Annotated in this window: 117 protein-coding genes, 1 pseudogene and 1 riboswitch (2 of these 119 only partly in view); of the genes and pseudogenes, 48 read left to right on the forward strand and 70 right to left on the reverse strand. The window is 42.0% G+C overall.

Translation table 11 applies throughout. The annotated features are described in order from the left end of the window. Nucleotides 1-160, forward strand: partial view of a beta-aspartyl-peptidase gene (iadA, locus tag N8M93_RS04125; protein ID WP_261129887.1) — the end only. 1,019 nt of this gene lie to the left of the window's left edge; 160 of the gene's 1,179 nt are visible here — the last part of the coding sequence; its start codon lies beyond the left edge, outside the window; it ends in the stop codon at nt 158-160. A 53-nt stretch (nt 161-213) separates the two neighbouring features. Here iadA and N8M93_RS04130 read toward each other — a convergent pair whose 3' ends face one another. The 5 genes from N8M93_RS04130 to N8M93_RS04150 all read right to left on the reverse strand — a co-directional run bounded on the left by N8M93_RS04130 (nt 214) and on the right by N8M93_RS04150 (nt 5,829). Continuing rightward, the gene (locus N8M93_RS04130) at nt 214-1,563 is read right to left on the reverse strand and encodes a glucoamylase family protein (protein WP_261129888.1); all 1,350 of its coding nucleotides are present in this window, start codon (nt 1,561-1,563) and stop codon (nt 214-216) included. A gap of 553 nt (nt 1,564-2,116) precedes the next feature. Beyond that, on the reverse strand, nt 2,117-3,100 hold the full coding sequence (locus N8M93_RS04135) for a Gfo/Idh/MocA family protein (protein WP_261129889.1): 984 nt from the start codon (nt 3,098-3,100) through the stop codon (nt 2,117-2,119). Nucleotides 3,101-3,151: 51 nt separating this feature from the next. Next, nucleotides 3,152-3,514: an MmcQ/YjbR family DNA-binding protein gene (locus N8M93_RS04140; protein WP_261129890.1), complete on the reverse strand. Its 363-nt coding sequence runs from the start codon at nt 3,512-3,514 to the stop codon at nt 3,152-3,154. A 1-nt stretch (nt 3,515) separates the two neighbouring features. Next, the gene (locus N8M93_RS04145) at nt 3,516-4,232 is read right to left on the reverse strand and encodes a response regulator (RefSeq protein ID WP_261129891.1); all 717 of its coding nucleotides are present in this window, start codon (nt 4,230-4,232) and stop codon (nt 3,516-3,518) included. Further along, complete coding sequence (locus tag N8M93_RS04150; protein WP_261129892.1) at nt 4,210-5,829, reverse strand: sensor histidine kinase; 1,620 nt, start codon at nt 5,827-5,829, stop codon at nt 4,210-4,212. The genes N8M93_RS04145 and N8M93_RS04150 overlap by 23 nt, the downstream gene beginning before the upstream one ends. 94 nt (nt 5,830-5,923) lie before the next feature. Between N8M93_RS04150 and N8M93_RS04155 the strand changes: the two genes are divergently transcribed. The 4 genes from N8M93_RS04155 to lhgO all read left to right on the forward strand — a co-directional run bounded on the left by N8M93_RS04155 (nt 5,924) and on the right by lhgO (nt 9,740). After that, nucleotides 5,924-6,973: a DctP family TRAP transporter solute-binding subunit gene (locus N8M93_RS04155; RefSeq protein WP_261129893.1), complete on the forward strand. Its 1,050-nt coding sequence runs from the start codon at nt 5,924-5,926 to the stop codon at nt 6,971-6,973. 12 nt (nt 6,974-6,985) lie between these two features. Next, on the forward strand, nt 6,986-7,303 hold the full coding sequence (locus N8M93_RS04160) for a DUF3870 domain-containing protein (RefSeq protein WP_261129894.1): 318 nt from the start codon (nt 6,986-6,988) through the stop codon (nt 7,301-7,303). Between the two features lie 277 nt (nt 7,304-7,580). Beyond that, nucleotides 7,581-8,507, forward strand: a complete 927-nt coding sequence (gene glaH / locus N8M93_RS04165) for a glutarate dioxygenase GlaH (protein WP_261129895.1) — start codon at nt 7,581-7,583, stop codon at nt 8,505-8,507. A gap of 18 nt (nt 8,508-8,525) precedes the next feature. After that, nucleotides 8,526-9,740 (forward strand): L-2-hydroxyglutarate oxidase, encoded by a 1,215-nt coding sequence (lhgO, locus tag N8M93_RS04170; protein ID WP_261129896.1) that lies wholly within the window; start codon nt 8,526-8,528, stop codon nt 9,738-9,740. 70 nt (nt 9,741-9,810) lie between these two features. Here the strand turns inward: lhgO and N8M93_RS04175 are convergent, their stop codons facing one another. Next, on the reverse strand, nt 9,811-10,281 hold the full coding sequence (locus N8M93_RS04175) for a DinB family protein (protein ID WP_261129898.1): 471 nt from the start codon (nt 10,279-10,281) through the stop codon (nt 9,811-9,813). A gap of 131 nt (nt 10,282-10,412) precedes the next feature. Here N8M93_RS04175 and N8M93_RS04180 point away from each other — a divergent pair, with 131 nt between their 5' ends. Continuing rightward, complete coding sequence (locus tag N8M93_RS04180; RefSeq protein ID WP_261129899.1) at nt 10,413-11,234, forward strand: YihY/virulence factor BrkB family protein; 822 nt, start codon at nt 10,413-10,415, stop codon at nt 11,232-11,234. A gap of 57 nt (nt 11,235-11,291) precedes the next feature. Further along, nucleotides 11,292-11,621, forward strand: coding sequence for a hypothetical protein (locus N8M93_RS04185; protein WP_261129900.1), 330 nt, complete (start codon nt 11,292-11,294; stop codon nt 11,619-11,621). A gap of 167 nt (nt 11,622-11,788) precedes the next feature. On the opposite strand, the gene N8M93_RS04190 is transcribed toward N8M93_RS04185, so the two are convergent. Continuing rightward, nucleotides 11,789-12,214, reverse strand: a complete 426-nt coding sequence (locus tag N8M93_RS04190) for a hypothetical protein (protein ID WP_261129901.1) — start codon at nt 12,212-12,214, stop codon at nt 11,789-11,791. 24 nt (nt 12,215-12,238) lie between these two features. Then, complete coding sequence (locus N8M93_RS04195) at nt 12,239-14,212, reverse strand: polymorphic toxin type 30 domain-containing protein (RefSeq protein ID WP_314728261.1); 1,974 nt, start codon at nt 14,210-14,212, stop codon at nt 12,239-12,241. 662 nt (nt 14,213-14,874) lie between these two features. Between N8M93_RS04195 and N8M93_RS04200 the strand changes: the two genes are divergently transcribed. After that, the gene (locus tag N8M93_RS04200; RefSeq protein ID WP_261129902.1) at nt 14,875-16,149 is read left to right on the forward strand and encodes an MFS transporter; all 1,275 of its coding nucleotides are present in this window, start codon (nt 14,875-14,877) and stop codon (nt 16,147-16,149) included. A gap of 56 nt (nt 16,150-16,205) precedes the next feature. On the opposite strand, the gene N8M93_RS04205 is transcribed toward N8M93_RS04200, so the two are convergent. Beyond that, nucleotides 16,206-16,457 carry a hypothetical protein gene (locus N8M93_RS04205; protein ID WP_261129903.1) on the reverse strand — a complete coding sequence of 84 codons (252 nt, stop codon included), beginning with the start codon at nt 16,455-16,457 and terminating at the stop codon, nt 16,206-16,208. A 151-nt stretch (nt 16,458-16,608) separates the two neighbouring features. Here N8M93_RS04205 and N8M93_RS04210 point away from each other — a divergent pair, with 151 nt between their 5' ends. After that, on the forward strand, nt 16,609-17,940 hold the full coding sequence (locus N8M93_RS04210) for a helix-turn-helix transcriptional regulator (protein ID WP_261129904.1): 1,332 nt from the start codon (nt 16,609-16,611) through the stop codon (nt 17,938-17,940). 379 nt (nt 17,941-18,319) lie between these two features. Here the strand turns inward: N8M93_RS04210 and N8M93_RS04215 are convergent, their stop codons facing one another. Beyond that, nucleotides 18,320-18,907, reverse strand: coding sequence for a hypothetical protein (locus N8M93_RS04215; protein ID WP_261129905.1), 588 nt, complete (start codon nt 18,905-18,907; stop codon nt 18,320-18,322). Then, the gene (locus N8M93_RS04220; RefSeq protein ID WP_261129906.1) at nt 18,904-19,824 is read right to left on the reverse strand and encodes a hypothetical protein; all 921 of its coding nucleotides are present in this window, start codon (nt 19,822-19,824) and stop codon (nt 18,904-18,906) included. The genes N8M93_RS04215 and N8M93_RS04220 overlap by 4 nt, the downstream gene beginning before the upstream one ends. 254 nt (nt 19,825-20,078) lie before the next feature. On the opposite strand from N8M93_RS04220, the gene N8M93_RS04225 reads away from it, so the two are divergent. Then, nucleotides 20,079-21,089 carry a S8 family peptidase gene (locus N8M93_RS04225; protein ID WP_261129907.1) on the forward strand — a complete coding sequence of 337 codons (1,011 nt, stop codon included), beginning with the start codon at nt 20,079-20,081 and terminating at the stop codon, nt 21,087-21,089. A gap of 256 nt (nt 21,090-21,345) precedes the next feature. Here N8M93_RS04225 and N8M93_RS04230 read toward each other — a convergent pair whose 3' ends face one another. Further along, nucleotides 21,346-21,873, reverse strand: a complete 528-nt coding sequence (locus N8M93_RS04230; protein WP_261129909.1) for a CBO0543 family protein — start codon at nt 21,871-21,873, stop codon at nt 21,346-21,348. Between the two features lie 175 nt (nt 21,874-22,048). Here N8M93_RS04230 and N8M93_RS04235 point away from each other — a divergent pair, with 175 nt between their 5' ends. Then, on the forward strand, nt 22,049-22,930 hold the full coding sequence (locus N8M93_RS04235) for a CBO0543 family protein (RefSeq protein ID WP_261129910.1): 882 nt from the start codon (nt 22,049-22,051) through the stop codon (nt 22,928-22,930). 53 nt (nt 22,931-22,983) lie between these two features. Here N8M93_RS04235 and N8M93_RS04240 read toward each other — a convergent pair whose 3' ends face one another. The 3 genes from N8M93_RS04240 to N8M93_RS04250 form a co-directional block, all read right to left on the reverse strand. Beyond that, nucleotides 22,984-24,021: an NAD-dependent epimerase/dehydratase family protein gene (locus tag N8M93_RS04240; protein ID WP_261129912.1), complete on the reverse strand. Its 1,038-nt coding sequence runs from the start codon at nt 24,019-24,021 to the stop codon at nt 22,984-22,986. 93 nt (nt 24,022-24,114) lie between these two features. Further along, nucleotides 24,115-25,050 (reverse strand): hypothetical protein, encoded by a 936-nt coding sequence (locus N8M93_RS04245; protein ID WP_261129913.1) that lies wholly within the window; start codon nt 25,048-25,050, stop codon nt 24,115-24,117. A gap of 754 nt (nt 25,051-25,804) precedes the next feature. Continuing rightward, complete coding sequence (locus N8M93_RS04250) at nt 25,805-26,440, reverse strand: YitT family protein (RefSeq protein WP_261129915.1); 636 nt, start codon at nt 26,438-26,440, stop codon at nt 25,805-25,807. A gap of 159 nt (nt 26,441-26,599) precedes the next feature. On the opposite strand from N8M93_RS04250, the gene N8M93_RS04255 reads away from it, so the two are divergent. Continuing rightward, a complete protein-coding gene (locus N8M93_RS04255) occupies nt 26,600-27,061 on the forward strand; it encodes a PaaI family thioesterase (RefSeq protein ID WP_261129917.1) in 462 nt (153 codons plus the stop codon). Between the two features lie 238 nt (nt 27,062-27,299). Here the strand turns inward: N8M93_RS04255 and nadA are convergent, their stop codons facing one another. From nadA to nadB, 3 genes are read right to left on the reverse strand one after another with little or no spacing between them, the layout of a single operon-like run. After that, nucleotides 27,300-28,409: a quinolinate synthase NadA gene (gene nadA, locus N8M93_RS04260; RefSeq protein WP_261129919.1), complete on the reverse strand. Its 1,110-nt coding sequence runs from the start codon at nt 28,407-28,409 to the stop codon at nt 27,300-27,302. A gap of 3 nt (nt 28,410-28,412) precedes the next feature. Next, the gene (gene nadC / locus N8M93_RS04265; RefSeq protein WP_261129923.1) at nt 28,413-29,249 is read right to left on the reverse strand and encodes a carboxylating nicotinate-nucleotide diphosphorylase; all 837 of its coding nucleotides are present in this window, start codon (nt 29,247-29,249) and stop codon (nt 28,413-28,415) included. Then, the gene (gene nadB, locus N8M93_RS04270) at nt 29,218-30,768 is read right to left on the reverse strand and encodes an L-aspartate oxidase (protein ID WP_261129924.1); all 1,551 of its coding nucleotides are present in this window, start codon (nt 30,766-30,768) and stop codon (nt 29,218-29,220) included. Before nadB ends, nadC begins: the two co-directional genes overlap by 32 nt. A gap of 106 nt (nt 30,769-30,874) precedes the next feature. Here nadB and N8M93_RS04275 point away from each other — a divergent pair, with 106 nt between their 5' ends. Next, the gene (locus N8M93_RS04275) at nt 30,875-32,008 is read left to right on the forward strand and encodes an IscS subfamily cysteine desulfurase (protein ID WP_261129925.1); all 1,134 of its coding nucleotides are present in this window, start codon (nt 30,875-30,877) and stop codon (nt 32,006-32,008) included. Nucleotides 32,009-32,240: 232 nt separating this feature from the next. Here the strand turns inward: N8M93_RS04275 and N8M93_RS04280 are convergent, their stop codons facing one another. Beyond that, nucleotides 32,241-34,202 carry a phospholipase D-like domain-containing protein gene (locus N8M93_RS04280; RefSeq protein WP_261129926.1) on the reverse strand — a complete coding sequence of 654 codons (1,962 nt, stop codon included), beginning with the start codon at nt 34,200-34,202 and terminating at the stop codon, nt 32,241-32,243. A 196-nt stretch (nt 34,203-34,398) separates the two neighbouring features. On the opposite strand from N8M93_RS04280, the gene N8M93_RS04285 reads away from it, so the two are divergent. Continuing rightward, nucleotides 34,399-35,160, forward strand: coding sequence for a sulfotransferase domain-containing protein (locus N8M93_RS04285; protein ID WP_261129928.1), 762 nt, complete (start codon nt 34,399-34,401; stop codon nt 35,158-35,160). A gap of 571 nt (nt 35,161-35,731) precedes the next feature. On the opposite strand, the gene N8M93_RS04290 is transcribed toward N8M93_RS04285, so the two are convergent. Beyond that, nucleotides 35,732-36,037 (reverse strand): hypothetical protein, encoded by a 306-nt coding sequence (locus N8M93_RS04290; protein WP_261129930.1) that lies wholly within the window; start codon nt 36,035-36,037, stop codon nt 35,732-35,734. Between the two features lie 308 nt (nt 36,038-36,345). On the opposite strand from N8M93_RS04290, the gene ytvI reads away from it, so the two are divergent. Together ytvI and N8M93_RS04300 are read left to right on the forward strand one after the other, a co-directional pair. Continuing rightward, a complete protein-coding gene (gene ytvI / locus N8M93_RS04295) occupies nt 36,346-37,377 on the forward strand; it encodes a sporulation integral membrane protein YtvI (protein ID WP_261129932.1) in 1,032 nt (343 codons plus the stop codon). A gap of 587 nt (nt 37,378-37,964) precedes the next feature. Then, nucleotides 37,965-40,151 (forward strand): PAS domain-containing sensor histidine kinase, encoded by a 2,187-nt coding sequence (locus N8M93_RS04300; protein WP_261129933.1) that lies wholly within the window; start codon nt 37,965-37,967, stop codon nt 40,149-40,151. Between the two features lie 124 nt (nt 40,152-40,275). On the opposite strand, the gene N8M93_RS04305 is transcribed toward N8M93_RS04300, so the two are convergent. Further along, nucleotides 40,276-41,199, reverse strand: a complete 924-nt coding sequence (locus tag N8M93_RS04305; RefSeq protein ID WP_261129934.1) for a DUF6454 family protein — start codon at nt 41,197-41,199, stop codon at nt 40,276-40,278. A 228-nt stretch (nt 41,200-41,427) separates the two neighbouring features. Here N8M93_RS04305 and N8M93_RS04310 point away from each other — a divergent pair, with 228 nt between their 5' ends. Both N8M93_RS04310 and N8M93_RS04315 read left to right on the forward strand, forming a co-directional pair. Then, nucleotides 41,428-41,844 (forward strand): MarR family winged helix-turn-helix transcriptional regulator, encoded by a 417-nt coding sequence (locus N8M93_RS04310; protein WP_261129935.1) that lies wholly within the window; start codon nt 41,428-41,430, stop codon nt 41,842-41,844. A 67-nt stretch (nt 41,845-41,911) separates the two neighbouring features. Beyond that, nucleotides 41,912-43,531, forward strand: coding sequence for an MDR family MFS transporter (locus N8M93_RS04315; protein ID WP_261129936.1), 1,620 nt, complete (start codon nt 41,912-41,914; stop codon nt 43,529-43,531). Nucleotides 43,532-44,241: 710 nt separating this feature from the next. Here the strand turns inward: N8M93_RS04315 and N8M93_RS04320 are convergent. After that, a complete protein-coding gene (locus N8M93_RS04320) occupies nt 44,242-44,493 on the reverse strand; it encodes a hypothetical protein (protein ID WP_261129937.1) in 252 nt (83 codons plus the stop codon). A 344-nt stretch (nt 44,494-44,837) separates the two neighbouring features. Between N8M93_RS04320 and N8M93_RS04325 the strand changes: the two genes are divergently transcribed. The 4 genes from N8M93_RS04325 (at nt 44,838) to N8M93_RS04340 (ending at nt 49,993) form a co-directional block, all read left to right on the forward strand. Next, nucleotides 44,838-46,355 carry a BCCT family transporter gene (locus N8M93_RS04325; RefSeq protein ID WP_261130280.1) on the forward strand — a complete coding sequence of 506 codons (1,518 nt, stop codon included), beginning with the start codon at nt 44,838-44,840 and terminating at the stop codon, nt 46,353-46,355. Nucleotides 46,356-46,434: 79 nt separating this feature from the next. Next, nucleotides 46,435-47,307 (forward strand): phosphotransferase family protein, encoded by an 873-nt coding sequence (locus N8M93_RS04330; protein WP_261129938.1) that lies wholly within the window; start codon nt 46,435-46,437, stop codon nt 47,305-47,307. A 274-nt stretch (nt 47,308-47,581) separates the two neighbouring features. Continuing rightward, the gene (locus N8M93_RS04335) at nt 47,582-47,848 is read left to right on the forward strand and encodes an alpha/beta-type small acid-soluble spore protein (protein ID WP_261129939.1); all 267 of its coding nucleotides are present in this window, start codon (nt 47,582-47,584) and stop codon (nt 47,846-47,848) included. A gap of 612 nt (nt 47,849-48,460) precedes the next feature. Next, a complete protein-coding gene (locus N8M93_RS04340; protein WP_261129940.1) occupies nt 48,461-49,993 on the forward strand; it encodes a carboxypeptidase M32 in 1,533 nt (510 codons plus the stop codon). Between the two features lie 44 nt (nt 49,994-50,037). Here the strand turns inward: N8M93_RS04340 and N8M93_RS04345 are convergent, their stop codons facing one another. Continuing rightward, nucleotides 50,038-50,304: a hypothetical protein gene (locus tag N8M93_RS04345; protein ID WP_261129941.1), complete on the reverse strand. Its 267-nt coding sequence runs from the start codon at nt 50,302-50,304 to the stop codon at nt 50,038-50,040. Between the two features lie 110 nt (nt 50,305-50,414). On the opposite strand from N8M93_RS04345, the gene modA reads away from it, so the two are divergent. Both modA and modB read left to right on the forward strand, forming a co-directional pair. Continuing rightward, complete coding sequence (gene modA, locus N8M93_RS04350) at nt 50,415-51,191, forward strand: molybdate ABC transporter substrate-binding protein (protein ID WP_261129943.1); 777 nt, start codon at nt 50,415-50,417, stop codon at nt 51,189-51,191. Nucleotides 51,192-51,201: 10 nt separating this feature from the next. Continuing rightward, nucleotides 51,202-51,870: a molybdate ABC transporter permease subunit gene (gene modB, locus N8M93_RS04355; protein WP_261129945.1), complete on the forward strand. Its 669-nt coding sequence runs from the start codon at nt 51,202-51,204 to the stop codon at nt 51,868-51,870. Between the two features lie 110 nt (nt 51,871-51,980). On the opposite strand, the gene N8M93_RS04360 is transcribed toward modB, so the two are convergent. The 9 genes from N8M93_RS04360 to N8M93_RS04400 all read right to left on the reverse strand — a co-directional run bounded on the left by N8M93_RS04360 (nt 51,981) and on the right by N8M93_RS04400 (nt 60,684). After that, nucleotides 51,981-53,282, reverse strand: a complete 1,302-nt coding sequence (locus N8M93_RS04360) for a purine/pyrimidine permease (RefSeq protein WP_261129947.1) — start codon at nt 53,280-53,282, stop codon at nt 51,981-51,983. Further along, a complete protein-coding gene (locus N8M93_RS04365) occupies nt 53,283-54,074 on the reverse strand; it encodes a putative hydro-lyase (protein ID WP_261129949.1) in 792 nt (263 codons plus the stop codon). A gap of 21 nt (nt 54,075-54,095) precedes the next feature. Beyond that, on the reverse strand, nt 54,096-55,283 hold the full coding sequence (locus tag N8M93_RS04370) for an NRAMP family divalent metal transporter (RefSeq protein WP_261129951.1): 1,188 nt from the start codon (nt 55,281-55,283) through the stop codon (nt 54,096-54,098). A 10-nt stretch (nt 55,284-55,293) separates the two neighbouring features. After that, the gene (locus N8M93_RS04375; protein ID WP_261129952.1) at nt 55,294-56,064 is read right to left on the reverse strand and encodes a LamB/YcsF family protein; all 771 of its coding nucleotides are present in this window, start codon (nt 56,062-56,064) and stop codon (nt 55,294-55,296) included. Next, nucleotides 56,064-57,071, reverse strand: coding sequence for a biotin-dependent carboxyltransferase family protein (locus tag N8M93_RS04380; protein ID WP_261129953.1), 1,008 nt, complete (start codon nt 57,069-57,071; stop codon nt 56,064-56,066). The genes N8M93_RS04375 and N8M93_RS04380 overlap by 1 nt, the downstream gene beginning before the upstream one ends. Continuing rightward, nucleotides 57,068-57,787, reverse strand: coding sequence for a 5-oxoprolinase subunit PxpB (gene pxpB / locus N8M93_RS04385; RefSeq protein WP_261129954.1), 720 nt, complete (start codon nt 57,785-57,787; stop codon nt 57,068-57,070). Before pxpB ends, N8M93_RS04380 begins: the two co-directional genes overlap by 4 nt. 18 nt (nt 57,788-57,805) lie before the next feature. Next, on the reverse strand, nt 57,806-58,564 hold the full coding sequence (locus N8M93_RS04390; protein WP_261129955.1) for an IclR family transcriptional regulator: 759 nt from the start codon (nt 58,562-58,564) through the stop codon (nt 57,806-57,808). A 261-nt stretch (nt 58,565-58,825) separates the two neighbouring features. Next, entirely contained in the window at nt 58,826-59,143 is a 318-nt protein-coding gene (gene sugE, locus N8M93_RS04395; RefSeq protein WP_261129956.1) for a quaternary ammonium compound efflux SMR transporter SugE, read from the reverse strand. 132 nt (nt 59,144-59,275) lie between these two features. Next, nucleotides 59,276-59,370, reverse strand: a riboswitch (guanidine-I (ykkC/yxkD leader). Nucleotides 59,371-60,198: 828 nt separating this feature from the next. Next, entirely contained in the window at nt 60,199-60,684 is a 486-nt protein-coding gene (locus tag N8M93_RS04400) for a DinB family protein (RefSeq protein ID WP_261129957.1), read from the reverse strand. A 304-nt stretch (nt 60,685-60,988) separates the two neighbouring features. Between N8M93_RS04400 and N8M93_RS04405 the strand changes: the two genes are divergently transcribed. From N8M93_RS04405 to N8M93_RS04415, 3 genes are read left to right on the forward strand one after another with little or no spacing between them, the layout of a single operon-like run. Next, nucleotides 60,989-62,044: a metal ABC transporter solute-binding protein, Zn/Mn family gene (locus tag N8M93_RS04405; protein WP_261129958.1), complete on the forward strand. Its 1,056-nt coding sequence runs from the start codon at nt 60,989-60,991 to the stop codon at nt 62,042-62,044. A gap of 27 nt (nt 62,045-62,071) precedes the next feature. Further along, a complete protein-coding gene (locus N8M93_RS04410; protein WP_261129959.1) occupies nt 62,072-63,073 on the forward strand; it encodes a permease in 1,002 nt (333 codons plus the stop codon). Between the two features lie 12 nt (nt 63,074-63,085). Continuing rightward, the gene (locus N8M93_RS04415) at nt 63,086-64,021 is read left to right on the forward strand and encodes a TIGR03943 family putative permease subunit (RefSeq protein ID WP_261129960.1); all 936 of its coding nucleotides are present in this window, start codon (nt 63,086-63,088) and stop codon (nt 64,019-64,021) included. An 89-nt stretch (nt 64,022-64,110) separates the two neighbouring features. Here the strand turns inward: N8M93_RS04415 and N8M93_RS04420 are convergent, their stop codons facing one another. From N8M93_RS04420 to N8M93_RS04450, 7 genes are all read right to left on the reverse strand, one after another. Next, entirely contained in the window at nt 64,111-64,650 is a 540-nt protein-coding gene (locus tag N8M93_RS04420; protein WP_261129961.1) for a GNAT family N-acetyltransferase, read from the reverse strand. 18 nt (nt 64,651-64,668) lie between these two features. Beyond that, nucleotides 64,669-65,115: a hypothetical protein gene (locus tag N8M93_RS04425; protein ID WP_261129962.1), complete on the reverse strand. Its 447-nt coding sequence runs from the start codon at nt 65,113-65,115 to the stop codon at nt 64,669-64,671. A gap of 56 nt (nt 65,116-65,171) precedes the next feature. Next, nucleotides 65,172-65,585: a VOC family protein gene (locus N8M93_RS04430; RefSeq protein WP_261129963.1), complete on the reverse strand. Its 414-nt coding sequence runs from the start codon at nt 65,583-65,585 to the stop codon at nt 65,172-65,174. Further along, nucleotides 65,582-65,965, reverse strand: a complete 384-nt coding sequence (locus N8M93_RS04435; RefSeq protein WP_261129965.1) for a VOC family protein — start codon at nt 65,963-65,965, stop codon at nt 65,582-65,584. Before N8M93_RS04435 ends, N8M93_RS04430 begins: the two co-directional genes overlap by 4 nt. Nucleotides 65,966-65,982: 17 nt before the next feature. Further along, nucleotides 65,983-66,918, reverse strand: a complete 936-nt coding sequence (locus N8M93_RS04440; RefSeq protein WP_261129966.1) for an RNA polymerase sigma factor — start codon at nt 66,916-66,918, stop codon at nt 65,983-65,985. A gap of 79 nt (nt 66,919-66,997) precedes the next feature. Beyond that, on the reverse strand, nt 66,998-67,543 hold the full coding sequence (locus N8M93_RS04445; RefSeq protein WP_261129967.1) for a cysteine hydrolase family protein: 546 nt from the start codon (nt 67,541-67,543) through the stop codon (nt 66,998-67,000). 307 nt (nt 67,544-67,850) lie between these two features. Continuing rightward, a complete protein-coding gene (locus N8M93_RS04450; protein WP_261129968.1) occupies nt 67,851-68,105 on the reverse strand; it encodes a hypothetical protein in 255 nt (84 codons plus the stop codon). 151 nt (nt 68,106-68,256) lie between these two features. On the opposite strand from N8M93_RS04450, the gene N8M93_RS04455 reads away from it, so the two are divergent. Together N8M93_RS04455 and N8M93_RS04460 are read left to right on the forward strand one after the other, a co-directional pair. Next, complete coding sequence (locus N8M93_RS04455; RefSeq protein ID WP_261129969.1) at nt 68,257-68,682, forward strand: ferritin-like domain-containing protein; 426 nt, start codon at nt 68,257-68,259, stop codon at nt 68,680-68,682. A gap of 193 nt (nt 68,683-68,875) precedes the next feature. Then, nucleotides 68,876-69,379 carry a GNAT family N-acetyltransferase gene (locus tag N8M93_RS04460; protein ID WP_261129970.1) on the forward strand — a complete coding sequence of 168 codons (504 nt, stop codon included), beginning with the start codon at nt 68,876-68,878 and terminating at the stop codon, nt 69,377-69,379. Between the two features lie 126 nt (nt 69,380-69,505). Here N8M93_RS04460 and N8M93_RS04465 read toward each other — a convergent pair whose 3' ends face one another. Beyond that, nucleotides 69,506-69,895 carry a gamma-glutamylcyclotransferase gene (locus N8M93_RS04465; protein WP_261129971.1) on the reverse strand — a complete coding sequence of 130 codons (390 nt, stop codon included), beginning with the start codon at nt 69,893-69,895 and terminating at the stop codon, nt 69,506-69,508. Between the two features lie 10 nt (nt 69,896-69,905). Beyond that, nucleotides 69,906-70,058 (reverse strand): hypothetical protein, encoded by a 153-nt coding sequence (locus N8M93_RS04470; protein WP_261129972.1) that lies wholly within the window; start codon nt 70,056-70,058, stop codon nt 69,906-69,908. 270 nt (nt 70,059-70,328) lie between these two features. Here N8M93_RS04470 and N8M93_RS04475 point away from each other — a divergent pair, with 270 nt between their 5' ends. Continuing rightward, entirely contained in the window at nt 70,329-71,129 is an 801-nt protein-coding gene (locus tag N8M93_RS04475; protein WP_261129973.1) for a metal-dependent hydrolase, read from the forward strand. 91 nt (nt 71,130-71,220) lie between these two features. After that, on the forward strand, nt 71,221-71,589 hold the full coding sequence (locus N8M93_RS04480; protein WP_261129974.1) for a hypothetical protein: 369 nt from the start codon (nt 71,221-71,223) through the stop codon (nt 71,587-71,589). Here the strand turns inward: N8M93_RS04480 and N8M93_RS04485 are convergent. The 3 genes and pseudogenes from N8M93_RS04485 to N8M93_RS22845 all read right to left on the reverse strand — a co-directional run. Then, on the reverse strand, nt 71,586-71,846 hold the full coding sequence (locus N8M93_RS04485) for a DUF2164 domain-containing protein (protein ID WP_261129975.1): 261 nt from the start codon (nt 71,844-71,846) through the stop codon (nt 71,586-71,588). The two genes, N8M93_RS04480 and N8M93_RS04485, sit on opposite strands and share 4 nt — an antisense overlap. After that, nucleotides 71,843-72,577: an NAD-dependent deacylase gene (locus tag N8M93_RS04490; RefSeq protein ID WP_261129976.1), complete on the reverse strand. Its 735-nt coding sequence runs from the start codon at nt 72,575-72,577 to the stop codon at nt 71,843-71,845. The genes N8M93_RS04485 and N8M93_RS04490 overlap by 4 nt, the downstream gene beginning before the upstream one ends. Nucleotides 72,578-72,833: 256 nt before the next feature. Then, a pseudogene (locus N8M93_RS22845) lies at nt 72,834-72,929 on the reverse strand (YjcZ family sporulation protein); the annotation flags it as partial. A 172-nt stretch (nt 72,930-73,101) separates the two neighbouring features. Here N8M93_RS22845 and N8M93_RS04500 point away from each other — a divergent pair. Then, a complete protein-coding gene (locus N8M93_RS04500; RefSeq protein ID WP_261129979.1) occupies nt 73,102-73,365 on the forward strand; it encodes a YtzC family protein in 264 nt (87 codons plus the stop codon). A 441-nt stretch (nt 73,366-73,806) separates the two neighbouring features. Here N8M93_RS04500 and N8M93_RS04505 read toward each other — a convergent pair whose 3' ends face one another. The 3 genes from N8M93_RS04505 to N8M93_RS04515 all read right to left on the reverse strand — a co-directional run bounded on the left by N8M93_RS04505 (nt 73,807) and on the right by N8M93_RS04515 (nt 77,555). Next, on the reverse strand, nt 73,807-74,583 hold the full coding sequence (locus N8M93_RS04505; RefSeq protein WP_261129980.1) for a 3-hydroxybutyrate dehydrogenase: 777 nt from the start codon (nt 74,581-74,583) through the stop codon (nt 73,807-73,809). A 21-nt stretch (nt 74,584-74,604) separates the two neighbouring features. After that, nucleotides 74,605-75,924 carry a GntP family permease gene (locus tag N8M93_RS04510; protein ID WP_261129981.1) on the reverse strand — a complete coding sequence of 440 codons (1,320 nt, stop codon included), beginning with the start codon at nt 75,922-75,924 and terminating at the stop codon, nt 74,605-74,607. A gap of 260 nt (nt 75,925-76,184) precedes the next feature. Next, nucleotides 76,185-77,555 carry a sigma-54-dependent Fis family transcriptional regulator gene (locus tag N8M93_RS04515; protein WP_261129982.1) on the reverse strand — a complete coding sequence of 457 codons (1,371 nt, stop codon included), beginning with the start codon at nt 77,553-77,555 and terminating at the stop codon, nt 76,185-76,187. A gap of 178 nt (nt 77,556-77,733) precedes the next feature. Between N8M93_RS04515 and N8M93_RS04520 the strand changes: the two genes are divergently transcribed. From N8M93_RS04520 to N8M93_RS04530, 3 genes are all read left to right on the forward strand, one after another. Next, nucleotides 77,734-77,937 (forward strand): hypothetical protein, encoded by a 204-nt coding sequence (locus tag N8M93_RS04520; protein WP_261129983.1) that lies wholly within the window; start codon nt 77,734-77,736, stop codon nt 77,935-77,937. Nucleotides 77,938-78,451: 514 nt separating this feature from the next. Next, entirely contained in the window at nt 78,452-79,141 is a 690-nt protein-coding gene (locus tag N8M93_RS04525) for a hypothetical protein (protein WP_261129984.1), read from the forward strand. 447 nt (nt 79,142-79,588) lie between these two features. Next, nucleotides 79,589-80,170, forward strand: a complete 582-nt coding sequence (locus tag N8M93_RS04530) for a GNAT family N-acetyltransferase (protein ID WP_261129985.1) — start codon at nt 79,589-79,591, stop codon at nt 80,168-80,170. Between the two features lie 7 nt (nt 80,171-80,177). Here N8M93_RS04530 and N8M93_RS04535 read toward each other — a convergent pair whose 3' ends face one another. Beyond that, nucleotides 80,178-80,564 carry a hypothetical protein gene (locus tag N8M93_RS04535; protein WP_261129986.1) on the reverse strand — a complete coding sequence of 129 codons (387 nt, stop codon included), beginning with the start codon at nt 80,562-80,564 and terminating at the stop codon, nt 80,178-80,180. 16 nt (nt 80,565-80,580) lie between these two features. After that, a complete protein-coding gene (locus N8M93_RS04540; protein WP_261129987.1) occupies nt 80,581-80,706 on the reverse strand; it encodes a hypothetical protein in 126 nt (41 codons plus the stop codon). Nucleotides 80,707-80,790: 84 nt separating this feature from the next. Between N8M93_RS04540 and hpaB the strand changes: the two genes are divergently transcribed. Together hpaB and N8M93_RS04550 are read left to right on the forward strand one after the other, a co-directional pair. Continuing rightward, nucleotides 80,791-82,245, forward strand: a complete 1,455-nt coding sequence (gene hpaB / locus N8M93_RS04545) for a 4-hydroxyphenylacetate 3-monooxygenase, oxygenase component (RefSeq protein WP_261129988.1) — start codon at nt 80,791-80,793, stop codon at nt 82,243-82,245. A gap of 73 nt (nt 82,246-82,318) precedes the next feature. Next, complete coding sequence (locus N8M93_RS04550; RefSeq protein ID WP_261129990.1) at nt 82,319-82,492, forward strand: hypothetical protein; 174 nt, start codon at nt 82,319-82,321, stop codon at nt 82,490-82,492. A gap of 446 nt (nt 82,493-82,938) precedes the next feature. On the opposite strand, the gene N8M93_RS04555 is transcribed toward N8M93_RS04550, so the two are convergent. Both N8M93_RS04555 and N8M93_RS04560 read right to left on the reverse strand, forming a co-directional pair. Next, nucleotides 82,939-83,706: an SDR family oxidoreductase gene (locus tag N8M93_RS04555; RefSeq protein WP_261129992.1), complete on the reverse strand. Its 768-nt coding sequence runs from the start codon at nt 83,704-83,706 to the stop codon at nt 82,939-82,941. A gap of 11 nt (nt 83,707-83,717) precedes the next feature. Further along, nucleotides 83,718-84,617 carry a DMT family transporter gene (locus N8M93_RS04560; protein ID WP_261129993.1) on the reverse strand — a complete coding sequence of 300 codons (900 nt, stop codon included), beginning with the start codon at nt 84,615-84,617 and terminating at the stop codon, nt 83,718-83,720. Nucleotides 84,618-84,835: 218 nt separating this feature from the next. Between N8M93_RS04560 and N8M93_RS04565 the strand changes: the two genes are divergently transcribed. From N8M93_RS04565 to N8M93_RS04575, 3 genes are all read left to right on the forward strand, one after another. After that, nucleotides 84,836-86,467, forward strand: a complete 1,632-nt coding sequence (locus N8M93_RS04565) for a sodium:solute symporter family protein (protein ID WP_261129994.1) — start codon at nt 84,836-84,838, stop codon at nt 86,465-86,467. A gap of 231 nt (nt 86,468-86,698) precedes the next feature. Further along, nucleotides 86,699-87,613 carry an ABC transporter ATP-binding protein gene (locus N8M93_RS04570; protein WP_261129995.1) on the forward strand — a complete coding sequence of 305 codons (915 nt, stop codon included), beginning with the start codon at nt 86,699-86,701 and terminating at the stop codon, nt 87,611-87,613. Further along, on the forward strand, nt 87,610-88,350 hold the full coding sequence (locus N8M93_RS04575) for an ABC transporter permease (RefSeq protein ID WP_261129996.1): 741 nt from the start codon (nt 87,610-87,612) through the stop codon (nt 88,348-88,350). Before N8M93_RS04570 ends, N8M93_RS04575 begins: the two co-directional genes overlap by 4 nt. Before the next feature lie 158 nt (nt 88,351-88,508). On the opposite strand, the gene N8M93_RS04580 is transcribed toward N8M93_RS04575, so the two are convergent. Continuing rightward, nucleotides 88,509-90,629, reverse strand: a complete 2,121-nt coding sequence (locus tag N8M93_RS04580; protein ID WP_261129997.1) for an ATP-dependent Clp protease ATP-binding subunit — start codon at nt 90,627-90,629, stop codon at nt 88,509-88,511. Between the two features lie 322 nt (nt 90,630-90,951). Between N8M93_RS04580 and N8M93_RS04585 the strand changes: the two genes are divergently transcribed. Continuing rightward, the gene (locus N8M93_RS04585; protein WP_261129998.1) at nt 90,952-91,491 is read left to right on the forward strand and encodes a flavodoxin family protein; all 540 of its coding nucleotides are present in this window, start codon (nt 90,952-90,954) and stop codon (nt 91,489-91,491) included. 189 nt (nt 91,492-91,680) lie between these two features. Here the strand turns inward: N8M93_RS04585 and N8M93_RS04590 are convergent, their stop codons facing one another. From N8M93_RS04590 to N8M93_RS04620, 7 genes are all read right to left on the reverse strand, one after another. Beyond that, nucleotides 91,681-91,836, reverse strand: coding sequence for a hypothetical protein (locus tag N8M93_RS04590; protein ID WP_261129999.1), 156 nt, complete (start codon nt 91,834-91,836; stop codon nt 91,681-91,683). A 69-nt stretch (nt 91,837-91,905) separates the two neighbouring features. Further along, complete coding sequence (gene nfsA, locus N8M93_RS04595; protein WP_261130000.1) at nt 91,906-92,664, reverse strand: oxygen-insensitive NADPH nitroreductase; 759 nt, start codon at nt 92,662-92,664, stop codon at nt 91,906-91,908. 229 nt (nt 92,665-92,893) lie between these two features. Continuing rightward, nucleotides 92,894-93,298: a disulfide oxidoreductase gene (locus N8M93_RS04600; protein ID WP_261130002.1), complete on the reverse strand. Its 405-nt coding sequence runs from the start codon at nt 93,296-93,298 to the stop codon at nt 92,894-92,896. Further along, a complete protein-coding gene (locus N8M93_RS04605) occupies nt 93,291-94,001 on the reverse strand; it encodes a DsbA family protein (RefSeq protein ID WP_261130003.1) in 711 nt (236 codons plus the stop codon). The genes N8M93_RS04600 and N8M93_RS04605 overlap by 8 nt, the downstream gene beginning before the upstream one ends. A gap of 193 nt (nt 94,002-94,194) precedes the next feature. Continuing rightward, nucleotides 94,195-95,139 (reverse strand): STAS domain-containing protein, encoded by a 945-nt coding sequence (locus N8M93_RS04610; RefSeq protein ID WP_261130005.1) that lies wholly within the window; start codon nt 95,137-95,139, stop codon nt 94,195-94,197. 75 nt (nt 95,140-95,214) lie between these two features. After that, complete coding sequence (locus tag N8M93_RS04615; protein WP_261130007.1) at nt 95,215-96,105, reverse strand: patatin family protein; 891 nt, start codon at nt 96,103-96,105, stop codon at nt 95,215-95,217. A 185-nt stretch (nt 96,106-96,290) separates the two neighbouring features. Continuing rightward, nucleotides 96,291-96,482, reverse strand: a complete 192-nt coding sequence (locus N8M93_RS04620; RefSeq protein WP_261130008.1) for a hypothetical protein — start codon at nt 96,480-96,482, stop codon at nt 96,291-96,293. 141 nt (nt 96,483-96,623) lie between these two features. Between N8M93_RS04620 and N8M93_RS04625 the strand changes: the two genes are divergently transcribed. Both N8M93_RS04625 and N8M93_RS04630 read left to right on the forward strand, forming a co-directional pair. Continuing rightward, on the forward strand, nt 96,624-96,920 hold the full coding sequence (locus N8M93_RS04625; protein ID WP_261130009.1) for a DUF3784 domain-containing protein: 297 nt from the start codon (nt 96,624-96,626) through the stop codon (nt 96,918-96,920). 94 nt (nt 96,921-97,014) lie between these two features. Beyond that, nucleotides 97,015-97,191: a DUF4083 family protein gene (locus tag N8M93_RS04630; protein ID WP_261130010.1), complete on the forward strand. Its 177-nt coding sequence runs from the start codon at nt 97,015-97,017 to the stop codon at nt 97,189-97,191. Nucleotides 97,192-97,750: 559 nt separating this feature from the next. Here N8M93_RS04630 and N8M93_RS04635 read toward each other — a convergent pair. Beyond that, on the reverse strand, nt 97,751-98,740 hold the full coding sequence (locus tag N8M93_RS04635; RefSeq protein WP_261130011.1) for a zinc-binding dehydrogenase: 990 nt from the start codon (nt 98,738-98,740) through the stop codon (nt 97,751-97,753). Between the two features lie 124 nt (nt 98,741-98,864). Between N8M93_RS04635 and N8M93_RS04640 the strand changes: the two genes are divergently transcribed. Then, nucleotides 98,865-99,329 carry an N-acetyltransferase gene (locus tag N8M93_RS04640; protein ID WP_261130012.1) on the forward strand — a complete coding sequence of 155 codons (465 nt, stop codon included), beginning with the start codon at nt 98,865-98,867 and terminating at the stop codon, nt 99,327-99,329. Nucleotides 99,330-99,397: 68 nt separating this feature from the next. Then, the gene (yfkAB, locus tag N8M93_RS04645; RefSeq protein WP_261130013.1) at nt 99,398-100,516 is read left to right on the forward strand and encodes a radical SAM/CxCxxxxC motif protein YfkAB; all 1,119 of its coding nucleotides are present in this window, start codon (nt 99,398-99,400) and stop codon (nt 100,514-100,516) included. 367 nt (nt 100,517-100,883) lie between these two features. Here yfkAB and N8M93_RS04650 read toward each other — a convergent pair whose 3' ends face one another. The 4 genes from N8M93_RS04650 to N8M93_RS04665 form a co-directional block, all read right to left on the reverse strand. Beyond that, the gene (locus N8M93_RS04650) at nt 100,884-101,318 is read right to left on the reverse strand and encodes a GNAT family N-acetyltransferase (protein WP_261130014.1); all 435 of its coding nucleotides are present in this window, start codon (nt 101,316-101,318) and stop codon (nt 100,884-100,886) included. A gap of 3 nt (nt 101,319-101,321) precedes the next feature. Beyond that, nucleotides 101,322-102,299, reverse strand: coding sequence for a S66 peptidase family protein (locus N8M93_RS04655; protein ID WP_261130281.1), 978 nt, complete (start codon nt 102,297-102,299; stop codon nt 101,322-101,324). 222 nt (nt 102,300-102,521) lie between these two features. Further along, the gene (locus N8M93_RS04660) at nt 102,522-104,930 is read right to left on the reverse strand and encodes an immune inhibitor A (RefSeq protein WP_261130015.1); all 2,409 of its coding nucleotides are present in this window, start codon (nt 104,928-104,930) and stop codon (nt 102,522-102,524) included. A 352-nt stretch (nt 104,931-105,282) separates the two neighbouring features. Continuing rightward, the gene (locus N8M93_RS04665; protein ID WP_261130016.1) at nt 105,283-105,927 is read right to left on the reverse strand and encodes a toast rack family protein; all 645 of its coding nucleotides are present in this window, start codon (nt 105,925-105,927) and stop codon (nt 105,283-105,285) included. Nucleotides 105,928-106,090: 163 nt separating this feature from the next. Here N8M93_RS04665 and rnz point away from each other — a divergent pair, with 163 nt between their 5' ends. Beyond that, the gene (gene rnz, locus N8M93_RS04670; RefSeq protein ID WP_261130017.1) at nt 106,091-107,023 is read left to right on the forward strand and encodes a ribonuclease Z; all 933 of its coding nucleotides are present in this window, start codon (nt 106,091-106,093) and stop codon (nt 107,021-107,023) included. 96 nt (nt 107,024-107,119) lie between these two features. Here the strand turns inward: rnz and N8M93_RS04675 are convergent, their stop codons facing one another. The 5 genes from N8M93_RS04675 to N8M93_RS04695 form a co-directional block, all read right to left on the reverse strand. Next, a complete protein-coding gene (locus N8M93_RS04675) occupies nt 107,120-108,667 on the reverse strand; it encodes an ABC-F family ATP-binding cassette domain-containing protein (RefSeq protein WP_261130018.1) in 1,548 nt (515 codons plus the stop codon). 512 nt (nt 108,668-109,179) lie between these two features. Next, nucleotides 109,180-109,527: a cyclic-phosphate processing receiver domain-containing protein gene (locus N8M93_RS04680; protein ID WP_261130020.1), complete on the reverse strand. Its 348-nt coding sequence runs from the start codon at nt 109,525-109,527 to the stop codon at nt 109,180-109,182. A gap of 73 nt (nt 109,528-109,600) precedes the next feature. Beyond that, on the reverse strand, nt 109,601-110,110 hold the full coding sequence (locus N8M93_RS04685) for a GDYXXLXY domain-containing protein (protein ID WP_261130022.1): 510 nt from the start codon (nt 110,108-110,110) through the stop codon (nt 109,601-109,603). Beyond that, entirely contained in the window at nt 110,107-111,321 is a 1,215-nt protein-coding gene (locus tag N8M93_RS04690) for a DUF2157 domain-containing protein (RefSeq protein ID WP_261130023.1), read from the reverse strand. The genes N8M93_RS04685 and N8M93_RS04690 overlap by 4 nt, the downstream gene beginning before the upstream one ends. A 312-nt stretch (nt 111,322-111,633) precedes the next feature. Beyond that, entirely contained in the window at nt 111,634-112,380 is a 747-nt protein-coding gene (locus tag N8M93_RS04695; protein ID WP_261130024.1) for a DUF1836 domain-containing protein, read from the reverse strand. A 178-nt stretch (nt 112,381-112,558) separates the two neighbouring features. Between N8M93_RS04695 and htpX the strand changes: the two genes are divergently transcribed. Both htpX and N8M93_RS04705 read left to right on the forward strand, forming a co-directional pair. Next, nucleotides 112,559-113,440 (forward strand): protease HtpX, encoded by an 882-nt coding sequence (htpX, locus tag N8M93_RS04700; RefSeq protein WP_261130025.1) that lies wholly within the window; start codon nt 112,559-112,561, stop codon nt 113,438-113,440. Between the two features lie 215 nt (nt 113,441-113,655). Further along, a complete protein-coding gene (locus tag N8M93_RS04705; protein WP_261130026.1) occupies nt 113,656-114,132 on the forward strand; it encodes a BsuPI-related putative proteinase inhibitor in 477 nt (158 codons plus the stop codon). 434 nt (nt 114,133-114,566) lie between these two features. Here the strand turns inward: N8M93_RS04705 and N8M93_RS04710 are convergent, their stop codons facing one another. Next, nucleotides 114,567-115,343, reverse strand: the 3' portion of a protein-coding gene (locus tag N8M93_RS04710) for an MFS transporter (RefSeq protein WP_261130027.1). 408 nt of this gene lie beyond the right edge of the window; 777 of the gene's 1,185 nt are visible here — the last part of the coding sequence; its start codon lies off the right edge, out of view; its stop codon occupies nt 114,567-114,569.

Consider the following 115,343-nt stretch of genomic DNA (forward strand, 5'->3'; position numbering starts at 1 on the left):
CCGCATCCTTAAATTGCATCGTAAAGGAAGAATCGAACCTGGATTTGATGCTGACCTTGTCCTTTTGGATAAAGAAACTCTTGATATCGAAACTGTCTTTGCGAAAGGGAAATTGATGGTGGAGGACCAGAAAGCGATCGTCAAAGGAACTTTCGAATAATAAAGAGGAAGGGGCTGACCTTAAATGTGTCAGCCCCAATTTTATTACGTGGTTTACTTGATTGAAAACTCTTCCTTGATCAACAATTCTTCTGGTTTCTTGCCGATTTCATCACTGTGGAAATAGTCCCGCACTACACCATCCTTCAGGAAGTTGGCGATCGACACCATGATCATTCCCTGGTCAAGTGCTAGGTACGCTTGAGTAACTTCCCCTGTTTCAGCGTTGACGGAATCAAGGAATCCATATTTACTGTACGCATCCATATCCTTCAGTTTATGGATGTTTTTCATCGCTTCATCTGTCGCATATTCCAATCCTAAGAAGGTGGCATGCGGAGTGACGACATGGTCCTTTTCATAGCCCATTACGCCCAAAGGTGTTGCCGCAAATTCTGAGTAACCATCTGGTGTAGCTGCTGGGGACATCCCCCAAACGTCATAGCCTTGTTCTTTTGCGTATTCGATTTGGAGCTCAACGTGGCGCTTGTTGTTCAAACCGAGTGCATTTTTACCGAGCTCTTTTTCTTTTAAAACGAGTGACGGCATCAAGCCTTCAAACATACTTCCTCCCCAGCTCGGAACGTATTTTTCACCATTATACGTGTAGTGCCCTTCAAATACTTCAACCCCGTCATAGGTTTCTGTATGTCCCTCTGGCGTTTGGGATTGCCAGTCGTATTCTGCTGGCGGTGTCCGTTCCATCTTCCACCAGTGTGTTTTCGGTGCGTCGCCTTTACCAATGGCAACATAGCTTGCAACCCGCGGTTCGGTATAGAATGTGCCATAATGATGAGCAGTCATTTCACCTTTCGCTACGTCATATCCGCCCCACATCTGCCCGACTTCAGGATCGTATAATTGCGTGTAGTCCATTTCTTCTACTAGTTTGCTAGTCTGATCATTTAGTTCTGGGTAGGCTTGTCCGACCGCGACTAATCCTGCCGAAAGCCAGCCATTATCCACTGTCGAGATGAATTGTCCCCAATCCTTCATCAGCGATCCATCTTCAGTGAAATACCAGTTATAATAAAGGCCGTTCCATTTTTCGAGCGTCTTCAATGTTTGAAGTGATTTTTCGATTTTCGCAACTGCTTCTTCTTCAGAAATGATTCCAAGTTCATCTGCTGCGATCGTACTCATATAATACATCCCGATGTTTGTTGGTGAAGTGTACTCCTTCGTATCAACTTCTCCCTCAACGCGAACAGCGTCAAAAGGTAATCCTGTGGATTTGTCTGTGAAGTCTTCGAAATAACGATAAGTCTGTTTGGCAATTGCATTCAGTTCTTGATCACGTGCAACTTCGGTACCTTCTGGAGATGCTTCCGTCTGTGAACCCCATGGAATGCACAAACTTGTTAATAACACGGTTGTTACGATGACTGACAATAGTTTCTTCATACGCACTCTCCTTTTAAAATAAGTTCTTGAATTTGAATGTCATCTTGGTGAAACGTTTCGATAAAAATTATACATTCATTGTATGTAAGCGTAAACATTACTTTTGTAGCAATTTTTCGAAAATAAAGATAATACTGATATACCAATAATGAATGTAGATTACTTTTTTGTTGGATAAAAACTGATCAGTTGAAACGTTTCATTTACATGCTTTGAGGACTCTGTTCGATGATACAAGAAAATCACAAAAGAACCCTGAAACAAATCCAATATATGAACTTTAAAGATGCTAAGGAAAAACAATATAAGTACTTTTCAAAAAGGGGACAATCCGAAAAAAAGAATATTACAATGAAGTGGTTGGGACAAATAAACTTTGTTCAATAGAAAACCCGGACAATTTGTCCGGGTTTCCTTTAGTGGCAATATGAAGGTTCCGCTTCGTCTTTCATATTATCCATTATCTCTAAAACTCAGGACCTAATCGCTACAACTTTGAAATTATATCTACAACTCCGGAAGCTGAGGATAAAAATATGCTTCATAGAATTGATCATTTTTCCGTTCCGAACACGATGTTATTCTGTTTTCTTGCGCTTTCCGTAATCCTCAACACTCCTCGGCTTAGATCCATCAGTTGCCGATATTCTTCTTTATCATTCGATTCAATGATTCTTGTGAATTCCACTATTTCATAGATCATGTCATTATCATGAAGGGATTCCCCTAGTCTTTCGCTTTCCTTTGTCTTCCGATCAACCAACGAAATCTTGTTGACTGGAGCTACATGATCAAGGACGAGCGATACATCTTCCCCATGTATTTCCGATGAAATGAACGAATGTGAAATTTTTGAACACAGGATTGTACATACGAATCCATCATAATCCATGACCAGTGTGCCGCTCCCATCAACTCCGCTTTCCAACATGACCGAATGATAAGAAACGTCTTCAGGTTCACCGAATAGATAGACTGCTAGACTGATCGGATATACACCAAGATCCACTAGAGTACCACCAGAAAATTCAGGTGAAAAGATATTGGGACTTTCCCCTTTTAAAAACAGATCATAGCGTGAAGAGTATTGAAGATAATGGAACATTGCACTACGGAGAGTTCCAGCCTTCTCTACCTGCTGTTTAAGGATTTTCGCGTTCGGTGAGTGAATGTTCCTCATTGCCTCGAACAAGAACACACCTTTTTCTTCCGCAATCTGATAGGCATCTTTTAATTCAGAGGTATTAGAGAAAATCGGCTTTTCACAAATAACATGCTTTTTGTGCTTCAAAAAGAGCTTGGCATGTTCATAATGATGGGAGTTTGGAGATGCAATATAGATCGCTTCGATATCTTCATTGGCTGCCATCTCCTCGAGGTCATCATAAGCATATGGAGCATGATAGGTATCAGCCATTTTCTTAGCATTTTCATGTGATCGTGAATACACGGCATTCAACGTCATTTTCCCGCTTTTTTCAGCCGCTTCAATGAACGATTCTGTAATCCAGCTCGTCCCTACTGTTCCGAATTTCATAAATATCCACCGCCTCATTTACTTTCACACTATGATACTAGAAAGACCTACTCATTTTCGATTGATTTGCACTTGTTCATGTAACTTTTTCGGAGCTGTTCGATAATAAGCTTCAAGGATATAGTCAGCTACTTCATCCCAATCCAGTTCCTCGAGGGGGAAGGTCGTCCATCCATGTTGCCCGATATATGCTGATTTACGGTATCCGGGCTGTTGGATCAGCAATTCCTGTGTCGACTTCAAGGTTTTGATTGAAAGGGAAGGATGCTCTTTATCTTCTCCTAAGATGACGAAAGGTTTGTCCTTTACTCTGAAAGATGTGTGGCCGAATCCATCCACATGCTCTTCCACTTGCGGAAAACGAGTGGAAATCGCTTTGATTGTTTCATATAGTTCATTGTACGTAACCCCCATGTCAATACCTCACTTTTTCCACTAGCTTGTAGCGGTTGATCGGGCGTCCGACCCCGCCGTACTGGACATCAAGTTCGACTTTCCCCGTTTTGCCCAGGTAATCCAAATATCGCCGGGCTGTGACTCTTGCAATCCCTACTCCATCTGCTGTTTCTTCTGCCGAGAGAGAGGTTTCTTGCTTATTTAAATACTGCAAAATTTGCTTCAATGTCTGGTGATTGAGTCCTTTCGGCAGCTCTTCATCTGATTTCACATCTGGAATGGGAAGATCATCTGTAATCTGGATCAACCGGTCAAGATCCTCCTGGACAATCTCTCCAGCTTCAGATAATTCACTGTGCATCAAGTGGTATTTTTCGAGTGCCTTCTTGATACGCTCGAATTTGAAGGGCTTGATGATATAGTCGATGGCTCCATTCAGCAACATCGTCCGAATCGTATCCTTGTCATTGGCAGCCGTTATGACAAGGACATCGATGTTCATCTGTTGGGCACGAAGCTCTTTCATCAAATCAAGACCATCTTTTTCCGGCATGAAAATATCGAGGACAATCAAATTGGGCTGTAATGATTTTGCGAGTTCCAACCCATCTTTTCCATTACCAGAAGTCGCGATCACCTTGAACCCATGGACGCGTTCAATGAATTGCTTGTTAACCTCTTGGACCATAGGATCATCTTCAATCAACAAAACATTAATGTCCGGATACTTGTTCATGTGCAATTCCTCCTGGTTTCATCGGAAATATCAGTTCAATACTTGTTCCTTCTCCATGGATACTTTTCACCCGGGCAGAACCTTCACCCTTCTCAATCACATTTTTGACAAGGTAAAGGCCAATTCCTGATCCCTTGTTTCCTTTGGTCGTATACCCTTTCGTAAACATGCTCGCCTGGGCCTCGTCCGTCATTCCTTTCCCGTTGTCCTCCACTGACAAATACAATTGATCCTCGGTTTGTGAAAGATGGACTTCAACTAGTTTCGTATCCCGTTCAAACCCAGTGAACGCGTCAAAGGCATTTTCGATCAGATTTCCCAAAACCAATACGAAATCGTGCCTGTCTAAAAGTCCAGGAAATGATTTCAAGCGGCTTTCCGGAGAGATCGTCAACTCAATATCGAGCTCTTTGGCCCTGCTTATTTTACTCAGCAAGAGACCCGCGATACTTTCATCCTTTACCTGCTTCGATAAAAATCTTGTAAGTGTTTGCTGCTTTTCTTGATTTTCAAACAAGAATTCGAGAGCTTTATCCTTTTCGTTCAACTGGATGAGCCCAGCAATGGTGTGAAGCCGGTTCATATGCTCGTGGTTCTGCACACGGAGAGCATCGACAAATGCCTTGACCCCTGTGAGCTCTTCCGCCATTGAGGTCACTTCGGTCCGATCCTGGAACACTTCTACCGCTCCGACAATTTCACCATCAACCAGGATCGGTACACGACTGCTCATGATAATTTTTTCATTTAGCCTGATCTCTTCTCTATATATACTCTTTCCATTTGACAACACCTCGTTCAGCTTGGATTCTGGAATGATTTCATCGATGTGGACACCAGCTACCTCTTCTTCCAGGTTAAGGATCTTTTTCGCTTTATCGTTGAAAACCGTGATGCCTCCGTCTCTATCAATGGCTATGATCCCTTCGTTCATCGCCTGCAACGTTGCTGTCCGTTCTTTTAATAGTCTCACAATCTCGTAAGGTTCGAGTTGGAAGGTCTCCTGTTTCAAATGTCTTGCTAACAGCCATGAACCGATGATACCGAACAATAAGGTCAATACAGCAATGAGGGCCATCTGATGTTTCAACTCGCCAAGGACTTCCCACAAAGTCGGCTGAATGATACCGACGACTACAGTTCCGATCTGTTCTTTCTGTTCATTCATGATTGGTACGAATGCCCTTACAGCCGTACCGAGTTCCCCTTCGGCTTTGGATGTATAGCTATGTTCTGCGAATGCAGGTCCTTCATCCTTTCCAGAAGACACGGTGCCGATCATGTCTTCGTTCGGATGTGAATAACGGATCCGGTTCATATCAAGGACGACGATATAGTCAGCATTATTGATCGTGCGGATCCGCTCGACAATCGGGTTGATCTCGACCCATCCTCTCGACTCGGTCACACCAGATTGCACTTCAGGCAAATTTGCTACCGTCCTTGCAGTCAATAGAGAGCGATGACTAAGATCCCGTTCTTTCATTTCATAGATGTTACCAGTCAAAATGATTCCGCCGATAAGCAGGGAAAATAAGACGATGCCGAATGATAGAATTGTAATCTTCCAACGGATTGGTAAACGTTGTAATGACATCAGCCCTCATCCTCCCTTGTAAATTATCAATATTGTACCATGAGAAAGCGATTATGATACACTATTGTAAAGGATTGCCCGGAGGTGAAGCTTGATGAAGACCGTTATTTGGGTTGCTTTGTTGATCACAGTCGGAATAGTGACAGCCGTCTTCGTCGGCTTCGATTTTTCCACGTCTGCGGGTACAAATGAATTTGACGATGAACAGAGCGGTTTGAAAGATCAAATCACAATCAAGTTCAGCCATATCTATTCGGAAAACTCCCCACAAGGACAGGCTGCAAGATATTTTGCCAAACGTCTCGAAGAAAGGACCGATCATCAAGTCGAAGTAGAACTCTATCCGAACGCTGTCCTTTACAATGAGGAAGAGCAATTACGTGCATTACAGGAAGGGAATGTGCAGATGATTGCGCCCTCCATCTCAGAGCTCGCCGAAGAATACCCGAGGTTCCAAATACTCGACCTGCCATTTGTTTTTACGACTCATGATCTTGTAAAAGAAGCATATGAGGGAAAGATCGGTTCCCGTCTCTTAAAGGATATTGAGGATGAGCATACGAAAGGGCTGGATTTCTGGTTCGGGGGCTATAAACAGGTGACGTCTGATAAGAAATTCGTCAAACATCCATCCGATTTTAAAAGGATGCATTTCGGGATCATGGATAGTCCGCTCATCAAAGGACAATTCAACTTATTAGGCGCTAGTACAAGCGTTGTGAACTTTAACAGGATTTACCGGGATCTGGAAGTGAATTTTATAGAAGGACAAGAAAACACGGTGTCTAATATATACACGAGAAAGCTTTACCAAGTACAAGACTACCTCACTGTAAGCAACCACGCGATCATGAGCAATATCATCCTGATCAATAAGGATCTTTTGGATGAATTACCTCCTGAGATCCAAGAAAAAATGAAGGAAACGATGAGTGAGACGACTGCTTGGATCAGCCGCCACGCCATTGAAATCAATGACAGACAGATTCGTCAGCTTAAGCGTGATGAATCGATTCATATACATCTGTTGACGAAAGATGAACGCAGAGCCTGGATGGAAACGCTCGATCCCATCTATTCCAACCTAGAACCGATACTTGGGAAAGAGTTGGTCGATGAAATCGATCGAATACGGAATCAATAGGAGGAGAAGAAGATGCCGAATACGAAGATGCTCGCAGGACATGCCCGCTTGCCAAATGGAATGGCGGTCAGTGATTTGCACGAAACTTTGACGGTTACGATTGAGGTCGATCATACGTATGGTGTGATTGTTTGGGCGGATTGTACGCTAGCCACCGATCATGCACAGTCCTACCTCGGTAATTTGTTGAAAGGTTTCAGCTTACGTGATGGACTTCAACTGATTGAAAAAGAGATCGAAAACCACTATTACGGAAAAGCGAAACCAGCGCTATTGGCTGCAGTACGTGATGCCTACAAGCAGTATCAGACACCACATGTCGTAAAATAGTCTCATAATTTAAATAAATCAAATAATTTGTTGACATTATTCTGTTATGGTTGTAAGATATTGAATAAATCACCTGGAGAAAGGCGTCCCCTTTCCCGTTCGACATTACTGACAAATACACATGAATACGACACTGTAAAATCTATTGGACTTCTCTTCCGGAAGCCATACGTAGATAAAGCCAGTGATATCTTCCTCTTGGAGATATTGCTGGCTTTTTTAATGCTAAGGCCCCAACCACGGCGTTTTCCGCCGCAAAATTGAAGGAGGAATTACAATGAACATGGTTAACACCGAATTAGTGAAGTCTTATGAGAATTTCAGCGTAGTGCAACACCCGCAGTCTAAGCGTCTCTATCACATCGAATTGAAGGACGAAGCTGTCACAGCCTTTTTGGAAAAACATCGCAATACGATTTCCCAGCAATTAGAGTATATCCCGTACATGCGCTATGTGATCGCAAATGATTTGAAACAGGTTCTCGGAGAGGACTTTTCAAAGGTAATCAATAAGGTACTTCATGACCGTGAGTTCGGCGGATTCACCCTTGGAATCGGAAAGCTTTCCTCCTCGGATGAAGATTATGTAAAATTCTCGACAGCAATCACCCATTTGATCGGTGGTGTTAATTTCGATGCGATGTCCGGAAAGTATTACGCTCGGTTCACCGTTAAAGACACTGATAACAGTGACTCTTACCTACGCCAGGCTTATCGGCTGTTCACTCTCCATACCGATGGAACATTCGTTAACGAACCATGCGACTGGCTATTGATGATGAAGTTTGCAGAAGAAAATGCCACCGGCGGTGAATCACGTCTCTTGCATTTGGATGACTGGGATGAACTTGATTATTACGCTAATCATCCAATCGCATCAACAAAGATTCCATACAAATCTCCTGCAAGTAAAAATGTCAGTCAAACAGAGTACAATGATACCTTTTTCGAACATAACGGCAAGCCGTGCATCCAGTTCATCGATCAGTTTGCCTACCCTGATACAATAGAGCAAGCGGAGTATTTGAAATCGATGTCTGAATCAATGGAAAACAGTACAGCAGTCGTAGAGCTGAATCTCCCTGTAGGCGATCTCGTCGTTTTGAACAACACATTCTGGCTCCATGGTAGAGCAGCTTTCGAAAAGCACCCAGCCTTGCATCGTGAGCTATTACGTCAACGGGGGTATTTTAAAAAAGTTTAAGGAAACGGAGGATCGATTATGTATGATGTCATGATCATCGGCGGTGGAATCGTCGGACTTTCTACTGCCTATGCCCTGACCGAACAGAATCCGACATTGAGAATTGCTGTGCTTGAAAAAGAGGACAGCTGGGCAAAACATCAGACCGGGCATAACAGTGGCGTCATCCACTCCGGCATCTATTATAAACCAGGCAGTCTGAAAGCACGCTTTGCAAAAGAAGGCGGGCGTAAACTCGCAGCATTCTGTGATGAGTATGGGATTTCCTATGAACAGTGCGGAAAAGTGATTGTGGCCACTGATGAAAACGAATTGACTGCCATGCACAATCTATACGAACGAGGGTTGCAAAACGGTTTGGACCTCCGGCTTTTGGATCAAGTAGAACTGAAAGAGGAAGAACCATTTGTGAACGGGATCAAAGCGATCAAAGTACCTCAAGCTGGCATCATCGATTATGTTGGCATATGTGCAGCAATCGTGACGGTTTTGGAAAATCGGGGAGTAGATCTATTCTTAGGAACGGAAGCGAAGGATATAAAGGAAGAGGCAAACAATGTTACGGTTGAAACTGCTTCCAGCACTTACAGGACGAAACACCTGGTTAACTGCTGCGGTCTCCAGAGTGACAGAGTAGCCAAACGCAGCGGCCAGAACCCAGATTTGAAGATTGTTCCATTCCGTGGTGAGTATTTTGAACTGAAGCATGAAAAGGAATATCTTGTTCGAAATTTGATCTATCCCGTCCCGAACCCTGACTTCCCTTTCCTCGGTGTTCATTTCACAAGGATGATCGGAGGCGGTGTTGAAGCTGGACCGAATGCAGTACTTGGTTTCAAACGGGAAGGTTACAGGAAACGGGATATCTCATTGAAGGATTTGTCCGAGACATTGATGTATCCTGGGTTCTGGAAACTTGCCTCGAGTTATTGGAAGGAAGGCCTCGAGGAGATGGTCCGCTCCTTTAACAAAGGAGCATTCGTACGCAGTTTACAACGGTTGGTACCGTCGATCGAGGCGGATGACCTGAAGCCTGCCCCTGCTGGAATCCGTGCCCAGGCTTTGAAGTCGGATGGATCTCTTGTGGACGATTTCTTTCTTGTTCATAGTAAACGAAGCACACACGTGTGCAATGCTCCGTCCCCTGCGGCTACAGCGTGTTTTCCAATTGGAGAACACATCGCAACAGCGCTTGATATCGAACGAACAGTTACAATTTCTAGCTCATCTTAAAGTGAACAGATCATAAATACCCTTGTATAAAATCAATCAGGGCTGTCCATTTCGGACAGCCCTTTCCTCTTTACTTCACTAGTTGGTGTTTTGCCGCCCGTTTGATGATGTTGATCGTCGACATATGCAGTGCTTCGTGATTCATATGGAAAAGAAACATTTCTCCTAATGTCTTCATATGAAAGAACTCACCCTTTAGCGGCTGATCCAGTTTACCTCTGCAAACCTCAATCATTTTATCAGGCTGCTCTTTTAATTGTTGTAGCAACTCCTCATAAGATGGCGGTTGTTCATTCCAATCAGCTGGACTGCTTTCACGTGGGAACATCACATGGTACTGTTGCGGCAGCATTCTTTCTATATCAAGTGTTTGAGAGACTGTGTGGTCCCATCCTGCCAATATGTGCCCTATATTCCAGCGGATATTGTTTCGGTGATGTTCAGGGATAAGATCAATAATTTCTTCTGTCAATCCCTCCACTGAACCAACTGTCCAACTCCTCCACATTCTGAATTGCTCGAAAATCTGATCTTCGTTCATATTCATCCTCCCATTATCCAATTGATCCTATAACTCTATACTTAGATGTCCAATGCCTAAATCCTCTTTCATCGAATGAAATTCAGCAGGTTGGTTATACCAATTGTAGTGATGAAAATGAGGGATCTTCGATGAAAACAATGAAATGGCTTTTGAAATCACTATACATAGAATTTTTAGATCGGAAAATGTACGACCTTGCAGCTCAAATGTCGTATTATTTTTTATTGTCCCTCTTTCCATTTCTCATTGTCGTCATCACTTTAGTCGGACATCTGCCGCTCGATACTGGTTCCGTATTGGATATTGTTGAGCCCTATGCCCCTGAGAAGACGATTCATTTTCTAAGGCATACACTGGAAGGGATTTTCGCCAATCAGGAACAGAACTTACTTACAATCGGATTCCTCTCGTCCATCTGGTTGTCATCCATTGCAATCCAATCATTTTCACGGATTTTGAACGAAAGTTATCCACAAAGGACCAAACGCTCTTTCTTTATACAATTAGTGGAAGGACTATTGCTGACGATCGCTTTTATCAGTGTTGTCGTCATATCTGTCCTTGTTCCTGTAGCTGAGCGCCTAGTCCTCAGTTATATTGATGAAGACGCATGGTTGTTTTCTTTCATCATCACTTTTTGGAATCCATTGAAGTGGATTGTCGGGAGTTTTGTTTTATTCGGTTTCTTTTATGTCCTATATCACTTTGTTCCAAAAGCCAGACTGAAGTTCATTGAAGTATTACCTGGAGCCATTTTCGCAACAATCATCTGGCAGCTAATTTCGTTAGGCTTTTCGGTTTATGTCCGATACAGTCAATATTCAATCATTTACGGCAATGTCAAAACCATCATCATCCTCATGATTTGGCTATATTTGACCGCCCTGACCTTGATCATAGGTGGAACCATCAACGCCCTCCTGTTCAAAAGAAAGTACAAATTCGATTGAAAAAATTTGTTGAATTTCGTATGGTAAAAATATGGTAATTAAACGAGGGGGGATTTGGTGATTCGAAAAATCACTTTTTTGATTGCTTTTGTGTTCTGTCTTTTCGGTATTTTATACTATGTGGACGAAATCTTTCTGGCATCTGATACAGTAATCCCAGAAAGGATTACGTTTCATCACGATACATATGTAAGTAAAGACTTTTTCATACAAACGGAAGCTTTACGTCCTAAGCCTGAATTCCTGCCTACTGGATTTATAGTGGAAGGCGAAGAATATGGGAGTTTGGATGGCGGGCGCGTTTACCAGAATCCAAAGACAGATGAAATATTCATAGAACATGAAGAATCTGAACCACCACGGTACATACTCTATGAGAAGAAGTAAAGACTGCCGTCGAGGGCAGTCTTTTTCCTGTTTTTGTAGTTAATTTTGCATTTTTGTAGTTATTTTTTCATTTTTTGAGTTAATTTCATATTTTTGTAGAAAATATCGTATTTTTGTCGTTCCTGCCCACCTTTTTGTAGAAAACAGCAGTTGATGGTAAAAGTCATTCAACTTCTGTTCTGTTGCATCTCCTTCAGTGCAAGATATGCCTCGCCTTTTACAGCTCCATTTTCATGTTCTGTGTACGTTTTGATTGTCGGCAGATATTTCTGATCATGCGTCAAACCTAATATATTGATTGCTGTGATCAAACAGGGTAAAGATAATTGAGATAGATGCCGTTCTAGAGAATCCCAATTTATGTCTTCCGTATTTTGATAGGTTACCGCATTTGCCAAAGCATCGAACATTTCTTCTTTGACCTCAAGGTTTTGCTCTTCAAGGGCATAGTTCAATAAAACCTCGATCAGTTCTTCGAAGTTTTCTATGTTTTTATTATATGACTCGAAAACATCAGACAGATGGGAGACAGTTTCAATCTTTTCTTGTTCGTCTTTTCCTTTTAAAATCTGTTCAATTTCTCTTACATCCATTGTGAACATCCTTTACAATTTTTTTCAGTCTTTGAATGGAATATGCGAATCATTGGCAATACTTTCGCTATAATGTGGACTTTTGGGATTAAAGACATTCTTTTTATGAAAATTACCATGCGAATCCATCGTCCATTTACCTGATGGTGTCTTCACTTCTACCCGATAGATCCAGCCATTTGCAGCATTTGATCCCTCTGGTGCTGACGGATCCGGTCCATGCGCTCTGGTATTCCACACATTCCCGCTCTGATCGGTCCAACGATACTTCTCTCCTTCGGCTGCACCGCCTGGGATCTCTTTCCAGGGAAGCTGTTCGGCATCTTCAGGTATTCTTGCCCGGAAGTCTTCTATATTTTTAACGTTGGTAAAGTCACCTACTTTAGGATTAGGAGCTACCGTCTTGTCTGGAGGATCAGGATCATTCCCTTTTTTGCCAATAAGATCATCCCAATATTTTTTCAACTTTGAAGCAATGGGATCGCCGAATTTTTTCAATGCATTTGCAAAAGGAATTCTGCTTAATATGGCAGAAACCCCAACCGCCAATGCAGTTTCAGGTGTAAGCAATTTCTTCGGGTTCCGGATGATATCCGCTATACCCTGGCCGCCTGCAGCGACACCAATCCCTGTCGTAACCGCACCAATTGATGCCCAAAAACCTAATAGCGGGAAGGTCAAAGCGAATGCTCCACCTATGATGATCGCTTTCTCCAGGCCTGATAAACGATCCCACCAATTTTGTAGCTGATCGAACAGACAAGCGATACAGCCTTGGGGTGTATGGTGAGAATCAATCCATTCCTTTAAAAATAGTGCTGCAAAAAGTGCCAGTGCAATCACAGCCAAAGCCTTATAATATTGCTGGATGTTCTTTTGTATTCGAGGTACCAGACTTTCTGCTTCAGAATTTCCATGCAGTAATGTAAAGCCGAGTTCTCTACGCTCTCGATAAAACATCAGAAAATAACCAAATCGTTTACGATCCGTTGTTATAGATATCACCAGGTTCCACATTTCAGAAAAGGGATTGATGACATGTTCTCCATTCAACAAGAGCAGTTTCCCACCGACTCGATTCAAAGACTTATAATCTAAAAAGATTGAGATCGCAAGCATGATCAAGAACAGTGGTTTTGCAGCATATCCGCTACCTAATAAATCATGGATTGCAGTAATCCAGCCAGGAGCGCTATAGAACGAATTCCAGATTGCATGATCAAAGATTGCCCAAGCCAAAAGGAATGACGGGAATATATATGTAAATTGCTTGAATCGCTCCCTATATCTGATCGCTAATCCGATTCCAAGTGCAACCATTGCAGTCAGCAAGGAATGTCCGGCAGTCATTTTGTCAGGAAGGAACCCCTCCTCAAAATATCCGGGAAATAGGGTGAAAAACTCCCAATGAAGGACTTTTCCTTGTAACAAGGTCACTCCATAATGGTCACCGGTAACAAATCTGCGAAATGTTTCCTCTAAAAATTGAAAACCTGCACCTGTCGCAGCTCCAATAAGGGCAAAATCACTTAAACTTAATGATGTCGCGCGTCGAGAGAAATAGAGATAAGCTCCAAGCGGAATGAGCTTTACGATTTCTTCTACAATAGGAGTCAAGATCGCCATACTCCAGACATCCGCTTCTCTACCGCCGAACAACGTGGTAAAGGAACTGACGATGATTGTATTGATAGGCGTCATCAACCATGCTCCCGCTAAAAAGAAATACGTGTACTTTTTCCATGTAAGAGTTTTACTTCTGCATAATAACCAAAATTGCAATATCACATAAAAGGACCAAAGAAACTGCACGAACATCCTACGAGAGTCTTCCAGAAATATCAAGCTTAAGATGAAGGCGCACAATGAAAGCCAAGCAAAAATGGCATAGACTCTTAGAACACCAGGATGTTTCTTAATGAAGTCCTGCAATGATTGATGAATGGTTTCCAGTTTGCTTCTAATCTTAATTCTAATACTTACAACATGACTTTCCATATGGTTCAACTCCGATGTCACATTTTTTCATTAGGCTGCCATCTAGCTGTTTCAAGAGTGTTCGCCCATCTAAATTGGTATAAGGTAGTTGTGATGGATAAATGTGACAATCATCTCAGGTCATCCTTTGAAATTCATCCGATAAATGCGACTAATACATCATGATTCACACACTTTCAAAACAGAAATTTTCCACAAAGTTTATAAGGCTGTTTTCGCAAACGTAGTTGCTCTTGCACTTTACTTTCTTCAGTATAAGGGCAACTGGTGCTCGACCTACAAAAGGCTTGGTCTCGCCAAGTTTTCTTTAAAAGTCGTTGATTTCCACTCGAGGATGCTCGCTTTCCGCGGGGTGTGCGGTGTGCCCACTCGTCGCCTTGCGACATTGAATGGTCTCACCTGTCTACTCTCCAATCAACTTGCACAAGGTGAGTTTTTTAAAACGACCCAAAAGCAACAATCTTTTTGAAAAGAGCCTTTACTAAACAAAAAATGAAGTTGACCCTTTCATTAGTTTCGAGTCAACTCCACCTTTATCCTTTTCTTTTTATTCCAATCAAACTCCGCCTTCAGACTGAGTAAAGTTCATTCTGACGCTCGTTAAGCATCCTCTCCCTTTTCATTATGATTAAAACAGATTAGGTGACGGGAGGATTTTTCCAATGGAACAGACGAAACCATTATCCCTTTTTAAAAATAAAACGTATGTCAAATTGTTTCTTGCTTCATCCATATCAATCTACGGTGACTGGTTCGATATCCTTGCCATTTCAGTCCTGGTGGCCTATGGATGGAATACGGACCCTGTATTGATCGGGCTTATTCCAGTTTGTTTCGCGTTACCGGGGATCCTTTTCGGATCATTCGCCGGAGTTCTCGCCGACCGCTATAGGAAAGTCAACTTGATGATGGCTTCTGATTTCATCAGTGCGATTTTGACTGGACTTCTCGTTTTAGCCAATCACATCTATTGGATTCTTCCTCTCTTGTTTTTACGTTCTACTATGGGTCTGATCAGTGCACCTGCAGCACAGTCCTTGACCCGACATATCGTTCAGGAAGATCAACTATTGAAGGCAACCTCCTACAACCAGATCGTCAACAATTCTGGAAAAATCGTCGGCCCGTTATTAGGGGCTGTTATTCTCGCCTTGATATCTCCGAAAATTTGTATCTTGATCAATGCATTCAGCAGCATCATATCTGGCCTCATCCTCCTGACCATTCGTAATATCAAAGAAAATGACGCGACCGCTGAAAATGAAAGCGAAGCAAAGCCTAGTTTCAAGGAATCCTGGAAAGAAGGATGGACTTTCGTATTGAAGCAACGGGTGATTTTCAATTCCATCCTCTTCTCCCTGATCGGTATGATGGGGATCCAGCTTGTCGACTTTCAGTTTCCAGTCCTTCTTCGTTCCGTCAATATGGAAGATCCAGTTGTATTCGGTATGCTGATGAGTATGACCGGAATAGGTTCGATCCTTACAATCACCTGGATGAACCGTTTCAAAAAAATCAAGTATGGTTGGGCGATCGGCGGTGGGATGAGCTTGATCGGTTTCGGATTTGCGGGTGTTGGTTTCATTGCAGAAGGCATGTCATTATTCATTCCCGCCCTTTTCGGACTGCTTGTCGGTTTAGGAAATGGTATATGGATGGTTGCCTTCAACTTTGCTTTACAAAAAGAATCTCCTAAAGAAATGATCGGGAGGGTCTTCGGGATTACGAACTCCCTGTTCAGTGCGGTTGTGATCATCGCGCCGATTACTGGTGGTATTCTCGTTCAAACGCTTGGCCCCTCGGCTGTCATACAAGCAATTGGATTTGCCGTCGGTGGCATCGGAATTATCGGGGGGATCCTTGGCAAATGGCTATGGAAACAAGAATCCAACTCAACAGCGATTCTTGAACCCGTTTCTAAAGAATCAAGTGTTTAAAAACGTTTCAAGGCTGAAGCAAAGTACATCCTTAAAAGGGGTGTTTTTTGTGGTCTTTAAAGAGGCATTTCGGGGGAATCAGGCCAAACAGGATCTGCATCTACAAGTACTGGACTGTCAGGCCATATCGGATCATCACCTTCGGGACCAGGTCCATCTGGCCATACCGGATCGGACTCAGCTATTGACGGATTCTCTACATTACCTTTTTCGCCATCGTCATAAGCTTGTCCTCCAACTACTAGAACACATAGTGCAAATACTCCTGTACTTGCTAAACAGATTACATTTTGAAACCATTTTGTCATAAAGCACCTCCAAAAATTGAATATTTTTACATTTTTATCTTAAATTTAACATTTTAGATTGTCAATGATTTTTTGAATAATATATTTAATTATTTAAAAATTCTTTCAATAAATTTACATTGTGGTAAAATGATAGTGGGAGGCGATATATTTGGAAAGTAGTGTAGGACTAAGGATTAAAAGGTTAAGAAAAGATTTGGGACTTACCCAGGGAGATTTAGCTGGGGATCAATTGAGCCGCGCCATGTTAAGCCTCATTGAACGAGATCTGACCACCCCCTCCCTCCGGACGATTGAATATTTATCCCACAAACTAGGTGTTTCCGTTGGTGATTTACTAGGGGAAATCAAAGACACATCCATTACTTCAGCCACCTCAGAAGATATCAAAAAATCACTCAATATCTGTACAACCCTTTTTAAAGTCGAAAAATTCAAGGAAGCGGAAAATCGACTGAAAGAACTGATCAAAATTGAACACGTTTCCTTCCCGGAAAAATGGCTGGCACACAAACTGCTCGGTCAAATATATGAGAAGCTGGATGAAGATGAAAAAGCTCTGGTTCATTTCACTGAGTCCCTTTACTATCTATCTTCTACAGATTCAAATGAAATTGTAGAAGTCTATTATTATAAGACTCTATCGAACCGGAAGCTTGGACATTATAAAGATGGGATTGCAGCTGCACTCAATGCTGCTGTACTCATCGAATCCTATCACACCAAAGTAGACAACCTTCTTCAAATCAAACTTCTCTATAATCTCGCACTCTGCTATTGCCGTGTCGAAGAGTTCCAAAAAGGACTTGATGTCATCAATCGCGCAATCGGGATCATGGAAGCAAACGAAGTTACATATTCAAACGGCCATTTCTATATGCTGAAAGGTCTCGCAGAATTGTATATGAACAAATTCGCTGAAGGAATCGTATCGACAAGAGGAGCGATCGAATACCTTGATGTCAAAACCCATCCAGAAAGGTATTTAGGCTCCAAAATCAATCTAGGGATCATTTTAAGGAAACACAACGACATACAAGACTCATTAAAAGAACTGCATGAGTGTTTGAATGAAGCATTGAAAGCAGACATACCATATATCACCGTCAATAATTATTACGAGCTTGCCCTATCGTATCTGCATATCGAGGATATCAAGCAAGCCGAGTATTATGCAAAATGCGGATTGGCATTAGTCGAACCGAGGTCCCATTTACATGGCCAATGCCACTACGTCCTTGCCAAAGTACTGATGAAACGTGGAGACTATAAACAAGCATTGAATGAAATCAAAAAATCAGAGTCAATTTTCCAATTACAGAAGAATGAATCTTGGTCTGCACTTGTGTTATCGGAAAAAGCCATTTGTTATGAACGTCTGAATGATCATAATAACGCATTCCAATCTTTACTGCTCGCAAACCAAATGATGTTGAAAAAAGATATGAGGCTCATAAGCACGGAAATTCCCGTAATGAGTTGATTCGTTCACTTTGAAGGAGGAATCAACCTGTGGACAGAGGTAATAAAGTAGTTTATCGGGGCAAGACGTATTTAGTGATATGGAGATATGATTCGGGTTACCTTGAAATAAAGGGAGACTTCAGAACATACCTTGTTCACGAAAAAGACGTAAAGTATGTGAAGTAGACAAATAGTGATGAAGTGAGAAAAGTGCCCCCATTTAAGGATCGGCACTTTTTTAGCTTATAAGTATAAAAATTCTAAAGGCAGTTTTTATATAGATTAAATGACTCAGTAAGTATTTATTGCTGATTTCTTCGAATTTACTCATCTGCACAGGATCTCAACACAAAAATGAAATCATTTCATTTAAATCTTCCTAATGCTGACTTGGAAGTTCAAGTCTGTAAATCGATTTGTTGTCCCTCCAGACGTTCAGGCTCTATGTTACGGAATTTGTGAAGTAAGACCAGAAAAACGATTTCCATTATCAAACTGACCACGATCAGAAGAATGCCCATCCCTGTTCCGATATCCCTGCCTGAATTCATAAGGAAAGGCTCTATACCTGTCACGATCAATATAGCAATGATATAGATTTTGAAAGTCATCTCTGTCCTCTTAAGAATTGCCTCATCACCATAGTGTCGCGCTAGATGGATCATGACCTTGAAAACATAGAAGACAAGGATTAATTTCCCTATTCCAAGTGCACTCATGTAGATCGGCCACCCGTAATTGACAGTCAATCCGGTGATTTCGTTATTCGTCTGTTGGATGAAAACGGTTGGCAGCGAAAAAGCGCACATTACCGTTGCAAAAAGTCGTGATTCGTTCTTTATCTTATACGCCGACCCTATCTTCTCGAGTCCCAGGTAAATGAGAAAGTACCCTAATGGGTCTGGAAGAATGTCGAAAGCTACGATATGTATCTCAATGAATACAAGTAGAAAACCCCAAAACAGTTTTGTAAATGCCTCCCTCAACGGGTACCCCCTCCTTCCTGTCTGCTAATGATATCATTTATGTCGTACTGATCGAGATTAGGCTCATCCTGTATTTGAATCGGAATTTCAAATGTTTTTCCACCTGAAGACTTTCCTTTAAGCCAGATATTGAACCTTAAAAACATGGTATTCCTTTCATCTACCATCGTATGAATGCTGATCCAGTCACCACTCTTTAATTCTAGCGGAAGTTCAAGCTCCTGTAGTGTTGTACCAGGTACCTTATCCCAGCTTACATTTATGGTATCCGAGATTTCTTGTTCCTCTTTTTCAGGCAGTTTTACTTTCGAATCTTGAATCTTCACTTCTACCACTCCTGGAAATCGATCAAGCAGAGGAACTTTGATTTCCTCGATGAGCAGTGTTTCTTCCGCTGACATATTATACTGGGAACGGTGGTAGCTGCTGCTTCCGCTCATCTGAAATTTGAATGGTGATTCTTGTTGCCCATCTCCACGGAAATTTACATAACCGATCTCTACTGGATGATTGAAAGCACCACCGTTGTTAAAGGATGGAATGAATTCAGTGAAAATCCACTCATCTTCGCTGCGCTTCTTCACCGGAATCTGTTCCTCCGGGAAATCCACCTTAAATGATTTTAAATGTTGATGTATGTATTCTTCTTTAAACTGTGGACCTTCTGAATAGAACATGAATCCATCTTGTGTTGTATAAAGGTGGATTCCATTGATACTGATGCTATTCACCGTACCATGGTCACTCTTATTCGTAAGATAATAGAATTCCAAAGGCATTCTATCTTCCAACCAAACTTCATAATAATGTTTTAGAAAAATAGGTTCATCCAGTTGCTTTGATAGCAGATATGTATAATTACCTGTCCAGAGAATGACTACAAGCATGATTGCAATCCAGAAGTGACTTTCCCTCATATTGATACCCCCCTAAAAGACCAAACATCTACACATTTTACCATATTTGTATGATTGATAGATTATTCATAGCAATGAAACTATTTGAATTTGACTTAGACATCGGATTTGCTTGTATTTTGTAGTTCGGCAACTATTTTTTACAGATAATCAGGTATTTCACACTATTGAATTTTATAAGGTTTTCCTTTATATTTTGATTATTCAGAATACTATTCCCGCGTTCGATGATTATTTAAAAAGGAGGATGAAAAATGACTGATGTCCGATTGATTCCTTATCAAGTAGAAGAAATCATCGAAGATTTGACGAATGTTCCTCAAGGTGTAGAAATGATTGAAGCACCAGAATTATGGGAGAGGGCTGATAAAGGGAAAGGGAATGTCGTCGCGATTATTGATACAGGTTGTCAGACCAACCATCCTGACTTGGAAGGACGGGTGATTGACGGGCGTAACTTCACGACTGATTACAATAGTGATCCAGACAATTACCTAGACAACAATGGACACGGCACTCATGTTGCCGGCACCATTGCTGCTATCGGGAAAGATAATAGTATCGCAGGTGTCGCTCCTGAATGCAGCCTGCTCATATTAAAAGTGTTGACGAAACAAGGCAGCGGCAGAATGGAGTGGATTGTGGATGCCATCCGTTACGCAACTGATTGGACAGGACCGGATGGGGAAAAAGTGAAAGCCATCTCCATGTCACTTGGCGGTCCACAAGGTACAGATGAATTACACCAGTCAATCAAAGATGCTGTCGACAACCAGATATGCGTCGTTTGCGCTGCTGGTAATGAAGGCGACAACCAGGAGGATACTGACGAATATTCTTATCCGGGTGCTTATAATGAAGTCATTCAGGTAGGAGCGGTAGATTTCCAACGTAATCTTGCACGATTTACGAACACGAATGATGAAATTGACCTGGTCGCTCCAGGCATCAATATTTTATCGACTTTTCCAGATAATCGATATGCGAGGTTATCAGGAACATCGATGTCCACACCGCATGTCTCTGGGGCGTTAGCCTTATTGAGCAATCTGACAACGAAAGAATTCGGTCGTGAGTTGACTGAACCTGAGCTGTACGCACAGCTTGTGAAACGGACAACCCCACTTGATTATTCAAAAAAAGCTGTCGGAAATGGCTTACTGACACTCGGTCTCGTCGATAAACTTGAAAACCTGTTCAGCCCATACACAAAGATGTGGGAGCAAGAGAATAAAAGCATATTGATGGCAGAAAGACGATCCTGATACACAAAACTCAGGCTGAACCTTAGCTGCACTTATATTGAAGAAAGTGTTTTATACTTTCTTTAAATGCAAAAAGGGGATGACTTCTATATGGAGCATCCTCTTTTTACATGTATTTAAACATAAAGGAAAATCGTGATTGTATGTAATTAAAGACATTGTTCATAGCTTTCACCTCGAAGTCTGGTACTGAACATTTCTACCAAAATCAAGGTGGAAATCCCAAGAAAATACTTAGAGGACTTTACTTCCATTCTCATTTCAATATGTCCGTCGGTACCTCGTGAAGATTCCATAGAATAATGATGAACAGAATTGATATTCCCCATGCAGTAAGAGGTCTCCTATGATGAATGTAGAGGATGATGAACATGATGAAGTTGAAGAGGATCGACCATCCATAATGCCAGCTATTATGAAACGAAATTCCATCTACCCATAAAGTGATCATTTCATTGATGCAATAAATCATTACCCACAACAATATGTTGAGAAATTTATAAATTTTCTTTTCAGGGAAATTCCCCAGATAAATCAAGATCGTTGCTGGATATTTAATTGCCATAACGAATAAAGAGATGTGGGTGTGTGTAAAATTCATCCCGTTTTCCATATGGAATGATTCATATTCCCACATTGAATAGTCATGGAATAGAAACTGATACAACAAATCGCCAACAATAAAGAAAAGTATAGTGGGATAATAGACTCTCCAATTCTTCCAATCCCCCCATTTCCATGCCGCAACGATATAGATGATAAAATACATTATAAATATCAGCATATACAACACTCTTTTCCTAACAAACATTACCATTTATTAACATATTTCAATATAATATACACAAATTCAAATTCACCTTATTAAATAGGGGCTTGATTACTATTTCAATTTTATTGTTAATTCTTTGATTCTTTTGGATAATACTAATGGTAAAATCCTTTAAATTGGAGTCATTATGATCTTATTACTTTTGACATTTTTGATTTTTACTGCAGCAGCATTCCTGATCCCGAAGAAGATGTTGAGTATTGAAATGTATGTAGGATCCTGGTTCGCTCTATATTTTGCTTTATTGGCAGATTCTGTACTTGGTGGCAGATATGAATTATATGCCTATTTCAAGCCAGGGGTCCATTACATCGATTTTCTCGTTGCTTTCGTTACCTATCCAGCGATCTATATTATATTTCTTAATCTTTTTCCATTTAAAAAACCACTTTCAAAAAAAGTGATTTACATAGTCGGCTGGTCAATTTTTGCAATCGCTTATGAATGGTTTGCATCATACCATAGCCAGATGTTCAATTATACCGGCTGGGAAACGATTTATTCCGTTCCAATATACCCTATCCTATACGGTATACTACTTATGAATTTCTTTTTTATTAGACATTTTATTGAAAGTCCAGTAATGGTCCTTAACAGTCGTATGTTAAAAATAGACGTATATGGAACTGTGTTTTTCACGTTATATTGGTCACTTGTCATAGATGCGATTTTAAAAGGGAAATATAAATTTTACCATTACATCAAACCAGAGGTGCACTGGTCTGATTTTCTTATCCGGATCAGCTTTTATCCAATTTCAGCTCTGCTTTTCCTCGCGTTCTTCCCAATGGATAAAAAACTTTGGATGCAAATAGGATACCTGTTTTGTTGGTCACTTTTGATCGTTTTTTGCGAATGGATCGCTTTGCAGATTGGTCTTGTCCATCATGATAACTGGGGCTTGCACCTTTCTTATATAAAATACTTTATATTCTATCTGATCATCCTTATGAATTATTTCTTGATGGAGAAATTGAATAGGAAATCAAAAAGGACAACTTATGCTTAAGTTGTCCTCTTTCTTTTTACGAATATTAAGAAAGCCTTATATGAATACCATTCTTACACGCTTGCAGCTTGCATCCATTTTTTTAAGATCGTCTTTTCTTTCGAATCAGCGAGACATGCATCTGAAAGTGTTCTGTTTTCTTTCATGTACCAATCGTGTGTGTCCTTGATCGTTTGCTCAAATGGTCTGAAGGTCAATCCCTCTTTTATCGCTTTAAAATTGTTGAGTCCGATATCCCCATTTGGAGCTGGAAGGTCTTCGGATATCGGATATGTTTCAGGAATCCATAAAGGCAGTTCCACCCATGGAGCTACATTACAGCGTTTCAAAAAGGATTCAGATACCCATGTGATGTCTGCTTTATTATTGAACAGGATTTTGCCTTTTTCAAGAAAGGTTTCCATCATCAATTTCACTTCCGGTCCGACGGCGTTATAAGTTCCGACGATCTGCTGTTCAACCATGTGGATCGTCCATTCCGCAAGATCCCGGACATCAATGAATTGAATCTTCCTGTCAGGTCGCCCAGGTGCGAGAATTTCACGATTTTCGGCCAATCTTTTCGCCCAGTAAGTGAAACGGTCAGTAGGATCATACGGACCTACGATCAGTCCTGGCCGTATGACGAGACCGCGCCTTTCCATTTCTTCATGAACGACCTGTTCACAGTGGTACTTCAAGGGGCCATATTTTTCACTGGTTACCTCATCCGTCTCGCTGATGGTTTTTACTTTCTCGGATGATAATGTCAAAACCGCTCCTTCTTCGTCAACATGATCTTCATTAATGAAATTCTTATAGACGGAAGCGGTCGAGATGAATGTATAGATTTCCGTATTATCTACAACTGTTTGTACCGATTTACGTACTGTTTCTGGATGATAGCCGCAAGTATCGATGAGTGCATCCCATTTCCTGCCACTGATCAAGTGACTATCATTCAATCTGTCCCCCTGGATCCATTCAAGCTCAGGAAAAACCTCCCGATTCGTACCCCGATTGAAAAGTGTTACATTGTGGCCCTTATTCATGGCTGCTTCAACGATATGTCTTCCAACAAACTTCGTCCCGCCAATCACCAAGATATTCATTCCTTACACCTCCATTTGATTTTTTAAAATCTAAGGTGTATATAAAATACATATGTATAAGATGGTCCGATGTTTTGGACCATCTGGAAAACGTCATGATTGGACTGCTTGTTTTTCAACCCGACCGTAGTTTCTTAGGAGTTTTAAATTCTGATAGGTCAGGATGCCTTTCCATTCATCCTTTGCTTTTGGCCAATCCTGTTCGTACTGTCCCCATTCCCAATTCGGATGCCATGAACCGTCAGATTGTTGTTGCTCGATGATGTAGTCAAGATTATCCTCGACCTCTTCCTTCATATCCATATAAAAAGGTGCATCTGGGCTTACGGCTAACTGGACCGGCTGCATTCCGTAATTCGACCACTGTTCACGTCTCAGATCGACTAATTCAGGAATATGTTCTCTAACTTTTTCAACGATCCTTTCTCGGTCGGATGTACTTAATTCCTCAGCAAATCTTAGGTAACAAAAGGTTTCGTGCATACTTCCAAGTGTATCGAGCTCCATAAAATATGTGATGGAGCGTGATTTTAGATTTTCACGTACTTCTTCCGGTGAGCATTCCTTATAGCGTAAAAAATAGCCAGCAAGCTCTGCATTCGGATTTCCCCATGCCTCTTCCACCATCACTCGCTCATTTTCATGGTCATAATGCCACCACGGTGCGTGAGGCACATCATTGACTTCAGGAGGGACAGCATGCCATCGACCTGTATTATGATCATAATTCTCCACCAGATAATTCATTGCGTCCCGAACTAAAGCATGGTCTGCTGGTACCTCCAGCTCTTTGAAAATTTGAAATGCAATTGATGTAGACATCGGTGATGACTTATCCAATTGGAAGTCTGGCTCCAATCGCCTTCCAAATCCGCCGTCCATATTTTGATAGTTTTTTAACGCCCGCAATACATCGCCTTCCGAACCATCCTCGAAGTGATATCGGAACAGAGCTTTTTCGAGTTCCCTGCCGTTATTCAATAGAAATTCTTTTGCACGGTTAAACGCTTGTTCATCTAAACGTTTCATCGAATCCTCCTCCAAACGAAAATATGTTCTGTGTTAAGGTTTCGTTATGAATGAAAGTTCTCCTTCTTTCAATTAGCCGGATTCATCTATCGCTAAACAAAACAGAGTGGTAAAAATATGGCCGTTCAGAACTCTTAAGGAGAAGTATGAAATGATGTTTGAAATAGAAAGATTGAGGAGCGCTATCATTTTTCTTAGATTTTGTGTATTACTTTGCTCTTGCACAATTGCAAGCTCAAACTCGAATAATACGAGTTATGTACCGGATGACAGTTCAGATGATAGCGCACTATGGGAAATTAAAATGGAGTTGGAGGAATTGAACAGGAATATTAATATATTAACCAACAAATCAGGTGGGAGTTCTGAATAATGGTAATGGATTACATATATGAAAGGGACTGAAATTGTTTAATGGGTTCCGTTCTGAGGTTCAAAATTGGAATTCGCAGTTTAAATCGTAAGGCGAATCACATAATTTTCACAGACAGTTTCATAAAGGAAGAAATGAAAAAGAGCGAACAATGACTCATTCATAAAATGTAACGGACACAGGAGAGCTTATTTGCTCCTAGATCATCAAAAACAATCTACTTTTTAACGAATAGCGTCTCTGATGTCCTTTAGCATTCTGAAATTAGCGTTTTCGTCATAGATAACGGCTCTCCTGTCCGTTAATACCAAAAATCCCCAGCTGCAACCCTTGCTCCAAAACAATCAACATTAATTCATATCTATATTTTCCCAGCTTCCTTTACGTCAATCGTGACTTATACAGCCGACAGTCGATTTTCCTTTTTAGAGAGTCTATATGTTTATGGAAAAAGCCGATGACTGGTCCTACACATAATACGACGATCAACGTCCCTATCCCTACCGGCCCGCCTGCGATCAAGGCAAGCATCAGTATGAATATACCGGCAATCGTTTTGGCGACAGAAAGCCTGAAACCGAAACGCTTGTGAAGGGCAATCATCGTTCCATCAACGGGAATAAGTGCCAGTTTCGAATGCAGATAGATCGAAATTCCTAATCCAAGCAGCAAGAGACCTGAACCAAGAACGATAGCTTTTAGCATAAATCCGCCTGGCTCCCAAACACTCCAAAGGGTAAATAGCCAAAAATCGATGAAGATTCCTGTTATCATGGCTGTGACAATCGCAAAGTAAGATGGTTTTGTTTTTTGGATCATAGCATTGAGGAATACGAGGATGATTCCTCCGATAACTTCCCAGCTTCCAACCGTCAAACCGAAATGATGAGTCAATCCTACGTTCAATGCATCTAATGGAGAAGCTCCCAATCCCGAAACGATGGTTGCACTGATCCCAAGTGTCATGATGAAAAGACCGATGATAAAAAAGCTTATGTTCTCAAGGGTTTCTTTCACAGATCTCCCCTCCTTTTCCATGATGTCCTATTTTTATATTTTACTAGAGGAAAATGAATACAGACAAGCTTTGTGATTGGTTTTCCAAGCTATTATTCTTTTCAATACACTCTTTCTTTCTATATGATTAGTAATAACAAATATAAAAGGGGGCTGTATATGAAAAAGCATATCGATGATCGTGAGGTACATAAGCAGTTTTACAACGAAATTTTCGAAACGATGAAAGCAGAACCTTACGCCAGATTCCTCGGCATTCAACTTGTGGAGCTTGGGGAAGGTACGGCAACAGCTGAGGTCGACGTAAAGGAGCATATGTTGAATACCCACAATACAGTTCATGGCGCGATCACATTCGCACTTGCCGACTATGTATTCGCTGCGGCATGCAATTCATATGGGAAAACATCTGTTGGACTGTCGACGACCGTCAATTTCATGGCTGCTGGTCAACCGGGCTCTAAACTAAGAGCAACAGCAACGGAGGAAAAACGGAACCACCGCACGTCCTGGTACAACATCCGGGTAGAAAGTGATGGGGAATTGATCGCGACAATGGAAGCACTGGCCTATCGTAAAAACCACTATTTTGTGCCGATTGAGGAAATGGATGGGGAGTAAAAATAGAAATCACCTAATTAATTTGAGTTTGCATCGATATATTTTGGATTTGCACCGATAAAAATCAAGTTTGCTCCGTTAAAGTCTGTATTTGCATTGATATAACCTGATATAAAATGAAAAAAGCTGATCCGAAATGCTGCCGGGTCACACAACATGAGTATAAACTGAATGATTAATGAGCTTATGTTGTAGTGGCCACGTAACAGCATTTCATAAAAGGATCAGCCTTATTACATTATATGGATCTTTCCAGCATTCGTTCGAGGGCAATTTTGGCAAATTTCGCCGTTTCGTTGTCAACGCTGATTTGATTGATCACTTCTCCATCCGCAATTGATTCCAATGCCCATAATAAATGTGGGAGATCGATCCGGTTCATCGTCAGACATGGGCACATATTCGGATTCAGCGACACGATGTTTTTATCCGGATATGTCTGGATCAAACGGTTGACGAGGTTCATTTCGGTGCCGATTGCCCAAGATGAACCAGGTGGCGCATTTTCGATCGTATCGATGATTTTCTTCGTAGAGCCGTTGATATCCGACGCTTGCACGACATCAAAAGTACATTCCGGATGAACGAGCACTGTGACCCCTGGCATTTCCTCACGTACTTGTCGGATATTTTCCATTGTGAATTTTTCATGGACGGAGCAATGTCCCTTCCAGAGAATGACACGAACGTCCTTGTCCGCCCCTTCGTGTTCCAGAACATTCGAAATCGGGTCCCAGACTGCCATCTGATCAAGAGGAACACCCAGATCATATGCGGTATTCCGTCCAAGATGCTGGTCCGGTAAAAACAGGATGCGTTCCTTTTGGGTCAACGCCCATTCGACCATCGCTTTTGCATTGGAAGACGTCACAGTTGCACCGCTATTTTTCCCTACAAAGCTTTTGATGCTTGCGGTTGAATTGACATAAGTGAGCGGGATGATCGTGTCCCCGAACGTGTCCTGAAGCATTTCCCATGCCTTTTCAGTCTGGTGGATGTCCGCCATGTCTGCCATGGAACAGCCGGCTCTCATGTCTGGAAGCACTACTATCTGTTCGTCACTCGATAAAATATCTGCTGTTTCAGCCATGAAATGGACGCCGCAAAAGACGATGTATTTCGCCTGTTCATTTTCAGCTGAAAGTTGCGCAAGCTTCAAAGAATCACCCGTATCATCCGCAAACTGGATCACTTCATCCTTTTGATAATGATGCCCTGGAAGGTACAATCGCCCTCCCATTTGCCGCTTGATAGCCTCAATCCGCGATTCCATTTCTGACTCGTTCATTTGCTGATAACGTTCTGGTAATCCAGTTGTCTTCGTCTTCAAAATATCCAATACGCCCATCTTTTAATCGACCTCCAATTCGAGACTGATGTCCAAGCCTTTTGCCGAATGCGTCAACGCCCCTAATGAAATGAACTGAACTCCGCAATCTTTATAATCCGCTAATGTATCAAGAGTAATACCACCTGATGCTTCCGTTAAGATATGATCCGGAACAAGCTCCACCATTTCTTTGACCTCAGCTGGTGAGCGGTTATCGAACATGATGATGTCCGCTTTCGCTTCCACAGCAGCCTTCACTTGTTCAGCAGATTCCGTTTCGATTTCGATTTTTGTCATCGGACCCAGCGCCTGTCGAACATGCTGTACGGCATTCTGTATACTGCCGAACATGGCAATATGGTTATCTTTGATCATGACACCGCCATCAAGGGTCATCCTGTGATTCACTCCGCCACCGCATCGTACGGCATACTTTTCAAACATCCGTAAACCTGGTGTGGTCTTACGGGTATCACAAATTTTGATCTCCGACCCCTTTACGCGTTCGGTTGCGTGATGAGCCATTGTCGCGATTCCCGACATGCGCTGAATCAAATTAAGAATGACACGTTCCCCTTCTAAAATTGAAACAACAGGACCGTCCAAAGTGGCGATCGTTTCCCCTTTTACCAATGCCGCACCATCACGCGCATGAAATTCTACCTTTATTTCTTCAGAGATCATATTGAAGCCTTCACGGATGATCTGCTCCCCTGCGAAAATACCATCTTCTTTCATCAATAACCGCCCTGTACCCATTTGATCAGGTTTGAACAAGAGCTGGCTTGTAAGATCGTCTGTAGCAATATCTTCAATGAAAAACCGTTCAAGTTCCTGCCGTAGTTTCAACCGGTTCATAACATTCCTTCCTCCTCTTCACTCTGCGTTGCTTCCATTTTTCATGCTGATCAGGATAATCAGTCCGATAATGGCCCCCGCGGCTTTCTGTCCGTTGTAAGGCTGATTCCGCCACTAACTGCCCGACTAGTACTTGATTATATTTCTGAATTTCTTCTAAACTTGGAAACTCGCAAATTCGTGTGGTTCCTAGATATCGTTTAAAATGTTGGATCGCTGTCTTCAATCCATCTTCATTCCGTTCAATGCTGATATACTTGTTCATTATTTCACGTATATGTTCATACGATGTTGCGTCAGTTAATACCTCTACCCCTTGCCATTTGACTCTTCCATTTGAAGGAGACGATCGTTCGGAACGAATCGTATCGGCCAACCTGTTTGCGAATACGACCCCTTCGAGCAGCGAATTGCTCGCAAGACGATTTGCCCCATGCACCCCTGTGTTCGCTACCTCACCGACTGCAAATAGACCATCAACTGAGGTACGTCCAGATGTATCTGTTTCGACACCGCCCATTGTGAAATGAGCACCAGGTGCGACCGGGATCAAGCCTTCTCCGATTGAATACCCATTTTTCCTACATAATCCGGTGACTGTCGGGAACTTTTTCTGAAAATTTGTGATGCCTCGGATATCAAGAAAAGTCTTCTTTCCATTCCTTTGTGCCCGAAATAAGACTCGGGAGACGACATCACGTGGTGCTAAATCTTTTGAAGGATGCTCGTTTTCCATCAACCTGTTTCCTTTCTCATCCACTAAAAAACCTCCTGCACCGCGGACAGCTTCTGTTACAAGTCCAACACTCTTTCCTTCATTCACCAACAATGTCGGATGGAACTGGATGAATTCCAAATCAGACAATTCCGCACCAGCATCATAAGCGAGCGCAATACCATCTCCAGTTATCGTCGAAGCATTCGAATTAACAGGATACAGTCCAGATAAGCCCCCTGTGGCGAGAATGACAGCATTGGCATAAGTGGCTGCGATTTCACCATTCACATCCATGCTCCATACTCCACAACACCTGTTGTTTTCCACGATCAATCTAATAGCCGTTTCCCCTTCGACTACGAGATTCTTTTCTATGATTCTCTTTTTCACCGTGTCGATGAGATGACGACCTGTTGCATCACCGCCAATATGAAGAATTCGAGCACAATTGTGTGCACCTTCTTTTCCAAATTCATATGTCCCATCTGATTTCCGATCGAATTCGACACCCAGTTCCACCAGTTTTCGGATCATTTCAGGGCCTTCAGTAACAAGGTGTTTCGTCGCAATCATCTTGTTATGGAAGCACCCCGCCTGCAAGGTATCAAGAAAATGATCATACCAATCATCCTTCTCTTGTACGGCAGCGGCTATCCCGCCCTGTGCTAAATAAGAATTGCTATCTTCTAATCTATCCTTTGTGAAAACTATCACATTCTTGTGTAAAGAAAGGAGCTCTGCAATCATTAATCCAGAGAGTCCGCTTCCGATGATAAGGACATCCGTCTGACGCATTTTCATAAAAGGACCTCCTGATTTTGGACATCGTAAAAGTTTACATGTGTCTTGACACCTATATTTACATAAAATTAAACTTATAGCAAGAGGTTTTCTTAGGAGGGTGATTATGATTTATATGGACCATGCCGCAACGACACCTATGTCTGAAGCAGCATTACGTGTTTATTGTGACGTTTCAACACGATTTTACGGAAATTCATCGAGCTTGCATGACGTAGGTAGTGATGCTCAATTTCTGTTAGAGGAATGCCGTAATCAACTTGCAAACTACTTCAACGGAAGTCCAGAAGGGATTTATTTTACAAGTGGCGGATCCGAAAGCAATCACCTTGCGATCGTTTCCATGGCGAGAGCGAATGCCACAAAAGGGAACCATCTGATTACGACTGAAACGGAACATGCCTCAGTCGCTAATACCTTTGCACTTCTAGAGAACGAGGGGTTCCGGATAACGAAAATACCTGTCGATCCTACTGGACTTGTCGATGTTGCTGAAATTCGCGAAGCATTGACGGAAAATACAATCCTGGCGAGCATAGGTCACGCAAACAGTGAAATCGGAACAATCCAACCGCTGAAGGAAATCGGGCAACTTTTAAAATCGAACGGGGTCTTGTTTCATAGTGATTGTGTACAAACCTTCGGAAAAGTTCCGTTTGATATAAAAACAATTGGATTGGACAGCTTGTCTGTATCCAGTCATAAAGTGTACGGTCCAAAAGGAGTCGGTGCATGTTATATTGCTCCTGGAGTATTATGGCGGCCCTCCATTCCAGGCTCTACGCATGAAAAAGGGTTCCGTGCTGGAACAGTGAATGTTCCTGGGAATGCTGCGTTCGTTGCCGCCCTTGAAGAAATAATATCGGAAATGTCTGGATATGAAGGACACTACCGTATGTTACGGGAAAAATTCGTGGACTTCGCAAAATCTGATGATCGGATCACGATTGAGGGCCATCCAAATACGCATCTTCCTTCAATCATCGGCTTTCGGATAAAAGGAATTGAAGGACAATATCTCATGCTTGAACTTAACCGGAAGGGATTTGCCGTCTCGACGGGTTCAGCATGTTCTGTCGGGAAACAATCACCTTCGAAAACGATGCTTGCTATAGGGCGGAATCCAGATGAGGCACGTGAACTCGTGCGGGTATCGTTTGGAAAAGAGACAACGGAACAAGATGTGGAAGCATTGGTTGCTGCGCTTGAAGGGATTGTTACGAGCATGAAAACGGTCTGAGACTCTCTAAATCTAATTCCAGCAATTTTAGAGGACACGAGAGACCTTATTCGCCCCAATTCCCTTATTTTTTGAAAATTAGAGGACACCAGGAACCTTATTTACTAAAAACCTGGGGAAAATGGCTGCTTTTACCCAAATAGCGGAACAGGTGTCCTCTAATTTTTTTAAGGTATATTAGAAATGAAAGGTTTTCCAGAAAATGTACTATCCTCCGAATACAACTTTATTTTCATTGTAACGGAATTGTTCCGCCAGCTTGTGAATAGCGTGCGTAGAATTCTTGCAGGAACTGATTCGCAATCAAGGCATCATGTATGATAAGCATATTTTCGTCATTGATGTCATTGCCGTTCGTGCTCCAGTTTGTCGAACCCACAACGACAGTCGGATCACTTGAAGAATTTGCATCGATCAACATCGTTTTACTATGAAGCTTGCGGGTTTCAGCGTCTACATAGACCGGAGCTGGATTCGCCCACCGGATATTCGGATTGTTCTCACTTGTTTGCGAAGCTGTCCGTCCGGTCATCTCAACGCTTGCAGACCACCACTGGTTCCAGAAGCTGCTGTCAAAGACACCTTTGACAGCAAAGCCTGTCAAAGTTCCGTCAAGATCGTTGTAAGAACCTTCCCACTTGTACTTCAGTTCATCGACCAACGTTTGGTCCGACCAGGCGAAAATCGTGAAATATGCACTGTCATCCGCTTCATTTTTCACAATATCACTCATATTGCCGATCGCATCATCTCCTGAAGAAAAATAAACTTCCACCGTTTTTCCGCCTATCGTGACTGCATGTGGTGTATTATCCGTTTTACGAGGACCAAGATTAGATTCTTGAGGAGAAGGGATCATTGTTGTACTTCCCCACATCTCATTGAATTCAATTTCATAGATAGAAGCCAATTCCGGTGAATGGGTTTCGACGACATGTTGCTGATTTCCGTCAAGAACATCGTTAGCCATGTTTTCTTCAGAACCATAAAGCCCAGTCACGGTAAAGTTCCAACTGCCTGTGAAAACCCAACTGTCATCGATGACCGCGAATTTATTATGCATTTGATTTCCAGGAGAATAGTATGTTCCGTCTGTCTTCTGTTCAGCATCGACAAATAAATGGCCAGATGTTTCAGTTGATCCTACTGTCGTCGTGACAAAAGGATAATCTTCTGGTGAGGCAGGTAATCCGTACTCACTTCGCCTCGCTTGATCCTCAACGGCAAACATAGGCGAGTCTGCGAAAATCGTGATATCATCCGCCGTACCTATTTGCATATCATTACCGCGAGCCATTTTTTCCAAGTAAAGACGCATTGTTTCAAAGCGTTCAGCATAATGCGGATCTGTTGCATCCTTCGCGTCTGCCACGACCCGTACATCAACTCCTTCAGCTGCCTTGTTGGTCAGAGCGTCCACTACATTCGGTAGATTGATTTCATATGTAGCAAAGTCAATACTGGTTGTAGCCTGGTTTATCCGGTTGATCAACCGGTCCTCCAGATTTACGTTATAATTAGCTTCATTTCCTGAGCTTGCATACCCTGATAACGCGCACTTGTTGAAATAAACATTGATCGAGCCAATTGTTTCCGAAACATTATTCAGTTGCTCGGTGGTCGAGTCACAAGTCGAAGAGCCATTTTCAACTCCAGAAGCTGGTGTGCCATATCCTCCACTGTATGTAGAAGTTGCAGTAGTCCAGTTGGAAGCTGTTGTCCCGCTTACGGATTCGTCAACCCGTTCCATCGTCGCTTTCGTATCATTATTCCCTGCATACCAATCATCTACAGAATCTACTGATGTGCCGGTATCATCCTTTAAAGACAGTATCTCATTGCTGTTGCCGAGGGCACCACTGTAAATCAAGTCCGCTTCAACATCTGAGACAGTACTGTCATCTGTCCTTTCCAAGAGATAGTACCCATTCGCAGGAATCGTGCCGGATAAAGAAATGGAAGGCGTACCGTCAGCAGCATCAAGCGTCCATCCTTCCAGTGAGATAGCATTCGTAGTAGGGTTGTACAGTTCAATCCACTCATCATTGTAACTTCCCGTTGTCCCCATCCAGGCGATTTCACTGATCACGACATCACCTGCAGATGCAGCCGATGCTTTTTGCCCTTCCGAAATCGGATTCAGGAAACTAGCCGTAAGCGCTGTCATTAAAACTAGTTGTAGCCATCTTTTCATCGCTCGTTGCCCCATTTCAATAATTTTTGTATTAAAAGATTACGATTCTATTAAATACAAAAACAATAAAGGGTACAACCGGATTCCATGAAGTTTTTGTAAAGTTAGGCCTTATCTCATAGATGGTTGTCCAAACCGTTCACAAACTACTACATAAGATATATATGATAATTCTTCGGAAGAAGGGAATGATGAAATGACCCACCAACCTGATTCTCCAATCCAACCTTTCTTTGCGAATTCCATCGCAAAAAGTGGCACACATTTATTAAGACCATTATTAGAAGGTATCCCATCCATAAAGCATCAGGCTTTCATTTATCCTGGTCTCATACAACAACTTGACGAGCACAGGAATATCCTATCTTCAATGCCTGCCAATCATTTTGCGAATGGCCACCTCCATTACTCTCCTCAATATGCCCAAATGTTCAAACAGCTGGATATGAAACAGATTTTCTTATACCGTGACCCAAGAGACATCGTGGTTTCCTATGCTTATTTTTTCATGAAATTCAGTGGGCATCCGTACGAGCGGTTTTTCAGAGAGAATAAGATGAGTGTCAGGAGTAGATGTCTGTTACTGATCAATGGATTCAACAACTCTTATGCACATCGGTCGAACATCAAGCAGTTCTATGAGCGGTTTCTGGGCTGGATGTCTGAGGAAAATATCCATCTCGTCTCTTATGAAAGTCTTGTCCATTCAGCAGAATCCCAACGAAATGAACTGAAAAAAGTGCTTCGATTCTTGGATATTGAAAAAAGACCGATGAAACTCGATGAAATTGCAAGAAAGATGCAAGCGAATGTCGATCCAGCAAAATCACCTACTTTCCGAAAAGGACAAGCAGGGAATTGGCAGCAAGTGTTTGATGAGGAAATGAAAGCACAATTCAAAGCAGTAGCAGGCGATCTGCTGATTCGATTAGGCTATGAAAAGAATTATGATTGGTAGGTGTTTGATGGACGTTTGATGGTTGTTTGATGGTCGTCGAAGAAGCAAGCATAAGTAAAGCTTCTAAGAATTTTCATGGAGCCACGAAAATGATTGCATTTTTGTGTGGAGATCCTTCGCAAGTGACGAGGCCTACGGATTTACGGCTTATGCATGGAAGGGATGTCTAGCTCAGCGACCAGTCTCTTGGATCAAACTTCATACAGACAAACATACACGATTTTACTCCTTGAATGGTCGTATGGAGCTTTCATACGGACAAACATACACGTTTTTGCCCCTTGAATGGCCGTATGGAGCCTTCATACGGACAAACATACACGATTTTTCTCCTTGAGTGGCCGTATGGAGCTTTCATCCAGTGGTCGACACATTGTTTGACATCTAATTATGCGGGAGCCCGCGGAAAGGAAGTGAATTTCGGGGAATACATCAATAATAACGAACAAAGCCATCTATTAAAAAAGCCTCTTTGAAAGCTTTCAAAGAGGTTTATCTTTTACACTTAAAAAAGTATAAGTGGAACTGATGGCTCAGCCTACGCCTAAGGCTTGGCTTTGCCAAGTTTTCTTTAGCAAGTTCTATTTGGTTGTTCAGATAATAAAAACAAGGCCCTTTTCAAATAAAAGTACACATTCTGGAGTTTCAAGGTTGTTCCTTCGATCCGATCGAGTTCTTTTTCTGTTGCGACCGTGATCGTAACCCTTGCGTCTCCATTGCTTTCAATCGTCCCGTACATCTTGTCTGTCGTAAAATATACAGTTCTTCCTTCACTTACTTGTGAACATAAATCTTCGAATGATTGAATATAGGTTTTGCTTTCGCTTTCCAACAATGTTTTGTTCCTTTGAGCAAAACGTTCTAAACCAATGTTCAACATTCTCCCCCCTTCTTGCTATACTTTTAGAATAACAGAAATCGAGGCGAAATTATTGTATAAATTGACAAAAATCCCATCAAACTAAAGAAATAGTGTTATAGAAACAGACCTTTCTATCCATTAGAAAATGGATTCCAGCCCTATTACATAACTATATTACTATAAAATACCCATATAAAATTAAAACGTTTTTTGTATTATTATTTTTTCAGAATAGATGTTCTTTTCGCTTATACACGGTATAATGATAATAATTTATATTCGACAGAAACCTCGCTGGTTTTTGTCTTTAAGGAGACACGAAGTTGGAATTGAAGAAATACATCCCGTTCCTATTACTTATCGGACTCATTATTTTCCTTATTCCTTATAGTATCCCGCTTGTATTGGCTCTTTTGACTGCTGTATTGTTAGAACCTTTTGTGAAGCTGTTGATACGTTCGTTTTCCCTCAAGCGTGTGTGGAGTGTGGCGATCACATTCACCCTCTTCCTTGCATTGATGGCACTTGGTTGTTATTGGGCTGTTACGACCCTGGTTGTCCAAATTATCGATTTTACTGAACAGCTACCAGAATATGCGCAATATATCTTTGAAAATGTTGAAGCGCTTATTTTCCAATTGCAACAATATTATCAGGAGATTCCACCTGAATATGTTTCGACAATCCAGGATGCATTGAATGACCTTCGTCAATTTTCAGTCGATTTCCTATCCAATATTGCAAATGGGTTAGTTGGTTTTCTAACAGCTGTTCCAGTTCTGCTCATCAAGCTTCTTATCTATTTGGTAAGTTTGTTCTTAATCAGCCTGGATCTCCCAAAACTTCACGCAGGGTTTCTCAATATGTTTTCAGATGAGGCGAAAGAAAAGGTGCAGCTTGTACTTAAACAGCTTTCATTCGCGTTTGTCGGTTTTCTCAGAGCCCAGGTAATCCTGAGTTTTCTAACTTTCATCATCGCGTGGGTCGGGCTTCTGATCCTCGATGTAAAATACGCCTTGCTCCTTTCACTGTTGATTGTGCTTGTAGATATCCTCCCGATATTAGGGACAGGTTCGTTTCTCGTACCATGGGCTTTGTACAATCTATATGTCGGTGAACAACGATTAGCTATTGGATTGCTCGTCCTTTTCTTGTTGATTACGATCTTCAGAAGGATCATCGAACCGAAGATTCTTGGATCGAGTCTCGGAATCAGTGCATTATCAGCGTTGGCCAGTCTTTACATTGGATTCGCCTTGCTTGGCATTGTCGGTTTGATCATCGGACCAGCACTGGTCATTATCATTAAATCCCTTGTCAAGGCTGGATTCCTGAACGTGAAAATTGATTTTTAAGAGGTTGACCGTAGTTTTGGTCGATCTCTTTTTTATAATAGCTGTTTTAGCAAACGTTGTTGTCCTTGCACTTAAAGAAAGTATAAGGGCAACTAAGGCTTGACCTACAAAAGGCTTGGTCTCGCCAAGTTTTCTTTAAAAGTCGTTGATTTCCGCTACAGGATGCTCGCTTTCCACGGGGCGTGCGGTGAGCCCACTCGTCGCCTTGCGACCCTTTTCAAGGAAGCATTTGTGCTCCTGCGTCTACAAGAAAGTCCTGTCGAAGCGAGCTTCCTCGTCGCATGCCTTGCGAGGAGATTATTCAGGTAGTAGGCACGCTGATCCCGCAGGACAAGGAAAGCATCGGGAGCGTTACATCGCCCGAAGAAAATGCGATTTTCATTTTCGAGGAATCTCGCACCATGCCCTCCAATCAACTTGCATAAGGTGATTTTTTTAAATGACTCAAAAGCAACAATCTTTTAGTAAAGAGCCTTTAAGTTTAAAGAAAGTATTAAATGTAAGATTGAGGAAGGAAATGTCTTACATTAGAAGAATGCTATATTATGATGACTTTTGTCGAGGGTCCGGTCAGGGGGTGTAATTACTTGAAACCATTTGAACATTCGATATTGGATAGTTATCCGGAGCCCTATATACTTTTAGTGTTTCCTGATGACCAGCCTGGGCACATCAATTATCTCAACGAGGCAGCAAGAGAAGCTCTACAACTGGATAAAAGCTGTATCGGACATTTTCTTGAAGATGTGTTCCTCAATTCAAAAAAATTAATGGAGGCATGCAACGAAGCAATAGAACACCGGCATCTCGTTATTCTCGAACACTTTTCGATTTCGCACCAAGATCTGATGTTCGAAGCGGTGAAAATAGTACCATTAAGCCCCAAAAGCGGTATAAACTACTGTGGTGTGATATTGGATACTCCCTATAAAGCCACGAAAATGATGACCGATGATCGCATGCTGCAATCTATTTTTCTCTCTACGCCAAATGCGATCTTGATCCAGAATGTAGATGGTGAAACATACAACATCAACCCTGCTTTCACGGAGATGTTCGGATGGAAGGATTATGAGTTGATTGGAAATTCGGTTTCCCTATTTCCATCTGGATATGAAAATGAGTATGAAGAAATCGTCCGGCAGCTACGGAAGAACGATACTTACTTAGTGCCAAATACCAAGCGTGTACACAAAAACGGGACCATAAAAGATGTGTCGATCTGTTATATGAACATATACAATCACCGTAGGGAAAGGATTGCGGTTGCACGGTTATATATCGATATTTCTAAACAGATCCTCTTTCATGAGAAATATCTTGAGCAACGGAATTCTTATCAGTTGATCACTGAAAATATGAAGGATCTAGTGGCTATCGTCGATTTATCAGGGAAGTTTGTCTATACTTCACCTTCTCATCTCGATATCACAGGTTTATCTTCTGAATCTTATTTGAACATGAATGTTTTCAGATATATCCATCCTCATGACAGAAGACATGTCTTTAAGCAGATCCAACAATTGATTGAAGCAGGTCGATCTGCAAAAGCTCAAATTCGATATAAGCACGCCAGCAAAGGGTACATATGGATTGAATTGATTGCTTCTCCTTTGTATGAAAACCAAGCACCCTATGAAAAATTTGTAATCGTCGGACGTGATATTACCGAACGGAAGCATTCAGAGGAAGCTTTACGTGAAAGTGAAATGAAGTACCGTTTGATTCTCGAAAAGACCTCAGATTTTGTGGTCACCTTCAACCAGTTTGGAGAAGTCCATTTTGTATCTCCTTCTTTGCAAAGTTGGCTGAAAAATCCTGACCTATCAAATATGTATCGGTTCATGGACGATTATGTTCTGAAAGATGAACGCGGCTTATTGTATGACGTTATCCATCATGTATTCAAAACAAAAGAAGCTGACCAGATCGCTTTTACAATTGAAAAAGATGGATCGACATATACCTTTGACGCAGTCCTTACTCCGTTGATTTCCAATGAGTACACGAAGTATTCCGAAGATATGATTCTGCTCATCGCCAGAGATATAACGAAACGACTTGAAGATGAACATATTTCAATGCAATTGGAGAAGATGTCGACTGTCGGTCAGCTTGCTGCCGGTATTGCGCATGAGCTGCGGAATCCGTTGACAAGTGTGAAAGGGTTCATCCGCATGATTAAGGACGAAATAGACGATTCCCTTCTGACAAGTTATCTCGATATCATTGGTGGTGAACTTGATAGTATCGAACGGATCGCTGATGAATTCATGGACCTTGCAAAGCCACATGTCATCAGCCTTGAAGAAACTGAATTACATGAGATCGTGGACAGCTGTGTACGATTATTCGAAGGAACTGCATTTTTACAAGGAATCAACATGGATGTTGAATACATAAATGAACAGCAAATACTCCTGAACTGTCAAAAGAATTCCCTTAAACGAGTCTTTATCAATATCATGAAAAATGCAATGGAAGCGATGGAAAAAGGCGGAGAATTGAATATCAAAATTCACGCACGGGATCCATATGTAGAACTCCTCTTCATCGATTCGGGTAAAGGGATTGAAAAAGAACGTTTGAAATATATCGGGGAACCTTTTTATTCAACGAAAGAAAAAGGAATCGGGCTTGGCCTGATGATGAGCCGAAAGATTGTACGTGAGCACGGAGGAAGGCTATCCATCGAATCTGAGTACAAGCAAGGAACGACGATACGGATCATCCTGCCCCTTCTTTCTGCTAAATCGGCTGTAAAAAACACTTAAAGAAAACCTGGCAAAGCCAAGCCTTTGGCGCAGGCTGAGCCTTAGTTGCGCTTATAATGTAGAAAGTATTTATACTTTCTTTATATGTAAAAACAGGGCGCCATTGCTGGCAGCCCTTTTTTACTCATTTCAACTTTGCTTCATATATCAATAATGACGTGTGATCATCATCTGGTACTGCGGATAATTTCAAGCTGTCTTTTGTTTTTTCCACAAATACTGGATTTCGCGTAATTGTATGATTTTGTGGTGATCGTTCTGTAATCGGTATCTCATGTTTGATTTCCTTCGATTTTCGATCCAACAGTGCCAACCCACCTAGTTCATAAACATCATCACCACTTGGCAATTCAGCTATACCGCTACATAACATATTATTCTCATCCACACCTTCACAGTCCTGATAATCTATGAAATGACTGGCATTTTCTTTGGTAGCTTTTTGTTCACCTTTTTCATTCCATTCATAAAATTCTCTTGAACCCCAATTGACGCCGTATAGTTTTTGTTTCTTTCCGTCACTTACAATTCCACCAATATGATCTTCTACTTCAAAGGCTTTCTCGATTTTTTTCGATTCAGGATTTATTTTATAAATAAGAGATCGGCTATCAGGTCTATATTCTGCGACAGGGACCCAAATCGATTTTCCATCAAAAGCAATGCCGCCAGGATGATACATATCGCCTTCTCCCAGCTCTAAATCTTCAATCAAGTTGCCTTTTTCATCTACAATAAAAAGATGCCCGATTCCTTTACCTGCTGAACGATCATATCCATCCTTCGATTCCTCGTACTTTTCGGGTTTTTCAATGATTTCGACGGAGGAAATGTAAAAAAGGTCACCGACTTTTGTCATTCCCTGAGGATGATGGATGTTAAAATTCAAATCAAGTTCTTCAACCTTCTTCCATTCAGTATCTCTGGTCAGATTACTGACTTCTTCAGATAATCCATCTGATAATTTGCTTTCGTCCGGCGATGCCAAAACAGTTGAGACCATCGTGAATAAGACTATTGCTGTAATAGATACGGCGACTATACGCATAAACTTACCTCCTTATTTTATATTGCAATGAACGAGCTCGTCGTAACCAGCCTATCCAAACAGTAGATCGAGCGGAAGACTGTTTCGCTTATCTTTAAAAACTTTACCGATACTTTAAAAGATCCATATGGCTGTAACAAAATAAATAAGGATTGACTTTTATGAAAATCGGCGTATAATGAATTGGGTTAATAGTTAATGAAGTTAAATATATGTGTGGTGAAGTAAATGCAAAGCAGAGAAGAGCTGATCGACTCAATGGAAAAATCCTTTCGGAAATTGTTTCGGTCACACCGAAAACAGATGGCTGGCATTCTAGGGAAAGAGGTTACTGCCAGTGAGTTCATGTTCCTTCAATTTTTAAATGAATTTGGCCCTTCCAGAGTGTCAGACCTAGCTGCAGAATTCAAAGTGAATTTAAGCCATGTGACAAATGTTACAGATAAACTCGCCTCGAAAAAATTCATTACCAGGCGTAGGAACAGGAGTGACAGAAGGATTGTCGAGCTGCAGATCACATATGAAGGTTCAGCGGTTTTAGATAGATTCAGGAAAAAGCGCAGTGCTTATTACAAGCAACGATTCGAAGATTTGAAAGATGAAGAGATCCAAAAAATGATGTGCCTATTTACAAAATTGCGTTGAAGATTTTTTATTGCATTTTAATTAACTTCATGAATATTTCTACTAACGAAAGAATAGGAGTGTAAACATGGAACATTTAGATCAGAAATCCAAAATTACAATTATGATCGCCATCATGGCAGCAATGTTATTTGCTGCATTAAACCAGACGATTGTGGGTACGGCGCTGCCAAGAATCATCGCTGACCTCGGAGGAATGCAATATTTCAGCTGGGTATTCACCGTCTTCATGCTAGCTTCAAGCGTCACAGCTATTCTTGTCGGTAAACTATCAGATATCTATGGCAGAAAACCATTTATTTTGATTGGTATCGGTGTCTTCATGCTTGGGACTTTCTTATGCGGGCTATCAGATACGATCATCCATCTTATTGTTTACCGGGGTATTCAAGGATTAGGTGCAGGGATGATCATGTCTACCTCTTTCACAGCAGTCGGAGATCTGTTCTCCCCTCGTGAACGTGGTCGCTGGCAAGGGATCATGGGTGGTGTTTTTGGACTTGCAAGTGTTTTCGGACCGACACTTGGCGGCTATATCGTCGATAATTTCGATTGGCACTGGATCTTTTGGGTCTTTCTACCGATTGGAATTCTCGCATTCGTGCTTATATGGAAGTTATTCCCTACAACTGAAAGAAACCCATCTGAGAAAGTAGATTATCTCGGGTCCATTTTCCTTACGTTGACCATCCTCCCGTTGCTCTTGGCGTTTTCATGGGCTGGAGAGACGTATGCGTGGGGCTCACCACAAATCATCGGTTTATTCATCGCCACTGTGGTTTCGTTGATTTTATTCATACAAATCGAACGAAAAGCCAAGAGTCCTGTTTTACCGTTGAGTTTGTTTAAAAATAGCATCTTTTCATTATCGAATATTATCGGATTCATTTTAGGTATGGGCATGTTCGGAGCCATCATGTATACCCCTTTCTTTATTCAAGGTGTTATGGGGACCTCAGCTACGAAATCGGGATTCATCATGATGCCGATGACATTATCGATGGTAACGGCATCTGCCATTGGCGGACAAATCATAACCAAGACAGGGAAATATAAAAAGCTCGCGATTAGCGGACTGCTCATCATGAGTGCTGGTATGTTTTCATTAGCTCAGATGGATGAAAGTACTTCTAACTGGATCGCTGTAACCAACATGATTATCGTCGGTCTAGGTCTGGGATTGAGTTTCCCAGTGTTTACATTGACGATCCAGAATGCTGTCAGCCATAAATTCCTTGGAGTTGCTACCTCCTCTGCCCAGTTATTCAGACAAATCGGAGGAACGATTGGTGTTTCGATCATGGGAACGGTCATGTCGATTTCCATGAAAAATGAAATGGAGAAAGCTGCAGACGGCAATACTAGTCAAGCGTTTGCTCAGAATCCAGAAGCTGCAGCAAAATTTGAAATGCTTCAAGATCCCCAAGCTCTCATGGACCCTGAGGCATTAGAACAAGTACGGTCCACTTTACCAGATAATTTCTTAGGTATTTTCGACCAAATCCTTGGAATTTTAAGAACAGCATTGAGTCACTCATTAAGTCTTGTCTTCTTTACTGGTTGTATCGTGATCGCATCAGCTGCCATCTTGACCTTCTTTTTAAAAGAGATTCCTTTGCGGACCAATAATAATGAATCCTCTGATGAGAGTGAGGAAAGAGTCGAGCTTAAAGAAAGGTCTGTATAAAGAAGGGTGTAGGAACAAACTTGCAGAATCGGTTTAACACAGTAAAGCGCTAATTTCACAAATTCGACAAAAAATGAGCCCCCACGAATGGAAGTTCATTTTAGAATAGTATGGTGAGTGGATAAACCACTCGATAAAAGTAAAAATAAAAGCTGCATGGCTAACCTCAGATGGAGAGGACCTCCCCTAAATATTGTTGGAACATTTGGAACAACCGACCGATGCTAAAATGTTCTCTTCCCTCTCCTCTAGGCTAGTGCACAATCTTTTGAAGGGTGAATTATTGGTGATTCACCCTTCTTTTGTTTTTGGAATTATTTACAAACAGATATGTTTCGGTCTATAATTTGGAAAGCAATACTTTGATTTCTAATGGAGGTCATACTATGTTTAAATTCATCAAACACTTCGGTGCGGTGACCTGGGCCTCGATCGTTTTCATCAGCACCCTCATCACCTTCGGACTCAATCGAAAATTAAAGAAGAAAAAATAATGCCTTTCACTTTAACTGAAAACCGGGAATCTGACCGCGGATAGCTAAGCACTTATCAAGTCGGTTAGAGGAATGTCCTGTTTTCTGAAACGACTATAGAGGAAACAAGGAGATTGGGACAGGGTACCTGAGAAGAATGCTTAACGCTGTCCCAATAAGCCAAATGAAAAAGACTTCAATGGCACTGGTCCATTGAAGCCTTTTCACGTCATAAGCCTATTGTTTTATGGAATTCGTCCTATCAATTTTTATTGATGAACCGAGAATTTCTGCAGATTTGATTTCTTTCACTTTTCGAGCACGCTTATCCACTAACTCCTGCAATTCCCCTGCGGATACCTCTTCAGGTATATCCAGTAATTCTACATAAAATTCTTTACTGCCCTCCACCATGAAGTCAATTGTGATCTTTGCGGTCAATTCCAATCGAATCACCCTTTCACCATAATTATCATGTTTTTTGCCCAATTATGTATTTCTCTCTTATCCCTATTCAGGAGATATCTTAATATATTGTACGAGGTAATCCTGGAAATGTTTCATAATAAAAAATTTTTCAGAAATGTATAATATTTTAAATCCATTGTACGCTTTTTTATATAAAATGACTACAATCAATTTTATTTCAACGGTTATGTCCTTTCTTATGCTCTTGATTCATGCCCCATTTTATAATTCTAAGATAATGCCGATAATTTTATACATTAAATTTTTAATTTAAGTTAATAATTTTTCTTAATGGGTATAGCTAATAGTATATGCACTTATAGTCACAGCAATCGTCTAAAAAGGAGGAAAACAAATTGGAGAAGTTGAGAGGAAAAGCTCCTCACAAGAATGTAGTATTCTGGGTCTCATCCATTATCGTTTTCTTGTTTGTCTTATGGGGGGCCATTTCACCTAAAAGCCTAGGGGATAATGCAGGGTCAGTGTTTGATTTCACTACATATGCATTTGGCTGGTTTTACTTGATTGCAGTTTTTTTCTTTACGATATTCTGTTTGGTTTTAGCGATCAGCCGATACGGTAAAATACGTTTAGGCGGAGATGAATCAAGACCAGAATATCCTTTCTTCACTTGGATCGGTATGCTTTTCAGCGCTGGATTCGGAGTTGGATTGGTGTTCTGGGGTGTGGCTGAACCAATGAGCCACTTTTTCGAACCGCCTATGGGCATTGAAGGTCAATCAGAACAAGCAGCAAGAGTTTCAATGCGCTATTCCTTCTTCCACTGGGGAATCCATCAATGGTCAGTGTTCACTGTGGTTGGTTTAGCGTTAGGGTTCTTCCAATACCGTAGACAGGAAAAAGGATTGATCAGTACAACGTTCAATCCGCTCATCGGTAAAACTGGAAAAACACCTCTAAGAAGAACTGTGGATATCCTCGCAGTAATCGCAACAATCACTGGTGTAGCAACCTCACTTGGATTTGGTATCTTACAAATCAATGGAGGGCTTAAAACCGTATTTGACCTGCCGAATAACGCAGTCATGCAATTGATCATCACCGCAATATTACTCGTTATGTATCTGACATCAGCGATGACTGGGATTGATAAGGGAATCAAATGGCTCAGTAACCTGAATTTAGGACTGGCTTTATTTCTGATGGTAGCAATGCTGATCATGGGTCCCACTGTTTTCATCTTGAACAGTATGACTTTAGGGATCGGCGACTATATATCCAAGTTTTTTGAAATGAGTTTCCGGTTGACTCCATACACGGGCGGAACATGGGTCAGGGATTGGACAGTCTTTTATTGGGCTTGGGTCATCGCCTGGTCTCCATTCGTCGGTTCATTCGTAGCACGTGTCTCCCGGGGCCGAACAATTAGAGAATTTGTTTTTGGCGTATTGATCGTACCGCCGTTTCTAGCAATTGTTTGGATTGCAATTTTTGGAGGAACAGCACTGCATCTCGATCTCTTGCAAGGTACTGATATTGCGGGGCTGGTAAATCAGGATGTAACGACAGCATTGTTCGTTACGTATGAACAGCTGCCATTTTCATTCTTGTTCTCGTTGCTTTCAATCCTGTTGATCTTTACATTTTTGATCACTTCTGCAGACTCAGCGACCTTCGTTCTAGGTATTATGACAACGGATGGCGACTTGAACCCTGGAAGATTCGTCAAGTTCATCTGGGGAGTTCTGATGGCGGCGATTGCAGTAGTCTTAATAATCAGCAGTGGATTACAAGGATTACAGACCGCATCCTTAATTGCAGCTTTGCCATTTACAGTCATACTGATCATCATGTGTCTGTCCATCATCAAAGTGGTCAGGAAAGAACCGAATCTAAGACATAAAAAACGTAACATCCAGTAAATGTTTCCAATTCTTAACCTCTAAATAAAAGGAATGTGATCCCTCCTAGTCGAATCAATGATTCAGGGAGGGATTTTTTATGTATTTGGAACCATATCTGAAATGTATCACGTCATTTTATCCTTCGCTTGAAATCCATACGATCCATTGGAATCATTTTGGAGAAAACAACGATATTCTTTTCCTGAATAACCAGTGGGTGTTCCGGTTTCCTAAGCATGATAAAGCATTGAAATCTCTACAGACAGAGTGTGAGCAGTTGACTTATGTACGGCCATACATCACCCTTCCAACTCCTGAACCCGTTTTCGTAAATACAGATACGAACATTTTGGGTCAGGCATTTTTCGGATACCCGTTGATCCCTGGTGAGCCGCTTTACGCAGAAACCTTGGATGGATCATCTCCACCCATTCAAGAACGTATTGCTCAAAATTTAGCTCAATTCTTGTGTGAACTTCATGCGATTCCTACAAAAGATGCTCCTGGCAAGACTATAACCAATGAGAGAGCTTATGACTATTGGCTTAAATTGTATGAGAAGGTCAGACAATCTTTGTTTTCATATATCAGGCTGGATAAGCAGCAGCAAATTTCGCGCCATTTTGAAACATTTTTGAATGATCGATTGAACTTTGAATTTACTCCGGCGATCATTCATGGGGACTTTGGCATTTCCAATATCCTTTATGACGATGAAGGAAAGCGCATAAGCGGTATTGTGGATTTCGGAAGCAGCCATGTAGGAGATCCTGCGATTGATATTGCAGGTTTGTTGAAACAGTATGGCCAACAATTCGTCGATACGTTGTCTGAATTCTATCCAAACCTGGAAAACTTACTTCCTAGAGCAAGGTTTTATGCCGGAACATTTGGCCTGCAAGAAGCCTTGTATGGCTATCAGTACAAAAATCAAGAATCACTTGAGAATGGTTTGAAAGAATATGTCTAAAGCTGAAGTCCTTCGCTGAAAATATGCAAGCCTCCTTAACTCACTTGTATAGGATGGTATTGTACCCGACTGACGCTGGACCACTGGCATCAATCTTTTAGAAAACAACCTGCATCAAGGCCAATTTCGTCATTAATTCTGCCTATTCATGCACATACTATGTGTAACGGAATTGGATTGGAATATGCGTTCGTTGCATGTCCATTCATTTTCATGAATGTGAGGAAGCGACCATTTTATTTTTCCTTTCTCAAGTGAAAAGGAGGCGAATCTAATGGCGAGAAGACGTAGACCCCTTGTTCCTGAAGCCAGGGAAGAACTCGACCAGCTTAAAGTCGAAGTCATGAAAAAGAAAGGGTATCAGATCGAGGACCCGGACCAGACCAAATTTGAGGTCGCGAAAGGGCTTGGTATACCATTAAAAGAAAAAGGCAATCAGGACCTGAGTTCTCATGATGCAGGGCGTATTGGCGGACAAATCGGGGGAACCATGGTTCACGAGTTGATACAACGCGCAAAAGATCAATTGAATAAACAGTGAACAGCAAGAGACTGACCTGTATGTCAGGCTCTTTTTTTATGTTGGACGTTTTTTTAAAGGCTATTTTCTAAAAGATTGTTGCCTTTTAAGTCATTTTTAAAAATTCACCTTGTGCAAGGTGATTGGAGATCAAGGTGCGGGACTCCTCGAAAATGAAAATCGCCTTTTCTTCGTGCGATGTAACGTTGCCGAAGCTTTCCTTGTCCTGCGGATCAGCGTGCCTACTACCTGAATAATCTCCTCGCAAGGCATGCGACGAGGGAGCTCGCTTCGACAGGACATTCTTGTAGACGCAGGAGCACAAATGCTTCCTTGAAAAGGAGACTCCTGAGGTCGTTAGGAGACGCCGCACGCCCCGGAGAAAGCGAGCATCCTGGATCGGAAATCAACGACTTTTAAAGAAAACTTGGCGAGACCAAGCCTTTTGTAGGTCTAGCCTTAGTTGCCCTTATACTGAAGAAAGTATTTTATACTTTCTTTAAGTGCAAGAACTACAAGGTCTGCGAAAACAGCTTTTTTAAAAAATATGTTTCGTCACTCGAAGGATTTCAACCCTTGGAGAAAGAATACCATTAGTAGGAAAAATAATTTACTCGTGGGAGGGTTTTTTGGATGGCACAACAAGTATTAGACGAAACAGTACAACAGGCAATCAAGCAGTTCACGGAAATGGATGAGAAGATCTGTCATTTCACTAATATATTAGGGCTGCTTGGATGGGATGCGCGGACTTATGCCCCTAAGAAAGGAAAACCGATCTTTGCAAAAGCAAAAGGAACACTTTCGACAGAGACCTTTAAACTGTCTGTTTCTAAGCAAATGGGTGAATGTTTAGACACGCTTTCACAGCCTGATGTTTTTGAGCAACTAGAACCTGAAACCAGGGCTTGTGTCAGGGAACGGAAGAAGGAATATGACAAGTCAAAGCAAATCCCTTCTGATGTATATAACGAATATGTCATTCTAGCTTCTAATGCAAATGATGCATGGGAAGAGGCTCGTGAGAAAGATGATTTTTCCCACTTTCAGCCCTATTTAGAAAAAATGATCGATATGAAACGCCGATTTGCAGAGTATTTCGGATACGAAAAACATCCTTACGATGCCTTGCTGGATGAATTCGAACCAGGTTTGACTGTGGAAAAGCTCGACCCGCTTTTTTCTGATTTGCGGAAAAAGAGTATCGAATTGTTGGACCGTATTCAACAGTCATCCAGAAAGCCTCGTACTGATATTTTCAATCAAAATTATGATGTGGAAAAGCAAAAGGAGTTCGCACAATTCATCATCGGCAAGCTTGGGTATGATCTTGATGCTGGACGTCTTGATGAAACGACCCACCCTTTTGCGATGGGTATCAATACGGGGGATGTTCGAATTACCACGCGCTATGAGCATGAAAATCCTCGAATGGCTGTGTTTGGTACAATACATGAAACAGGTCATGCCCTTTATGAGCAAGGCGTGAACTCTGATTATGAAGGCCGTGTGATCAGGCGGGGGGCATCATTTGGAATCCACGAGTCCCAATCCCGATTCCTGGAAAACTTCGTCGGTCGTACAAAAGAGTTCTGGACATACTTCTACGATGATATCAAAGCGCATTTTCCCCACCAATTAAGCGGTGTGTCTCTCGATGAATTTTATCGTGCAGTGAACTGTGTCGAACCATCGCTTATCCGGGTTGAAGCGGATGAACTGACGTATAATCTGCATATCATGCTCCGTTATGAAATTGAGAAAGGTTTGATCGCTGGAGATATCGAGGTGAAGGATCTGCCGGAGATTTGGAATGAAAAAATGATGGATTATTTAGGTGTAATTCCGCCTTCCAATCGTTTAGGAGTACTGCAGGATGTTCATTGGTCGCACGGCGGTGTCGGCTACTTCCCATCTTATTCACTCGGAAACTTATACGGTGCGCAGATCTTGAATAAAGTGTTACAGGAAATACCGGATTTCTACGACTTGATTCAAAACGGGGAGTTCATGAAGATTCGTGAATGGCTTCGGGAAAATGTACACCAATACGGAAAGCTCTATACTCCTGGTGAACTGATCAAAAAGGTGACCGGAGAAGATCTTGATGCCAAGTACCTCACCGACTACCTCGAACAAAAATTCACAAAATTATACGATCTATAATTCAATGAACGACGCGAAAAGGCAATTCCCTTATCGCGTCGTTTTTATTTGGTGAACGAGTTCTTAAGTGAGTGCCTAAGTGAGTGCCTAGCACTATTTTGAAGCCCTTCTCCCCCAACAACTCTCAGGTGGTGCCTGGCACCGATTTGGAGCCCTTCTCCCCCAACGACTCTCTGATGGTGCCTGGCACCGATTTGGAGCCCTTCTCCCCCAACGACTCTCAGGTGGTGCCTGGCACCGATTAAGTATGGTTGGGCAATTTCCGTGGTTTGTTGTGGAACATTATCTGCAATTGAGTAACTTTGTTCCAAAATCGCGAAACTCAGTAAAATGTACTTGCCCTGTTTTGTTTTTAGCGCAGTTCGTTCTCATTTTTGATATAGTAGACGGAGAGTCTATTGTGTTATTGGATGTGACAGGTGTGAGAAAATACATAATTCTATTCTTTGCTTTATTGATAGTGCTGGTTGGGTGCCAGGGACAGTCGAATGAAAAAAATCAAAAAGTGGAAGTGTACGTTTTAGCTGCTGCAAGTCTGAACAATGCTATGAAACAAGTGGAAAAAGAGTTTGAGGATACTCATCCAGAAATCGACTTGATCACGAGTTTCGCCTCTTCCGGCACGTTGCAGCGTCAAATTGAACAAGGTGCACCAGCAGACGTTTTCATTTCCGCATCCGAAGTGGAATTTGATCGTCTGCGTAATAAAGAGCTCATCCATCCTGACTATTCGAAAACGATCTTATCCAATGAATTGGCTTTAGTAACGAATAAATCACTTCATGCCGAGATCCAAAAACCCGATGATCTTACAAGTGATGGAATTAACCGTATCTCGATTGGTGCACCTGAATCGGTCCCTGCAGGAAAATACGCAAAAGAAACTCTGGAAAAACTGAAACTTTGGAAGCAGATTGAAAATAATATCATCTATGCTAAAGACGTTCAACAGGTTCTTTCTTATATCGAAACTGGAAATGTCGATGCAGGGTTTGTATATAAGTCCGATGCCAAAACATCGTCCAAGGTTGAAATCCAGTCAATAATCGAGAGTGATTTACATTCACCGATCCTTTATCCAGCCGGTGTACTGAAGAACACCCAACATCTTGAAGAAGCAAAACAGTTTTATGAGTTTCTAAGTAATAAGCAAACTATGGAAACTTTTATAGAATTCGGCTTCAAGCCTATAGATTGAGGTTTTTATCATGGTCCAGTCCTTTTGGTCTCCAATATATCTATCAATTACCATCGCAGTTACGGCAGGTATTATCGTTGCCATTCTTGGTATTTTGTGTGGCCGTTTGATGGCGAGGAAATCGTTCACTGGTAAAACAATGATCGAAACATTCCTCATGCTGCCTCTTGTTTTACCACCGACGGTTGTCGGTTTTTTACTTATCGTCATTTTTGGAATCAATAGTCCTATCGGCCAAATCATTAGTCAATTTTTGGGGCACTCGTTGATATTTACATGGTGGGCGGCAGTCATTGCAGCGGTTGTCGTTTCGTTTCCACTTATGTATCAATCTGCGAAAACCGGGTTTGAATCAGTGGATTATGAAATTGAAGATGCAGCAAAGATCGACGGCGCTGGTAAGATCCAGGTATTTCTAAAAGTGACGATACCACTCGCCTTGCAAGCTCTCATAACGGGAGGTGTATTAAGCTTCACGCGTGCGCTCGGCGAATTCGGTGCTACATTGATGTTCGCTGGAAACATTCCAGGCAAAACCCAGACTGTCCCGACTGCTATTTATCTTGCCATGGACTCCGGGAACATGGAGATGGCCTGGATGTGGGTCGCCTCCATAGTCGCTCTGTCTTATATCATGCTCTTCGCCATCTACCGCCTCCCCAAAAGAACGCGTGCCTGACACATAAACAAAACCCTTGCCCCGCAAGGACTCTGAAACGGTGCCAGGCACACAAAAAGAACCATTGCACAGCAAGGGTTCTGAATTGGTCCCAGGCACCGAATAAATAGTCAGGCGCCGATTGTTTTTTCTTTTTGATCTTTCGTTTTGTTCTTTCTTCTGATTGCTTGTTCTAAGATAATGCAGATGAGTACGCCGACGATCATTCCATTATTCAAGACTGAAGCTAATGCTGGATGGATACCTGCTAGTGAAGCTGGTGTCAAAAACATCACACCTATTCCGATCATAAGGGAGAGGCTGATGATAAAGAGGTTGTGCTGATCTCTCTCCGCTTTCATATAAGCTTGCAATCCAATGACCAGCATATTCGAAAAAGCGAGCAACATACTCGCGTATCCGACTGGAACCGGGATTGAAGCAAAGAACATTGTAATAGCGGGAAAAAAGCTCAATATCAACAACAGCAAGCTTCCCATGACGAATGGAAGCCTCTCTTTCATCCGGGTGGATAAAATGAACCCTGCTGTATACGATAGAGGAACCATGCCGATTGCAGAAAACACGCCGGAAAGGATTTGACTGATTCCCATTACAATTCCAGACTGGTTGTAGCGTGAATCAGAGGTATCCTCCAAAACTTCCCCGACCACATCGATACTGGCGACAAAATTGATCAACAACAAAAGGGTGACGACAGCTGATGTAACTACAATCCCCAGGTCAAACACCGGCGCTCCCCAAACAAAGACCTCAGGAAACGAGACCAGGCTTTGTCCATTGAACGGGATTCTCTTCTCGATATCGAACAAGATGAATAATAGCCACCCTACAGCAATTCCGAACAATACGGAATAACTCTTCAAATAAAACCATCGGCTTGTTGCGAACAGAATCGTCACAAGCGCTGTCACTATCCCGAGGACCGCTACAGTCCCGTGAACTTCATCTGTAAAATAACCGACTCCTAGGATTCCTTTGATGAATGGTCCGCTTATCTGGGTGACCAAAAGGATGAAATACGTTCCCGTGACAATTGGCGTAAATATCCGTTTTACCTGTTCAATCACCCTGAACACACTCAACAATATGAACAAGGCCCCGCTGACGAGCATGCCCATTTCAATACTCCTTAAAACTTCAGAGACATCAGCGGAAATCGTAGAACCAAGCCCAGCAAACAAAAGGAAGACTCCCCACCATAAAACCGCAGGACCTTCGACAATCGGTTTTTTATGACCGAAGAAGGCTTGTAGAAGTGATACGATTCCAATCACGAAAAATGTTCGCTGAACAAATGTTGAAATTTCCAATACTGACATACCAAAGGCAGCACCGATCGTCAACGGTGCAACAACACTACCGGCGAGAATGAAAACAAACCACTGAAGCGATGCTAGTAACCCCTTCACTTATAGGACCTCAAACTCTTCATCGGTCCAGTCCGTAATGAACATATGCCCTGGCGAGTGTGTGATCATCAACTCAGGTTTAATGGTCATTGCGATGTTTTGAGGCGTTACCCCACATGCCCAGAACACTGGTATTTCCCCTTCTCGTATCGTTACCGGTTCTCCGAAGTCTGGATGAGCCAAATCATGGATTCCGATTTGTTCTGGGTGTCCGATATGCACAGGTGCCCCGTGGACAGAAGGAAATCTCGAAGTAATCCGGACAGCATCGGCTACATGACGAGCCGGAATCGGTCTCATACTGACGACCATGTTTCCCTCAAAAGCTCCTGCTCCGGCACAATTCAAATTGGTCTTGTACATCGGTACATTACAACCTTCTTCAATATGCCGCACAGGAATCCCTTTTTCCAACAATGCATTCTCAAAAGTAAAACTGCATCCTAAAAGGAAACCGACCATCTCTTCATCCCATACCGAAGCGATATCCGTCACTTCCCGGGTAAGAACCCCATTTTCATACACATTATACTTCGGTATATCCACCCGTAAGTCTGCATCTGGAGCGGCCATTTTTGGAACGGGCGAACCGAGATCGGTCACATCAAGAACCGGACACGGCTTTGGATTCCGTTGGCAAAACAACAAGAAATCAAAAGCAAGGTCTTTTGGTAATACAACAAGGTTTGCCTGTGTATAGCCTTGTGCCATGCCGGATGTCGGCTTGATCCACTCATTCGAGCGACATAATTGTCTCGCCTCAGCTGGACTTATATCACGATATCCCCTCATCTCTAAACCCCTCCTCCGAGTTTATTGGAATAATTGCGGAAGTTGATCGATCATCGTGATGATCCCCATGTAAGACATGGCAATTACGATGACTCCACCAAAAACAGTCAACCATAAAGGATGTTTGTAATCCCCGACAATTTTCCGGTTATATGCTGCAATCAGCATTACACCAAGTGAAATCGGCAAAATCAATCCATTCAAAGCCCCAGCAAGGATCAATACACTTACTGGTTTTCCGATTGATACAAAAACAAGTGTGGATACGGAAATGAATGCGACAATCAACCACTTATGGTATTTTTCCAGCTTCGGGTTGAAGGTTCGGATAAACGACACCGACGTATAAGCAGCACCGATGACCGATGTAATGGCTGCCGCCCACATGATGACCCCGAAGATTTTGTATCCGATATCGCCTGCAGCCAATTGGAATACGGAGGCTGGCGGATTTGATGGATCCAGGGAAAAACCTTGTGATACCACACCTAATGTAGCAAGGAAGAGGAATATACGCATAATGGATGCGATTCCGATTGCAGAGACAGAACTCTTCGTCACTTCAGGTAGATTATCGACGCCTTTTACACCTGCATCCAGCAATCGATGTCCGCCTGAAAATGTGATATATCCTCCAACTGTTCCCCCGACTAGTGTCACGATTGCGATGAAATCGATTTTATCAGGAACGAATGTCTTGACGGCTGCTTCCCCTACAGGCGGAGATGCAGAGAACATGACATAAACGGTAAGAGCGATCATGATGAAGCCCAATACCTGTGTGAAGCGGTCCATTGCCCTATTCGCTTCACGTAAAAGAAAAATCCCTATAGCGATGATTCCACTCAATAATGCACCTATTTCAGGTGAAATGCCCAGCAAAACGTTGGAACCTAATCCTGCTCCAGCGATGTTTCCGATATTGAAAGCCAGTCCTCCAATGACGATCAACAACGCTACGAAATAACCGAGTCCCGGTAAAATCATGTTCGCAATGTCTTGTGTCCTTCTCTCTGAAACGGCAATGATCCGCCAGATATTCAGTTGTGCTCCAATATCAATGATGATCGATACTAAAATGACGAATCCGAAACTTGCTAACAATGTTTCTGTAAAGTAGGTAGTTTGTGTAAGAAATCCTGGTCCGATAGCAGACGTTGCCATCAGGAACGCCGCACCCAACAAAATACTCCTGTTTGATTGCTTCATCACATGCCTCCTATTTGTTGGTCATTCCAACCTTTTCTATGGTGATTCCTGCTTCTTTCAATCCAGTCCGGATGTTTCGGGCAAATGAGAGGGCACTTGCCCCATCTCCGTGGATACAAATAGTGTCTGCCTCGATTGGGATATCAATTCCCTGCAAGCACATTACCTTACCTTCCTTCACCATCCTGACCACTTGCTGAAGGGATTTTTCCTCCTCTTCAATCAATGCATTGACAAGTTTCCGGGAAGTCAGCGTTCCGTCCTCTTGATAGGTCCTATCAGAAAAAACCTCACTGGCTGTCCGGGTACCTGTTTTTTTACCAGCTTTGATCAGCTCACTTCCAGATAATCCGAAGAGTATCAATTCTGGATCAACGTCATAAACCGCTTCAGCAATTGCCTCAGCAAGCTCTGGGTCTTTTGCAGCCATATTGTAGAGTGCCCCATGCGGTTTAACATGTTGCATGACACCACCTTCAGATTGAACAAACCCATATAGAGCACCGATCTGATAGGTGACCAGGTCATAAGCTTCTTCTGGAGAAATCTGCATCTCACGCCTTCCGAATCCAACAAGGTCCTGTAGTCCAGGATGCGCTCCGATCGCAACGTTCTTCTCCATTGCCATTTTGACGGTCTTCCGCATGACTGAAGGATCACCAGCATGAAATCCACACGCGATATTGGCTGAGGTTACATAATCAAGGATTGCTTCATCAGATCCCTTTTCATAGGTTCCAAAGCTTTCTCCTAAATCACAATTCAAATCTACTGTATTCATTAGTTGAGTCCTCCTTCTCTCAGCTTCAAAGAAATTCCTTGTTCAAGCTGTTGCAGATGTCGTTCCTGTTCTAGATACAATTCTTCAGCCTCACGATGAGTAATGAGCTTGAATCTGACTTTCTCCCCTGGTTTCAACTGTGCCACTTTTGAAAAGTCAACTGAAGCGATCTGGGCAATTTTCGGATAACCGCCTGTGGTTTGGCGATCTGCTAATAGTGCGATCAAATTCCCTTCTGATGGTACCTGGATCGTACCGAACGTAACCGCTTCCGAAATCATCTCTGCCTGATCTGAAAGTTCTAACCGTTCACCCTTGAACCGGAAGCCCATCCGATCGGATTGAGGTGTCAATTCAAATTCAGTACTTGTAAGCTTCGCCTGGCTTTCTTTTGTAAAATTGTGCCATTCCCGGCCTGGTATGACACGGAGGATGTCGTGCTTCTCCGCTTCCATACTCCATTCTGCAGCTGAAAACCAATCCGATTCCACATAAGCCTGGTCAGAATCTGAAAGCTGTTGGAAAATATGATTCGCCTTCTCACTTCGATCGCCTATTTTCAAACAGTCTCCAGCATCCAATGCCCTGCCTTCAAAACCGCCAATTTCAGCGCGGATATAAGTGGAACGGCTGTTCATGATCACTGGCACATCAATTCCCCCAGCAACTGCCAGGTATGAGCGACACCCGGCCGCACATGCTCCAAACTTCAAAACAGTACCTGCTTTGACATAGATCGGACGCCACATCTTCACTGGCTCTCCATTTATCTTTGGGGAGAAGTCTCCCCCCGTCATTGTAATCACTGTATCTTCCTGGAACTCGATTTCAGGTCCTTTCATTGTCATTTCGATTGCAGCTTCGTTGTCATTGTTTCCTACTAAAAGATTCCCGATTCGATAGGCAAGCTGGTCCATCGTGCCACCTACAATCACGCCGTAACGTTGATAGCCATAGCGTCCAGCATCTTGAACGGTTGTCTGCAGTCCCGGTTTAACAATCTTCATCCCTGTTCCCCCTTCAATTTCTCGAATTCCTCTGATGAGATTGGATGAAAACGTATTTTATCCCCGGCTCGTAATAATGTCGGCGGGTCTTGTTCAATATCAAACAGTTTCCGAGGTGTTTGTCCGATCAATTGCCAGCCACCGGGGGTTTCGATCGGATAGATTCCTGTCTGAGAACCTGCAATACCGACAGACCCCTCAGGTATTTTCAAACGAGGGGACTCCTTCCGAGGTGCTGCAATTTTTTCAGACATACCTCCTAAATATGGGAACCCTGGCGCGAAACCTATCATATACACCAAATAATCTGTTTCCGTGTGGATGTCTATGACTTCCTCTTTGGTGAGGCTGTTATATTTTGCAACATATTCCAAATCTGGACCAAATTCTCCACCATAACAAACTGGTATTTCTACAGTCCTGGTTTCGCCTTCGTTTTCTGCTCCAATCCGAGTCATTGCTTGTTCAATTGTATGACATATCAATTCATATGGAGATTTCGTTTTTTGCGCTTTACTTTCGTGGAGTACGTTGAGTGGATCATAAAAGACCGTGACACTTGTAAAAGCTGGAACGAATTCAACCATTCCAGGCAGTGGTTGTTCCTCTAGGAAAATCGAGATATTCCGAACAAGGATATGGGTTTCTTCAGTAATTTTATCATCAAGATTTATAATGACCGCCGAATCCCCTAGAGGATGAAGTTCATACTTCAAATCAGCACCTCCATCTGATCAGCCATTCCATCCGATCGATTTTGAAATTTCATCCGTTGCTTGCTTCACTCGCTCTTTCAAATGTGTAATCTTGTCAGGATTTCGAAAACGATTTTCAGGTCCCACAATACTAAGGCCAGCAAAAATCTGATCATCATGACCGAATATCGGTGCTGCAATCGCTGAGGAATCATCATGCAATTCTGAATGGCTCACTGTATAACCTTTAGACCTCGTCTCAGCTAACATTTTCCTTAACACCTTTTTGTCTGTAATCGTTCCTGACGCGATAGGCTGTAATGTTGTCGTTTCGATATAGTGATCTCTTACCTCTTCAGGTAAAAAAGCCAATAGGACTCGTGGGCATGCGCCTGCATATAACGGGGCACTGCGTCCGATTCCGGTAAAAACCCTGACCGGTTTATCTGTCTCGATCTTTTCAATATAGATGGCTTCATGATGTTCTCGAACAATCAAATTGACGGCTTCACCAAGCTCGTCCTTCAGCTGCCTCATGATCGGGATTGCGGCCTTACGAATATCCAAGCGCTCTTTGACTAATTGTCCATATTGGAGAAAACCTAAACCTAATTCATATTCTCCATGATGATTTTTTTTGAGGAATCCTGTTTCTTCTAATGATAGAACCATACGATAGACGGTCGTTTTCGGCATCGAGGTAAGTTTGTTCAATTGTGGAAGAGAGAGTGATTTGTTGGTTTTAAAAAGGCTCAATATTTCCATCGCTTTGATGACTGTTGTATTCTTTTCTTTCATTTTGCACCCCAAAAAACACCTGACGTTCCGTTATTCGGAATATCCGTTCCGAAAATAACGTTTTCACTCATTATAATCTGAATTGTCGAAATCATCAATGTATATATTTCCCATCGTTCGCCCCCTGAAACTAAAAAGAGCGACCTGAAAGGTGATATTTCCCTCAGATCGCCTGAATTATAAATTCAAAGATTCCTTCTTGTCTTGATTGCAAAGATATCCACTTTCCGCAGACGAACTGCAGTAATATCGTGAATTTGGTTAAGATGATGTGAATTTCAAGCCGATGATCCCGACCAAAATCAATCCTAAAAAGAGAATTCTCATGAAATCTTTCGGCTCGTTAAAAAGTAGGATCCCCAGTAATACTGTTCCGAGTGCCCCGATTCCTGTCCAAACCGCATAGGCGGTGCCGATTGGCAGTGCTTTGATCGCAATCGATAGAAAATAAAAGCTTATGATCATACCGATGACTGTTATGATCGAGGGTACCAAACGGCTGAAACCTTCTGTATACTTCAAACCGATTGCCCAGACCACCTCAAATACCCCTGCAATAAGCAGATAAATCCATGCCATCGCTCATTCCTCCTATTAAAGATATATTACGTTTTATTAGTTATTTCTACGGTTTTTACAGTTGCTCGCTTTTTCCGAAGTGAAACTGAAGATCAAGCCCAATAAAAAAACCGAGAAAATATCCAAATGATATCCTCCCGGGCTTTTCTCCCTCCGTGTACACAAATCGCTTGTGCGGTTTCTCTCGGACCAGACCATTGTGATGCGGAACCCTAGAAACCAATGTTTGCTTTGAAATTCATTCCATTATGGCAAAACCAATCAACTCTGTCAAACTGGATCATTCGATGGAATTAGCCATTTTCACCAGTTCCTCCCTTACCTTCTCAATCTCTGTTGTAAACATTCTATAATGGAGGTTGTATTCAACTCCTCCTTCCATCCAATGGAGTTCGGCAGCCGGGAAATCCGTTTCCTTAAAGAAAGCTGTCTGGCCAATGTCCAATTCAATTCTTTCATAGCTGGAATATTGTTTGATCCGGCTATAAAAACGATCAAAATTCGCTGTTATGTACTCGATCTCCTCTCTCTCATTAGTTGATGAAATGTACTTTATGCTGGAGAGGACCTTAAACCTTTTTGCAACCTTTTATATTGGTATTGGCTCCATTTATAGCGAAGGTTATCTTCCCACTTAGATAATGTAACCGCTGATTCTTCGCTATTCTTTATAGGGTTATAGTCAGGCATTTTCATTTCATAGGGTACAAGATCCAATGCTTCTGATTTAGGGATAGGTGCATATGTCGTTATTCCATTTTCCTCGCCCTGTTTCCGAAGATGCTTCGAGTTCAATTGATCCCGGTTGCAACCCGATAATAATAATATTGCACAAAGGACGACGGTCACAATTGTCTGTTTATGAATCGATTATCCCTCCCTGAAATTCTATTTATCTAGTTCTACGCCATTTTTCAATAAAAGTTTCAAACATAAACAAAACTTGGCAAACAAGCCTTAGCGTAGGCTTTTGCCATAGTTGCGCTTATACTGAAGAATACTTTCTTTACGTGTAAATGCAAAGAAACCCCGGCCACATTCAGCCGGAGTTTCTCTTAATTCATTTCTTCTACTTCAGGTGTTTTTTGTAGGGAATCTTCAATTTGATGCTTGTGGTGGCGATCATGTTCACAGAAATTGATCAGGCATTTCCTCAGGGTTTCCGGGTGCCCCCTATCATAGAAGGTGGCATCGAGTTCTTCCTCTGTACGTGCATTGATGGCTTTTATCATCAATTCTCTCGTTTCCAGGAATTCTTTGATGACCTCGTTTTTGGATACACCATTTTTTGCATACAGGGAAGCTCTTTGATTCATGACGTTAACATCGATGGACCGCGGCAACCTCGCTCCTGCTTTTATTTTTGGGTATCTTTCTTTTAAAAAGTAACGATCCCAATAAGTAAGATGAGTAATAATTTCTGCAATCGACCATTTTCCGGGCTTGATCGGGCTCAACCATTCCTCATCACTCAGAGAATCAAGACTCTGTACCCACTGATTGAATCGTACATATCTCTGGATAATCTCTGTTTTAGTCATCATTCTCCTCCATCATTTGTTGTTATATAACCTTTTCCCTAAAATCTTATGTTTTAATAGTAGAATTTATATTTTATTAATTTTTTTGCTCTGTTAATTTTTTAGGACGTGCTGGTTGTACTAGATGATCCTTAAACTTGGTTGGCACACCTGGATCTTTTCTCCCACAGGAGTGTCGTAAATTTCGCTTAGTCAAATGAGTGTGATTTAATAGAACTATTTTTAATTAATCGTAATAATTTCGGTTTGCAAATCGTAACCATTACGATATAATGTTTTTTGTACAATTGTGAGGAGGAAGACCATGAAGAAAATCATACCAGTATTATTCACTGTTCTACTATTGACTGCTTGTGGTCAAAGTGCACAGACATCACAAGATGGTGCTGAAGAAGAAAAATTACAAGTTATGACCACATTATTTCCATTAAAAGATTTTACTGAAAAAATCGGCGGGGAGCATGTACAAGTCGAAAGTGTTTTGCCTCCAGGAGCTGATGCACATACATTTGAACCGACCCCGAAAACGATGATTAAACTAGCTGAAAGTGACCTCTTTATTTATAATGGAGCTGGTTTAGAAGGATTTGCAGATTCAGCGGTGAAATCATTGAAAGATGATGACGTAAAAACCCTTGAAGCAAGCAGCGGAATCGACCTCCAAGCTTTCAACCATGAAGATCACGACCATGAAAATGAACATAACGAGGATCACCATCCAAAGGACGATCACGAAAGTCATGAAAGCAAAGAAAACTCAGAGCATGAGCACAGTGAATCAGAAGGAGAACACCCAGAAGGGAAAGAAAATAAAGAGGATGATCATGAACATGGGGATATCGACCACCATGTCTGGCTCGATCCAATATTAGCGATCGAACTTGCTGAAAACATCAAGAAACAGCTTATCGAGTTGAAACCTGAGAAGAAAGAAGAATTCGAGAAAAATTTTGAAAAATTGCATGCTGATCTGATCGAATTGGATCAATCATTCCAAAAGACCATTGAAGCTGCTGATAAAAAAGAAATCCTTGTTTCCCATGCGGCTTATGGTTACTGGGAAAACCGATATGGCATTGAGCAACTGAGTGTATCAGGTTTATCACCGACGAACGAACCTACTCAAAAACAAACCAAGAAGTTATTGGAAGAATCCAAAGCGCATGGTATCCGATACATTCTATTTGAGCAGAACGTGAATACGAAGCCGGCAAATGCAATAAAAAACCAACTTGACTTAGACATTCTTTATCTCCATAATCTTTCCGTATTGACTGAAGAGGACATTGAAAACAATGAAGATTACTTTTCTCTGATGGAACGGAATATCAAAACATTGGAAAAAGCCCTGCAGAACTAAAATTCAATAAAGTGATGTGACTGATTCATGTTTCAACAATCTACCCGCGAAAACATATTGATCTTTCTATTATTCTTTCTTTTCCTTTTTGGCTTCATGTTTATGGAGGAAATCAAGAACTCGGCCGTTCCTCTCGAGATTCCTGGTAGTCTGATAGACTTGAATACGATCTTTTTAAGCATCGTTCTGGAAGCTTTCCCTTTCCTGCTTTTAGGTGTATTCGTCTCTGCCCTTATCCAATCGTTCGTGTCTGAGGAAACGATCAAGCGTTTCACCCCGAAAAAGGGATACATTGCGCTGGTACCGGCAACAGTGATGGCTGCCCTTTTTCCCGTTTGTGAATGTGCCATCATCCCTGTCGTCAGACGGCTGATCAAGAAAGGGATGCCATTACATATCGGTGTCGTCTTCCTTGTAGCCGCTCCAATTTTGAATCCTGTCGTTTTCTTATCAACCTTTTATGCATTCCGATCAGATATGACTGTCGTTTATGCACGTATGGGTCTAGGATTCATTTTAGCGATCATCATCGGCGGCATTGTTTATACGATTTTCAAGAATAAAAATATGCTGAAAGAGACTGAAACTCATGTTCATACACATTCGCATGGTCATGAAAATGTCTCAAAATGGAAACTTACGATGTACCATATGTCTGATGAATTCTTTGATACTGGTAAATTTTTATTATTTGGTGCTTTGCTCGCTAGTGCGTTCCAGGCATTCGTCAGTCGTGAGTTCATCGCATCGATCGGAACAGAAGCATGGTCCTCAAGTTTGATCATGATGGCTTTTGCTTACCTGGTATCACTCTGTTCAGAGGCAGACGCATTTGTTGCCGTTTCATTCCAATCAACTTTCAGCACAGCTTCAATTGTCGCGTTCCTGGTTTATGGTCCGATGCTTGATATTAAAAACACGTTGATGCTTTTGGCTTATTTCAAAAAGAAATTCGTTCTCACTCTTATGGCAGTCATTACTGTAACCGTGTTTCTTTCAATCCTGTCGTTCCAACTATTATTCTTGTAGGGGGTGGATACCGTGAACAAACAATTTTACGTTAATCTCAGGTCGATCATTCTATTTGGTTTTGCATTCTTGATGAGCGCTCTTATCTATACAGGACAAATCCAGTATTATATCGCTCCACAAATGATGAAGTTCATGTATTTTGCGACAGTGACGTTCTTTGTTCTAGGGATCATCCAATTGTTCCGTTCAGAGGATTCAGAAGAGCATTGTCTTTGCGGACATGACCATCAAGAAACAAAGCATCCATTCATGCGCTTCATCGTCTATTCACTATTCATCTTACCTCTCATGACTGGATTCGTATTCCCTGAGAAAGTCTTGGATAGTTCGATGGCTCAGAAAAAAGGGGTTTCCCTTAACGGCAGTGTAAAGTCTAAAGACCAAAAAGCCCCTCAGGCAAACTCTGAAAGTTCCACCCCTAATGCTGACGAATTCCTTGAAGATCCAGAAGGATATATGGAAGAGTTGGAAGATGAAGTTTCCGAAACTTCCACCGCTCCTACGAACGATGATGGAATATATGAATACAATGAGTATTATGCTGATATAGCGGATGAATATAAAAATAAAGATAAAATCATCGTAACTGAAGATAACTATGCAACCCTGGTAGATACCCTCAGTGTATTTCTAAATGAGTTCCAGGGCAAAACAATCGAAATCGAAGGATTTGTTTATCGGGAAAGTGATATGAAAAAGGATGAAATGGTTATTGCACGGTTCATGATGACTTGTTGTTCAGCGGATACTACTGTAATCGGCACGATGGCAAAAGGTACCGAACTGCATACGTTTGAAGATGATCAATGGGTAAGAGTGAAAGGATCCATTTCAAAAATGAACTACAATGATTCTACCATCCCTTTGATAGAAGTTACTGATGTGGAACGGATTGATAGTCCAGAAACTCCTTATGTTTATCAAGATCTTGGCATTTTCAACTGATAAAGAAAACTTGGCGAAATCAAGCCTTGGCGCGAGATGAAAAAGAGCGCTATCATTCTCTCAACCTGTAGAGTGATAACGCTCTTTCATTATTTATACTCCCGTTTAAGCATGCTGTATAATACACAGTCGTGGAAATGGTCGTAAAGATATTCTGCATCTCTCAATACGCCTTCTTTTACAAAACCTAATCGCTCGGGAATCGCTTGACTCTTTGTATTCTTCAATCCACATTGGATTTCGACACGATTCAAATGAAGTGTGTGGAAAGCATGATCAACAAGTGCTTTCGTCGCTTTTGTCATGATGCCTTTCCCTTGATGTCCCTCAGCAAGCCAGTACCCAATGGATGTTTTCAGATTTCTGCGGTCAATTTGATGATAACCGATCATTCCCACCAGGTTCCCTTTATGTACAATGCCAACCTGGAAGCCATCACCTTCAGCAAATTGCTTTAGCCACATCTCGATGACAGGCTCATAATCTTCTTCCTTTTCCATGCCGTCCACCCATGGGAGCCATTCTCTCAAATAGTCCCGTGATTGATCAACAAGGATGAACAATTCTGGTATATCCCTTTTTTCTAATAGTTTCAGAGATAGATCTTCATCAATTGGAAAAATAAACATCTATTGCCCCCCTAGTCTTTACTGGTACGGATTAATCGTGACATCAAGGATATCCCATTCACGGAAGCCGACTTTCTTCATACGGATCAGTAAGCTTCCATCATACGATTCAATGACTTCAGTACCTTCCTCTTTATATTCGTAAGCTTGGAATTGTGCTTCAACCTCATAGGCCTGGTCCACATTTTCAGCGGATTTAATGACCATCCTTGTGTTATCGAGATCCTTTTCCTCGCCGAATTGCATGAATTCTTCCAGTTCAGATTTCTTATCAAGAACGGATTCATCGTTTACCTTGCCTGCTTCTAGATCATCTATAAAATTTTTCGCCGTTTCTTCTGGTGTAACGATCAAATACGAAATCATTAAAATAAGAATGATGCCGGAGACAAACGCACTGGCAAAAATGAGGATTAATTTCTTATTAATTTCATCATCCCTGCTTTCTATGTTTTTTCTTATCAAATACTACCACAATTTAAGAGAAAAAGGGAATTGCCGTTGTGACAATTCCCTTAAGATTAATCCTCTTTCCATTCCCCGCCCCAAATGTTGAATTTGTTTCCATCAGGATCAAAACAATCAAATGCATACCCCGTCCACACTTCCCGGAATTCACCTACCTGTACGCCATGCCCCTTCAAATGTTCATACAGATGCTGGGGATCTTTTACATTCAATGTAGCTGTGAAAATCTGAGCATCATCTGAATTTCGTAACACCCCGCTCTTCCATGTCGCCTTTCGAGGCATATCATCGGTTTCATACAGGAATAACCAATGACCATCTTCTACTCTTAATGAGGCGGTCTTCGACTCACGCTCATAATCATCACCAAAAACACAGCCGAAATGCTCGATCCAAAAATTGACCGCTATATCAAGATCAGTCACAGGTAAATGTGTACAAGGTACACTTTGAATTTGATGCGTCATGATCGATCTCCTTGGTGATGCTCCTCACAGATCATAAGGACATTTCCATCTGGATCTTTGAAATTGAAAAAAGATACATCAGGGAATCTCTCAATCTCCCGGACGATGATTCCTCCTTTTTCTTTGACGAAGGCATATGCTTCATCAATATCATCAGTGTGAAGCATGAGATTCGCTTCAGTGCCAGGTTCATTGTTCCGATCATCATCAAGTAAAAAGCCGCCGTTCCCTAAATCGACATAATGGACAGGACTATCCGGGTCTACTTGCGGCGTTTCTTTACCGAGTAATTCAGCATACCATCGGGCTGTTTTCTTCAAATCTTGGACATGTACAAAGGTAGTACCAACACGATTAATCGGGCTTTTTGTAATTTTCATCGTATTACCTCCTAAAATCATTCCCAGTTGACTGGGGGTTTGTTCCGTTGAAGTTGGATCTCGAGTTTATCAGCAATGGCGGTCAATAGTTCCCGACAGAAGAAATAACTTTTGTGGCGGACGATTTTGCCATCCACTACATCCTGAAATTGTACATCATGCAACTGGAGACCATGCTCTGTTTTTGCAAGAACAATGATGATTTCTTTCCCCCACAAGTTTTTCCGTAAAGCCTGCTTCCCCATGATCCCTGCTTGCATGGATCCTTTTTCGACATCGCCTTTCGAGAATTCTTGAAAACCTGGTGATACCTCCATATGGATGGTATCACTCGTCAATTGGAGCATTTGCTCTATATCACGTCGATTGAATGCATCCAAATACGCATCGACGACTTCCGAGTGTGGTGATATATCTTCTGTTGTATGATGCGCTTTTTCGTATGTGCCGACTGTTTGCAGCTTTCTGCGGGCTCGGTGAACGATTCCGTAGACTGCCCCTTCTGTCGAGTGGACCATATTCGCAATTTCTGCAGCCTTGAATTGAAATACATCCATCAACAGCAACGTTGTCACCTGTTTCGGCGTAAGATGATGAACAAGCACCTCTAATGCCTCCCGTATGTTGAACGCTTGCGAAGCTTGTAGGTCAGGCTCATATTTGTCTGATTCATCTTCAACAGCTCGTTTCCGTTTTCTGCATTCATCAATCCAGCGATTGGTGGCAATTCGAAAAAGGTACGCTTTCGTATTGAGCGGTTGCCAAATTTGGGGGAGCATTGCAAATGCTTTTAACAACGTTTCCTGGAACAGATCTTCGCCTTCCCAGGGGGAACCTGTGACATAACGGCAATAATTCCATAAGTCCTGCTTGTATGGTACGATTTCTTCTTCAAATTGATTATGTAGGGATCTGGTATCCTCTACAATGTTTTTCATCGTATCCGTCAGCATTATGATTGACCTCCTTTCCCCTCTTCACCCTATATAACGTAATCTACCGAGAAAACCTTACGTGCTTTTCGTACTTTTTTTATTTTATTTTCTCTTTCATCCAAAAAACGTCCTCGGTATTTTCGAGTGTAATGGTTGAATCAGGACTCCAGAAGTTTCCTAACGTATTGTGTGTATGATCGATGATTTGTTTAGCTGTCAAATGGTCATTATCCATAGTCGTATGGGCGTCCGTGACCAACGTGACATCATAATGTGCATCGAATGCTCCCCGACAAGTGGAATCGACGCAATAATCCGTTTGTGCCCCACATATATAAAGGTGTTTCATTCCTAACTTATCAAGGACTTCTTTCAGATTCGTATCTGCAAACGAATTAGGCAGTGTTTTATTTATGATGGTTTCCTTTTCTAATGGCTTTTCCAATAAAGAATGTAACTCCCAGCCAGGTTCACCTCGTTTCATCGGTCCGGCAGGGTACTCATGTTGAACGTATATGACGGGAACATCATTAGTCCGAGCATTTCGGATCAAACTTGATATTCGGTTGATCACCTCTTCTTTTTGGTAAGTATTCTCCATGACAGCATCTTGGACATCAATGACAAGCAACACTTCTTTCATTTTTACCTCCTTCATTACACAGAACTTTTGTTCGTATTTTAAGTCATTTACATATTTCGCTAATTAAGTTGAAAATTCCTGCAACTTATTTTCAAGTCATGCGTCTATATAAGTAGGAGGTTCCTTTGAACTTTAAAAAAGCTTCAGGTTCCCCCTGACAAATTATCCTACCTCCCCTTTGACATGGACTGGCTCCCGTGAGCCGGTCCATATTTTTTTCTGGAGTCATTGGTGGTGCCGCTTTTAGCGAAAAAATACAAAAGAGCTCTAGATTGGTTCTAGAGCTCTTTTTTGATCGTGCACGTTATCATTTTACTTTCAGCGTCTTTTGGACGCGTTTTTTCTTTACAATGAGTTGATAGGCCTTCTCTACTTTTTCTTCTACATAATCCAGTGAGATACATTTGCTAGGGTCTGCAAACATTCCCACCGCCCTGGACAAATGATCCACAGCGTTTTTCAAATCTTTTTCGTTCCTTTGTGTTTTGTTTAAATGAATGTCGTCCATCACATGAAAGGCCATAGCTTGAATATCGCGTAATCGTGCTTCTTCACTCTTCAATGCGTTCCCTCCCTGCTAGTACTTTTGCATAATCTAACTTATGGGAAAAGTGTAGGGAACATGAGTGTTTTTTACCTTGAATCGTCGGTTGTCACAATTGTCTTTTTCTGGGCATATGATACCGAAGAAAATTCGGAGGTGTATGCTTGAAATGCAGATGTATCGACAGCCAATGGAGTCACAAAGTCTAATTGAAGATTTACGTAAGGCGATCAATGGAGAGTATAGTGCGATCCATTGTTATGAGAAATTAGCTGAAAATGCGCCAACTAAAGCGGAAAAAGAACGAATCCTTGAAATCCGTAAGGATGAAATCACCCACTTCCAAATGTTCTCGCAAATTTATGTCAGCTTGACAGGTCAGCAGCACAAACCTGAAATTACAGAAGAATGCCCGGATGATTACAGAAAAGGTGTCCGTGCTTCCTTCATCGATGAACAAGAGACTACAGACTTCTACCTGGACATCGCTGATAAAGCTCGAACGCCATACATCAGACATGTTTTCAAACGTGCTTCAGCTGATGAACAAAACCACGCTGTCTGGTTCCTCTCCTTCCTCACGCTAAGAGGCTGATCAATGAATCGGTACCTGAATCGGTGCCAGGTACAAAAATTCAATCCTACAGCCCCAAGGACTCTGAGATAGTGCCTGGCACAGTCACGGAAGCCTTGGGGCTGTTGAGGTTCCAAATGGTACCAGGCACGTATAGTATACTGTTGGTGATAATAAACTAGTGACTAGATGGGGTTTCACAGGGGGTAAAATCATGTTTGAATTGCGGACTGAACGTTTGAGGTTACGTCCTATCAAAAATAGCGATGTTCCGAATTTGATGAAGATATTTTCGGATCCGATTGCGATGGAGCATTATCCATCTACAAAAACGGAGCAGCAAGCAGAAGAGTGGATCGAATGGACGCACAATAACTACAATGCCTATAATGTCGGCTTATGGGCGGTGGAATCGCTGGAAACTGGGGAATTTATAGGGCAATGCGGTATCGCCCCGCAGAAAATCAATGGTGAAGTCTTGATGGAAATCGGTTATTTGTTCGTCAGAGAACATTGGAGAAAGGGTTATGCAACGGAAGCCGCCCAAGCTTGTCTCAACTATGGGTTCGAAAAATGCAAATATCCTAAACTCATTTCACTGATTGCTCCAGAAAACAGACCCTCAGCCACTGTTGCAAAAAGGATCGGGATGCGGAAAGAAACTCAAATTCATAAATGGGACCGCTCTATTGATGTGTACGCCATCAATTCAGATTGATTGGTTCCATCACTATGTATGTTGAGATTTTATACTGAGTTTTGGCCAGATAATCCAGAGTCTTACCCAATGATTCTGCAATTTTGTCAAAATAAAAACCACCCGCTTCCGGATGGTTGATTGAATCTAGCGTTTAAGCCAATCCCCGCATTTGATCACTCTCTTACAAAGGGAAGGATTATGATCGACCGTGTAAATGATCACATCTACTGGTCCATCTTCCGTCCAGACCGGATGAATTTTTCGTTCATATAGGTTTTCATTGCTGGACTCTTTGTATCCTTCAAGGTGATCCAGTTTCTTAAGACCATCAGCATCGACTTCGTATATCTCTCCGAAAACTCTCCTTGTGTCCAGAAGAGTCATTGCTGGGTAACCGAAACCTGTGTCAAACAGTGTTCCTTGAACCCAGGCATGTTCTGATATGCACTTTGCATTTCCCAGCACATGAGCATTGCATTCATTTTTCCGGAGTGTTCCATACACAAACACTAAATGGCCTCTCTCTGTATTCATACTTCTACCTCTATTTTCTGCGGATTCGATTTCGACCTCTCGTATATCGCATGAATTTCTCATACGTTTTTCTGTGAAAAGCTTCAATTTCCTTATCTGTCATGGCTCGGATTTCTTCCTGGTCACGGCTATGTCTTGGAGTTTCAGAGTTTCTTTTTACCATCGAAATTCCTCCTTAAAGCTTTCCCCGTCTACCTATGACCCTTTCATTCATATTGGCTATTCCTACTGACTGACCGATGCCAGGATGATTTGTTTCTCACATTCTTCTATCATGTTTTATATGAAATTTTCTGCAATTATAGACCGGTAGAAATGCGATGTCAACAGGGGATCGCTTATCCTTTTTTTACTTTAATTACATTTTTGGAAGGTATACCCTTGAAAACGAAGAAAAGTCTATATTGAAAACAATTATTGAGGAGGCATGTGTATGAAAATTATGCGTCTTGGTCATGCTTCATACTTGCTTACAAGTAGGTATGGCAAAAAACATTTGATCGATCCTTTTTTAAGTGTGAACCCCGGGTGTCCCGAAGTGTACACAAAACCTGAATTTCTTAAAACAATCGATACAGTTTACCTGACACATGGACACTTTGATCACACGGCAGGCCTAGAGGAATTAGTTGATGCCAACCCCGAAGTATTGATTGTTTGTCAGTATGAAATGGGGTTGATCCTACTTCAAAATGGTTATCAAAATGTACATCTTCTCAATTATGGTGGGTCAGTCGAGTTTGATGATGTGAAAGTAACCATGGTCCAGGCCATGCATACATCTTCCTTCAAAGAAACCGAGAACACTCCACTATATGCTGGACAGCCTGCGGGATATGTCTACGATTTCATGAATGACGTCACACTATACCATTCTGGGGACACAACCATGACGATGGATATGAAACTGATTCAGGAGTTCTACCAGCCTGATTTGGCTATCCTTTCATCTTCAGGACAATTCGTCATGGGACCTAGAGAAGCTGCTTATGTCACAAAAAATCTCCTCGACGTAAAGTATGTCATCCCTAATCATCACTTTCCAACCAAAGAAACATCTCCTAGACCAGAAGTCCTTGAAAACATGTTACAAAACTTCCCAGTGATCGAAACCATGATGGAAAAGGATAAAGAATTATTCGAACTATTACGAGATTACAAAAAAACAGAAGTGATTCTGCTGAATTTTGGGGAAGAACGAGAATTTACCGAGCAAAAAGTTTCCCATAAGTGAAGATAAGCTGGTCCTGGACGGGATCAGCTTTTCTAATACCTCATTGTACCGTATACTAAAAGTAATATAATGGGATTTCAAGGGGGATCAAATGAATAGAAAATTAAAAATGTCGTTATTCGCAATCGTTTGTGTAACAGCTCTTCTATTGATCAGTTGTCCAACGGCAGATGACTATCAGGAATGGCTTTCAGAGAACAATATTTTAAATTGTAATTATGAAAAATGTTTTACGGTGTCATCCGATGTAACTTCAGCTGGTTATACCAAAGCAAACATCGATCAAGTAAAGGAATCAGGCTCAGCTATACATACAGGTGGACTGTTCTTCATGACAGCAGAAACATACATAAATGAAAAAGACCGCACCATTAAAGTAATCGGCTTATTGAATTTCATGATTCCATACGAAAATAAGCTTGATAATGGCATGGTCTATTCAATTGATTTCTTAGATTAATAACGCTTATTCAATTCGATCGGGCGCTGAAGGGCGTCCATATCTTCTTCTACGTTCATGATTTTGTCTTGGAGAAGCTTTTTCGCATCACGTACACCCTGGTTGTAAACATAAGGACCCGCTTCTTTTAAAAAGAAATCCAGCATGAGCCCTGCCGCCAAATCCCCGATTTCTTCTCCCCGCTCATCGATGAAATAGCCCTGGATATTCCGGACGAGCTGTTCGCGTTCTTCTTTCGGTATTTTCAATGTCATCATGAAAAATCTCCACCCTTCTGTTTCTCATCAATAGCTTCGAGAATGTCACCCGCTTTTCCTTCGAGCTGCAAGTCAAATTGCTCGCTCAACAGCGTTGCTTCGTTATTGATGATCACCTTTTTTCCATTCGTTAGAAATGGTAATTCATTCGCTGGAGAAACCTGTAAGCTTGAGCCGATGACGATCAGCAGGTCTGAGTCTTCAATCAGCCGAATCGCTTTTCCCCACGTATCTTGAGGGAGCATTTCACCAAACAAAATGATCTCTGGCCGTAAATGGCCGCCACACATTGCACAAACAGCATGATTCAAAAAAGATCCTTCCTCAGAAGCTTGACCGCAATCCGAACAAAAAATCGACCGTAACGATCCGTGAAGTTCATGAACATTTTTATTGCCAGCTTCCTGATGAAAGCCATCGACATTTTGGGTGACGATTCCTTTCACTAGGCCGTGTTTTTCCCATTCAGCTAAAAGATGATGTCCTTTATGGGGATGGCACGTTTTCAAGTCCGTCAACCTTAAACTATAAAAACCATGGAAAAGTTCGTACTCATTTTCAAGCGCTTCAATAGTAGAGACGGTCATAGGATCGATTTTCTTCCACCAGCCTTCTCTGGAACGGAAATCCGGAATCCCGCTTTCTGTCGACATACCTGCGCCTGTCAGTATCACCGTACTTTCTGATGCCTTCAACCACTCTGCAACAAGGGTAATTTTATGTAAATCCATGTCTTGGTCCTCCTATCTGTCATGGAGATGCTTCTATTATAGCACCCTGAAGACCGGGGATGAATGGAGTGAATTTCACCTGCATTTCCTTCGTTTTATACACGAAAAGGGTGACCATGATGGGCCGACCCTTTTTTCTAGTCAATATGAAAATGGTGGACAAAGCCCTCCACTGCTTTTTAATGACAAATTACCAGCCGTAGCCGCCGCCATATCCATATCCGTCACAACCACAGCCGCCGTAGCCATATCCGCCACCGCCGCCATAAGAAGCTCCTACAATAATCAGTAGGATGAACAAAACAACGATTAAAGTGAAACCTTTACCGCCTTTTCTTTTTCCATCGCTCATGTTTTCAGCCTCCTTTTTATCTAGTCACTACTACATTATGTTGAAAAAAACACACATGATAGGGACAAATATGGAGGTCTGTAAAATTATGCGTATGTCTATAAACACACACATATTATTCGACATGCTATAACACACTATATGTACAACTTTCTAGAGGAGGAAGCCCAAAATGACAGAACATGAATCTTTAAGAACATTTCTTACTCGCGCAGAGCAAGTGATCGAGTATGCATCAAAACAGAATGAACTCTATAACCATCAGGAACCACAGATTGATGCTGCGGTCTACTCTGGTGCGCAACAACAGCTTGAAGAAGCGTATCTGGATCTGCAAAAAGTATCGCATAGTGCCACACCTCAACAGCGTGAAGAAATCCAACGTGTCATGGCCCGGATTTTGGATCTGCAAAATGATATGATCATCAATGATTGAAAAACCGGGGCTGTCCAACTGTTTCAAAGGGCAGTCCTCTTTATTTCCCTCAAATGTTTTGGTGCTCGTCAGATAGAGGTTTCTTTTTGATATTTGGAAAATAAAACTTTAATGGAAAGAATTGCGCGTAATTCTTCTTTTTTCAACACAAAAAGCATACAGACAAAGACTGTCAGTATGCTTATGTGTAATACTTAAGCGTTAGAGTTGTACGAGGGGTGAAAAATGGGGGGCTGATGACGCGTTTAGGCTAGACTTGCACGTTGGAGAGCGGGGCTATTTTACTAATTTGCTCAAGATGCCACTGAAATTGTTCAAGATGCTTTCGAAATTTTGCTCAAGATACCCCCGAAATCGCTCATCCAACATCTAGAATGACTTCCACACAATCATATATGGAAAGAGTTGCGTGCAATTCTCAAACTCTCCTCCTCTTCACAATTATTGTGCTGTATATCCTCCGTCGATTACAACCGCTTGCCCTGTAATGCCCTTTGCTTTTTCACTAGCGAGGAACAAGGTGTAATCTGCGACTTCTTTTACCGATAACAATCGTTTCTGTGGGACTAGTGGATAAATGACTTCCTCCATCACCTGCTCTTTTGAAACCCCTCGATTTTCCGCAAGATCTTCGAGCTGATTCTGTACGAGCGGTGTATCGATGTATCCTGGACAGATCGCATTCACCGTAACTCCATGTTCTGCTGATTCCAAAGCTGTCACTTTCGTCAATCCGATGACGCCATGCTTTGCGCTATTGTATGCAGCTTTTCCTGCGAATCCGACAAGTCCGTTGATTGATGACATGTTCAGAATCCGTCCGAAACCCTGTTTTTTCATAATGGGAAGGGCATGTTTCGTCGCTATAAAAGGCGCGACAAGCATAACACGCGTCAGCAATTCGAATTTCTCTGTCGGGAATTCTTCAACAGAAGCAACATGCTGTAATCCTGCATTATTGATTAAAATATCCAGACTGCCGAAATGTTCGACGGTTTTATCAATCGACTGTTTCACTTCATTTTCCATTGTGACATCACATCTTAACCCAAGTGCTTGATGTCCTTCATCGGTCAGTTTCTGGGCAGCTTCTTTTACACCATCTTCATTTAAGTCGACAAGGGCAACCTTTGCGCCCTGTTCGGCGAATGAGAGGGCAAGTTCATAGCCGATCCCACTCGCTGCTCCAGTGATATAAACAACTTTATCACTAACCACGAATGCTCCCCCTTTTTCAGATTAGATTCCGACTCCTAGTGAGAATAGGATAACCGCTAGCGCCAATCCTATCAACGGCACGATGACCGTCAATGCTCCTACAGCTCCATACGCCGCACTATGAGATTCTCCGCAGATCGCCCGGACCGTCGTGACGACATAACCGTTATGCGGAAGTGAATCAAGAGCACCAGATGAGATCGCTACTGTACGGTGTAAGGCTTCTGCATTGACACCCATGTCCATATAATGTGGAGCTAATATCGGTAATGCAATCGCTTGACCACCTGAAGCCGATCCGGTCATCCCTGCAATCACACTGACCGCAATCGCTCCGCCGATCAATGGGCTTCCGGGAATGTTCGTCATCGCACTTACTGCCATATCAAAGGCAGGAACAGCTTTTGCAACGCCACCGAATCCAACCACCGCGGCTGTGTTCCCAATTGCAATCAAGGCACCTAATGTACCTGCAGAAACAGCTTCCCAGAAATCTGTGAAATACTTTCTGTTCAAGAAGTAAGCTGAAATCACGCCCCCTAATAACGCCACAATCAACGCAGATTGTTGTAAGGAATCATGAAAAATGAAGGAGATGATCAATACGACAACCAATGGGATGAGCCCTGTGAGTGGATGAGGAAGCTCTTTTTCTACCACATCAGGATCGTCTTCCCGTGCTTCAAAACGTTCTCCATTCGCGACTGCTTTTGCAAGCATTCTCTTCAACCACCAGTACCCGAACACTGCCATGAAGATTGCGACGAGTAAGCTGACTTCCCAACCCGCATACGGTGATGTTCCTAAATATTCAATCGGGATCCAGTTTTGGATTTCCGGGGAACCAGCAGATGTCATCGTAAAGGTTACTGAACCGAACGCAAGTGCTGCTGGAATGAAGCGCCGCGGTAGATCCGCTTGTTTAAATAAGCTGAGTGCCATCGGATAAACTGAGAAAGCTACAACGAATAAGCTGACCCCGCCATATGTCAAAACAGCACAAGCGAGTACAATCGCAAGCACTGCCTGTTTCATTCCGAGTTTTTCAACAATCCACTTCGAAACACTGTCCGCAGCGCCACTGTCTTCCATGACTTTCCCAAAGATTGCACCTAGTAAAAACATAAGGAACCATGCTGTGACGAAGCTTGAAAAACCAGCCATATAGTCCCCGACGAGATTCGCTCCTCCCTCCTCTGCAAGCTGTGGAAAAAGTGGCAGACCACTCAAGACTGCAGTGAACAATGCACAAAGTGGTGCAACCACAAGCAGGTTCATGCCTCTCATCGTCAAGACAATTAATAAAATAAGACCACCGATTAAACCGATCATGCTTAACATCCTATATCCTCCCTTAACTCTTCGATTTATTGGAATCGCTTTCAAATTTATCTATTATTGTGAAAGCAATTTCCAATCCAATCACTATTAAATGCAAGTTCCATGCCAAGTAAGAAATATAGCTATATCAAGGTTTCATAATTATTTTCTGATGTATTTTTCCGAAAAGTCGGAAAATAATGAAAGTAAAACAACCCTGACCCGTGCCATCATTAAAAATTCCAGAAAACCGGAAGGATTCCGGAATTCTGGAATTTGTTTCACAACAGATCATATCTTTTCATTTTTTCGTAAAAACTGGATTTACCGATACCGAGAGTTTTAGCAGCTGCAAGCTTGTTGCCGCCATTTTGGGCAAGAGCCTCTTTAATTGCATTCCTCTCCGTCTCTTCAACCAGCTCCTTCAATGATTTACTTCCGATTTTGAGACTTTCATTTTCCTTTAGATATTCGGGGAGGGAGGTTTTGTCGATTGTTTCATCATACGTCAAGTGGACAGCTGCTTCGATTACATTTTCTAGCTCACGTATGTTACCAGGCCAATTATGGTGGAACAAGATTTTGTTTACCTCTTCATCTATGCTTTGTATCCGTTTTCCTGTTCGTCTCGTCACTTTTTCTAGAAAATGTTCCACCAAAGGTTTAATGTCATCCTTTCGTTCACGTAATGCTGGGATGTGAAGCTGGAAACCGTTGATCCGATAGAATAGGTCTTCCCGGAACAGCTTTTCCTGGACCATTTTTTCAAGTGGACGATTCGTTGCTGCAATGACACGGACATTTACCTTCTCCGTTTCATTGGCACCGATCGGCTCGATTTCTTTTTCCTGTAAGACGCGTAACAACTTTGCCTGCATCCGTAATGGCATGTCCCCAATTTCATCTAAAAACAACGTGCCCTCATTTGCCAGGATGAACTTTCCGACTTTACCGCCTTTTTTCGCCCCTGTAAAAGCTCCTTCGACGTATCCGAAAAGCTCGGATTCGAGAAGGTTGTCCGGTATTGCCGCGCAATTCACTTTTACGAAGGGAGCCGTACTCCTTTCACTCAATTGGTGGATACTATGAGCCAACAATTCTTTGCCCGTTCCGCTTTCTCCGCGTATCAAAACGGAAATATCCCCGCTTGAAATCTTCTTCACCTGATCTTTCAACTCTTTAATTGAATCTGAAACGCCAACAAGATCATTCAAGGAATATTTTGCACCATTATTCGCACTCCACTCTTTACGGTAAAATTCGAGTTCTGAAAACAGACTTTTCACATGGCTGTTCATCTTCTTCCATTGTTCAGTGTCTCGGAATATGACCGTACCGAGTGCAGCTACAACTTCATTCTCATGGAAAATCGGAATCCGGTTGGCGATCATGTAGTTCCCTTTGATGTATTGGAGGTCAGCGATTTCCGCCTTTCCAGTCTGGGCGACGATATGCATTCTCGTGTTTTCAATCACATCTGTCACGTGCATGCCAATGACTACCTTCGGATCAACCTCGAGGAATTCACAATAGTTTTTATTCATGAACCTTACTTTACCTTCCATATCGACGACGACCACCCATTCAAAGGCATTATCGATAATGGCTTCCAGAATGCTTTTATCTTTGAAACTGAAATCTGTCTGCAGCAACGTTTTCCGCCCTCTCCACTTTTTCTACTCCCTACTGTACCATAATCTACAATAAAATTATAAGAGTATTCTGACGATCCAAACCCCATAGAAATCTACATTGTTATTATGATTCTTTATGAAACAGTCGCTTTCACTAGACATATACTATATAAGTATCTATTGTGGGGGAATCGCCGTGTTGGATCGTATCTTACTTATTTTGTTGCTTCTTTACCTTCTTTTGATCATTATTCTACAAAACCCGCTCTTTAATGATCATCGTTCAAATTCAAATTCGAATCCAATTACGATTGTTGGAAACATTATTGGACCGGTAAGCTATGAAGATGGAACACTCAAAATTCAATACATTGGCTATCCTTTCGTTCCATTTCGATAGCAAACACGAGGGCTGATGATATCAGCTCTTTTTTAAGGCTGTTTGCGCAAACGTTGTTGCTCTTGAAAGTCGTTGATTTCCGCTTCCAGGATGCTCGCTTTCCACGGGGCGTGCGGTGAGCCCACTGGTCGCCTTGCGACATGGAATGGTCTCACCTGTCCCGCTGATCCCGCAGGAGTCTCGCACCTTGTTCTCCAATCAACTTGCACAAGGTGTTTTTTTAAAAATGACTTAAAAGCAATCTTTTTGAAAAAGCCTTTTTTAATAAGTCAATTATGTGAAGTCTCCCAAATTATGAATGGTTTTTACATAGTAGCAAATACTTAAAGAAAGCTTGGCAAAGCCAAACCTATGGTGCAGGTTGAGCTTTAGCTGCACTTATATTGAAGAAAGGATTTTATACTTTCTTTAAATGTAAAGAAAGCTAGGCTCATCAAAGCCTTAGCTGGATGAGTCTTATATTGAAGAATGGATTTTTATTATTTCTTTAAATGTAAAAAGGAGTGAAGGAGTTATGAAGCTGAAGAATTTTGGGCTTGCTTTATTAGGAATATCCGTTATGGGAATGGTTTTACCGCAATATGCAGACGCATCTAATATGGATTTTGATGGGACTGTCATGATGAAGTCATCCGAAGAGGTTAAAGAGGATGAAGGTCATAAAGGGCGACTCAGCCTTGCACCAGCGACACATCATAAGTTTGATAAGAAAGAGATCCGTTCACTTTTGGAAAAAGGCCATTCGAAAGAAAATGTCTTCCAGGCTGCACATATCGCAAAGCTCTCTGAAAAATCAATTGAGGAAGTTCTGAGTCACTATAACCGATCTAAATCATGGGAGAAAACGGCTGAGCATTACGGTGTCAGTCCTGAAAAGTTAGCTGAACAAAAAGCCAAATGGAAAGCACATAAAAAGAAATTCCAACAGCACAAAGGTGAAATTCTCAGTTATGTCGCTGATTATTCCAATAAGGATGTAGCTGAACTGAAAGGGTACTTGAAACAGGATATCCGTATGCCACAGCTCGTAAAAGCGGCAATCGTAGCAAAACTGAGCAATAAAGATCTGAAGGAAGTCATCCAGTATAAAAAAGAAGGTCATTCAAGAGAAGAAATGATGAAACATTTCAATGTCAGCGATGCACAAATGCATGCTGAGATGATAAAAGTGTGGTCAGATATAAAATCGATCATGAAAAAATAACTTGTGTGAAAGATGGGCTACTTAGTCCATCTTTTTTAATTTAGGCTTTGTTAAAGAATGATGTATATTACTTTGGAATTGTACCAACAGGAGTGTCGTGATTTCCTTTAAAATAACGAAGTTTAACCAAGTCTTCATTTAGATGATTAGCTCCATCAATGTTTTGGACTGTTGCTTCCGGTTTTCTTCTCTTCCTGTCTGAAGTCTGCTCATGTTCGGACAGCCGGTTCCGGTTTTCTTCTCTTCCTGTCCGAAGGCGGCTCATGTTCGGACAGCGGGTTCCGGTTTTCTTCTCTTCCTGTCCGAAGGCGGCTCATGTTCGGAAGATGCTCCTGGTTTTCTTTTCCTCCTGTCCGAAGGTTCCTTTTATGAAGCAACTTTTATTAAAGGACTTCCTTTTCTTTGATAGAATATAGAAACAGTCAGAAAAGAGGGAGCTGATGACCAATGTGGATCAAACCTGTAACGTTGAATGGCAGTCATGTCACAATCCGTCCATTGGAAATGAAAGATATAGATGAGTTATATGAAGCAGCTCGGTATGAAGGGATATGGGATTACATGCCAATGAAAATCACATCTATTGAGGAAATGAAGAAGCTTGTCCAGCAAGCGCTAACGGCAAAAGAAAAAGGTACTGAGTTCCCATTTGTCATCTATGACCAGGTACAACAGAAGCTTGTAGGAAGCACACGTTTCCTGGATATTTCGGAAAAAGATAAACACCTTGAAATTGGCTGGACATGGCTGACTCCATCCGTTTGGCGTTCATCTGTAAATACCGAATGCAAATATCTATTGTTACGTCATTGTTTTGAAGAGCTTGAAACGATACGGGTACAACTGAAAACGGACGGTCGAAATAAACGGTCCCAGGCTGCGATTGAGCGAATCGGCGGGATTCGGGAAGGAGTCCTACGTAAGAGCCGAATGACTTACACAGGATATGTACGGGATACTGTCTATTTCAGCGTTCTTGAATCAGAATGGCCGAATGTGAAAAAGAAACTTGAAGAGAAGCTCAATTGACACAATCCTATTGCTTCTCTTTACTTTTTTTCAAATACTTCATCAAATCATCCACATCATATGTTTTGTATTCAAGCTCACGGGTGTTGAATACGAGGTATGCTGGTGCAGATTCGATTTCGAGCCCCGGGTGGTCGAGTTGCGCATCCTCTAAAGAGTCCACCTTCTGCATACTAGCTGAAGAATAATAAAGCCCCTCTTCTCGCAACATTTCCATTTCGAAATCAGAATCACCGACCACAAATAAGGATAATTGGTTTTCATCCTCCGCTAAAAAAGGAGGTCCGAACGCCGGTTGTCCATCCTCCGGCAAATCCATCTGTGTACTCCAGAATACAAGGATGATTGCAATGATGACACCAAGGGTTATCAACTTTTGTTTGTCACTCTTCATCCAAACCCCTCCCTTCTTATTCTCTACGATTGATATCCTCTAATAGTTCGATCACCCTGTCGTTTTGTTTCATAATTTTTCTTAAGTGACTTTGTATGCCAAGAATCCCCATCAATACGACTATGGTCAGAAATATCATCATGATCATCACCTGCTTTCTTTCGTACCCTTGCGCCCTCTTTTGCATATCGTATATGTATGATTGGTTGGCAAAGGAGTTAGATCTATGGGACTTATATCTGGTCAACAATACATCGACCGAATCAACAATTTACATCCAGAAATATGGATCGATGGTGAACAAGTAAAAGGCAAGCTTTCAGAACATCCAGCTTTGAAAGGGATCATGAAAAGTAAAGCGAACTTATATGACTTGCAATTGAAGGAAGATAAGCTTGATAAAATGTCATTCAAACTGGAAAATGGCGAGTGTGCCGGTATGGCATTCTTCCCTCCTAAGACGAAAGAGGATTTGGAGAAAAGACGTCTTTCTTTCCAGGAATGGGCAAAATCTACTGGGGGGTTACTCGGGCGCTCGCCGGATTACTTGAATACGATTTTGATGACTTTTACCCAAGCTGCTGAACTCTTCCAATCACAAGATCCGAAGTTTTGTGAAAACATGAGGAATCTTTATGAAAGAGCTACTCGTGAGGATCTATCCTTCACGCACACTTTCGTCCACCCTCAAGTGAATCGCGGCAAGTATTATTTTGATGTCTCAGATGATCCAGTGGCCGCACACATTAAAGAAAAAACGAAGGATGGGCTTATCATAAAAGGCGCTCGCCTGTTGGCGACACAAGGTGGACTAACCGATGAGTTGATCGTTTTCCCTCAAGGTGGGATAAGTGAGTCCTGTATGGCAAATGGGTTTTCACTGCCTGCAAATACACCTGGCTTACGGTTCATTGCTCGGGAATCGTTTGATTATGGAAAATCGAATTTCGACCATCCTTTAGGCTCCCGTTTTGATGAACTCGATTCTGTCATCGTATTCGATGATGTACTCGTACCTTGGGAAAACGTGTTCTTTTATGAAAGTAAACAGCTCTCGGGTGAAGTATATTCACAAACTAGTTTTTTTCCACAGACAGTCCACCAGGTGGTCAGCCGCTGTATCATAAAAACAGAATTTATCTTAGGAACCATTCAATTGATGATCCATACCATTAACATAGGTGATTATGATCTAGTTCAGGATAAGGTTGCAGATGTGATCATCGCTTTGGAAGCAATGAAGGCATTCGTCCTGTCCTCTGAAATTCAAGCAAAACCAGACCGGTGGGGGACAATGACACCTGCTCGCGAGCCTCTTCATGCTGCATTATGTTATTATGCGAAAATTTATCCGACCTTCAGTGAAATCATCCAAAATCTTGGAGCAAGTGGTCTTGTCACGATACCGAATGAAAAGGATTTCCACTCACCGATTCGTGGTGACCTCGATGAGTATCTTCAAGCGGCACATGCGAATGCAGAAGACCGCGTTAAAATTTTCCGCCTGGCATGGGACTTATCTATGAGTGCATTCGGCACGCGTCAATCACTTTATGAGCAATATTTCTTCGGTGGACCGCTAAGCCTAGCCAAACGGCTGTATGCAGGGTACTATCGGGATTCTCAAATTGAATGGGTCAAAGATTTCCTTTCAATTGAAGATATCGAATCTGGCAGCTGATCACTCGGCTTTATGGTAAATCATACCATAAAATCCTCCTTTTTATGTTACAATCGGGAAAAAGGGGGATTTTATGGAAATCTATTTTCTTGTAATTACCGTTATGGCTGTATCTGTGATATTCATAGTGTCGATATTCTTCATGATCGGTAATCGAATATCAACGGCTGGTAATGAACAAAAAGAAGAATTGATCCAACTACGGAAAAAAGTAGAAGCGTTGGAGGATAGACTGGAAGAAAAATAATCTCGGCGTGATTTCGAGATGGGGCTTTCTTACTGTTGGGCGAGATACCTCCTTAGTTTGGCGAGATTATCCCTCGATTCCGCGAGATTCTTCCTCCATTTGGCGAGATTCCCGTCCGATTCCGCTAGATCATTACATAAAAAAGCCCACCTTCTCCTACTGCAGGTGAACGTCAATCCGTCCTATCGTCTCTTATTCTCTCTTGTCATCTCAATGATGATCTTTTCGATTTCGTAAAAGTTAAACATGGAATCCGCTCCCTTTCGAGTTTGTTTTGTTACTCTCAGTTTACGGATTTCTCCTTGTTTATTAACCCGTCAGCAGATTGGATTTTCTTCCGCCTCTAGATTGAATTTGTTCTCCGACTATGTCCTAAGCCAATGCAATAACTCATAAGGTTTCTCTTATAAGATTTTAACTTAAACAGTTTCACTCGAAGACCCCCTCTACGTTGTGCGTTGAAAACCTCCTTCTGAGTGGATGACCTGACCCGTAATCCATCCTGCTTCTTCACTTGCTAGGAAGCGGATCAACTGCGCTGCATCTTCTGGGGTTCCGAGCCTCCCCATCGGAAACTTAGGCAGAAGTACTTTCTCCAAATGTTCATCTACCCAACCTGTATCATTCGGCCCGGGATTGACAGCGTTGATTGTGATTCCTTTTTCCGCAAGATCAGGAACCAGGGTTTTTGTCAGATGTTCCACCGCGCCTTTCGTAATTGCATAAGAAAGTTCGTACCGCATCGGTTCAAGAGACTGGCCAGAAGTCATTGAAATCACACGACCCCCTTTTCCTTTTTTAAAACCTTTTGCAAAATAGGAAGTCAATAAAGTCACTGCCTTCACATTGATTGCATAATGCAGGTCCAAGTTTTCCTCATCAATCGTATCGTAGGTATCGTTAACAGAATAACAAGCATTGTTGACGAGGATATCCGGATACCCTAACGTCGTTTCGACTTGTTCCAATAACCGAGGTAGGTTAGATGCTTGCGACAAATCCAATTCGATCCGTTCACACCGTACCCCTTTGCTTTCAATATCGGCTTGTAGGCGCGCAGGTTCATCAACAGCGATTCCCCAGTCCATCTTTTGATCATAATCCGTCCAGTACGTAAAAAAGATATCATTCCCGGACTCCGCGAGTGCCCTGCATGCTGCCGCTCCGATCCCTTTCAAACGACTCGCACCTGTAACCAAAGCGATTCGATTCATGTTTGCCCCCCTCATTGTGCTAATGATTGCTTCATTCTTACCTTTTTCGATTCTTGCACGATCATGACAGCACTAAGAACCAGGAAGATTCCGAGCAGTTGCCAAACCGTAAGTTGTTCATGGAAGAGCATCACGCTTACGAGTGTCGCGACAACCGGTTCAACCGTCGCCGTAATCGATGCACGACTTGACTCAACGAATTGCAGACCAACCGTATAAAGCATATAGGCTAACACTGTCGATAAAAAACCGATCCCAACTGCATTCAGTAAGACAACTGGTTCTTGAAGCTGACTAGATTTCATCCATAATCCAGTTGTAGGAATCATGGCTACAGAAGCAAAGATGAACGTATATGTCGTGACGGTCAGTGATGAATACTTTGCGAGTGCATATTTTCCAAAAATACTATAAAGAGCGTATCCTAGACCAGATCCAAGACCGACAATGACCCCGAATAATGAAACTGAGCTTGAGCCACCTGGTATCAATCCAATTACAAAAGTGCACCCGAACAACGTCATGAATAACGCGATCATCTTTCGTTTCGTAAACCACTCTTGAAATAAAAACCTTGAAAGAATCGTCACGATAGCGGGTGCGGTATATAGTAAAATGGCTGCCACGGCAATCGATGTCTCTTGTATCGCGGTGAACAGGCACCAGTTGAAGAAAACGATGCTGAATATTCCCGTCCCGATGAAATATATGCTGTCACGCCAATCCATTTTAAGTAGACTCGGGTTTTTTATTAGAACAAAAACGACGAGGATCAATGCCGCGACGATTACACGGATTGCGACCACCTGAATTGCAGTGAATCCATACTCATATAACCCTTCAACAAATATCGCAATAAGCCCCCATAAAGCTGCACCAATTGCTATCAATACATACGCCCACTTTTTCATAGATGTCTCTCCTTACTTCAATCTCTGCATCCTCACAATTTCGATATAAGCATGAAAAGTCCTTTTATAAAAGTTCGTTTACACATTTGTTCGAAATTAATTTCAACCTCCAACTGGTAAGAGGATTATTCATGGACTAGTCTTAGCTACTGTATGTTTATCTTCCTTTAAGACAAACTACCGGTAGGATCAATGACTAGTAGAATGGAGGTTATATTGTGGCAAATATAACAAAGAATCGTTTTTTCAAACAAGGTATTTTTGCGATTCTTGTCGCACTTGTTTTCTTATATCTCGCACTGACTAATCCGGATATTCATTGGGGCGGCTTCATTTCCATGATCATTTTTTATGCAATCATCTATTATATCGGTGCGTATTCGGCCGCCAAGAAATCGGATACTGTTTCCGATATGATGGTAGCAAAAAGGTCCCTTCCTTTATGGATCGCCATGTTCACGATGGCAGCGACATGGGTGGGAGGTGGATACATAGCTGGTACTGCAGAGTATACCTACTCATCCGGTATCGCCTGGGCTCAGGCACCGTGGGGGTATGCCCTCAGCTTGATCATCGGTGGTATTTTCTACGCACGAAAAATGAGACGCTATGAATTCATGACGATGATCGATCCGCTTGAGATGCGTTTCGGTAAAAAAGTAGCTGGTGTTTTATACATTCCAGCACTATTAGGGGAAATTTTCTGGAGTGGTGCGATTTTGACAGCACTTGGAACCACTTTCGGGACGATCCTTGGCCTTGATTTTAAAACATCGATCATTATTTCGGCTGCGATTGCAATTGCATACACAGTAGTTGGGGGCATGTGGTCGGTCGCGTTCACTGATGTCATCCAAATGAGCATCGTCATCCTCGGATTATTTCTTGTCATACCTTTTGCTTTGGATAATGTCGGTGGTTTCGGCTCTGCCTGGACCATGTATACCGGAGAAATGGGTTCCCTTGCGAATTTGTTCCCACCATTGAATGGTTGGGAGCACCCGGATTGGGGCAATTACTACTGGAACTGGTGGGACTATGCTCTGTTATTGATTTTCGGGGGAATCCCATGGCAGGTGTACTTCCAACGTGTGTTATCAGCGAATACACCTCGAACCGCCATGTGGTTATCAATTGCAGCTGGTTTCATTTGTATCATTGCAGCGATTCCAGCTGTGCTTATCGGTATGGCGGGATTTGCAGTAGATTGGGCGAGCCTCGGTGTTTCAGAACCTGAAAACCCTGCGATGATCCTCCCTTATGTTTTACGGTACTTGACACCACCATTCGTAGCGGCAATCGGACTAGGGGCATTGGCTGCGGCCGTCATGTCATCGATGGATTCATCCATCCTATCTGCATCATCCATGGCGTCCTGGAACATTTATCGACCCTTGATAAAACCAAAAGCATCTGGCGAGGAACTTAAAAAGGTGATAAAGCGAACCATCATCCTTGTGGGTGTCGCGGCGACCATCATCGCCTTGAGTATTAAAAGTGTGTACGCGCTCTGGTATTTGGCTGCGGATCTCGTCTACGTCATCCTGTTTCCTCAGTTGACGATGGCGTTGTTTTATAAACGAGCGACCAAATACGGATCGATTGCAGGAATCATCGTCTCCTTCTTCTTAAGGCTCGGCGGCGGGGAACCGATCATCGGACTGCCGAAGTTTTTACCTTATCCGTTGGTTGAAGATGGGATTGTCCTTTTCCCATTCCGGACCCTCGCGATGATAACCGGATTCATTACGATCTTTATCGTATCTGAAATGACACAGAAAGCATCTCCGCCTCAACCGCTTCTAACACCAGAAGAGCGACGCAGGAAAGCAGACAGCACTGTCCAATAACGGACGGTGCTTTTTTCATGCAAACCCTCAACTTATCGGTACCAACCTGAATTTTATCGGTGCAAACTCGGAATATATCGGTGCAAACTTTCAATTTATCGGTGCAAACTTGAAAATTATCCTGTTATTAAATCAGATACTTTGAAACCAATCACTCCTAAATCCGTAACTATTACCATACATTTGAAATTGTGGTTAACACCGAACTGCAATTTTAGAGGAGGACGTTTCATGGAACATGTCATAACCGTAGAAAACTTATCAAAATCCTACGGCGATACCCATGCTGTACAGAATATCTCATTTACTGTACAGAAAGGTGAAATTTTCGGGATCATCGGTCCGAATGGTGCTGGTAAAACGACAACCATTGAAATGCTAGAAGGGATTCGAAAACCTGATCAAGGATCGATCGATGTTTTAGGATTACAACCCCATCGTCAATTAAGGGAATTGAACAAGCGGATCGGAGTTCAGTTCCAGGCGACTTCGATTCAGAAAAAAATGAAAGTCAGAGAAGCTCTCGACCTGTTTTCCTCCTTTTATAAAACGAACACCCAGAAGGATTACCTGATCGATCTGCTTGGTTTGAATGAGAAGTTGAGTGTACGATTTGAAGATCTATCCGGCGGTTGGAAACAACGGGTCACTCTCGCACTCGCTACACTACACCAGCCTGAAATCCTTTTCTTAGATGAACCGAGTATGGGACTGGATCCACATGCCCGGCGCGAAATGTGGTCGATGATCAAGCTCTTGAAAGAACAAGGATGTACAATCGTCATCACTACGCACTACATGGAAGAAGCTGAACGACTATGCGATCGTGTTGCGATGATTTATGGCGGTCAGTTGAAAGCCTTGAACACCCCCCAAGAACTTCTTGAAGAAATGGCAGTCAATTACCTTTCCTTCCAAAGTAATGGATTGGAATACGATCATGTCCTCTCCTTACCTGGTGTCATCCGTATTGAAAACGAACATGATACCTTCAAAGTTTATAGTGAATCCTTACAGGAGACTACTTACCATATTTTTGCCCACTGTCATGAGAAGGATATTGCCATTGAAAACTTCAAATTTGAAAAAGGGACCCTTGATGATCTATTCGTCCACTATTTAGAAAAGGAGGAACAGCCGGCATGACTGCAATGCTCAAATTAGCAAACCTGGAAACAAAGATGTTTTTCCGTGATCGTCTAAGTGTATTTTGGACCTTTCTATTCCCTGTGTTGATGATCTGGCTGTTCGGTTCGATGTTCCAGGGACAAGAGATGGGCGAGATGTCATTTGCGGAGCTCTATGTTCCTTCATGGATCGGGGTCAACATCGTGACGACTTCCTTTTTCACATTAGGTACCGTTCTAGCAAATTATCGTGAAACAGGTGTGCTGCGACGCTATCAATCCACCCCGTTGCAACCGTGGAAAATTTTAGCCGCCCACACGTTCCAGGGAACCGTCATTTTCATGATATCTGCCATCCTATTGATGGTTTTTGGCATGCTGATGTATGACCTTACCTTGCCGCAGTATATCGGAAGTACTTTGCTTGCTTTGCTCGTGAGTATCCTTGCGTTTTTCCCATTTGCTTTGTTTTTGACCTCCCTTGCAAAAAACACGCAGGCAGCTGCCGCAATCAGTTCGCTATTCCTTAACCTAATGCTGTTCCTTTCCGGGGCCACCTTCCCATTGGAAATGATGCCTGAGATTTTGCAGTATGTAGCTAAAGCACTTCCGCTATACTATACAATCCAGCTATTGAGAGGAACATGGAATACCGCACCGATCTCCGATTATGGGCTTGAAGCCGGAGTGTTGCTGGGAATAGCAGTCGTATCCTTGTTTCTTGCATCCCGATTCTTCCGCTGGAGCGGCCAATAGTAACACACGGACCTGAGAATATGTAAGAAGAAAACCTGGCAAAGCCAAGCCAAAGGCGTAGGGTGATCCATCAGTTACAAATATACTGAAGGAAGTATTTTTAAACTTTCTTCAGGTATAAGAAAAAGGAAGAGCGATTCAGCTCTTCCTTCATCTTTTCAACCTTTTTGGACAACGATTTCGTCATCGATATAATCGACTTTGATTTTTGTAATCTCTTCATCATCCAGCAGTAGGTCCGCAATGCCATCTTCCACTTTTTCTTGAAGGACTCTTCGGATTGGTCGGGCACCGAATCGAGGATCATATCCTAGATGGACGATTTGTTTCTTCGCTTCATCTGTAACCTCGATTTCACGTCCATCTTCCTTCACCATGTCACGTATATCATCCAGCATCAGATCAACGATTTGTACAAGATGTTCTTCATTCAATTCGTTGAATTGGATGATCGCATCAAAGCGGTTCAAGAATTCCGGCTTGAAGTAATCCCCAAGATTTTCAAGGATGGAAATCGCTTCAGTGCCCTGGTTTTCGAAACCGACTTTGATTCTCTTATCACCAGTACCCGCATTACTTGTCATGATGATGACTGTATCTTTAAAACTGATTGTGCGGCCCTGGCTGTCAGTGAGCCGGCCATCTTCCATGATTTGCAAGAACATGTGCTGGACATCTGGGTGCGCTTTTTCAATCTCATCTAATAAAATGATGCTGTAAGGATTTCTTCGTACGCGCTCTGTCAGCTGTCCCGCTTCTTCATGTCCGACATAGCCTGGAGGTGAACCGATCAACTTGGACACTGAGTGTTTTTCCATGTACTCACTCATGTCAAGACGGAGCATAGCATCCTTCGAACCGAACAATTCATTCGCAAGTGTTTTCGTCAATTCCGTCTTACCTACCCCAGTAGGCCCTACGAATAAGAATGAACCGATCGGACGGACTTTCGACTTCAAACCTGCACGGCTGCGACGGATTGCTTTAGCAACCTTCTGTACCGCTTCTTCCTGTCCGATGACACTTGAACCAAGACGTTCTGCAAAGTTCTTCAGCTTGTTCTGTTCTTCATCTTGAAGCTTACGTACTGGAATACCAGTCTTTTCTTCAACAATCCATTGTACATCTTCAAGCTTGACCTCTGGTTTCTCTTCTGTTGATGTCGCTGTCTGTTCTTGCAGCTTCAACTCCTCATCACGTAGCTTAGCGGCACGCTCGTAATCTTCTTTATGAGTCGCTTCTTCTTTTTCTTTAGCAATCGCCTCAAGCCGTTCTGCGATATCATCTGATGAAGTCGTTCCTGCGAATTTCAAGTTCATCTTAGACCCCGATTCATCCATAAGGTCGATCGCTTTATCTGGTAAGAATCGATCCTGGATGTAGCGCTGGGACAGGGTTACACATGCTTTCAACGCTTCATCTGTATAACGGATATCGTGGTATTGCTCGTACTTTTCCTTCAATCCTTTTAAAATTTCGACTGCTTCCTCGACAGTCGGTTCCTTCACCATGACTGGCTGGAAACGACGTTCAAGTGCAGCATCCTTTTCGATTTGACGATACTCTTTCAACGTCGTCGCACCGACTAGCTGGAGTTCACCGCGGGCCAGAGCTGGTTTCAGGATGTTCCCTGCATCCATGGACCCTTCAGCTGAGCCTGCTCCTACTAACAGGTGGATTTCATCGACGAACAGGATGACATTTTTCCGTTGTTGAACTTCAGAAATCAACTGTTTCATCCGTTCTTCGAACTGACCTCGGATTCCTGTATTCGCGACAAGTGATGAAACGTCCAACAGATAAACCTGCTTGTTGAGAAGCTTCTTCGGTGCATCTTGTTCAGCAATCTTCAATGCAAGACCTTCTGCGATCGCTGTCTTACCTACACCTGGCTCGCCGATCAACACAGGATTGTTTTTATTCCGACGGTTCAAGATTTCGATGACCCGTTTCACTTCTTTATCCCGGCCGATGACTGGATCGATCAACCCAGCTTTAGCCGCATCGGTCAGGTTTCGACCAAGGTCATCAAGCAGACCGCCTTGACCGCTTTTGGATCCAGTTCCATGTCCTGCATGTTGTTCTTTTTGTGCCATGAAATCTTCCATATTGAAGCCCATCGTACTGTTGTCGAAACCACCAAAACCGCTTGGCTGCTTCATTTCGTTTTGGATTTCTTTATAGCATGAAGGGCAGAGACGCAATTGTTTCGTTACCCCATTAATGTGAAGAGTCATTCTTACATTGGCTTCGTTAACTTGACATTTTTGACAACGCATATCAATGACCTCCTTTAAAGTATTCGGCTCTTTTTTATTTGTCTGGTTGATTTTAAGAGATCAACCAGAGTCTTTTTTTGATCAAAGTTGACTTTGACTATCTTTGACCTTTAACTATATTATAGTTTGACCTTATTTGACTTTCAAGTATTTTGTTTTTTAATTTTTCCTAACTATTCAATTGGTCTCCGAGGTTAACAGATGAATCGAGAGGATGCAATGAACTTGTTTCGATTATCAATACGAATGCTGAATGCTCGCAATTCATTAGCCACTTAGCTATGCTGTAAAAAGCAAAGTGTGAAATAGGAGGTATATCTAAATGAAAATACTTGCGATTCATGGCAGTTCAAGACCTGATGGGAATACAGAACAGTTGACGAGAAAAGCCCTTGACGGGTTAGATGTCACTCATATCCATCTGCGTGATTTCACAATCCAGCCAATTGATGATCTTCGTCATGAGCCAGGCGGATTTCAACCTATTGAGGATGACAACGATCATATCGTCAAATTGATGCTTGAGCACGATATCCTAGTCTTTTCTACTCCAGTTTATTGGTATGGGATGACTGGAATGATGAAGGATCTGATCGATCGTTTTTCTCAAAACATGCGGGATACAAGATATGATTTCAAAAGTAGTTTAAGCAAAAAGAAAGCTTATGTAATCTGCTGCGGCGGAGATAACCCGAAGATCAAAGCATTGCCACTCATCCAACAGTTCAACTACATCTTTGAGTTTGTATCATTGGAATTTGCAGGCTATATCATCGGTCAAGCGAATAAACCAGGCGAGGTGATGGAAGACAGCCAGGCATTGATGCAAGCCGGTGAACTGAATGAGTTATTGAGGATATAAAAGATGACAAAAACTAGGCTCAGCCATGGCGATGGCTGAGCCTTCCGTACAGTAAGAAACTTATTCACGTATTACATTAGAGGACACCAAGACCTTATTCGCCTAAAACTAGAAAAATTCAGAGTCATTTCACCCAAATAGCGGAACAGTTGTCCTCTAGTCCTCCACCTTACAATGTTGCCTTTTAGCTTAAAATTCTTGTTCTTCCCGTTTTGGCAGATCCTCTTTCCGAAGTTTGTTCGGTCCCTTCGCCATTTCTTCAGCAATTTCAAAATCCGGAAGGCTTTCCTTCGGTGTTTGATTATGGTGTGTTGTTTTATCCTTTTGCTGCTTACGTTTCGTCATATTGAAACCTCCATCTTTTTACGTTATAGAGGTAGTTTTTGCTGACTCTTGGTTACGTATTCGCAAGAATCATTTCAGAGGGATTTTAATGCTCTTCAAAAATTCTTTCATATACATCCTCATAGGCTTCGTCATTTTACCCGCGATGATTCCTGTCCAGGTATGTGTTCGCTTCCCCTGTGTACGCTCGTGATAATAAGCAGAGATATCTTCATTGTATGAAGCTAGTTGTTTTTTGAATAGTTCATCATCTTGTTGGTATTCATTTACGTGATACATGTTCTCCATCGGAAGGCGTTGCTTTTTACCAGGATTCTGATCAGGAACCCCGACACAAAGGCCAAACAAAGGTATGACTCTGTCTGGTGTGTTCAACACTTTGACCACTTCATCCAGTCGGTTACGGAGACCTCCGATGTAACAGATGCCGAGTCCCATCGATTCTGCGGCAAGAACAGCATTTTGAGCAGCAAGGGATGCATCAATCGTACCAACCATGAATTTTTCGGTGGATTCTACGGTTTCTTCAATATCATTTTCCGATAAGCCTTCCATCTCGACCGCTAGTTTATGACGATGCAAGTCTGCACAAAACACGAAGAAATGGCCGTTCTTTTCGACGTACTCTTGGTTCCCTGCCAGCTCAGCCAGCTTCTTTTTCTTAGCAGGATCCTTAACGCCGATGATCGAATAGACCTGAAGATAACTTGAGGTTGCTGCCGCTTGAGCGCTTTGGACGATTAGAGAGATTTGTTCATCAGTCAGCGGTTCATCTTTAAATGCACGGATGCTCCGATGATTCAATATCGTGTTGATTGTTTCATTCATTCCATTCACCCTAACTTCGATAATTGTTTACTACCTTTATCGTATCCAACCGTCATGACTTGAACAAACATTCTGGCTTTAAAAAATTACATAAAGCGAAATTCGCGACACCTGAGGAAAAGCGGGCCATGCAAAACCCCGCAATGAGGAACGAGTGAGGAGGCTTACGGATCGCCCGCGGAAAGGGAATTAAAGAAAAGAAGAGCCATCAAACGGCTCTCCTTCTAAATTAATTCTTTTTCAGCATTGTGATCATGATGACTGATATCGATAAGAAAGCAATCAGCGCAAGGAACGGGATCGTGATGAATCCAAGCCAGTTGATATACATTCCAGAGCAAGGGACGCCCTGTGTACAAACAACAGCCTGGGTAAACCATTCAGTTTTTTGATGCAGGTAATGGAAGGTTGATACCCCTACACCGATGACACTGAATGGGAGGACATAATATGGAAGTTTCATGTCCTCAATGTACCAACCGATTCCGAGGATGATCGCTGAAGGATACATCAAAATCCTTTGATACCAGCAAAATTCACATGGGACGAAGCCAGCTATTTCACTAAAATAGAGGCTCCCGAGAAATGCTATCAAAGAAATGATCCACGCGATCCCGACTCGCTTGTTACTCATTTGCTTCTTCCAAAGCCGCTTCAATCGCTGGCTTTATTCCATTTTCGTAATCTAGATCGACCATTTTTCCATTCACGAGGATAGTCGGAGTACTTTCAACTGCACTGCTCTCTTGACGATCCTGTTCCACTTTTTCACGGATATCCTGGTCTTCCATATCCGTCTTCAACTGTTCGATATCGATGTCTTCCATATTCTTTTCAACCAAACCAACGAGAAATTCCTCACTTGCCCATGCCTCGTTTGGATCGCCCTGATTTTCAAGAACAAGGTCGTAATACTGCATGTACGCATCCGGCTTTTGAGCAAATACGGCTTCCCCAACTAAAGCTGCAGTAAAGGAATCGGCTCCCATGAACGGTTTATTGATGAATACCATTTGTGCTTTTCCTGTATCAAGGTAATCTGCTTTGATTTGCGGATACACCTGTTCTGCGAACTCTGCACAGTGTGGGCATTTGAAATCGAAGAACTCGACGATCTTGACTGGAGCATCCTCTTCCCCAACAGTGGGCTGCCCTTCATAGGTGACATCAATTTCTTGATTATTTCCATCGCTTCCGGTCTCTGGCTGCTTTCCTTCCTGATTACTGATGATAATCAACAGGGCAGCTACTATTACGAAGATACTGGCAATAACGATGATGAATCCTTTATTGCTACTTTTAGGTGGCTTGTATACGGATTTCTTTTTCTTAGCCATTATGTTTCCTCCTATTATGTACTAACTCTATTTTTATCAATTCCTCTCATGATGTCAATGAATGGGTATTGAACAAATTTTCGTTCATACTTACTTTTTAAAAAATCAACGTTCTCAAAGGCGGTTCCCGCTGGAGTCTCAATGAAAAAATAAAAACCTCCTTACTATCAGGAGGCTTTACAAGATATATTGTTCAAGTTGTTGTTGGTGCGTGGGGTCGTGTTTCTTCTGTTTTTTCAATTTCGTCCTCTTCAATCTCATCTAAATGCTGTTCGTCAAGTTGCCATTTCTTTTGATTCGCAAGATATTTCAAGCCTGTTCTGAACGTCGAAAATGTTTCAGCATCAATCGTGACGCCGGATCGTACGATTTCTTGTACGAGTCTTGAGGAAAAACCGACATAAATGATTTCTACACCCATCAAGGATAACGCCTTCGTAATCTGTTCAATCTGATGAGCAAGATCATCCATTTGGAACTCTCCGTTTTCCGGGATGACTGCTCCTGTAAAGTCACAAACAATCGACTCAGCATTTTGATCAGGAACGTTGTTCAATAACTTCTGCCTCAATATTTCAAAACGTTCATTCGTAAGCATTCCGACAATCGGTACCAAAATGGTGTTAGGCACAATTGATGGAATGATTGGTACAGATAAGTCTGCTATCAGTTGCTTGTCCTTCCTCATCGTCTTTTTGAAATCATTCATCTTGGTTTCGAAGTTTTTGACCAATGCCCGGACATACTCAAATCCAGCTTTATCAATAATAAGCTCTACCTTACGAAAGATATGGAATAGTTCTTTACTAGTAAACGATTCTCCAACCAATTGGTTTTCAATGATGGTCCAAATCTGATCTTTAAAAATCTGAAAACGTTCAAATGAATGTTCAAATGGTTTGTTTTCATGAAGTGAATTCACACTGGATTTCTCTGCCCATTCTGTCATCAATGCATCTGTCTTTGTTGTATCTTCGGCTGTTAATCCATTTGCAACAAACTCTGCGAGCAAAACGTGATCATTGGTCACTTGTTCGTTCAAATGATGTCCTGTTTGTTCAGAAAAAATCGTGCGGGTCTTCTCGGCTATGACTTCTTTTTCGGCTAAAATTTTTTCGGCTAGTGCTAGGATATTCATTTCCAACCCCCTCGATAAAATGTTTAACATATTCCCATACCCTTATTTCGACGAATTAAACATTATTTTCAAAAATTATTTATGGGGGCAACTTGTTACTTCCAACGTTTGATCTCTTGTACCGACCCATTCTTTCAATGCATTGAAGTGTTTGGCGGCATCTTGATACCCCTGATCATAAAGCGCCGTCAGTTTGACTGGATTCCTTTCGATCCGGCTCACTTTCAGTGGATCAGTCGGACGGATGACATAAACATCACCAGCCTTTTCTTTCTCTTTTATATAAGCCATCGTTTCATTGTAGACTTGAAATCTTTTCTCCATTTTGTTGACGAGCCCTTCATATGTCGGATAGAACTTCCTTGTCAACCAGTTCATTCTTGATTGCTGTTTAATATAACCATCATTCCGTGTAAGGATCAATATATTCTTCATGTTTCCGTCCCGTTCTGATTTTCGGATCGGGATCGGGTCCGATATCCCTCCATCCATCAAGCAGCGTTTCTCCATTTCGATGACCGGTGCCATGAATGGCAATGAGCTTGATGCTCGCAGGATCGGTAAAATTTGATCCTTGTATTCCGATTTCTCAAAATATACAGGTTCTCCCGTCATACAATCTGTCGTTCCGATGACGAATCGTTCCTTCGCCTCATGGAATTTGTCGTAGTCGAACGGTACAAGCTTATTCGGGATTTCATCAAAAATCAGATCCATACCGAATAACTGGCGTTTCTTCCATAGATTTTTCAATGAAATATATTCAGGATGCTTGGAAAAACCGATCGTAACCTTCTTATTACGCCCATATTGGCGGGACAGATAAGAAGCAGCATTACAGGCACCGGCAGATACACCGATCACATATGGAAGATAGAAATCCTGTTCCATAAAATATTCCAAGACACCAGCAGTATAAACACCGCGCATGCCTCCACCTTCTAACACAAGCCCTGTTTGGTCCATTTCAATACAACACCCCTTGTACCACGTATCTCACTTTAGTTTATCAAAATACAAAGTATTTCGTAGGGAAAATATGTATATCAGTATAAAATAGATGGCGGCAAACGAAAAGCCAAACGGCTCACAACGTTCAACCGTCAAGGTTGTGAATGTGAGTGTTTGGCTAAAAATCTATTTCATATTGACTATGTTGGCGGAGGTTCACTTCCTTCCCCGCCTGAATGACGATGTTGTGTTTCATCCATTTTTGCTTGAGATGGTCGTTCCTGGTGTTCACGTGAGTTCAAATGGAGATCAGCTTTCTTTTTGTTCGTATACTCATAATAGATAGCAACAAACAGGACAATTAAAAGCGGAATCAGAACCATCATCCACATCACCCGACACCTCCTTTATACCTTTCATACCCTTTCCTTCAGGTTGATAACCCACAGATCGTTTTGTTTTGGAAAATCGTTTACACCACGCATTTCCTTATGTAAAGTAGTAAACAGATAACGTTAAAGGGTGGTCAAAGAATGGTTACAAAACAACTCGTTGCGGTTTTTTTAATTGGGGGCAGCTTGTTCCTGTTAGGAGCCGGATTTTGGTTAAAAAAATCCATATTCCTCATCAAACATTATGATGAAAGTTCAATCGCGGATAAAAAAGGATTGGCAAAAGCGGCTGGGCTGTATGTGATGGCCATCGGAGTGATGATTTTCCTGGCAGCTCTCCTGGCACAGTTGATCGGGATCTATGCCTGGATCATCTTAGGTGTTCTGATCTCATTATCTTCCGTCTTGATGCTTCGTGTCATGACAAAATATGTATAAATGCGAAACGATGAGCACCTTGCTGTTCATCTTTTTTCAGCATTAAATATGGTAATTTCTGTTATAAGCAACTACTTTAGGAGGAAGATAATTGATGACACTTGTTACAAGTATTTTTGGTCTGCTTTATATTATTTTCATAGTCGGTCTATTCGGGTTATGTATTTATGCGTTGGTCACTTTCATCAAATTCATGAAACAGAAGCAAGCAAGTGATCATGAGTTGAATGAAAAGCTTTCCCTCTTAATTGAGGAAATGCGATCAAAATAGTCTATATATCCATTAATTCTAGAATAGTCCAAAAATACAAGAGTGTTTGGAATTCTGATTTATCTGCAAAACACAAAAACCTTGGTGAAGCACGAAAAAACCTCCTCCGATTTCGGAAGAGGTTTTCTCTTAGGGTTTAGGGGTTAGGGGGATAAAAGGTTGTTAGTATAAGGATACCCCGTCCATAACTTTTTAAACTTAAAAAACTAAAAATTTTATAGTTTTTTTTGACTAGTATTTAAAAGAGATTCTAGTTCTTTCGTAACATTTGTGTAATATTCGTAATAAATCTGAAACCTGTTCGCAGTTTATTCGTCTATATAGACAAATAAACTTTTTAAAGGGGTAGATTACATATGAACACTTTCATGGATCTCTTTCGTCCGTTACTTGCTGGAACTATCGCTGTCCTTGCTTTTATCTTTGTTGCCCTTTCATTCTGGAATCAGCTTTCATAGGATACGGGTTAAAAAGAAGGCTGTTTTCCTGAATAGAGCCAAAAAGAAAGAAAGGATTGAACGTGGCTGTTGGTTGGCCTTGTTCAATCCTTTTTTCATGTTCAAATTGTGAAACCTATTTTTCCGAACTGTTTCGCATCTTCCAATCTTTTGAATGCTTCGTGTGCCTCATCTAATGAAAATGTTCGATCCATTACAGGTTTGATATTGTATTTTTCGATAAAAGACAGCATTTCTTTGAATTCTTCATGGCTTCCCATTGTAGACCCTAGTAAATTATATTGACCGTAAAAGAAATTGCGGATGTTGATCGTTATCTCGTCTCCAGCCGAAGCCCCAAATGTGACAACGGTACCACCCGGTTTCACTTGATCAAGCGACTTCTGGAACGTGGCAGCACCTACACTTTCAATCACCAGATCTGCTTTTTCACCATTCATCGCTTCATTCCAGTCTGACTCACTGTCTATGGCACGATCAGCCCCCAGTGTTAAAGCCTGGTTCCGCTTTTCTTCGCTTCTGGAAGTGACAGTGACTTTCACCCCGACGGCTTTAGCATATTGTAAAATGAACGTGATGACACCACTTCCGACTCCTGGAAGCAAGAGATGGTCTCCTTCCTGGAGATTTCCTCTTGTAAAGAGCGCACGGTAAGCCGTTAAGGCAGCTAGCGGCAATACCCCCGCTTCTTCCCAGCTCAGATGTCCAGGCTTAGGCTCTACCTGGTTTGCTGGAACTGCAACTTCTTCGGCAAACGTCCCATTCGAAGGATAGCCTAGAATGCCGAACCCCTCTGGTGGAGCTGCTGAATTTTTCTGCCAGCCAAGCCCAGGGTTTATGACAACTTCATCTCCTACGGAAATTCCTGTCACACCAGCAGCGGTTTCCGTTACGATTCCTGCTCCATCTGACCCTACGACAAATGGTCCTTCATCTTCTCCATGTCGATGTAGGACGAACAGATCCCGATGGTTCAATCCAGCAGCTTTCAACTGGACTTTCACCTCGTCATCTTTTAAAACGGGAGACTCGAATGACTGTACCTTCAAACCTTCCATGCCTTTTGGATTCGTATGTACGATCGCTTTCATTCTATATCCTCCTCCTTTTATCATTATTATTGCACAATTCAACCGTGTTACACGAATAAGACGCTTCAGGAGCCACTCTCGAATTCACATTATATGGTAACATGGTAAAAAAGGGGGTTACGCCATGATTCGATTTCAACAGATGACAGATCAGGAGTTCCAAGTCTTTCGCGACCGTTCGCTCAATGAGTATATCGACAACATGAGCAAGAATTACGATATGCCGATCGAGAAGGCAACTGAAAATGCAACGAAACAATTCGATGAGTTATTAAAGGATGGATTAAATACGGAAAATCAATATCTCTTCCATGTCGTGGATGACGAGACAAATGAAAAGGTCGGGGTGATCTGGTATAACTACAAGGAACAGGATCGCCAGGTCTTCATCTATGAAATTTGGATGGATCCCGGTAAGCGCGGGAAGGGTTATGGAACTCAAACATTAGATGAACTACATAATAAAGCGAAGGATCTAGGAGCAAATAAAGTCGGACTTCACGTATTCGGTCAAAATACTGGAGCCATTGCGCTATACAAAAAAGTCGGTTACGAAAAAAACAGCATTGTCATGACAAAGAAATTATGAGAATATTGCGCAACCGCCATTTCATGGTATAGTGTGTAGAGAATTACGTCACCAAAGGAGTTCTTTTCATGATAAAAGAAACACATTCACCAAAAATCACACCCGAAAATGATCCGTGGGAAGCTTATCTGGATGTCACTGAACACGGGCAGATGGTATTGAGCAATATAGAATTCACGACGACCACGATCTGCAACATGCGTTGTGAACATTGCGCCGTAGGCTATACATTACAACCGAAAGACCCCGATGCACTTCCAGTCGATTTGATGATACGTCGCCTTGAAGAAATCCCTCACCTTCGTTCGATCAGCATTACGGGCGGCGAACCGATGCTCTCCATGAAATCCGTTAGAAACCATGTCGTTCCATTACTCCGTTATGCGTATGAAAGAGGCGTCAGGACCCAGATCAATTCGAACCTCACGCTTGATTTGAATCGATATGAACTGATTACACCTTATTTAGATGTTCTACATATATCTCATAACTATGGATCTATTGAGGATTTTAACGAAATTGGATTTGCAATGATGGAGAAAAAGCCTACTGATGCTCAACGGGAGAAGTACTTCCATCTGATGGTGGAAAACGCGAAAGCTCTCACAAGTGAAGGGGTGGTTGTCTCTGCGGAAACAATGCTGAACAAACGGACTTTACCCCATCTCGAAGCGATTCATGAACAGATCGTTGACATGGGCTGTCAGCGGCACGAAGTCCATCCTATGTACCCTAGTGATTTCGCAAGCGGTTTAGAGGCGGCATCGCTCCCTGAGATCAGGGAAGGTATCCATCGTTTGCTGGATTCTCGCGATCGATACACGTGGATGCTGTTCGGAACCCTCCCTTTTTACGCGTGCAGTGATAAGGAAGAGGACTTGATTCTGTTGAAACGGCTATACAATGAGAAGAATGTGACTGTCAGGAATGATCCGGATGGACGCTCCCGTCTGAATGTCAACATTTTCGACGGAAGTGTCATCGTCACTGATTTTGGTGATGCACCTCCCCTCGGAAATATTCAGAAAGATCGCTTACAGGATATTTATGATCGTTGGATGAAAAGCAGGTTGGCTCAAACCGTCAATTGCCACTGCCCAGCCGTACAATGCCTCGGACCTAACATCCTTGTAAAAAACGCCTATTATCCAGAAGAAGACTTCACCGTTAAAAAAGCGAATATGTGAAGAAAACTTGGCAAAGCCAATCCTTTGGCGCATGCTGAGCTTTATTTATCCCTTCGGCCGTGTATCAGTTGGACGATCTTCAGAAGTAAAACCTCCGAATACAGAGAAGGTTTTTACTGATTCTGATAGAGGCTCCACTCTAACGGACACACGAGACGTTATTCGGCACAAAATAGGATATTTTTGCAATTTAGCGGACATGAGAGACGCTATTTAGCTAAATGGGCATACTTTTCCGGCTAATTCAGGCAAATAAGCGCTGGTGTCCGTTAAAGGTTTGTTTCAACTTTCATTTCAGATCGCAGCCTGATTTTTCAACTTACATTTAAAAAAGCTGGGGCTGTTCATATATCAGCCCCAGCTTTTCTTACAACTGTTTTTCCAGGATGATTTTCGGTTCACCTTTCCCATCCGTAAACGTACCAATCACATCAAATCCGTTTTTGATATTCAGAATCAGCATGCTCCGCCACTGATTCTTCGTATGTGTCCGGATTGACTTATATCCGTTCTTCCGACACCAGTCATGTTGACAGATGAGAAGTTCCTCCCCTACACCTTTACCTCTATGATCAGGATGGATTCCTCCTAACCAGCTGTAAAAATGGTTCGTCTTCCGTTCGTACCCGATTTTATACCCGATAGCTGTTTCCTTGTCATAAACCGCCAAAATGCAGGGACGATGCTTTGATTGCAGTTCATCGTAAAAGCCATTTGTCGAGCTGAACACCAGATTGTGTAACGCACATAATTGATCAAGTGTTTTTTCATCAGGCATACTTGCAAAAATACGAATATCCATCGATCAGTGCTCCAGTATTTCGATTTTAGACTCTTGGCCGTTTGCTATGATTCTAGCTTTCCCACCAATAGGAAAAATTGAAGTAGGCTGAGTATGACCGAAGTTCACATTCGAAATGATCGGGATGCCCTTCAATTCAGCTTTACGTCCGATGATCAGACGCAGTGTTTCATCCGAAATATCAGATTGAGGCTGGAACCTGCCAATGACGAGAGCTTTGATTTTATCCGCATCAGGTAAATGCAGCAATGACTGTAGATCACGATCGAAAATCAAATCCTCAGTCAAATAATCATCTTCTATGAAAAGAATTTTATCTTTTAAAGGAGGCATGTACTCCGTTCCCTGCAATAGATTCAACGTACAAAGGTTTCCGCCAATGATCGTCCCTTCCGCTTCACCCTCCTGCAGCACATCAAATGGACCTTGCTCATTGAATGTACGGTTCTCCTGATCTCTGAACCACGGATCGTCACTCCAATAATCTGCCGGATATATTTCAAACGGCTCTTCTGTAAACAAACATTTTTTGAATTGATCTTCGGTGTACTCCAGACCTTTTTTCATACCGAATGTCGAAAAATGCGGACCTGAATAGGTGACTAGATCGGATTTGGTATAGATTGCCGTACCTAGTGCAGTTATATCCGAGTAACCACAAAGAATTTTCGGATTGTTACGGATCAAATCATAATCCAGATAACGGAGTATTTGGTTCACATTATAACCACCAAGGAATGTCAGGATCGCTTTCACATTTGCATCCTGGAAAGCATCGTGGAGATCCGCTACACGCGATTGGATACTTGAAGATGTGAATTCATCGGATTCATTGACATGCTTTCCTAACGTGACGCGCAGCCCCATTTCTTCTAATCTCTCAATGGAATGACGTGCGTTTTCCTCCTGGTTGATACTCATGCTGGTAGAAGGGGCAACCACCCTCACCTCATCGCCAGCCTGGAGTTTGTTTGGAATTATCATAGCCTCTCTCACTTCCTTTCACGTTTGTAATATTTTCCTATCATACCAGATTAGGAGAAAAAAGGAAGGGACTTTTAAAGACTTCTTGATAAAGCTGTTTTGGGAGACTGTTAACGGAAAATCCAACTGACCCAAAAAATCATCTTAACCCATGAGTTTTCCTTATACGTAAAAAAGCCAGTCTTGAATTGATTTCAAGACTGGCTGTCTTTATAACCCTTATTTATAGATTTTCACTTTTCCGACTGTTCCATCTCCACTCTCAGCTAGCACACGGAATTTCAATCCGTATGTAGGGACGTTACGTCCTGCGTCTGGAAGTACTGGAGTCATATATTTCTTTGAATCATCAAAGAGCGGTGTTCTTTCAGTTGCATTATCCTTCATCGTAATACCTAACGTATCACTGTAATCAAGGAACATCTTCTCAGATTTGCCTAAACCGAATGCTGCATCATGCATTTGATATCGAGTCGATCCTAGTGCACCATCGCTCCAACGGTTTACAATTTGGTCAGCGTCTACTACCCCAAGGAATCCTTCACCAGGATGGACACCTGTCCAGTTGTTGTCATACGAATCATCCACATACCATACAAGAAGTCCAGCATCATAATTCATCAGGCTGTTTCCACGACGGATATGTGAGAGTCCTTCATCAACACCGTTATGGGATCTCCATTCAAGGAGATAGTAGTGTTCTGAGGTGAATTTACCAGTATCCCGCTTGAATCCGTGTAGATCAAATGCTGCATCTGATTCTGATTCAGCTCCGTCAGATACAACCTCACTACCGTCCGCAGTTACATTGACATTATCTACATACATTCCGTCAAGAGTCGAACCCCAGTCAGTCATGTAACGGTATTGTAATTGGATCGTTTGTCCAGCGTATTCACTTAAATCGATTGTTTCGTGAATCCATCCATTACTTGATCCAGTATAGCCAGGCATATTTTCTTTGATTGCCGGGTATCCATCTGAAACAATATCAGAGGAAGTGTTTGGTGTTGATAAAGACTTCCATGTAGCACCATTATCAGTTGATACTTGGACCATTCCAAAGTCCCAATTCGATTCGATGTTATACCACACATCGTAGTCTAATGTTGCGTTCGTTGTATTCGTAAGATCGACCTCTGTCACCATCGTATGGTCGATTTCATCTCCTGTTCCACCATAGTACTCATAGTCACCGCTTGCAGGTGTGTTTACCACAGTTTCTTTATCTGGAAGGTCGATACGTACTGCATCATTGTTCGTACCTTTTGTTACAGCTTCATCAAGTAACACTTCAGTTCCTTTGCTTGTTACATCATCCGCATGAATCGTTGTACCGGTCAACCAATTGCTTCCAGGCATTGAAGAATGCAAGAATTCTTTCGACCATGCGCTGAATCCTGTAGGTTCAGTACCAGGTATGTCTCCAGCCCAGCTTCCGCTTGACATGATTGACCAATAAGCGACGGCTTCTCCAGCACCAGAATAGATTGTGTCGTATTCATCCGGTAATCCTAGGTCATGTCCATATTCATGTGCGAAAACCCCAGCTGCACCGTCTGCAGGCTCAATGGTGTAATCGAAAGCATACATTGTGCCTACTCCCCAATAATCCACTTCTGGTTCAGGGGATCCAGTGATCGGGAATACTCCGCCAAGGGACCAACGATGTGACCAGACTGCATCTGCACCAAGGCCGCCGCCGCCTGCTTCTTCACCGACAGAAGAATGGACGATCATCAGGTGGTCGATCAAACCATCTGGCTCACGGTAGTTTCCGTCGCCATCAAGGTCATAACGGTCTTCTTGATCATATTGGCTTAAATCAAGGTCTGGATCCGCAGCAGCTGCCAAAAGTGCTTCTCTTACTAAAGCACGCGGATTGGAATCATTATCGCTAGCATTATTCCCACCGTAGTACGCTGCTGGATTCTTCGCTTTGTACCATCCTGCTACTTCCCCTTCGATTGAGTAGCTTCCGCCTGATTGCTCTTCATAGAATTGCTTGACGGATACGAGGTTTTCGCCATTCGGTCCTACATAGCCATCGTCGCTGAACAGCATATCTGTATAATGCTCTTTCACATAATCTTCATAGTACATATCCGTATCGCCAGCTGCAATATTAGAAGCTGGGTAATCTGGATATTCGATCAGCAAAGCAAGTACTTTGTCTGTACGTGTTCCGCCATTCCATGCTTCCTCTGTAACGCCATCGACAGTATTCCCTTTAGTCTGGCCCTTCTTTTTCCCTTTACCAGAAACCAGGCCATTTTCTTTCATTTGTTCCTGTAGTCTTTCTTTTGATTCCTTTATTTCTTCTTGCAAATCTCCCTCATGCGAATGTTTTCCATTCGCTGCTCTTTCTTTCAAATACTTATTTAATGCCTTTTCTGCTTCTGCAGGTGTCGCATTCTTTGAAATCTTTCCGCCTTCTTTCAGCATTTCTATCAATCTCTCATCATTCGCAATCCCGAGATCGATCGGTGCTCCCGCATAAGACTTTGAAACGCTTTCTTTGATATGCTCTGCTTCTGCGTGCTGAGGTGATGAAAATGCACCGTATGTAAGCGTACTGATCCCCATCATGACTGCTAGTGCCGTGGATGCTATCTTCTTCTTTTTCACCTGATAATGCCCTCCCCTAAACTATTAAAATATAATATTCTAATACTTTTGTAGTAATAGTATCAATTTGACGAAAAATTGTAAATATTATGTTTAATAATAAAGAAAAAGGGGAAAATAGACATATTTTTGTATATATTTGAAAAAATAAGAAATGGATTATGGTAATAAGTGCCTTCCGTAATTACATTAAATGGTAACTAAATGCTGTTTCACTTCATTATTTTGAAACAAAGAATGGTGTCATCAGTAAAAAGACCCAATTAATTCTGTGGGTCTTTTTGCCATTGACTTTATTTTTTTACCATTACGCATACAGAGTCTCACCCTCGTTCCTGGTTCCGGGTTAACTTTAAGCTTGTTCCAGGATCACTTCTCCTACTCCGACATCCAGGTCAATGTCAATCTTCACCTCAGCCGTTTCATACGATTGGTTTTGATAACTGTCTCCGACAACAATGAAATGATCTGCTTTGACTTTTCCAATCCCTTTATCAACATCAACCTTCATACCTGTATGTTTCGGCACACGGATTTTCATTTTCCCGACACCTGCGTCAATTTTGACTCTGAAACTATTTTTCCATTCTCCTGTCAGGTCGATTTCTGTTTCCCCTACCCCCGATTCAATATGTAAATCCATTAAATTCAACTTAGAAAGGCCTAGCTTCGACTTTCCTGCACCCAGCTCTACTTTCAGTGCGAGAGGCAGATCTCCATTCAATGCGATTTCCCACTCTTGTTTAGCCTTTTCCATACTCCATGTGGTTATAGATTTCTGAGGTACGACAAGTTTTCCGATACCACTTTCAGAAATATCATATACAATTTCGGGTTCAGGAGATTCCCCGTAGACCGTAAACCTCCCCTCCATGATTTCCATTGTTCCATCGTGCAGATCAAGTTTTCCAGTCCCTAATTGCAACTTTACATCCAATTCTGTTTCATTTTTCCGATTAATGGTCTGTGTTTTCATCGTTCTTTCTTTTATGAACATATCTGATCGCTCCTTGTTTAACGTTATCTAAAGTTTAATCGATCAAGGTATTTCCATAAAACAGGCAAGAGGTTGGTTTCACATCAGTCTTAGGACTGAAGTGTGTTATTCGTTTTAGGATGGAGAATGGATGGTATATACTATCAGTGAAAGGATGAATAGTATGGAATTTCATTTTCTCGGAACAGGGGCAGGTGTTCCTTCTAAAGGCAGGAACGTTTCGTCACTTGCTCTGCGTTTCATGACAAATCGTGAAGGGGATGTATGGTTGTTCGATTGCGGTGAATCTACGCAACACCAGATACTCCATACGAACTTGAAGCTATGGCAAATATCGAAAATCTTCATCACACATATGCATGGCGATCACCTTTACGGCCTTCCCGGAGTTTTAGGGAGCCGCTCGTTCCAGGGAGCAGAAAATCCTTTGACAGTGTACGGACCGATTGGAATCCAAGAATTTGTGACTGCTGCATTGGAAACGAGCAGGACCTACTTGAAATATCCTTTGGAGCTCGTTGAATATGAAGATGGATATGTTGAAAATGATGACGGTTATAAAATTGAAGTATCGTTACTGGAGCATGTGATCCCATCTTTCGGCATCCGAGTGACAGAACCTTCACAGCCTGGTCAGTTGCTTGTTGAAAAGCTTAAGGAATTCGATGTTCCACCAGGACCCATCTATAAAAAGCTGAAAGATGGTAAGAGAGTCACCCTGGAAGATGGACGGATCTTGAACGGGACAGACTTTGTCGGTGAGGAACAACCAGGCAGAGTCGTTACGGTTTGCGGTGATACTCGTCCATCTGAAAAAACGGTCCAGCTTGCTCGAAATGCTGACCTGCTCATTCATGAGGCAACGTTTGCTGAGGGGATGGAGAATCAGGCGATCGACTACTATCACTCGACTACGATACAAGCCGCTGACATTGCGAAAAAGGCGAATGCCAAACGACTGATCCTTAACCATATCAGTTCAAGATACCATGACCAATCGGAAGAGTTACTTGAAAGTGCTGTCCGCGTTTTTACGAACACGGAACTCGCGCATGACCTGGACATTTTTCATCTTACAAAACGGAAATGCACGTAGCTATATTTGTAAAAACTAATAGCAAACGCAAAAGTGAAGCCCAATAAAGCTCCCATCAATAAAAGACTTCGGCTGTTAACCGAAGTCTTTCTTAGCTTAATCCACCCAATCTTCAACATTCCAGATATCTGTGACCCACTCCTCGTAAAATTCAGGTTCGTGGGAGACGATCAGGAGGGTACCCTTGTATTTCCTGAGCGCTTCCTTCAAAGCTTCTTTCGCCCGCACATCTAGATGATTTGTCGGTTCATCCAGGACAAGAAAGTTACTTTCCTGCATCATCAACACACAAAGTCTTACCTTTGTCTGCTCTCCTCCACTCAGGGTGTTCATCGGCTGATAAATGTGTTCGTTTTTCAAACCGCTTCTCGCTAGACGTTTCCGTACATCCTTTTCTTGCATGAGCGGAAATCTGGACCATACATATTGAAGAGCAGATTCTTTAATAGGCAGCATGATTTCCTGCTCAAAATAAACTGGTCTCACGAAGCTCCCAATCTTCACTTCTCCTCCAAGCGGATCAATGATCCCTAGTAAGGATTTGATTGTTGTTGATTTTCCGATTCCGTTGTATCCTGTGATCGCAATCTTCCTATTCTTCTTGATCGTCAAATCGATGCCGCTAAACAATGGTCTCTCATAACCAACCTGCAGTTCGTTCGCTATTACCACTTCTTGATTCGGTTCACGACATACATCAAAATTGAAACGTGGGACAGGTAAGTTTGACGGCTTTTCAATGCGTTCAATTTTCTCCAGCTTTTTTTCACGGCTTTTCGCCTGCTTGGCTGTCGATGCCCTCGCTTTATTACGGCGGATGTAATCCTCCAGCTTGTCGATTTCCCTTTGCTGTCGCACAAAAGCCTGATACGTTTGTCTTTTCCGTAATTCATAGGCTTCGGTAAAAGCATTGTAATCTCCCACATATCGAGTCAACGTTTTATGCTCCAAATGGTGGATCACCGTCACCACTGCGTTCATGAATGATGTGTCATGAGAGATCAAAATAAACGCATTCGGGTAATCCGATAAATATTTCTGAAGCCAGGTGATATGAACATCGTCCAAGTAGTTCGTAGGTTCATCCATCAATAAGATATCGGGTCGGCTCAATAACAGTTTCGCAAGCATCAACTTGGTCCGCTGCCCCCCGCTTAATTGTTCCGTCTCCGTAGTCATCCCTAGAGCTGTAATCCCTAAGCCTGCTGCTACTTCTTCTATTGTTGCATCGATCGTGTAAAACTGATGAGCATCCAACGTATCCTGTATTTTCCCGAGTCTATCGAGATCTTTTTCTAATTTGGTATTCTTCGGGTCTGATAGTCGTTCAGTGATGCTCCCCATCTCACTTTCTAGTTCATAAAGATGAGCAAATGCACCTTGCAAGTAAGTTTTGATGGTTTCTCCTTTTTTAAAATCAGGATGCTGCTCTAGATAACCGATTTCAATGCCTGGATGACGGTGAATATCGCCGCCATCAAGAACTAACTCTCCTATAAGCAGTTTCAATAATGTAGATTTCCCGCTACCATTAGCGCCTACAAGCCCGACATGCTCACCTTTCAAAAGCCTGAATTCGATTTGATTGAATAAAGTCCGGTCACCAAAACCATGTGTCAGTCCACTAACATGTAATATACTCATCGATTGTTCCTTCTTTCCTTGTAGTTTGGACCATCACACAAGACAGCAGAACAAGGCCTCATCCTTTCTTTAAGTGAAATAAAGAAAACTTGGCAAAGTCAAGCTTTAGCGCAGGCTGAGCCTCAGATGCCGTTATATTGAAGGAAGTATTTATACTTCCTTCAAATATAAAAAAGCAGAGTGAACGAACACCCTGCTACTTTTTCCTGATCATGAAGACAGGAAAATGTCTTTCCGATTCTTCTATGCCGGTAAAGGGGATACGAGGATGTTGATCTGTTGTCTTGTGATGGCTTTTTATAAAAATGGGCATACTTCTCCCGTCATCAAGCCAATACAATTAAAAGCACAACAGATCGATTCATCATCTCGCAGTAAACACCCTTTCGTTGGTTATTACTTCCATTTTATCTGATTCCACTTCCATTGTAAAGGAGACATCAAATTTCCGGTACAACAACAAAGGCTGCCGAGAAGTTCCCCCGACAGCCTGAAGTATCATCATTCAAATGCTAATGAACTCTATTTATTATTTTCAACGGTAATGGATTATAAATAATCTTTACGTCTCTTGGAATGAGAAAATCTTCTTGTGCATCTTTCAAAAACAGAAACATTCGCTTCCCAGCACCTGAATTAGCGGAATGAACCGTGATGGTGTCTGCGAATAATTTGTGTTTCACCATATACTCGACAAGCATATATCCATTACGATACTTGTTTTCTAAATCATGGTCTAATGAAAGATGTTGAATATCCTTTTCCTTCAACAATTTAATACATTCTTCAATGTCTGAAGCTAAAATATAATTCTCGGGACATGGACGGACATCGTCTAAAAACACATTAATTTTTGACAATATTTGTCTCCTTCCCGCTGGGTTAAGACAAGTATAACACACTTAATTCCATAACCCCAAAACGATTATGAAATCAGCTATCATTCGACAAAAGTTCTTCTATTACAACATTTCCCCACGGGGCAATCCGCACGACTATTTTATCAGGCCGCTCATCTTCAATAGTCTTTCCAGTGCCTTCTTCTACATAAAATCGTTCAATTCCATAATCAACCGTCAAAATATTAGAATATTCATCAACCCAACGGACCTTACCTTTTAAGACAATTTCATCATTTGTAACATCAGGCTTACTATGGTGAACACTTTTCGCTTCATGAACATCGCCTGCTTTCTGAAGGACGACATATACCGTTTCCCTCTGTTCGATATCCTCATTTTCTAATAAATTCTGAGATAAAGTTGAAATTTCGTAATTCAATGTCACGTAATCCCCATAAAAGAGATCGCGGGGATCGATCGGTTCTGTTTTAAGTACAACCTGTTCACCGATTTTCAACGTCAAATAATGTGATACAGCAATGCCTGACAGAATCAACACTTGAAGCACGATCAAGAAATAGATCCATTTTTTCCTCATCATGATCGCCCTCCCTTTGCCTGGTGCACCCATTCTCTTCTTCTCCGTTCAAGCAGCCAGCTTAGGATGAAGAGCAATACCCCTCCAGCCAAGAAGAACATCGACTTCGGCAGAAAGTCCCATGCCAGTTGAATATAAGCGACTAGAGTACTGATCAGGAACAAAAAGGTCCCTCGATTGATCCGTTCCGATTCTTCCAATTGGTACCCCTGGATCAATATGAATAAGGAATAGCTGAAGGCAAGCAGTAAATAAAGCAGGTCTCCAACTTCACTAATTAAGAACAACGGTAAAAATAAAGCGAGATCTAGCCAGTTGGACTGTTTGTTCTGACGGAATTTATTCCATGCAATCAAAGCACCGAGCACGAACAACATGATAAAATATAACGCTCCGCTTCCGATTACATTCTCTTCATAACGGACAAGCTCTTCCAAAAAGAAGACATGGATGAAGATAACTGCTAAGCTACCGATGATACTCAAATTCCTGAATGCAAGCTGAGCCTTTTCACTTGGAATCACTTCACTGATTCCATAAAGGATGAAGAAGATGATGGTCATCCATAAATAGATTGAATCGTATGCCACTAACAATGTTATTCCTGTAATTGAATAAGCGATTGAATAGAAATAATAAAAGAGTGGATGGTCCTCTTTAAACGTCAAGTATCCTGCTACAATCAGAATAAGGAAAGCTAATATAAAACTGAAGCCTTGAAAAGAGATGGCACTATAAATCAAGCCTGCAACACCGATCACTAAAGACAAGAGATAAATATAGCTGTTCGGCAGCATTGCATACGTTAATAAAGCGACCATCATCCATAATATAAAGGCTGTTGAAGTATATGAAACGATATGGAACATTTGGGCAGTGAGAAATATTCCAGCTCCGAAAGTAATCACTCCGATTCCTACGAGAGCAATTCCCAGTGTTTCGGATCCTTTTTCAACGAGACGGTATCCACTCAGCTGGAAACCAATCAGTGCCCCACAAATAATGACTAACCTGAACAAATCACTCATGTTCCCCCAATTGGAAGCTACAAAAGTAAGAACGCCCAGGCCTATTAAAATACTTGCTAAGATCGGCAGAAGATTGTTGTTCTTTTTTTCATATAACGATAAGATGCCGTCAAACTGTTCTTTTTCAATCAGTCCTTTTTCCATCCATTTCGGACCTTCTTTTTTCAACCATTTTCTTTCGTTCATCTCGGCTCCCCCTCTCCTTAATAATTTATGTGGTCTTCAAAAAAAACAGTTATAAAATACATACGATTTAATAGTGTAATTTTACACTATTTTCGTACTTTTGGATATACAAAAATTGATGCTTGTCCTAATTGGGTAATTCTCCCTTGCCTCGCTTTTTCCGCAGGAGTGTCCTGAGGTTCGTAGAAGACAACAATAAAAACGAACAAAGCCCAACAAAAAAAAGTGTCTGACACCTCCGACATAACATTTTGTATAACCACAACTTGTTTGTTAATTTCGGAGAGACTCAGACACTTTTGGAAGAAGTCTTCAAATAAATAAAGTTTTGTTTAAAAATTGCCGGGATACAGTTTGAAAGTACGAAGTTTGTATGGATAATGTCGCTATCACCAACCCATTTTTCACAATGGATTGTTCTTTACTATCCAAGTTTTCAAGGTACTGGATTTTATTTTCAGCTTTCTTAAAAATAAGCGTTTCAGCTTTAGTACCATTTTTCACACGGAAATCAACATCAACAACCTGGTCATTGTTCAGATCCAGCTCTTCAAAAATAGCTGCATATGTATAATAGAAATCAAGTGGATCGATAAGGTCATCATGTCGGTCTTCTATATTATTGAAGATGAGTGTAAGCAGATTTCTTATCGATAGGAAATCAAGCGTACTCTTGAGATCTTCCACAATAAACAGAATCGCTGCTTGTTCAAGAGAATATTTCTTTCCCTTCTGAGGTGATCCGATCAAATTTCGCACGTCCCTCTTCACCCAGTTTTGAACGGCACTAGTTGAAAAACTGCTATACTCGATCTGGTTCCCGAGAGAAACAATTTCGTTGATTGAGAACCCCTTGTCCTGTTTCGGTCCTTTTATGATCTTTTCAAAAATGGCAGGTAATGAAGATTCTGGAATTCCGTTCTCATCAAACCCTTTTGATTGGCCATTCGTTTCAAGCCAGGCTTTCTTCAGCACATCTAAGGTTGTTTGGTCTTGCTCAGGATGTAGAGATAAGAGCAGTTTTGCCATTTGTTTACGGGTAAGTTTAAAGGAAGGCATAGTTTCACCTCATCAAATATGGTCATTTGACCTTATCATACGAAATAAACGAGGGGAACGTCAATTGTTTGTCAAATTTTCATTAAAATCTGAAACTCTTATCTTGAAAATTCCTTAAGGGTAATTTATACTATTCTCATAAATTAAGTTCAAATGAACTTGAAATGAGGTATGGAAAATGGCAAAGAGAATTTTTCTGTTTATCCTGACAAACATTCTTGTCCTTACTACTATCATGATTGTCTTATCGTTGTTAGGTGTAAACAATTACATCGGTGCTGATGGCAACATCATGTTCGGCCAATTATTGGTCTTCAGTGCGGTCGTCGGTTTCAGCGGTTCATTCATATCGCTTGCGATTTCCCGTTGGATGGCTAAAAAAATGATGGGTGTCAAGGTCATTGACCCTGACAGACCAAGTTCAGCATATGAGCGAGATCTTGTAGAACGTGTTCATCGTTTATCACGTGCAGCTGGATTGACGAAGATGCCAGAAGTCGGAATCTATGACTCTCCAGAAGTCAATGCTTTCGCAACTGGTCCATCGAAACGTCGTTCACTCGTCGCTGTTTCAAGCGGATTACTGCAAAACATGGATGACGATGCAGTTGAAGGTGTATTAGCGCACGAAGTTGCTCACATCTCTAATGGGGATATGGTGACGATGACCTTACTGCAGGGTGTCATCAATACATTTGTTGTATTCTTATCACGTATCGCAGCATGGGCAGTCGCGCAACTTGTTGATGAAGACAAAGCGGCATTGGTCCACTTCCTTGCCATCATTGTTTTCCAAATCGCATTTTCAATTCTTGGTGCGATTGTTGTCATGGCTTACTCAAGATACCGTGAATTCCATGCGGACCGTGGCGGTGCAGATCTAGCTGGGAAAGATAAGATGATCCATGCACTTGAATCCTTACGGGCTCACGTAAACCGCGTCGATACTCGTCAGGAATCACTAGCAACCATGAAAATCAGCGGTGGTAAGAAGAAGAAAATGTTGTTCTCGACTCACCCAGATCTAGACGAACGTATCCGCCGTTTACATGCAAAATAATCGAATGAACATCCACAGGGGTTGACCAACGTGTCAGCCCCTGTTTTTAATAGCAATAATTGCGATAATGTGTCTTCTGGTTTACTATATATGTAATAATAACTGCTTAATTTATTAAACGGTGAAACATAGCCTGAGATCGTTACGTCTATACTACAAATACGATTTCAGGGCATCGAAGAATAGATGGGATGTCCGGAAAAGGAGGAATCACCATGTATCGACTTGCAACGATTTTTCTAGTCCTTCTTCTGACTGCATGTGGGACAAGCAACCAACCTGAAGAACCAGAATCCCAGCCGACAAATGGAGAAGCAGGTGAAGATAATAAAGAGAAAAGTTCGGAAGGGAATGATAGCGTGTCAGATGAATTACAGCTTAACGTTGTTTCATTCACTGATAATAAAGCGGTGATCGAGCTCCAAAATCAGACGCAAAGTTCTAAAGAGCTTCAATTTTCCAGTGGTCAGCAATATGATATGTGGATTACAGATCAAGATGGCAAAGAAGTCTTCCATTGGGCAGAAGGTAAAATGTTCACTCAAGCTTTGAAGACGATCACGATAGAACCAGGTCAGAAACATACATTTGAAGTGGATATTCCAAAACTAGATCCCGGTACTTATAAAGTTAGGTTCAAGGTCACATCCAAACCGCCAATTGAGACATCATTTACACACACGATTGAATAAAGCAAACTTTGCAAAGCCAGACCTTTGTCGTAGGCTGAGCTTAAGTTGCCTCGTATGTTAATGAAGAGGCTTGGACAAATGAACTTTGTTCAATAGAAAACCCGAACAATTTGTCCGGGTTTTCTTCACTGGTAATAAATGAAGGTTCCGCTTCGTCAACATCCTTCGCTTTTCGTCTTTCATTTTCTCCAATCTATTTTATTGTTCTTCTTTTCTGTTGGCAGTTATAGTTTTGTCCCAGCCTCTTCATCCACTTTTGAGTTGGAAGTGGTTTTTTCCTTGTCGGTGTGGAGGACTTGAGTTAAGCCAATCAAATTATCTCTACAACTTTACACCTGAACGCTACAAACTCGAAATTATCTCTACCACTCTAAAATTATCTCTACAACTCCAAAATTATCACTACAACGAAAATTCTTATTTGTTCGTTGTCCTCAATCCCGTTCCACGCCCCGTTCCACGCCCCATTTCACGAGTACACTACCCATCACCAATATGACTCCCGCAAACCCGAATACATAGGCTGTCATAAAACTCCCTGATATCCATCCGCCGATGATCGGTCCTGTCAAGTTTCCCAGGAATCGACAGCTGGCAGTGACACCGAATGCACGTCCCTGAATATCTTCTGGGGTTTTTTTATGGATCAAAGTCTGAATTGCCGGCCAGACGCCACCTAATATCAAACCTTGCAGAAATCGCCATATATAAAGCTCATAGATATTATCCGTCCATAATTGGGGAAAAAATAACAACCCGCTTAACAACATGACTACTGGAAGCATCTTGATATGTCCAATCCGATCTCCTAATTTTCCGAGATAGGGTGATCCAATAATCGTGGCAATACCAAGGATTGATGCAGCTAACCCAGCAAGAAGGGCTAAATTTTCCGGGTTATGCACGAAGGTTTTCACGAAAATCGTCATCATCGAGTTCGTACTTAACATCGCAGCTTGTAAGAGAAACGTAGCAATGAATAAAATAAGAAGCTGCTTATTGCGTAATACATCCAGAAACGTCCCTGGCTTCCCTTTCACAGCTTTCATAGGCTCATCTTTTGGAATGAAAAAGATGACAAGCATCAATGTCATGAGAATGCTGACTCCTGTTACTGCAAACACTGGACGGAATCCGAACCAGTCTGATAAAGCTCCGCCAAAAAGCGGACCGATGATTCCACCTGATATACCTCCTGTTTGTAAAAAACC

Origin of the sequence: Bacillus sp. Marseille-Q3570 (assembly GCF_946151055.1) — a bacterium.
GTDB lineage: Bacteria > Bacillota > Bacilli > Bacillales > Fictibacillaceae > Pseudalkalibacillus.

Coding starts and splice junctions, on each gene's coding strand:
- N8M93_RS04585 (WP_261129998.1), top strand. CDS start 90,952: ATGAAAATACTTGCGATTCATGGCAGTTCAAGACCTGATGGGAATACA.
- N8M93_RS04570 (WP_261129995.1), top strand. CDS start 86,699: ATGGAACATGTCATAACCGTAGAAAACTTATCAAAATCCTACGGCGAT.
- N8M93_RS04280 (WP_261129926.1), bottom strand. CDS start 34,202: ATGAAAAGATGGCTACAACTAGTTTTAATGACAGCGCTTACGGCTAGT.
- N8M93_RS04605 (WP_261130003.1), bottom strand. CDS start 94,001: ATGGCTAAGAAAAAGAAATCCGTATACAAGCCACCTAAAAGTAGCAAT.
- N8M93_RS04155 (WP_261129893.1), top strand. CDS start 5,924: ATGAAGACCGTTATTTGGGTTGCTTTGTTGATCACAGTCGGAATAGTG.
- N8M93_RS04695 (WP_261130024.1), bottom strand. CDS start 112,380: ATGCCTTCCTTTAAACTTACCCGTAAACAAATGGCAAAACTGCTCTTA.
- N8M93_RS04130 (WP_261129888.1), bottom strand. CDS start 1,563: ATGAAGAAACTATTGTCAGTCATCGTAACAACCGTGTTATTAACAAGT.
- N8M93_RS04475 (WP_261129973.1), top strand. CDS start 70,329: ATGAAAATTATGCGTCTTGGTCATGCTTCATACTTGCTTACAAGTAGG.
- N8M93_RS04410 (WP_261129959.1), top strand. CDS start 62,072: ATGTTTCAACAATCTACCCGCGAAAACATATTGATCTTTCTATTATTC.
- N8M93_RS04175 (WP_261129898.1), bottom strand. CDS start 10,281: ATGAACGAAGATCAGATTTTCGAGCAATTCAGAATGTGGAGGAGTTGG.
- N8M93_RS04275 (WP_261129925.1), top strand. CDS start 30,875: ATGATTTATATGGACCATGCCGCAACGACACCTATGTCTGAAGCAGCA.
- N8M93_RS04560 (WP_261129993.1), bottom strand. CDS start 84,617: ATGAAAAAGTGGGCGTATGTATTGATAGCAATTGGTGCAGCTTTATGG.
- N8M93_RS04615 (WP_261130007.1), bottom strand. CDS start 96,105: ATGGACCAAACAGGGCTTGTGTTAGAAGGTGGAGGCATGCGCGGTGTT.
- nadC (WP_261129923.1), bottom strand. CDS start 29,249: ATGAACCGGTTGAAACTACGGCAGGAACTTGAACGGTTTTTCATTGAA.
- N8M93_RS04400 (WP_261129957.1), bottom strand. CDS start 60,684: ATGACTAAAACAGAGATTATCCAGAGATATGTACGATTCAATCAGTGG.
- N8M93_RS04590 (WP_261129999.1), bottom strand. CDS start 91,836: ATGACGAAACGTAAGCAGCAAAAGGATAAAACAACACACCATAATCAA.
- rnz (WP_261130017.1), top strand. CDS start 106,091: ATGGAATTTCATTTTCTCGGAACAGGGGCAGGTGTTCCTTCTAAAGGC.
- nfsA (WP_261130000.1), bottom strand. CDS start 92,664: ATGAATGAAACAATCAACACGATATTGAATCATCGGAGCATCCGTGCA.
- N8M93_RS04375 (WP_261129952.1), bottom strand. CDS start 56,064: ATGAATACAGTAGATTTGAATTGTGATTTAGGAGAAAGCTTTGGAACC.
- N8M93_RS04405 (WP_261129958.1), top strand. CDS start 60,989: ATGAAGAAAATCATACCAGTATTATTCACTGTTCTACTATTGACTGCT.
- N8M93_RS04705 (WP_261130026.1), top strand. CDS start 113,656: ATGTATCGACTTGCAACGATTTTTCTAGTCCTTCTTCTGACTGCATGT.
- glaH (WP_261129895.1), top strand. CDS start 7,581: ATGAACATGGTTAACACCGAATTAGTGAAGTCTTATGAGAATTTCAGC.
- N8M93_RS04150 (WP_261129892.1), bottom strand. CDS start 5,829: ATGTCATTACAACGTTTACCAATCCGTTGGAAGATTACAATTCTATCA.
- N8M93_RS04440 (WP_261129966.1), bottom strand. CDS start 66,918: ATGCTGACGGATACGATGAAAAACATTGTAGAGGATACCAGATCCCTA.
- sugE (WP_261129956.1), bottom strand. CDS start 59,143: ATGGCATGGATTTATCTGCTTATTGCAGGGGTATTTGAGGTGGTCTGG.
- N8M93_RS04230 (WP_261129909.1), bottom strand. CDS start 21,873: ATGCTGATATTTATAATGTATTTTATCATCTATATCGTTGCGGCATGG.
- N8M93_RS04480 (WP_261129974.1), top strand. CDS start 71,221: ATGAATAGAAAATTAAAAATGTCGTTATTCGCAATCGTTTGTGTAACA.
- N8M93_RS04245 (WP_261129913.1), bottom strand. CDS start 25,050: ATGAAACGTTTAGATGAACAAGCGTTTAACCGTGCAAAAGAATTTCTA.
- N8M93_RS04285 (WP_261129928.1), top strand. CDS start 34,399: ATGACCCACCAACCTGATTCTCCAATCCAACCTTTCTTTGCGAATTCC.
- N8M93_RS04465 (WP_261129971.1), bottom strand. CDS start 69,895: ATGAATACAGAGAGAGGCCATTTAGTGTTTGTGTATGGAACACTCCGG.
- nadB (WP_261129924.1), bottom strand. CDS start 30,768: ATGAAAATGCGTCAGACGGATGTCCTTATCATCGGAAGCGGACTCTCT.
- N8M93_RS04630 (WP_261130010.1), top strand. CDS start 97,015: ATGACACTTGTTACAAGTATTTTTGGTCTGCTTTATATTATTTTCATA.
- nadA (WP_261129919.1), bottom strand. CDS start 28,409: ATGGGCGTATTGGATATTTTGAAGACGAAGACAACTGGATTACCAGAA.
- N8M93_RS04240 (WP_261129912.1), bottom strand. CDS start 24,021: ATGAATATCTTGGTGATTGGCGGGACGAAGTTTGTTGGAAGACATATC.
- N8M93_RS04685 (WP_261130022.1), bottom strand. CDS start 110,110: ATGATGAGGAAAAAATGGATCTATTTCTTGATCGTGCTTCAAGTGTTG.
- N8M93_RS04555 (WP_261129992.1), bottom strand. CDS start 83,706: ATGAATCGAATCGCTTTGGTTACAGGTGCGAGTCGTTTGAAAGGGATC.
- yfkAB (WP_261130013.1), top strand. CDS start 99,398: ATGATAAAAGAAACACATTCACCAAAAATCACACCCGAAAATGATCCG.
- N8M93_RS04430 (WP_261129963.1), bottom strand. CDS start 65,585: ATGACGCATCAAATTCAAAGTGTACCTTGTACACATTTACCTGTGACT.
- N8M93_RS04525 (WP_261129984.1), top strand. CDS start 78,452: ATGAAGCTGAAGAATTTTGGGCTTGCTTTATTAGGAATATCCGTTATG.
- N8M93_RS04470 (WP_261129972.1), bottom strand. CDS start 70,058: ATGGTAAAAAGAAACTCTGAAACTCCAAGACATAGCCGTGACCAGGAA.
- N8M93_RS04200 (WP_261129902.1), top strand. CDS start 14,875: ATGGAACAGACGAAACCATTATCCCTTTTTAAAAATAAAACGTATGTC.
- N8M93_RS04535 (WP_261129986.1), bottom strand. CDS start 80,564: ATGAAGAGTGACAAACAAAAGTTGATAACCCTTGGTGTCATCATTGCA.
- N8M93_RS04500 (WP_261129979.1), top strand. CDS start 73,102: ATGACAGAACATGAATCTTTAAGAACATTTCTTACTCGCGCAGAGCAA.
- N8M93_RS04600 (WP_261130002.1), bottom strand. CDS start 93,298: ATGAGTAACAAGCGAGTCGGGATCGCGTGGATCATTTCTTTGATAGCA.
- N8M93_RS04235 (WP_261129910.1), top strand. CDS start 22,049: ATGATCTTATTACTTTTGACATTTTTGATTTTTACTGCAGCAGCATTC.
- N8M93_RS04460 (WP_261129970.1), top strand. CDS start 68,876: ATGTTTGAATTGCGGACTGAACGTTTGAGGTTACGTCCTATCAAAAAT.
- N8M93_RS04180 (WP_261129899.1), top strand. CDS start 10,413: ATGAAAACAATGAAATGGCTTTTGAAATCACTATACATAGAATTTTTA.
- N8M93_RS04370 (WP_261129951.1), bottom strand. CDS start 55,283: ATGAAGCAATCAAACAGGAGTATTTTGTTGGGTGCGGCGTTCCTGATG.
- N8M93_RS04310 (WP_261129935.1), top strand. CDS start 41,428: ATGCAAAGCAGAGAAGAGCTGATCGACTCAATGGAAAAATCCTTTCGG.
- N8M93_RS04420 (WP_261129961.1), bottom strand. CDS start 64,650: ATGTTTATTTTTCCAATTGATGAAGATCTATCTCTGAAACTATTAGAA.
- htpX (WP_261130025.1), top strand. CDS start 112,559: ATGGCAAAGAGAATTTTTCTGTTTATCCTGACAAACATTCTTGTCCTT.
- N8M93_RS04490 (WP_261129976.1), bottom strand. CDS start 72,577: ATGGATTTACATAAAATTACCCTTGTTGCAGAGTGGTTGAAGGCATCA.
- N8M93_RS04625 (WP_261130009.1), top strand. CDS start 96,624: ATGGTTACAAAACAACTCGTTGCGGTTTTTTTAATTGGGGGCAGCTTG.
- N8M93_RS04190 (WP_261129901.1), bottom strand. CDS start 12,214: ATGGATGTAAGAGAAATTGAACAGATTTTAAAAGGAAAAGACGAACAA.
- N8M93_RS04540 (WP_261129987.1), bottom strand. CDS start 80,706: ATGATGATATTTCTGACCATAGTCGTATTGATGGGGATTCTTGGCATA.
- modB (WP_261129945.1), top strand. CDS start 51,202: ATGGTCCAGTCCTTTTGGTCTCCAATATATCTATCAATTACCATCGCA.
- N8M93_RS04225 (WP_261129907.1), top strand. CDS start 20,079: ATGACTGATGTCCGATTGATTCCTTATCAAGTAGAAGAAATCATCGAA.
- N8M93_RS04140 (WP_261129890.1), bottom strand. CDS start 3,514: ATGGGGGTTACGTACAATGAACTATATGAAACAATCAAAGCGATTTCC.
- N8M93_RS04665 (WP_261130016.1), bottom strand. CDS start 105,927: ATGTTCATAAAAGAAAGAACGATGAAAACACAGACCATTAATCGGAAA.
- N8M93_RS04365 (WP_261129949.1), bottom strand. CDS start 54,074: ATGAGGGGATATCGTGATATAAGTCCAGCTGAGGCGAGACAATTATGT.
- N8M93_RS04255 (WP_261129917.1), top strand. CDS start 26,600: ATGAAAAAGCATATCGATGATCGTGAGGTACATAAGCAGTTTTACAAC.
- N8M93_RS04390 (WP_261129955.1), bottom strand. CDS start 58,564: ATGAAAGAAAAGAATACAACAGTCATCAAAGCGATGGAAATATTGAGC.
- N8M93_RS04485 (WP_261129975.1), bottom strand. CDS start 71,846: ATGATGACATTGAAAATACCGAAAGAAGAACGCGAACAGCTCGTCCGG.
- N8M93_RS04330 (WP_261129938.1), top strand. CDS start 46,435: ATGTATTTGGAACCATATCTGAAATGTATCACGTCATTTTATCCTTCG.
- N8M93_RS04335 (WP_261129939.1), top strand. CDS start 47,582: ATGGCGAGAAGACGTAGACCCCTTGTTCCTGAAGCCAGGGAAGAACTC.
- N8M93_RS04435 (WP_261129965.1), bottom strand. CDS start 65,965: ATGAAAATTACAAAAAGCCCGATTAATCGTGTTGGTACTACCTTTGTA.
- N8M93_RS04640 (WP_261130012.1), top strand. CDS start 98,865: ATGATTCGATTTCAACAGATGACAGATCAGGAGTTCCAAGTCTTTCGC.
- N8M93_RS04135 (WP_261129889.1), bottom strand. CDS start 3,100: ATGAAATTCGGAACAGTAGGGACGAGCTGGATTACAGAATCGTTCATT.
- N8M93_RS04610 (WP_261130005.1), bottom strand. CDS start 95,139: ATGAATATCCTAGCACTAGCCGAAAAAATTTTAGCCGAAAAAGAAGTC.
- lhgO (WP_261129896.1), top strand. CDS start 8,526: ATGTATGATGTCATGATCATCGGCGGTGGAATCGTCGGACTTTCTACT.
- N8M93_RS04305 (WP_261129934.1), bottom strand. CDS start 41,199: ATGCGTATAGTCGCCGTATCTATTACAGCAATAGTCTTATTCACGATG.
- N8M93_RS04145 (WP_261129891.1), bottom strand. CDS start 4,232: ATGAACAAGTATCCGGACATTAATGTTTTGTTGATTGAAGATGATCCT.
- N8M93_RS04160 (WP_261129894.1), top strand. CDS start 6,986: ATGCCGAATACGAAGATGCTCGCAGGACATGCCCGCTTGCCAAATGGA.
- N8M93_RS04650 (WP_261130014.1), bottom strand. CDS start 101,318: ATGGATATTCGTATTTTTGCAAGTATGCCTGATGAAAAAACACTTGAT.
- N8M93_RS04575 (WP_261129996.1), top strand. CDS start 87,610: ATGACTGCAATGCTCAAATTAGCAAACCTGGAAACAAAGATGTTTTTC.
- N8M93_RS04455 (WP_261129969.1), top strand. CDS start 68,257: ATGCAGATGTATCGACAGCCAATGGAGTCACAAAGTCTAATTGAAGAT.
- N8M93_RS04220 (WP_261129906.1), bottom strand. CDS start 19,824: ATGAGGGAAAGTCACTTCTGGATTGCAATCATGCTTGTAGTCATTCTC.
- N8M93_RS04635 (WP_261130011.1), bottom strand. CDS start 98,740: ATGAAAGCGATCGTACATACGAATCCAAAAGGCATGGAAGGTTTGAAG.
- N8M93_RS04205 (WP_261129903.1), bottom strand. CDS start 16,457: ATGACAAAATGGTTTCAAAATGTAATCTGTTTAGCAAGTACAGGAGTA.
- N8M93_RS04195 (WP_314728261.1), bottom strand. CDS start 14,212: ATGGAAAGTCATGTTGTAAGTATTAGAATTAAGATTAGAAGCAAACTG.
- N8M93_RS04510 (WP_261129981.1), bottom strand. CDS start 75,924: ATGTTAAGCATGATCGGTTTAATCGGTGGTCTTATTTTATTAATTGTC.
- N8M93_RS04550 (WP_261129990.1), top strand. CDS start 82,319: ATGGAAATCTATTTTCTTGTAATTACCGTTATGGCTGTATCTGTGATA.
- N8M93_RS04620 (WP_261130008.1), bottom strand. CDS start 96,482: ATGTGGATGATGGTTCTGATTCCGCTTTTAATTGTCCTGTTTGTTGCT.
- N8M93_RS04530 (WP_261129985.1), top strand. CDS start 79,589: ATGTGGATCAAACCTGTAACGTTGAATGGCAGTCATGTCACAATCCGT.
- N8M93_RS04580 (WP_261129997.1), bottom strand. CDS start 90,629: ATGCGTTGTCAAAAATGTCAAGTTAACGAAGCCAATGTAAGAATGACT.
- hpaB (WP_261129988.1), top strand. CDS start 80,791: ATGGGACTTATATCTGGTCAACAATACATCGACCGAATCAACAATTTA.
- N8M93_RS04690 (WP_261130023.1), bottom strand. CDS start 111,321: ATGAACGAAAGAAAATGGTTGAAAAAAGAAGGTCCGAAATGGATGGAA.
- N8M93_RS04675 (WP_261130018.1), bottom strand. CDS start 108,667: ATGAGTATATTACATGTTAGTGGACTGACACATGGTTTTGGTGACCGG.
- N8M93_RS04340 (WP_261129940.1), top strand. CDS start 48,461: ATGGCACAACAAGTATTAGACGAAACAGTACAACAGGCAATCAAGCAG.
- N8M93_RS04380 (WP_261129953.1), bottom strand. CDS start 57,071: ATGAAGATTGTTAAACCGGGACTGCAGACAACCGTTCAAGATGCTGGA.
- N8M93_RS04315 (WP_261129936.1), top strand. CDS start 41,912: ATGGAACATTTAGATCAGAAATCCAAAATTACAATTATGATCGCCATC.
- N8M93_RS04445 (WP_261129967.1), bottom strand. CDS start 67,543: ATGAAAGAAGTGTTGCTTGTCATTGATGTCCAAGATGCTGTCATGGAG.